General features: G+C 59.2%; 101 protein-coding genes and 1 pseudogene (2 of these 102 only partly in view). 40 read left to right on the top strand and 62 right to left on the bottom strand.

Translation table 11 applies throughout. The annotated features are described in order from the left end of the window. From pstB to ACYZT4_RS21390, 5 genes are all read right to left on the bottom strand, one after another. Positions 1-399, bottom strand: the 5' portion of a protein-coding gene (gene pstB, locus ACYZT4_RS21410; RefSeq protein ID WP_150711387.1) for a phosphate ABC transporter ATP-binding protein PstB. It extends 435 nt beyond the left edge of the window; 399 of the gene's 834 nt are visible here — the first part of the coding sequence; its start codon is at positions 397-399; its stop codon lies beyond the left edge, outside the window. A gap of 95 nt (positions 400-494) precedes the next feature. Next, positions 495-2,165, bottom strand: a complete 1,671-nt coding sequence (gene pstA / locus ACYZT4_RS21405; protein WP_461982851.1) for a phosphate ABC transporter permease PstA — start codon at positions 2,163-2,165, stop codon at positions 495-497. Positions 2,166-2,180: 15 nt separating this feature from the next. Then, entirely contained in the window at positions 2,181-4,214 is a 2,034-nt protein-coding gene (locus tag ACYZT4_RS21400) for an ABC transporter permease subunit (RefSeq protein ID WP_461988751.1), read from the bottom strand. A gap of 479 nt (positions 4,215-4,693) precedes the next feature. Then, positions 4,694-5,695 carry a phosphate ABC transporter substrate-binding protein PstS family protein gene (locus tag ACYZT4_RS21395; protein WP_461982850.1) on the bottom strand — a complete coding sequence of 334 codons (1,002 nt, stop codon included), beginning with the start codon at positions 5,693-5,695 and terminating at the stop codon, positions 4,694-4,696. Positions 5,696-5,862: 167 nt separating this feature from the next. Further along, positions 5,863-7,161 carry an MFS transporter gene (locus ACYZT4_RS21390; protein WP_461982849.1) on the bottom strand — a complete coding sequence of 433 codons (1,299 nt, stop codon included), beginning with the start codon at positions 7,159-7,161 and terminating at the stop codon, positions 5,863-5,865. Positions 7,162-7,525: 364 nt separating this feature from the next. Between ACYZT4_RS21390 and ACYZT4_RS21385 the strand changes: the two genes are divergently transcribed. Together ACYZT4_RS21385 and ACYZT4_RS21380 are read left to right on the top strand one after the other, a co-directional pair. Then, on the top strand, positions 7,526-7,930 hold the full coding sequence (locus ACYZT4_RS21385) for an acyl-CoA thioesterase (RefSeq protein ID WP_461982848.1): 405 nt from the start codon (positions 7,526-7,528) through the stop codon (positions 7,928-7,930). A gap of 57 nt (positions 7,931-7,987) precedes the next feature. Beyond that, positions 7,988-8,887: a D-hexose-6-phosphate mutarotase gene (locus ACYZT4_RS21380; RefSeq protein WP_461982847.1), complete on the top strand. Its 900-nt coding sequence runs from the start codon at positions 7,988-7,990 to the stop codon at positions 8,885-8,887. A gap of 74 nt (positions 8,888-8,961) precedes the next feature. Here the strand turns inward: ACYZT4_RS21380 and ACYZT4_RS21375 are convergent, their stop codons facing one another. The 5 genes from ACYZT4_RS21375 to ACYZT4_RS21355 all read right to left on the bottom strand — a co-directional run bounded on the left by ACYZT4_RS21375 (position 8,962) and on the right by ACYZT4_RS21355 (position 12,791). Beyond that, complete coding sequence (locus ACYZT4_RS21375; RefSeq protein WP_461982846.1) at positions 8,962-9,498, bottom strand: DUF3299 domain-containing protein; 537 nt, start codon at positions 9,496-9,498, stop codon at positions 8,962-8,964. An 87-nt stretch (positions 9,499-9,585) separates the two neighbouring features. Further along, positions 9,586-9,831 carry a GlsB/YeaQ/YmgE family stress response membrane protein gene (locus ACYZT4_RS21370; RefSeq protein ID WP_003196372.1) on the bottom strand — a complete coding sequence of 82 codons (246 nt, stop codon included), beginning with the start codon at positions 9,829-9,831 and terminating at the stop codon, positions 9,586-9,588. Positions 9,832-9,957: 126 nt separating this feature from the next. After that, positions 9,958-11,040 (bottom strand): 5-(carboxyamino)imidazole ribonucleotide synthase, encoded by a 1,083-nt coding sequence (locus ACYZT4_RS21365; protein WP_461982845.1) that lies wholly within the window; start codon positions 11,038-11,040, stop codon positions 9,958-9,960. Between the two features lie 11 nt (positions 11,041-11,051). Then, complete coding sequence (purE, locus tag ACYZT4_RS21360; protein ID WP_461982844.1) at positions 11,052-11,543, bottom strand: 5-(carboxyamino)imidazole ribonucleotide mutase; 492 nt, start codon at positions 11,541-11,543, stop codon at positions 11,052-11,054. Positions 11,544-11,873: 330 nt separating this feature from the next. Next, complete coding sequence (locus ACYZT4_RS21355) at positions 11,874-12,791, bottom strand: LysR substrate-binding domain-containing protein (RefSeq protein ID WP_461982843.1); 918 nt, start codon at positions 12,789-12,791, stop codon at positions 11,874-11,876. 180 nt (positions 12,792-12,971) lie between these two features. On the opposite strand from ACYZT4_RS21355, the gene aspA reads away from it, so the two are divergent. The 7 genes from aspA to ACYZT4_RS21320 all read left to right on the top strand — a co-directional run bounded on the left by aspA (position 12,972) and on the right by ACYZT4_RS21320 (position 25,413). Further along, positions 12,972-14,396: an aspartate ammonia-lyase gene (gene aspA, locus ACYZT4_RS21350; RefSeq protein WP_150711396.1), complete on the top strand. Its 1,425-nt coding sequence runs from the start codon at positions 12,972-12,974 to the stop codon at positions 14,394-14,396. Between the two features lie 372 nt (positions 14,397-14,768). Then, a complete protein-coding gene (locus ACYZT4_RS21345; RefSeq protein ID WP_461982842.1) occupies positions 14,769-16,211 on the top strand; it encodes an alanine/glycine:cation symporter family protein in 1,443 nt (480 codons plus the stop codon). 32 nt (positions 16,212-16,243) lie between these two features. Then, positions 16,244-17,248, top strand: coding sequence for an asparaginase (locus ACYZT4_RS21340; RefSeq protein WP_461982841.1), 1,005 nt, complete (start codon positions 16,244-16,246; stop codon positions 17,246-17,248). Between the two features lie 147 nt (positions 17,249-17,395). After that, the gene (locus tag ACYZT4_RS21335) at positions 17,396-18,388 is read left to right on the top strand and encodes an AraC family transcriptional regulator (RefSeq protein WP_461982840.1); all 993 of its coding nucleotides are present in this window, start codon (positions 17,396-17,398) and stop codon (positions 18,386-18,388) included. 159 nt (positions 18,389-18,547) lie between these two features. Continuing rightward, a complete protein-coding gene (locus ACYZT4_RS21330) occupies positions 18,548-19,585 on the top strand; it encodes a histone deacetylase family protein (RefSeq protein WP_461982839.1) in 1,038 nt (345 codons plus the stop codon). A 5-nt stretch (positions 19,586-19,590) separates the two neighbouring features. Continuing rightward, a complete protein-coding gene (locus ACYZT4_RS21325) occupies positions 19,591-20,691 on the top strand; it encodes a polyamine ABC transporter substrate-binding protein (protein WP_461982838.1) in 1,101 nt (366 codons plus the stop codon). Positions 20,692-20,868: 177 nt separating this feature from the next. Then, positions 20,869-25,413 carry a dermonecrotic toxin domain-containing protein gene (locus ACYZT4_RS21320; RefSeq protein ID WP_461982837.1) on the top strand — a complete coding sequence of 1,515 codons (4,545 nt, stop codon included), beginning with the start codon at positions 20,869-20,871 and terminating at the stop codon, positions 25,411-25,413. A gap of 13 nt (positions 25,414-25,426) precedes the next feature. On the opposite strand, the gene pdxR is transcribed toward ACYZT4_RS21320, so the two are convergent. Further along, positions 25,427-26,977 carry a MocR-like pyridoxine biosynthesis transcription factor PdxR gene (pdxR, locus tag ACYZT4_RS21315; protein ID WP_461982836.1) on the bottom strand — a complete coding sequence of 517 codons (1,551 nt, stop codon included), beginning with the start codon at positions 26,975-26,977 and terminating at the stop codon, positions 25,427-25,429. A 90-nt stretch (positions 26,978-27,067) separates the two neighbouring features. Here pdxR and ACYZT4_RS21310 point away from each other — a divergent pair, with 90 nt between their 5' ends. The 3 genes from ACYZT4_RS21310 to ACYZT4_RS21300 are packed head-to-tail and all read left to right on the top strand — an operon-like array spanning position 27,068 to position 28,836. Beyond that, a complete protein-coding gene (locus tag ACYZT4_RS21310; RefSeq protein WP_461982835.1) occupies positions 27,068-27,691 on the top strand; it encodes an FMN-binding negative transcriptional regulator in 624 nt (207 codons plus the stop codon). Between the two features lie 9 nt (positions 27,692-27,700). Further along, positions 27,701-28,147, top strand: coding sequence for a GNAT family N-acetyltransferase (locus ACYZT4_RS21305; protein ID WP_461982834.1), 447 nt, complete (start codon positions 27,701-27,703; stop codon positions 28,145-28,147). 17 nt (positions 28,148-28,164) lie between these two features. Beyond that, positions 28,165-28,836 carry a GNAT family N-acetyltransferase gene (locus ACYZT4_RS21300; protein ID WP_461982833.1) on the top strand — a complete coding sequence of 224 codons (672 nt, stop codon included), beginning with the start codon at positions 28,165-28,167 and terminating at the stop codon, positions 28,834-28,836. A 119-nt stretch (positions 28,837-28,955) separates the two neighbouring features. Here the strand turns inward: ACYZT4_RS21300 and ACYZT4_RS21295 are convergent, their stop codons facing one another. Further along, positions 28,956-29,855 carry a homocysteine S-methyltransferase family protein gene (locus ACYZT4_RS21295; RefSeq protein ID WP_461982832.1) on the bottom strand — a complete coding sequence of 300 codons (900 nt, stop codon included), beginning with the start codon at positions 29,853-29,855 and terminating at the stop codon, positions 28,956-28,958. Positions 29,856-29,965: 110 nt separating this feature from the next. Here ACYZT4_RS21295 and ACYZT4_RS21290 point away from each other — a divergent pair, with 110 nt between their 5' ends. The 3 genes from ACYZT4_RS21290 (at position 29,966) to ACYZT4_RS21280 (ending at position 34,154) form a co-directional block, all read left to right on the top strand. Continuing rightward, the gene (locus tag ACYZT4_RS21290) at positions 29,966-30,787 is read left to right on the top strand and encodes an ABC transporter substrate-binding protein (RefSeq protein ID WP_461982831.1); all 822 of its coding nucleotides are present in this window, start codon (positions 29,966-29,968) and stop codon (positions 30,785-30,787) included. After that, entirely contained in the window at positions 30,784-31,620 is an 837-nt protein-coding gene (locus ACYZT4_RS21285; protein WP_461982830.1) for an amino acid ABC transporter permease, read from the top strand. Before ACYZT4_RS21290 ends, ACYZT4_RS21285 begins: the two co-directional genes overlap by 4 nt. A gap of 392 nt (positions 31,621-32,012) precedes the next feature. Then, positions 32,013-34,154 carry an autotransporter outer membrane beta-barrel domain-containing protein gene (locus tag ACYZT4_RS21280; protein ID WP_461982829.1) on the top strand — a complete coding sequence of 714 codons (2,142 nt, stop codon included), beginning with the start codon at positions 32,013-32,015 and terminating at the stop codon, positions 34,152-34,154. Positions 34,155-34,244: 90 nt separating this feature from the next. Here the strand turns inward: ACYZT4_RS21280 and oadA are convergent, their stop codons facing one another. Both oadA and ACYZT4_RS21270 read right to left on the bottom strand, forming a co-directional pair. Beyond that, positions 34,245-36,053, bottom strand: coding sequence for a sodium-extruding oxaloacetate decarboxylase subunit alpha (gene oadA, locus ACYZT4_RS21275; protein ID WP_461982828.1), 1,809 nt, complete (start codon positions 36,051-36,053; stop codon positions 34,245-34,247). Positions 36,054-36,151: 98 nt separating this feature from the next. Next, positions 36,152-37,567: an acetyl-CoA carboxylase biotin carboxylase subunit gene (locus tag ACYZT4_RS21270; RefSeq protein ID WP_461982827.1), complete on the bottom strand. Its 1,416-nt coding sequence runs from the start codon at positions 37,565-37,567 to the stop codon at positions 36,152-36,154. 190 nt (positions 37,568-37,757) lie between these two features. On the opposite strand from ACYZT4_RS21270, the gene ACYZT4_RS21265 reads away from it, so the two are divergent. Next, on the top strand, positions 37,758-38,720 hold the full coding sequence (locus ACYZT4_RS21265; RefSeq protein WP_461982826.1) for a LysR family transcriptional regulator: 963 nt from the start codon (positions 37,758-37,760) through the stop codon (positions 38,718-38,720). On the opposite strand, the gene ACYZT4_RS21260 is transcribed toward ACYZT4_RS21265, so the two are convergent. Further along, on the bottom strand, positions 38,662-38,871 hold the full coding sequence (locus ACYZT4_RS21260) for a PA3496 family putative envelope integrity protein (protein WP_461982825.1): 210 nt from the start codon (positions 38,869-38,871) through the stop codon (positions 38,662-38,664). The two genes, ACYZT4_RS21265 and ACYZT4_RS21260, sit on opposite strands and share 59 nt — an antisense overlap. A gap of 226 nt (positions 38,872-39,097) precedes the next feature. Further along, positions 39,098-39,964 (bottom strand): transcriptional regulator HexR, encoded by an 867-nt coding sequence (gene hexR / locus ACYZT4_RS21255; RefSeq protein ID WP_008027445.1) that lies wholly within the window; start codon positions 39,962-39,964, stop codon positions 39,098-39,100. A gap of 351 nt (positions 39,965-40,315) precedes the next feature. On the opposite strand from hexR, the gene ACYZT4_RS21250 reads away from it, so the two are divergent. Then, positions 40,316-40,630, top strand: coding sequence for a hypothetical protein (locus ACYZT4_RS21250; protein WP_461982824.1), 315 nt, complete (start codon positions 40,316-40,318; stop codon positions 40,628-40,630). A gap of 70 nt (positions 40,631-40,700) precedes the next feature. On the opposite strand, the gene ACYZT4_RS21245 is transcribed toward ACYZT4_RS21250, so the two are convergent. Beyond that, positions 40,701-43,568 carry an EAL domain-containing protein gene (locus tag ACYZT4_RS21245; RefSeq protein WP_461982823.1) on the bottom strand — a complete coding sequence of 956 codons (2,868 nt, stop codon included), beginning with the start codon at positions 43,566-43,568 and terminating at the stop codon, positions 40,701-40,703. A 258-nt stretch (positions 43,569-43,826) separates the two neighbouring features. Between ACYZT4_RS21245 and uvrD the strand changes: the two genes are divergently transcribed. The 4 genes from uvrD (at position 43,827) to ACYZT4_RS21225 (ending at position 48,108) form a co-directional block, all read left to right on the top strand. Next, positions 43,827-46,010: a DNA helicase II gene (gene uvrD, locus ACYZT4_RS21240; protein WP_461982822.1), complete on the top strand. Its 2,184-nt coding sequence runs from the start codon at positions 43,827-43,829 to the stop codon at positions 46,008-46,010. A gap of 62 nt (positions 46,011-46,072) precedes the next feature. Next, positions 46,073-46,513: an EamA family transporter gene (locus ACYZT4_RS21235; RefSeq protein WP_461982821.1), complete on the top strand. Its 441-nt coding sequence runs from the start codon at positions 46,073-46,075 to the stop codon at positions 46,511-46,513. Between the two features lie 179 nt (positions 46,514-46,692). Further along, positions 46,693-47,565, top strand: coding sequence for a Tim44 domain-containing protein (locus ACYZT4_RS21230; RefSeq protein ID WP_461982820.1), 873 nt, complete (start codon positions 46,693-46,695; stop codon positions 47,563-47,565). A gap of 135 nt (positions 47,566-47,700) precedes the next feature. Next, entirely contained in the window at positions 47,701-48,108 is a 408-nt protein-coding gene (locus tag ACYZT4_RS21225; RefSeq protein WP_007943369.1) for an SMI1/KNR4 family protein, read from the top strand. A gap of 20 nt (positions 48,109-48,128) precedes the next feature. On the opposite strand, the gene ACYZT4_RS21220 is transcribed toward ACYZT4_RS21225, so the two are convergent. Further along, positions 48,129-49,892, bottom strand: a complete 1,764-nt coding sequence (locus ACYZT4_RS21220; protein WP_461982819.1) for a cation:proton antiporter — start codon at positions 49,890-49,892, stop codon at positions 48,129-48,131. A 285-nt stretch (positions 49,893-50,177) separates the two neighbouring features. Here ACYZT4_RS21220 and ACYZT4_RS21215 point away from each other — a divergent pair, with 285 nt between their 5' ends. After that, positions 50,178-50,660 carry an acyl-CoA thioesterase gene (locus ACYZT4_RS21215; protein WP_461982818.1) on the top strand — a complete coding sequence of 161 codons (483 nt, stop codon included), beginning with the start codon at positions 50,178-50,180 and terminating at the stop codon, positions 50,658-50,660. Positions 50,661-50,712: 52 nt separating this feature from the next. Here the strand turns inward: ACYZT4_RS21215 and pdxY are convergent, their stop codons facing one another. Next, the gene (pdxY, locus tag ACYZT4_RS21210) at positions 50,713-51,585 is read right to left on the bottom strand and encodes a pyridoxal kinase PdxY (RefSeq protein ID WP_461982817.1); all 873 of its coding nucleotides are present in this window, start codon (positions 51,583-51,585) and stop codon (positions 50,713-50,715) included. Between the two features lie 120 nt (positions 51,586-51,705). On the opposite strand from pdxY, the gene ACYZT4_RS21205 reads away from it, so the two are divergent. Then, positions 51,706-52,119, top strand: a complete 414-nt coding sequence (locus ACYZT4_RS21205) for a DUF3301 domain-containing protein (RefSeq protein WP_461982816.1) — start codon at positions 51,706-51,708, stop codon at positions 52,117-52,119. On the opposite strand, the gene ACYZT4_RS21200 is transcribed toward ACYZT4_RS21205, so the two are convergent. Continuing rightward, positions 52,116-53,081: a CobW family GTP-binding protein gene (locus ACYZT4_RS21200; protein ID WP_461982815.1), complete on the bottom strand. Its 966-nt coding sequence runs from the start codon at positions 53,079-53,081 to the stop codon at positions 52,116-52,118. The two genes, ACYZT4_RS21205 and ACYZT4_RS21200, sit on opposite strands and share 4 nt — an antisense overlap. A 27-nt stretch (positions 53,082-53,108) precedes the next feature. On the opposite strand from ACYZT4_RS21200, the gene ACYZT4_RS21195 reads away from it, so the two are divergent. Next, positions 53,109-53,465, top strand: a complete 357-nt coding sequence (locus tag ACYZT4_RS21195) for an NADH:ubiquinone oxidoreductase (RefSeq protein WP_461982814.1) — start codon at positions 53,109-53,111, stop codon at positions 53,463-53,465. Between the two features lie 4 nt (positions 53,466-53,469). On the opposite strand, the gene ACYZT4_RS21190 is transcribed toward ACYZT4_RS21195, so the two are convergent. The 3 genes and pseudogenes from ACYZT4_RS21190 to ACYZT4_RS21180 all read right to left on the bottom strand — a co-directional run bounded on the left by ACYZT4_RS21190 (position 53,470) and on the right by ACYZT4_RS21180 (position 56,384). Further along, on the bottom strand, positions 53,470-54,120 hold the full coding sequence (locus ACYZT4_RS21190; RefSeq protein ID WP_461982813.1) for a DUF1826 domain-containing protein: 651 nt from the start codon (positions 54,118-54,120) through the stop codon (positions 53,470-53,472). After that, positions 54,120-55,328 carry a zinc metallochaperone GTPase ZigA gene (gene zigA, locus ACYZT4_RS21185; RefSeq protein ID WP_461982812.1) on the bottom strand — a complete coding sequence of 403 codons (1,209 nt, stop codon included), beginning with the start codon at positions 55,326-55,328 and terminating at the stop codon, positions 54,120-54,122. Before zigA ends, ACYZT4_RS21190 begins: the two co-directional genes overlap by 1 nt. Before the next feature lie 113 nt (positions 55,329-55,441). Then, positions 55,442-56,384: pseudogene (locus tag ACYZT4_RS21180) on the bottom strand (N-acetylmuramoyl-L-alanine amidase family protein). A gap of 85 nt (positions 56,385-56,469) precedes the next feature. Between ACYZT4_RS21180 and folE2 the strand changes: the two are divergent. The 5 genes from folE2 to ACYZT4_RS21155 all read left to right on the top strand — a co-directional run bounded on the left by folE2 (position 56,470) and on the right by ACYZT4_RS21155 (position 60,826). Next, positions 56,470-57,366, top strand: a complete 897-nt coding sequence (gene folE2 / locus ACYZT4_RS21175) for a GTP cyclohydrolase FolE2 (protein WP_461982811.1) — start codon at positions 56,470-56,472, stop codon at positions 57,364-57,366. Continuing rightward, entirely contained in the window at positions 57,363-58,037 is a 675-nt protein-coding gene (locus ACYZT4_RS21170) for a metal ABC transporter ATP-binding protein (protein ID WP_461982810.1), read from the top strand. The genes folE2 and ACYZT4_RS21170 overlap by 4 nt, the downstream gene beginning before the upstream one ends. Beyond that, positions 58,031-58,897 (top strand): metal ABC transporter permease, encoded by an 867-nt coding sequence (locus ACYZT4_RS21165; protein ID WP_461982809.1) that lies wholly within the window; start codon positions 58,031-58,033, stop codon positions 58,895-58,897. Before ACYZT4_RS21170 ends, ACYZT4_RS21165 begins: the two co-directional genes overlap by 7 nt. Before the next feature lie 11 nt (positions 58,898-58,908). Beyond that, positions 58,909-59,784: a metal ABC transporter substrate-binding protein gene (locus tag ACYZT4_RS21160; protein WP_461982808.1), complete on the top strand. Its 876-nt coding sequence runs from the start codon at positions 58,909-58,911 to the stop codon at positions 59,782-59,784. 136 nt (positions 59,785-59,920) lie between these two features. Further along, positions 59,921-60,826 (top strand): His/Gly/Thr/Pro-type tRNA ligase C-terminal domain-containing protein, encoded by a 906-nt coding sequence (locus ACYZT4_RS21155; protein WP_461982807.1) that lies wholly within the window; start codon positions 59,921-59,923, stop codon positions 60,824-60,826. Positions 60,827-60,933: 107 nt separating this feature from the next. Here the strand turns inward: ACYZT4_RS21155 and ACYZT4_RS21150 are convergent, their stop codons facing one another. Next, on the bottom strand, positions 60,934-61,455 hold the full coding sequence (locus tag ACYZT4_RS21150; RefSeq protein ID WP_461982806.1) for a DUF3617 domain-containing protein: 522 nt from the start codon (positions 61,453-61,455) through the stop codon (positions 60,934-60,936). Positions 61,456-61,586: 131 nt separating this feature from the next. Between ACYZT4_RS21150 and cls the strand changes: the two genes are divergently transcribed. Next, positions 61,587-63,026 (top strand): cardiolipin synthase, encoded by a 1,440-nt coding sequence (gene cls, locus ACYZT4_RS21145; RefSeq protein WP_461982805.1) that lies wholly within the window; start codon positions 61,587-61,589, stop codon positions 63,024-63,026. Here the strand turns inward: cls and cfaB are convergent. The 6 genes from cfaB to ACYZT4_RS21115 all read right to left on the bottom strand — a co-directional run bounded on the left by cfaB (position 63,023) and on the right by ACYZT4_RS21115 (position 70,953). Beyond that, positions 63,023-64,207: a C17 cyclopropane fatty acid synthase CfaB gene (gene cfaB, locus ACYZT4_RS21140; RefSeq protein ID WP_461982804.1), complete on the bottom strand. Its 1,185-nt coding sequence runs from the start codon at positions 64,205-64,207 to the stop codon at positions 63,023-63,025. The two genes, cls and cfaB, sit on opposite strands and share 4 nt — an antisense overlap. A gap of 176 nt (positions 64,208-64,383) precedes the next feature. After that, positions 64,384-66,294, bottom strand: a complete 1,911-nt coding sequence (locus ACYZT4_RS21135; RefSeq protein WP_461982803.1) for a cation-translocating P-type ATPase — start codon at positions 66,292-66,294, stop codon at positions 64,384-64,386. Beyond that, positions 66,291-67,349, bottom strand: coding sequence for a protease modulator HflK (gene hflK, locus ACYZT4_RS21130; protein WP_461982802.1), 1,059 nt, complete (start codon positions 67,347-67,349; stop codon positions 66,291-66,293). The genes ACYZT4_RS21135 and hflK (ACYZT4_RS21130) overlap by 4 nt, the downstream gene beginning before the upstream one ends. Beyond that, positions 67,346-68,389 carry a protease modulator HflC gene (gene hflC, locus ACYZT4_RS21125; protein WP_461982801.1) on the bottom strand — a complete coding sequence of 348 codons (1,044 nt, stop codon included), beginning with the start codon at positions 68,387-68,389 and terminating at the stop codon, positions 67,346-67,348. The genes hflK (ACYZT4_RS21130) and hflC overlap by 4 nt, the downstream gene beginning before the upstream one ends. Then, positions 68,386-70,344 (bottom strand): protease modulator HflK, encoded by a 1,959-nt coding sequence (hflK, locus tag ACYZT4_RS21120; protein ID WP_461982800.1) that lies wholly within the window; start codon positions 70,342-70,344, stop codon positions 68,386-68,388. The genes hflC and hflK (ACYZT4_RS21120) overlap by 4 nt, the downstream gene beginning before the upstream one ends. 135 nt (positions 70,345-70,479) lie before the next feature. Then, a complete protein-coding gene (locus ACYZT4_RS21115; RefSeq protein WP_461982799.1) occupies positions 70,480-70,953 on the bottom strand; it encodes an Lrp/AsnC family transcriptional regulator in 474 nt (157 codons plus the stop codon). 144 nt (positions 70,954-71,097) lie between these two features. On the opposite strand from ACYZT4_RS21115, the gene ACYZT4_RS21110 reads away from it, so the two are divergent. Then, entirely contained in the window at positions 71,098-71,727 is a 630-nt protein-coding gene (locus ACYZT4_RS21110; protein ID WP_461982798.1) for a LysE family translocator, read from the top strand. On the opposite strand, the gene ACYZT4_RS21105 is transcribed toward ACYZT4_RS21110, so the two are convergent. The 5 genes from ACYZT4_RS21105 to ACYZT4_RS21085 all read right to left on the bottom strand — a co-directional run bounded on the left by ACYZT4_RS21105 (position 71,728) and on the right by ACYZT4_RS21085 (position 78,828). After that, positions 71,728-73,851 carry a hypothetical protein gene (locus tag ACYZT4_RS21105; RefSeq protein WP_461982797.1) on the bottom strand — a complete coding sequence of 708 codons (2,124 nt, stop codon included), beginning with the start codon at positions 73,849-73,851 and terminating at the stop codon, positions 71,728-71,730. After that, positions 73,838-75,034, bottom strand: a complete 1,197-nt coding sequence (locus ACYZT4_RS21100; RefSeq protein ID WP_461982796.1) for a DUF3142 domain-containing protein — start codon at positions 75,032-75,034, stop codon at positions 73,838-73,840. Before ACYZT4_RS21100 ends, ACYZT4_RS21105 begins: the two co-directional genes overlap by 14 nt. Positions 75,035-75,075: 41 nt before the next feature. Then, positions 75,076-77,106, bottom strand: coding sequence for a 2Fe-2S iron-sulfur cluster-binding protein (locus tag ACYZT4_RS21095; RefSeq protein WP_461982795.1), 2,031 nt, complete (start codon positions 77,104-77,106; stop codon positions 75,076-75,078). 63 nt (positions 77,107-77,169) lie between these two features. Continuing rightward, positions 77,170-77,796 (bottom strand): glutathione S-transferase family protein, encoded by a 627-nt coding sequence (locus ACYZT4_RS21090; protein WP_461982794.1) that lies wholly within the window; start codon positions 77,794-77,796, stop codon positions 77,170-77,172. Positions 77,797-77,925: 129 nt separating this feature from the next. Beyond that, the gene (locus ACYZT4_RS21085; protein WP_461982793.1) at positions 77,926-78,828 is read right to left on the bottom strand and encodes a LysR family transcriptional regulator; all 903 of its coding nucleotides are present in this window, start codon (positions 78,826-78,828) and stop codon (positions 77,926-77,928) included. A 109-nt stretch (positions 78,829-78,937) separates the two neighbouring features. On the opposite strand from ACYZT4_RS21085, the gene ppk2 reads away from it, so the two are divergent. After that, entirely contained in the window at positions 78,938-79,759 is an 822-nt protein-coding gene (ppk2, locus tag ACYZT4_RS21080; protein WP_461982792.1) for a polyphosphate kinase 2, read from the top strand. Between the two features lie 70 nt (positions 79,760-79,829). Here ppk2 and glmS read toward each other — a convergent pair whose 3' ends face one another. The 21 genes from glmS to rpmH form a co-directional block, all read right to left on the bottom strand. After that, on the bottom strand, positions 79,830-81,662 hold the full coding sequence (glmS, locus tag ACYZT4_RS21075) for a glutamine--fructose-6-phosphate transaminase (isomerizing) (protein WP_461982791.1): 1,833 nt from the start codon (positions 81,660-81,662) through the stop codon (positions 79,830-79,832). 1 nt (position 81,663) lies between these two features. After that, positions 81,664-82,440 carry a DeoR/GlpR family DNA-binding transcription regulator gene (locus ACYZT4_RS21070; RefSeq protein WP_461982790.1) on the bottom strand — a complete coding sequence of 259 codons (777 nt, stop codon included), beginning with the start codon at positions 82,438-82,440 and terminating at the stop codon, positions 81,664-81,666. Positions 82,441-82,535: 95 nt separating this feature from the next. Further along, positions 82,536-83,903, bottom strand: coding sequence for a bifunctional UDP-N-acetylglucosamine diphosphorylase/glucosamine-1-phosphate N-acetyltransferase GlmU (gene glmU, locus ACYZT4_RS21065; protein ID WP_461982789.1), 1,368 nt, complete (start codon positions 83,901-83,903; stop codon positions 82,536-82,538). A 117-nt stretch (positions 83,904-84,020) separates the two neighbouring features. Next, positions 84,021-84,446: a F0F1 ATP synthase subunit epsilon gene (locus ACYZT4_RS21060; RefSeq protein ID WP_007969909.1), complete on the bottom strand. Its 426-nt coding sequence runs from the start codon at positions 84,444-84,446 to the stop codon at positions 84,021-84,023. A 45-nt stretch (positions 84,447-84,491) separates the two neighbouring features. Further along, positions 84,492-85,871 carry a F0F1 ATP synthase subunit beta gene (gene atpD / locus ACYZT4_RS21055; RefSeq protein ID WP_140665206.1) on the bottom strand — a complete coding sequence of 460 codons (1,380 nt, stop codon included), beginning with the start codon at positions 85,869-85,871 and terminating at the stop codon, positions 84,492-84,494. 27 nt (positions 85,872-85,898) lie between these two features. Beyond that, a complete protein-coding gene (gene atpG, locus ACYZT4_RS21050) occupies positions 85,899-86,759 on the bottom strand; it encodes a F0F1 ATP synthase subunit gamma (RefSeq protein WP_461982788.1) in 861 nt (286 codons plus the stop codon). Positions 86,760-86,809: 50 nt separating this feature from the next. Beyond that, positions 86,810-88,354 (bottom strand): F0F1 ATP synthase subunit alpha, encoded by a 1,545-nt coding sequence (atpA, locus tag ACYZT4_RS21045; protein ID WP_461982787.1) that lies wholly within the window; start codon positions 88,352-88,354, stop codon positions 86,810-86,812. A 21-nt stretch (positions 88,355-88,375) separates the two neighbouring features. After that, positions 88,376-88,912 (bottom strand): F0F1 ATP synthase subunit delta, encoded by a 537-nt coding sequence (locus ACYZT4_RS21040; protein WP_461982786.1) that lies wholly within the window; start codon positions 88,910-88,912, stop codon positions 88,376-88,378. A 12-nt stretch (positions 88,913-88,924) separates the two neighbouring features. After that, positions 88,925-89,395 (bottom strand): F0F1 ATP synthase subunit B, encoded by a 471-nt coding sequence (locus tag ACYZT4_RS21035; RefSeq protein ID WP_259497800.1) that lies wholly within the window; start codon positions 89,393-89,395, stop codon positions 88,925-88,927. A 56-nt stretch (positions 89,396-89,451) separates the two neighbouring features. Beyond that, entirely contained in the window at positions 89,452-89,709 is a 258-nt protein-coding gene (atpE, locus tag ACYZT4_RS21030; RefSeq protein WP_002555987.1) for a F0F1 ATP synthase subunit C, read from the bottom strand. A gap of 133 nt (positions 89,710-89,842) precedes the next feature. Further along, positions 89,843-90,712, bottom strand: a complete 870-nt coding sequence (atpB, locus tag ACYZT4_RS21025) for a F0F1 ATP synthase subunit A (RefSeq protein WP_461982785.1) — start codon at positions 90,710-90,712, stop codon at positions 89,843-89,845. A gap of 16 nt (positions 90,713-90,728) precedes the next feature. Further along, complete coding sequence (locus ACYZT4_RS21020; RefSeq protein ID WP_461982784.1) at positions 90,729-91,136, bottom strand: F0F1 ATP synthase subunit I; 408 nt, start codon at positions 91,134-91,136, stop codon at positions 90,729-90,731. 148 nt (positions 91,137-91,284) lie between these two features. Further along, on the bottom strand, positions 91,285-92,157 hold the full coding sequence (locus ACYZT4_RS21015; protein WP_461982783.1) for a ParB/RepB/Spo0J family partition protein: 873 nt from the start codon (positions 92,155-92,157) through the stop codon (positions 91,285-91,287). A 9-nt stretch (positions 92,158-92,166) separates the two neighbouring features. Then, positions 92,167-92,964 carry a ParA family protein gene (locus ACYZT4_RS21010; RefSeq protein ID WP_017341702.1) on the bottom strand — a complete coding sequence of 266 codons (798 nt, stop codon included), beginning with the start codon at positions 92,962-92,964 and terminating at the stop codon, positions 92,167-92,169. 18 nt (positions 92,965-92,982) lie between these two features. Further along, complete coding sequence (rsmG, locus tag ACYZT4_RS21005) at positions 92,983-93,627, bottom strand: 16S rRNA (guanine(527)-N(7))-methyltransferase RsmG (protein ID WP_461982782.1); 645 nt, start codon at positions 93,625-93,627, stop codon at positions 92,983-92,985. Beyond that, a complete protein-coding gene (mnmG, locus tag ACYZT4_RS21000; RefSeq protein ID WP_461982781.1) occupies positions 93,624-95,522 on the bottom strand; it encodes a tRNA uridine-5-carboxymethylaminomethyl(34) synthesis enzyme MnmG in 1,899 nt (632 codons plus the stop codon). Before mnmG ends, rsmG begins: the two co-directional genes overlap by 4 nt. Positions 95,523-96,072: 550 nt before the next feature. Beyond that, positions 96,073-97,443, bottom strand: a complete 1,371-nt coding sequence (gene mnmE / locus ACYZT4_RS20995; RefSeq protein ID WP_461982780.1) for a tRNA uridine-5-carboxymethylaminomethyl(34) synthesis GTPase MnmE — start codon at positions 97,441-97,443, stop codon at positions 96,073-96,075. Between the two features lie 79 nt (positions 97,444-97,522). Continuing rightward, a complete protein-coding gene (gene yidC, locus ACYZT4_RS20990) occupies positions 97,523-99,208 on the bottom strand; it encodes a membrane protein insertase YidC (RefSeq protein WP_461982779.1) in 1,686 nt (561 codons plus the stop codon). A gap of 2 nt (positions 99,209-99,210) precedes the next feature. Continuing rightward, a complete protein-coding gene (gene yidD, locus ACYZT4_RS20985; protein WP_010207715.1) occupies positions 99,211-99,456 on the bottom strand; it encodes a membrane protein insertion efficiency factor YidD in 246 nt (81 codons plus the stop codon). Further along, positions 99,449-99,850, bottom strand: a complete 402-nt coding sequence (gene rnpA / locus ACYZT4_RS20980) for a ribonuclease P protein component (protein WP_027926203.1) — start codon at positions 99,848-99,850, stop codon at positions 99,449-99,451. The genes yidD and rnpA overlap by 8 nt, the downstream gene beginning before the upstream one ends. Positions 99,851-99,866: 16 nt before the next feature. Continuing rightward, positions 99,867-100,001, bottom strand: a complete 135-nt coding sequence (gene rpmH, locus ACYZT4_RS20975; RefSeq protein ID WP_003213577.1) for a 50S ribosomal protein L34 — start codon at positions 99,999-100,001, stop codon at positions 99,867-99,869. A 566-nt stretch (positions 100,002-100,567) separates the two neighbouring features. Between rpmH and dnaA the strand changes: the two genes are divergently transcribed. The 5 genes from dnaA (at position 100,568) to ACYZT4_RS20950 (ending at position 107,537) form a co-directional block, all read left to right on the top strand. Continuing rightward, entirely contained in the window at positions 100,568-102,088 is a 1,521-nt protein-coding gene (gene dnaA, locus ACYZT4_RS20970; RefSeq protein ID WP_461982778.1) for a chromosomal replication initiator protein DnaA, read from the top strand. 38 nt (positions 102,089-102,126) lie between these two features. Next, positions 102,127-103,230, top strand: coding sequence for a DNA polymerase III subunit beta (gene dnaN / locus ACYZT4_RS20965; protein WP_461982777.1), 1,104 nt, complete (start codon positions 102,127-102,129; stop codon positions 103,228-103,230). Positions 103,231-103,250: 20 nt separating this feature from the next. Further along, a complete protein-coding gene (gene recF, locus ACYZT4_RS20960; protein ID WP_461982776.1) occupies positions 103,251-104,354 on the top strand; it encodes a DNA replication/repair protein RecF in 1,104 nt (367 codons plus the stop codon). 5 nt (positions 104,355-104,359) lie between these two features. Next, a complete protein-coding gene (gyrB, locus tag ACYZT4_RS20955) occupies positions 104,360-106,783 on the top strand; it encodes a DNA topoisomerase (ATP-hydrolyzing) subunit B (RefSeq protein ID WP_461982775.1) in 2,424 nt (807 codons plus the stop codon). Positions 106,784-107,021: 238 nt separating this feature from the next. Then, a complete protein-coding gene (locus tag ACYZT4_RS20950) occupies positions 107,022-107,537 on the top strand; it encodes an Hcp family type VI secretion system effector (protein ID WP_461982774.1) in 516 nt (171 codons plus the stop codon). A 179-nt stretch (positions 107,538-107,716) separates the two neighbouring features. Here ACYZT4_RS20950 and ACYZT4_RS20945 read toward each other — a convergent pair whose 3' ends face one another. The 4 genes from ACYZT4_RS20945 to glyQ form a co-directional block, all read right to left on the bottom strand. Further along, complete coding sequence (locus ACYZT4_RS20945) at positions 107,717-108,496, bottom strand: lysophospholipid acyltransferase family protein (protein ID WP_461982773.1); 780 nt, start codon at positions 108,494-108,496, stop codon at positions 107,717-107,719. A gap of 89 nt (positions 108,497-108,585) precedes the next feature. Further along, positions 108,586-109,125, bottom strand: coding sequence for a D-glycero-beta-D-manno-heptose 1,7-bisphosphate 7-phosphatase (gene gmhB, locus ACYZT4_RS20940; RefSeq protein WP_461982772.1), 540 nt, complete (start codon positions 109,123-109,125; stop codon positions 108,586-108,588). 6 nt (positions 109,126-109,131) lie between these two features. Next, complete coding sequence (glyS, locus tag ACYZT4_RS20935) at positions 109,132-111,186, bottom strand: glycine--tRNA ligase subunit beta (protein ID WP_461982771.1); 2,055 nt, start codon at positions 111,184-111,186, stop codon at positions 109,132-109,134. Next, positions 111,183-112,136: a glycine--tRNA ligase subunit alpha gene (gene glyQ / locus ACYZT4_RS20930; protein ID WP_008155694.1), complete on the bottom strand. Its 954-nt coding sequence runs from the start codon at positions 112,134-112,136 to the stop codon at positions 111,183-111,185. Before glyQ ends, glyS begins: the two co-directional genes overlap by 4 nt. A gap of 81 nt (positions 112,137-112,217) precedes the next feature. Between glyQ and tag the strand changes: the two genes are divergently transcribed. From tag to ACYZT4_RS20915, 3 genes are all read left to right on the top strand, one after another. Continuing rightward, complete coding sequence (tag, locus tag ACYZT4_RS20925; RefSeq protein WP_461982770.1) at positions 112,218-112,775, top strand: DNA-3-methyladenine glycosylase I; 558 nt, start codon at positions 112,218-112,220, stop codon at positions 112,773-112,775. A 40-nt stretch (positions 112,776-112,815) separates the two neighbouring features. Then, positions 112,816-113,703, top strand: coding sequence for a lysophospholipid acyltransferase (locus tag ACYZT4_RS20920; protein WP_461982769.1), 888 nt, complete (start codon positions 112,816-112,818; stop codon positions 113,701-113,703). A 72-nt stretch (positions 113,704-113,775) separates the two neighbouring features. Further along, positions 113,776-114,015, top strand: a complete 240-nt coding sequence (locus ACYZT4_RS20915) for a PilZ domain-containing protein (RefSeq protein ID WP_461982768.1) — start codon at positions 113,776-113,778, stop codon at positions 114,013-114,015. On the opposite strand, the gene ACYZT4_RS20910 is transcribed toward ACYZT4_RS20915, so the two are convergent. Together ACYZT4_RS20910 and trkA are read right to left on the bottom strand one after the other, a co-directional pair. After that, complete coding sequence (locus ACYZT4_RS20910) at positions 114,006-114,323, bottom strand: tetratricopeptide repeat protein (RefSeq protein WP_461982767.1); 318 nt, start codon at positions 114,321-114,323, stop codon at positions 114,006-114,008. The two genes, ACYZT4_RS20915 and ACYZT4_RS20910, sit on opposite strands and share 10 nt — an antisense overlap. 115 nt (positions 114,324-114,438) lie before the next feature. Continuing rightward, positions 114,439-115,343: the 3' portion of a Trk system potassium transporter TrkA gene (trkA, locus tag ACYZT4_RS20905; RefSeq protein WP_461982766.1), read on the bottom strand. The gene runs 469 nt beyond the window's last position; only the last 905 of its 1,374 coding nucleotides appear in the window; its start codon lies off the right edge, out of view — the gene reads right to left on this strand; the stop codon is at positions 114,439-114,441.

The following is a 115,343-nucleotide window of genomic DNA, read 5'->3' as shown; positions in this document are numbered from 1 at the left end:
ATAGACCACGTTTTCGTAAATGGTTTTCGGGAACGGGTTCGGCTTCTGGAACACCATACCGACACGACGACGCAGCTCGGCCACGTCCTCGCCCTTGCGGTAGATGTTGTTACCGTAGAGGTTTATTTCGCCTTCCACGCGGCAGCCATCGACCAAGTCGTTCATGCGGTTGAAGGTGCGCAACAGCGTGGACTTGCCACAGCCGGACGGGCCGATGAAGGCGGTCACGCGCTGTTTCGGGATGTTCATGCTGACGTCGAACAACGCTTGTTTGTCGCCGTAGAACAGGCTAAGGCCCGGCACTTCAATGGCCACGGTTTCCTGCGCCAGGCTCAGGCTCTGTTTGTCGCGGCCCAGGGCAGACATGTTGATGCCGTGGGTATGTGTTTCGTGCTGCATGGGGACTCACTCCGTTCGTAGCTGCGAGCTTCGAGCTGCAAGCTGCAAGTTTTGAGCAAAGGCGGCTTGTAGCTTGCCGCTTGTGGCTAATGGCTTTAGCTATCCAATGCTTTGTATTTTTCGCGCAGGTGATTTCGGATGTAGACGGCCGACAGGTTCAAGGTCGCGATCACCAAAACCAGCAGCAGTGCCGTCGCATACACCAGCGGTCGTGCGGCTTCGACGTTCGGGCTCTGGAAGCCTACGTCATAAATATGGAAGCCCAGGTGCATGATCTTCTGGTCGAGGTGAAGGTACGGATAATTGCCGTCCAGTGGCAGCGACGGCGCCAGTTTCACCACGCCTACCAGCATCAACGGCGCCACTTCACCAGCGGCGCGAGCCACGGCGAGGATCATCCCGGTCATCATTGCCGGGCTGGCCATCGGCAGCACGATCTTCCACAAGGTTTCAGCCTTGGTCGCGCCGAGGGCCAACGAGCCTTCGCGCACGGTGCGAGGAATCCGCGCCAGGCCTTCTTCGGTCGCCACGATCACCACCGGCACGGCCAGCAGCGCCAGGGTCAACGACGCCCACAGCAGGCCCGGCGTGCCGAAGGTCGGTGCCGGCAGCGCTTCAGGGAAGAACAACCGGTCGACCGAGCCGCCCAGTACATAAACGAAGAAGCCCAGGCCGAACACGCCGTAAACGATCGCCGGAACGCCTGCCAGGTTGTTCACGGCGATGCGGATAATCCGCGTCAGCACGTTCTGCTTGGCGTATTCGCGCAGGTAAACCGCCGCCAGCACGCCGAACGGAGTCACGATCATCGCCATGATCAACGTCATCATCACGGTGCCGAAAATCGCCGGGAAGATCCCGCCTTCGGTGTTCGCTTCACGCGGATCGTCGCTGAGGAACTCCCAGACCTTGCTGAAGTAGAAGCCGATCTTGGTCATCGTGCCCATGGCGTTCGGCTGGTAGGCGTGGACCACTTTGCCGATGTCGATCACGAGCTCTTTGCCGTTGGCATCGCGGGCCGTCAGGCTGTCGCGGTTGAACTGGGCATGCAGTTCGCCCAAGCGCGCTTCGATGTCCTGATAACGCGCGTTCAACTCGGCGCGCTCGGATTCCATGTCCGCTTGCGCGGTGGCGTCGAGCGTGCCGGCCAGTTCCAGTTGGCGACCGTGCAGACGGATGCGTTCGAGACCGGCATTGATCGCGCCGATGTCGACCTTTTCCAGGGTCTTGAGCTGTGCCGCGAGCTTGTTGACGCGATCGACGCGGGCCTGCAACTCAGGCCACGCGGCCTCGCCTTCAGCGATGACCTTGCCGTCCTGCTTAACGTTGACCAGGTAACCGTAGAAGTTGCCCCACTCGCGACGCTCGATGGTCATCAGCTCTCGCGGGGTGGTCTGGTTAGTCAGCCACTCGCCGACAATCCAGGTGAAGTCGTTGCCGTTCAGGTCACGGTTGCCGACCTTGATCAGCTCGCGGGTCATGAACTCCGGGCCCTGATCCGGCACCGGCAGGCCCGCGCTTTTCAGGCGCTCGCGGGGCACTTCTTCCTTTTGGACCACTTCGCCGATGACCAAGTGATTGGCCTGGCCCGGTACGTCGTAGCTGGCGTGAATCAAATCCGCCGGCCAGAAGTGACCCAAGCCGCGCACCGCGATCACCGCGAGCAAGCCAATGGTCATGATGACCGCGATGGACACCGCGCCACCGCTGATCCAGACGCCGGGGGCGCCGCTCTTGAACCATCCGTTCAGGGAGTTCTGTTTCACAGACTTCTACCTTTCTTAAAGCGACGAGTATTTCTTGCGCAGACGCTGACGAATCAGCTCCGCGAGGGTGTTCATGACGAAGGTGAACAACAGCAGCACCAGCGCCGAGAGGAACAGCACGCGGTAGTGGCTGCCGCCGACTTCCGATTCGGGCATTTCCACCGCGACGTTGGCGGCCAGCGTTCGCAGACCTTCGAACAGGTTCATTTCCATGACCGGGGTGTTACCGGTGGCCATCAGCACGATCATGGTTTCACCGACCGCACGGCCCATGCCGATCATCAGTGCCGAGAAAATGCCGGGGCTGGCGGTGAGGATCACCACCCGCGTCATGGTCTGCCACGGCGTGGCACCGAGGGCCAGGGAACCGAGGGTCAGGCCGCGAGGCACGCTGAACACGGCGTCTTCGGCGATGGAGTAGATATTCGGGATGACCGCAAAACCCATGGCCAGACCTACCACCAGGGCGTTGCGCTGGTCGTAGGTGATGCCCAGGTCGTGGGAGATCCACATGCGCATGTCGCCGCCGAAGAACCAGGTTTCCATGTACGGGCTCATGTACAGCGAGAGCCAGCCCACGAACAGGATCACCGGAATCAGAATCGCGCTTTCCCAGCCGTCCGGCACCTTCAGGCGGATGGATTCAGGCAGGCGGCTAAACGTGAAGCCCGCCACAAGAATGCCGATCGGCATGAGCAGTAGCAGGCTGAAAATGCCTGGCAAATGCCCTTCTACATATGGTGCGAGGAACAGGCCGGCGAAGAAACCGAGGATCACCGTCGGCATCGCTTCCATCAGCTCGATCACCGGCTTGACTTTGCGGCGCATGCCCGGAGCCATGAAGTACGCGGTGTAGATCGCGGCGGCAACGGCCAGTGGCGCGGCCAGCAGCATGGCGTAGAACGCGGCTTTCAGGGTGCCGAAGGTCAGTGGTGACAGGCTAAGCTTCGGTTCGAAGTCGGTGTTGGCCGCGGTCGATTGCCAGACGTATTTAGGCTCGTCGTAGTTCTCGTACCAGACCTTGCTCCACAGCGCGCTCCACGAGACTTCCGGGTGCGGGTTGTCGAGCAGCAGCGGTTGAATTTTGCCGCCTGCTTCGACGATCACCCGGTTGGCCCGTGGCGACAGGCCGAAGATACCCTGGCCTTCCACGACCTGATCCACCAGCAAGGTGCGGTGCGCGGTGCTGTGGAACACGCCGAGCTTGCCGGACGCATCAAGGGCGATGAAGCCTTTGCGACGTTCTTCGGCAGTGATCTCAACGATTGGCGTGGTGCCCATCTGAAACGTGCGGATCTGCTTCAGGCGCTGCTCGCCATCCGGGTCGCGGGCCATGAACCACTGGGCCAGGCCGCCTTTTGAATCGCCGAGGATCAGCGAGATGCCGCCGACCAATTGGGTACTGGCGGTGATTTGCGCTTCGCCGTCTTCAAGCAGTTTGTAGCGACCTTTGAGGCTCTTGTCGCGCAGGCTGAACACGTCGGCCTGGGCGCGCCCGTTGATCACGTACAGCCACTGCTGACGCGGGTCGACGAAGATGTTCTTCACCGGCTCGCTCATCTGCGGCAGATCGATGCGCTTCTGTGAGTGGGTGACTTCGCCAGTCATCATGTTTTCTTCGCTGGTCAGCGACAAAACATTGAGTTGCGAACCGGTGGAGCCAACCAGCATCAGCGTGGTGTCGGTGGCGTTGAGGCTGACGTGCTCCAGCGCACCACCTGCCTCGTTGAGCGCAATCGGGGTTTCGCCGTACGGGAAATCGATGGCTGGCGAGATGGTTTTCTTGTTGTTCGGATAGCTGACTTTATAGGTGTGACGGAATACCAAGGCCTGACCGTTGGACAAACCCACCGCTATCAGCGGGTGACCGGGCTGGTCCTCACCGATGGAAGTCACCGTGGTGCCGGCCGGGACCGGCAGATCGACGCGCTTGAGTTCGGCGCCACTGTCGATGTCGAAGAACAGCGCCTGTCCTTTGTCGGAAACCCGCATCGCCACCTGGTTCTGCTCTTCCAGGGAGATCATCAGCGGCTTGCCGGCATCTTGCATCCAGGCGGGTGTGATGGCGTCCTTGACGGTCAGGTTCGCACCCTGGAACAGGGGGAAAACGACGTAGGCGAGGAAGAAGAAAATCAGCGTGATCGCACCGAGAACGGCGAGGCCGCCGACCAGCACGTACCAGCGGGTCAGGCGATCCTTGAGCGCGCGAATGCGGCGCTTGCGTTGCAGCTCAGGCGTATTGAAATCAATTCGCTTGGGGGGATTACCGGGGGAATTAACAGTCATGGTGGAATTGGCCAGATCATTCATGCGCACACCCTAGCGGTCCTGTATGACAGAAAGATGACAATGCAGTGACGCGACAAATCCGCCGCCAGCGGGAACTGGCAGTGGATTAAAAATTTGAGGGTGTGTAGGAGCAAGCCTGCTCGCGGAAATCGTTCATCCACCACAACTTCTGTGGCTGGAAAACCATCGCGAGCAGGCTCGCTCCTACACAGATCCGGGGCTAGCCCCGGATCAAGGTGTTACTTCTTTGCGACTTCAGCGCCGCCTTCCGCCAGACCCAGGTCAGCCAGTGCTTTTGCAGCAACCTTGGCTGGCAGTGGGATGTAGCCGTCTTTCACGACCACTTCCTGGCCCTGTTTGGACAGAACCAGTTTCACGAACTCGGCTTCCAGCGGGGCCAGAGGCTTGTTCGGGGCTTTGTTGACATAAACGTAGAGGAAGCGCGACAGCGGATACTTGCCGTTCAGGGCGTTTTCTTCGGTGTCTTCGATGAACTCGGTGGTGCCTTTCTTGGCCAGAGCAACCGTCTTCACGCTAGCGGTTTTATAGCCGATGCCGGAGTAACCGATGCCGTTCAGCGAGGAGCTGATCGACTGCACGACCGAAGCCGAGCCTGGTTGTTCGTTGACGTTTGGCTTGTAGTCGCCTTTGCACAGGGCTTCTTCTTTGAAGTAGCCATAAGTGCCGGATACCGAGTTACGACCGAACAGCTGAACCGGCTTGTTGGCCAGGTCGCCGGTCACACCCAGGTCACCCCAGGTTTTCACTTCGGTTTTAGCGCCGCACAGACGAGTGGACGAGAAGATCGCATCGACCTGTTCAATGGTCAGGTGCTGGATCGGGTTGTCCTTGTGTACGAAAATCGCCAGGGCATCCACGGCAACCGGGATAGCGGTTGGCTTGTAGCCGTACTTCTGCTCGAAGGCAGCCAGTTCGGTGTCCTTCATCTTGCGGCTCATCGGGCCCAGGTTGGCGGTGCCTTCAGTCAGCGCAGGTGGCGCGGTGGCGGAGCCAGCGGCCTGAATCTGGATGTTTACGTTCGGGTATTCTTTTTTGTAGTTCTCAGCCCAGAGGGTCATGAGGTTAGCCAGAGTATCGGAGCCGACGCTGGACAGGTTGCCCGACACACCAGTGGTCTTGGTGTAGCTCGGGATCGACGGGTCAACAGCGGCAACCGCGTTGGCAGTCGCAACGCCAGCAGCGACAAAAGTCATTGCCGCCATCAAACGCTTCAGTTTCATGCCTTACTCCTAGCAGATAGGGTGTGTTAATTCGGGGCCAAGTATCAGCAGGCCGTGTGAACACTCTATGGCTGAAATATGACAATTGGATGAAAGGCCACCATTCCGGATTTCAAAGCAATTGCGCGTTATCGTTTTTCGCGAGCAGGCTCGCAAAGGGGCCAGAACTAGCGCCCTTTCTTCCAGAGATATCCACCCACCAGAATGCCCACGCCACAAATAATCGCGACGTAATACGCAGGCCCCATCGGGCTCTCTTTCAGCAGCAACGTCACCACCATCGGCGTCAGGCCGCCAAAAATCGCGTAGGCCAGGTTGTACGAGAACGACAGCCCGCTGAAGCGCACCACTGCCGGGAACGCCTTGACCATCACGTAAGGCACCGCACCGATGGTGCCGACCAGCAGGCCGGTCACGGCGTACATCGGGAGCAGCCATTCCGGATGATTGAACAGGCTGTGGTAGAAGGTCCAGGAGCTGATCAGCAACGCCGCGCTGCCGAATACGAACACGCGGCCAGCGCCGAAGCGGTCTGCCAACGCGCCGGACGCCACACAGCCCAGGCTCAGGAATACGATGGCCAGGCTGTTGGCCTGCAACGCGGTCGTCGGCGAGAAGTGGTAGACCGTTTGCAGCACGGTCGGGGTCATCAGGATGACCACGATGATGCCGGCGGACAGCAGCCAGGTGAGCAGCATCGAAATCACGATCGCCCCGCGATGGTCGCGCAACACCGCACGCAGCGGCACTTCTTCAGCCAGGGCTTTGCGCAGTTGCAGCTCGGCGAACACCGGCGTCTCGTGCAGCCAGCGGCGCAAGTAAACCGAGAACAGGCCAAACACGCCACCGAGCAGGAACGGGATCCGCCAGGCGTAATCCGCCTCTTCCACCGGGGTATAGATGCTGTTAATCGCGGTGGCGACCAGCGAACCCAGTAGGATACCGGCCGTCAGACCGCTGGTCAGGGTGCCGCAGGCGTAGCCGATGTGCCGCTGCGGCACGTGTTCGGAAACGAAGACCCACGCGCCCGGCACTTCACCGCCAATCGCCGCGCCCTGAATCACCCGCATCAGCAGCAACAGGATCGGTGCCCATAGGCCAATCTGTGCGTAGGTTGGCAGCAGGCCCATGATCAGGGTCGGCACTGCCATCATGAAAATGCTCAGAGTGAACATCTTCTTGCGGCCCAGCAGATCGCCGAAGTGTGCCATCACGATGCCACCCAACGGACGCGCCAGGTAACCCGCGGCGAAGATACCGAACGTCTGCATCAGGCGCAGCCACTCGGGCATGTCGGCCGGGAAGAACAGCTTGCCGACCACCGTGGCGAAGAATACGAAAATGATGAAGTCGTAGAACTCCAGCGCGCCGCCGAGGGCCGACAGCGATAAAGTCTTGTAGTCATTGCGGGTCAACGGACGTGCGGGCTGGGTCGGCTGCGCGATGCTCGAGGGCGCTGGGGTCATGGCAAGGGCTTCTCTTATAGTCAGATCTGCAACCCCAACAACGCTGGCGGAGGCTTGGGCAGGTCGGGCACGATAACAAATTGTTCGAAAAAGCACATAGAGGTGCGTATTTGACGGTCAAAATGAGAACCGGACGGTCGTCTCGGGGTCTACCGACCGATATACTCGCGGTCTTGCAACAGCTTGAAAGGGTTGCTGTGCGAAAACGCCTGCCGGGGTCCATAGGCGGTTTCGCAGAGTTTCCCTTTAGGCGGCTTACGAAAAACGTGACGAACGTAGTATGTTCGGGGCTGAATCGTTTTTCCAGGACGGCTATTCACCTTGAAGTACCAATGAAGAGTCACGGGTCAGAGGCACCCCCGGCATGTTAGAGCTCGAACAAGAAGATCCAATTCCGCAAGGCGATCTCGCCCTGCAAATCACCGCGCTTCCGCGTGAAACCAACGGCTTTGGCGATATTTTCGGCGGCTGGCTGGTGGAGCAGATGGATTTGGCAGGCACCGCTATGGCCAGCAAAGTCGCGGGCGGTCGCGTGGCCACCGTGGCGATCGACCGTATGGCGTTCCTGGTGCCGGTGGCGGTGGGCGCGCAGCTGTCCTTCTATACCCAGGCCCTGGAAATCGGCCGCAGTTCGATCCAGATGATGGTCGAAGTGTGGAGCGACGATCCGTTGTCCAGTGAATGGCGCAAAGTGACTGAAGCGGTGTTTGTGTTCGTGGCCATCGACGGCAGCGGTCGCACGCGCTCGGTTCCGCCACGCGCACGGTAAACACTGCGGGCGTTTTGCGGTCCATTGCAGTCATTGTTCCCGATCGAGAGTTGCCCCATGAGCACGCCCAACGTTGAAGCCGTGAAACTGGATGAACTGAACTGCTGGCGCATCCGTCACGGTCAGGCCGAATTGCTGGTGGCCCAGCAAGGCGCGCACATCCTCAGTTATCAATTGGCCGGCCAACCGCCGCTGATCTGGCTCAACGATGAGGCCAAGTTCAAGACCGGCAAAAGCATCCGCGCCGGTGTGCCAGTGTGCTGGCCATGGTTCGGCAACTTTTCGCGCAACCCGCCGAGCGTTCAGGCGATGCGAGTCGGCAACGAACCGCCAAGCGCCCATGGTTTTGTCCGGGCGATGGATTGGGAATTGGGCGGCATTGAAACCGACGGTGATAGCGTGAAGGTGGAATTCGTTTTGCCTTATCCCGAAGGTGGCTTTGCGGGCTGGCCGCATCAGGTGGATTTGAAGCTGAGCATTCGTCTGGATAAGCAACTGCACATCAGCCTGACCAGCCACAATCAGGGTGCCGACGAAGTCACCCTCAGCCAGGCGCTGCACAGCTATTTCGCCGTCAGCGATGTGCGCAACGTGCAGGTTGAGGGGCTGGACGGCTTGAATTACATCGAGACACTGGATGACTGGAAAACCGTCACCCAGGCCGGCGACCTGAGTTTCACCGGCGAGACCGATCGAATTTACCTTAATGCTCCGCAGCAGCTGAGCATCGTCGACCCGACCTGGGAACGGCGCATCGAGCTGACCAGCAGCGGTTCGCGCACGGCGGTGATCTGGAACCCGTGGATCGAGCGTGCGGCGGCGTTCAGTGATATGGCGGACGATGGCTGGCAGCGGATGCTGTGCATCGAGACGGCGAATGTGATGGATGATGTGGTGACGTTGGCACCGGGGGCGAGTCATACATTGGGCGTGAGCATTGCCAGCGCTGCACTGTAGAACTGTAGGAGCCGGCTTGCCGGCGATGGCGTCCTCAAGATCGCTATCGCCAGCAAGCTGGCTCCTAAGTGTTTTTACAAATCCGATTCTTTCACTACCCGCACTTTCGCCGCATCCAGCGCATACGCCGCATCAGCCAGGTCGTTGCTGACCTTCTCGACCTTCAGCGTGCCGGTCACCCACAGCGGCGTGTAGATATCATCCAGCTTCAACCCCTTCGGGTAACGCACCAGCACCAGTTGATTCGGCGGCGGGGGCGGCACGTGGATGCAAGCGCCCGGGTACGGCACGAGAAAAAATAGCGTGCTGCGGCCTTTGGCGTCGGACTCCAGCGGCACCGGATAACCGCCAATGCGGATGTTCTTGTCGTTCATCGACGGCACGGTTTTGGTCGAGTACATCACCGCCGGCAAGCCTTTGCTCTGCTTCATGCCACCCTTGTCAGTAAAGGTGCCAGTGGCTTCGGGGGAGTTGTGATCGATTTCGGGCATGGCCTCGAGGGCTTTCTGGTCCGACTTGGGCATCAGTTCAAGCCAGTCGGTTTCCGGCAGCTCGCCGGCATGGGCCAGGCCCGCACCCAGAAAAAGGACAGTCAACAGAAGACGGCGCATGGAGGTGCTCGTTAAAGGAAGGGCAATAAGTCGCCGAGCATTCTAGTCCTCTCGGGCTGCGCAGCCGAGAGGACTTTGTCGCTTGAATCAGTTTCTTTTGATCAAGCCGTAGATCACCAGCAACACCACCGCGCCAACCAGCGCACCGATGAAGCCTGCGCCCTGGCCGGCCTGGTAGATGCCCAGGGCCTGACCGCCGTAAGTGGCCGCCAGCGAACCGCCGATACCGAGCAGGATGGTCATGATCCAGCCCATGCTGTCATCACCCGGTTTCAGGAACCGGGCCAGCAGGCCGACGATCAAGCCGATAAAGATGGTTCCGATAATTCCCATGGCATTCCCCTCTGATTTAGACGTTATGCCAAAGCCTAGTCAGACTTTGGCATCCTGCCATGAGAGAACGACAGTCCCTGAATGGTTCCGCTGCTGCCACATGAAACTATTTATTCGGTTATTCGGTTATTCGGCGATGAGCGCTTCGACCTTGAGGATCTGTGCGGCCAGGGTCTCACGGTCTGCGCAACGCAGGTTGGCGTGACCGACCTTGCGGCCGACCTTGAACGCCTTGCCGTAGTGATGCAGATGGCAATCGGTGATGGCCAGGACCTTCTCGGTCTCCGGCACGGTGCCGATGAAGTTGAGCATCGCGCTCTCGCCCACCTTGGCCGTCGAACCCAGCGGCAGGCCGGCAACGGCGCGCAGATGGTTTTCGAACTGGCTGCATTCCGCGCCTTCGGTGGTCCAATGCCCGGAGTTGTGAACACGCGGGGCGATCTCGTTGGCCTTAAGGCCACCGTCGACCTCGAAGAACTCGAACGCCATCACGCCAACGTAATCCAGTTGCTTGAGCACGCGGCTGGAATAGTCTTCGGCCAAGGCTTGCAACGGGTGATCGGTGCTGGCGATGGACAGCTTGAGGATGCCGCTGTCGTGGGTGTTGTGAACCAGCGGGTAAAACTTCGTTTCGCCATCGCGAGCGCGCACGGCGATCAACGAGACTTCGCCGGTGAACGGCACGAAACCTTCCAGCAGGCACGCCACACTGCCCAGTTCGGCAAAGGTGCCAACCACGTCTTGCGCAGTGCGCAACACTTTCTGGCCCTTACCGTCGTAGCCCAGGGTGCGGGTTTTCAGCACGGCCGGCAGACCGATGGAGGCCACGGCGGCATCCAGATCGGCTTGCGACTGGACGTCGGCGAATGCCGGGGTAGGAATTCCCAGGTCCTTGAACATGCTCTTTTCGAACCAGCGATCACGGGCAATGCGCAGGGCTTCGGCACTCGGGTAGACCGGCACGAATTGCGAGAGGAATGCCACGGTTTCCGCCGGGACGCTCTCGAACTCGAAGGTCACCAGATCGACTTCATCGGCCAGTTGGCGCAGATGATCCTGATCGCCGTAATCGGCCCGCAGGTGTTCGCCCAGTGCAGCGGCGCAAGCATCCGGCGCCGGGTCGAGGAAAGCGAAGTTCATGCCCAGCGGAGTGCCCGCGAGCGCCAACATGCGACCTAACTGGCCGCCACCGATTACACCGATCTTCATCGTCAACAACCTCAGGCGATGCGTGGGTCTGGATTGTCCAGGACGCTGTCTGTCTGTTCAGCGCGGAACGTTTTCAGCACTTCGTGGAACTGCGGGTGCTTGGCGCCCAGGATGCTCGCCGACAGCAGCGCGGCGTTGATCGCGCCGGCCTTGCCGATGGCCAGGGTGGCAACCGGAATGCCCGCCGGCATCTGCACGATGGACAGCAGGGAATCGACGCCCGAGAGCATCGCCGACTGGACCGGCACACCGAGCACCGGCAGGTGGGTCTTGGCCGCACACATGCCAGGCAAGTGGGCCGCGCCACCGGCACCGGCAATGATCACCTCGATGCCACGCGATTCGGCCTCTTCGGCGTACTGGAACAGCAGGTCCGGGGTGCGATGGGCCGAGACCACTTTCACCTCGTAAGGGATGCCGAGCTTTTCCAGCATATCGGCGGTGTGGCTAAGGGTGGACCAATCGGACTTGGAGCCCATGATCACGCCAACCAGTGCACTCATCGTCGTGCCTCTTCTCTCTGGGCGCCCGCAGGCGCGTCAAAAAACAACAAGCCACGCAAATGCGTGGCTTGATTGTACGAATTATGGCCAGTCGAACCGGCCGAAGGCCGCGCAGTATACCTCAATGAAGCAGATAAACAGCCCCCATTGCGACCATCTGTCATACGGCGCAAAGCACCGGTTTTATTGACCTGAAGGTCAGCCCGCTTATCGCCATGATTCCCTGTGGGAGCTGGCTTGCCAGCGAATGCGTCGTAACAGCCAACATTGATCATGACTGGCCCACCGCTATCGCTGGCAAGCCAGCTCCCACAGGATAAATAATTCACTTCAAGAACCGGTCGTACCCTGCGCGGCACCGCCTTCCAGCTTGCGCCACAACAACCGCACGTTCGCCTTGCGCACCAACGCGCAGCGGTACAGGCGTATCTCCAGCGGCACATGCCATTGCGGGCCGCCGCACACCACCAGTTCGCCGCGGGCCAGTTCGGCACGCACGCTGAGCTGCGGCACCCAGGCGATCCCCAGCCCTTCCAGCGCCATACTTTTCAGGCTGTCAGCCATGGCGGTTTCATAGATAGTGGTGAAACGCAGTGCACGCTGACGCAGCAGCAAGTTCACCGAGCGCCCAAGAAACGCACCGGCGCTGTACGCGAGCAGCGGCACACTGCCCTCACCCTCCAGATCGAACAAGGGCTTGCCGTCGGCATCCGCCGCACACACCGGGAGCATTTCGGTGTGACCCAGGTGCAGCGACGGAAAGATTTCCGGGTCCATCTGCAGGGCGGCGTCCGGGTCGTAGAACGCCAGCATGAGATCGCAACCGCCTTCACGCAGCGCATGCACCGCGTCGCCAACGTTGGTTGCCACCAGACGTGTGGCAATGTTCAAGCCTTCATTGCGCAGTTGCGCGATCCAGCGTGGAAAAAAACCCAGCGCCAGGGAGTGCGCGGCAGCCACCTGCATCACTTCGCCCTGGCCGCCCTCCAGATGATGAAGGTGGCGCAGCACTTCACCGAGTTGCTCGACCACAGTCCGCGCGGTCACCAGAAACAACTGCCCCGCCGCCGTCAGTTCGATCGGCGTGCGTGAGCGGTTGACCAGTTGCAGCCCTAACGCGGCTTCGAGGCTGCGGATCCGCCGGCTGAATGCCGGCTGAGTCACGAAGCGGCGTTCCGCAGCCTGGGAGAAGCTGCGGGTGGCGGCCAGGGCACTGAAGTCCTCCAGCCATTTACTTTCCAGATTCATCACATCCTCCCGGACACGCACCAAATTAGGTCACACGCTCGCAACAGACACGGCGTCACATGGACATTATGCCGAATATGCATAGGCCAGTGCTTAACAGCATTGGCCGAAAATTCTCCACAAGCCTAGCATTTGCAGTGTTCCGGCACAGACCGGGTCCCTATCGAGATGATTTCTATCATGTCCTCCGCTGCATCATTCCGCACAGAAAAAGACCTGCTTGGTGTACTCGAAGTACCGGCTCAAGCGTATTACGGCATCCAGACCCTGCGAGCGGTGAACAACTTCCGTCTCTCCGGCGTTCCGATTTCGCATTACCCGAAGCTGGTTGTCGGCCTGGCGATGGTCAAACAGGCCGCCGCTGACGCCAACCGCGAGCTGGGTCACCTGAGCGAAGCCAAGCACGCGGCCATCAGCGAAGCCTGTGCACGATTGATCCGCGGCGATTTCCACGAAGAGTTCGTGGTGGACATGATTCAGGGCGGCGCTGGCACTTCAACCAACATGAATGCCAACGAAGTGATCGCCAACATCGCGCTGGAGGCCATGGGTCACCAGAAGGGCGAATACCAATACCTGCACCCGAACAACGACGTGAACATGGCGCAGTCGACCAACGACGCCTACCCGACCGCGATCCGCCTGGGTCTGCTGCTGGGTCACGACGCCTTGCTCGCCAGCCTCGACAGCCTGATCCAGGCGTTCGCCGCCAAGGGTGTGGAATTCAACCACGTCCTGAAGATGGGTCGTACCCAGCTGCAAGACGCCGTGCCGATGACCCTCGGCCAGGAATTCCGCGCCTTCGCCACCACATTGGGCGAAGACCTGGCACGCCTGAAAACCCTGGCGCCCGAACTGCTGACCGAAGTGAACCTGGGCGGCACCGCGATCGGCACCGGCATCAACGCCGACCCCCGTTACCAGCACCTGGCCGTTCAGCGCCTGGCCCTGATCAGCGGCCAGCCGCTGGTCCCAGCCGCCGACCTGATCGAAGCCACCTCCGACATGGGCGCCTTCGTGCTGTTCTCAGGCATGCTCAAGCGCACCGCGGTCAAGCTGTCGAAGATCTGCAACGACCTGCGTCTGCTGTCCAGCGGTCCACGCACCGGCATCAACGAAATCAACCTGCCGGCGCGTCAGCCAGGCAGCTCGATCATGCCCGGCAAGGTCAACCCGGTGATTCCCGAAGCCGTGAACCAGGTCGCGTTCCAGATCATCGGCAACGACCTGGCCCTGACCATCGCGGCCGAAGGCGGTCAGTTGCAACTGAACGTGATGGAGCCGCTGATCGCCTTCAAGATCTTCGACTCGATTCGTCTGCTGCAACGCGCCATGGACATGCTGCGCGAGCATTGCATCGTCGGCATCACCGCCAACGAAGCGCGATGCCGCGAACTGGTCGAGCACTCGATCGGCCTGGTGACAGCGCTGAACCCGTACATTGGCTATGAAAACGCCACCCGCATCGCCCGGATCGCCCTCGAAAGCGGCCGCGGTGTGCTGGAACTGGTGCGCGAAGAAGGCTTGCTCGACGAAGAAATGCTCGCCGACATCCTGCGCCCGGAAAACATGATTGCTCCGCGTCTGGTTCCGCTTAAAGCCTGAACCGACGCGTTACTTGTAGCACCGCTCACCAGGTCGAGGGACTAGACACCTCTCACCTTTTGAGGGCTTGGGGATTTATTCCCCAGGCCCTTTTTTTTAATTTTGGTTGCACCGCTAAACCCTCGGACCACCGAATGCACCACAACCGTGCAGACGGACGGCACAGTCATCGGTATAGTGCCGCCCCTCTTCGCGTGAGCGGTCGTCGGTAACGAGGCCCAAACCCATGCGAAACCCGAACTAATAACAAACCCGCAAGATGAAATCGGGACGAACCCTCGCCTCGCCCGTTTTGCCGCGCGCAAAGCGGTGTAACGCGATGTTTCTGACCGCCCAGCATTTGCCTACATAAAAAATAGCGAGGAATACTCCATGCTCGAAGTCATTAACGACTTCCTCTCAGGGAAAGTACTGATCGTGCTCATTGTCGGGCTCGGTAGCTACTTCACGATCCGCTCGCGTTTCGTACAACTGCGTCACTTCTTCCACATGTTCGCGGTGTTCCGCGACAGCCTGAAAAGCAGCGCCGGGCAACTCAGTTCGTTCCAGGCCCTGATGCTCAGCCTCGCCGGCCGTGTCGGTGCGGGCAACATCGCCGGTGTCGGTATCGCCGTGACCCTCGGTGGGCCAGGTGCGGTGTTCTGGATGTGGGTGACCGCGCTGGTCGGCATGTCCAGCAGTTTCTTCGAATGCTCCCTCGGCCAACTCTACAAACGCGCCGACGCCGACGGCACGTACCGTGGCGGTCCGTCCTATTACATTCAGCACGGCCTGCAGAAGCGTTGGTTGGGCATGATCATGGCGTTCCTGCTGCTGATCACGTTCGGCTTCGCCTTCAACGGCCTGCAATCCCACGCCGTGACCCACTCGCTGAACAACGCCTTCGGCCTCGACACCACCTGGACCGGCCTCGCGCTAGCGGCGTTGCTGGGGACGGTGTTTATCGGCGGGATCAAGCGCATCGCCAAGGTCGCTGACCTGCTGGTGCCGGTGAAAACCCTGGTGTACATCGGCGTGACTGTCTATGTGATCGTGCTGCAGTTCGACCACGTTCCGGCGATGCTGATGACCATCGTCAAAAGCGCGTTCGGTCTGGATCAAGCCTTCGGTGGCCTGATCGGCAGCGCAATCGTCATGGGCGTGAAGCGTGGCGTGTTCGCCAACGAAGCCGGGTTGGGCAGCGCGCCGAACGTGGCGGCTGTGGCGTCGGTCGAGCACCCGGTGGCGCAAGGCGTGGTCCAGGCGTTCAGCGTGTTCCTCGACACGTTTGTCATCTGCACCTGCACCGCTTTGCTGATCCTGCTGTCAGGCTTCTACACCCCGGGTTTTGAAGGCGACGGCATTGCCCTGACCCAGAACTCGCTCGCCGCGGTTGTGGGCGACTGGGGCCGGATGTTCATCTCCGTGGCGCTGGCGCTGTTCGTGTTCACCTCGATCCTCTACAACTACTACTTGGGCGAGAGCAACCTGCGCTTCCTGATCGGTGAAAACCGCAAGGCGCTGATCGGCTATCGCGCGTTGGTATTGGTATTGATTTTTTGGGGCGCCATCGAGAACCTCGGCACGGTGTTCGCGTTTGCCGACATCACCATGACCCTGTTGGCGTTCGTGAACCTGATCGCACTGTTCCTGCTGTTCAAGGTCGGCATGCGCATCCTGCGTGACTACGATGACCAGCGTGCTGCCGGGATCAAGACGCCGGTGTTCGATTCGAGCAAGTTTCCGGATCTGGATCTGGACTTGAATGCCTGGCCGGCCAATCCGCCTGTAACCCAGGTTGAAGTGCCAGTGAAGGCCGCGACCGCTATCGGTTAAAGTGCCGACGTTCATTGTTCTCGGAGAACCCCATGAATTCCTCGACCTACCCTGCCGCGCAGCACGTCATGGTGCTTTACACCGGTGGCACGATCGGCATGCAGGCCAGCGCAAACGGCCTGGCGCCGGCGTCCGGTTTCGAAGCGCGGATGCGCAACTACCTGAACAGCCAGCCTGACCTGGTGGTGCCGCAGTGGCACTTTCGCGAAATGTCGCCACTGATCGACAGCGCCAACATGAGCCCGGCCTACTGGCAGCAACTGCGCGAAGCGGTGGTCGACGCGGTGGATGGGCAGGGCTGCGACAGTGTGCTGATCCTGCACGGCACCGACACCCTCGCCTACAGCGCCGCGGCGATGAGTTTTCAATTGCTCGGGCTCGATGCTCGCGTGGTGTTCACCGGTTCGATGCTGCCGGCCGGCGTGGCCGATAGCGATGCTTGGGAAAATCTCAGCGGCGCTCTGGTTGCGCTGGGCCAAGGCTTGGCGCCCGGCGTTCATCTGTATTTCCACGGCGAATTGCTCGACCCGACCCGGTGCGCGAAAGTGCGCAGTTTTGGACGCCACCCGTTCAAGCGTCTGCAACGTCAGGGCGGTGGCGTGAAGGCGACTTCACTGCCAGTGCAACTGAACTACGACCAACGCAAGCAACTGGCGAAAGTCGCGGTGCTGCCGCTGTTTCCCGGCATCTGTGCCGAGCAACTGGATGGCGTGCTGAATAGCGGCATTCAAGGTTTGGTGCTGGAGTGTTACGGCAGCGGCACCGGCCCGAGCGACAACCCGGAATTTCTCGCGGCGCTTTCCCGGGCTCGAGACAACGATGTGGTGGTGGTTGCGGTGACGCAGTGCCATGAAGGTGGCGTCGAGCTGGACGTTTACGAAGCCGGTAGCCGGTTGCGAGGTGCGGGTGTGCTGTCGGGTGGCGGCATGACCCGTGAAGCGGCATTCGGCAAGTTGCACGGGTTGCTGGGTGCGGGGCTTGAAAACGCCGAGGTTCGGCGATTGATAGAGCTCGACCTGTGCGGCGAGTTGAGCTGATTTTGTAGGAGCCTGCTTGCTGGCGATGAACGATGACGCGGTGGATCTGTTGCACCGAGTTGCCTGCATCGCCAGCAAGCAGGCTGCTACAAGTGCCCGGCATGTAACTTGCTGCGTTTCAGCTGTCCATAAGGCTGGAAGTCGCCCATGCTCCACTCCCACCTCACCACCCTCAATGCCGTCTCTTTGGTGCTCAATGCCTTTAAGGCCGAAGGCCTGTCGAGCGAAGCGTTGCTCGCCGGAAGTGGCATCTGCGCCGCCGACCTGAACCGGGCGGACACGCGGATTACCACCAACCAGGAGATGCAAGTCTGCGCCAACGCGGTCGCGCTCAAGCGTGACATCGGCCTGGAGCTGGGTCGGCGCATGCACGTTTCCTGCTACGGAATGCTCGGTTATGCACTGCTCACCAGTGCCACCTTAGGTGACGCTTTGCGTTTGGCGATGCGCTATCCGGCGCTGTTGGGAACACTTTTTGAGCTGAGCCTGGAAGATGACGGCGAGCGCGTCTGGTTCGTGGCGGCCGATTACCGGGAAAGCCCGGGGATGGCGGTGTTCAATGCCGAGTTTTGTCTGGTCTCGTTGAAAGTCATTTGCGACGACTTGTTCGGTCACTCGCTGCCGCTGATCGCCGCGCGGTTCGAGCACGCAGCACCGGACTATCAAGCCACCTACGCCGAACACTTCAACTGCCCGCTGCACTTCGGGGCGCGGGACAACGCCTTTGCCTTCGAACGGCGCTGGCTCGACCAGCCTCTACCGCTGGCCGACGTCATCACCCATCAGGCCATGACTGAACGTTGCCGCAAGCAGAACCTCGAGTTCACCGGGCGCCAGGCGTGGCTGGGGCGAATTCGCCAGTTGCTCAGCGCTCAACTCAATGCGGCGCCGGGTCTTGAAGGGTTGGCCGAGCAGATGAACTGTTCCGCGCGGACCCTGCGCCGACACCTGAAGGACCTGGGATGCAGTTATCAGGAATTGCTGGATGAGCTGCGTTTCGAACAAGCCAAGCTGATGCTGTGTGAAGACCAGATGCCGATCTATCGGATCGCAGAGGTGCTGGGTTTCAGTGAGACCGCGAGTTTCCGCCATGCGTTCGTCCGCTGGAGTGGTGTAGCGCCCAGCCAGTTTCGCCCATGAACCATCGCCCCGACCCGGGGCACCGTCGCGTCAAAAAGGGGCGAAATTCGGTCAAATTTTTTGGCCACATGAATCCCCTTTTGGCCTTTCCTGCCGTTCTCCAAAACCACCTTCGCCGCAAGACTGTGTTTAACCGAACCCGCCTGCGGAGAACAAGAAATGCTGACGATCTACTCGGACGATCACCACCTGCACCACGGCCGTTGCGAATTGATAGACGGGCAACTCAAGCCCTGCTTCGAAATGCCCTCGCGCGCCGACCACGTCCTGGCACGGGTGCAACACCAGAACCTCGGCCCGGTAGAAGCGCCGAAGGATTTCGGCCTCGACCCGATCGCGCGCGTCCACAGCCGCGACTACCTCGATTTCTTCAAAGGCGCCTGGGCGCGCTGGACCGAATTCAACACCGACGGCGACTTGCTGCCCTACACCTGGCCGGCCCGCACTTTGCGCCGGATCAAGCCCACCAGCCTGCACGGCGAACTGGGTTATTACAGCTTCGACGGCGGCGCCCCGATCACCGCCGGCACCTGGCAAGCCGCCTACAGCGCAGCGCAAGTGGCGCTGACTGCACAGGCAGAAATCCAGCGCGGCGCGCGCAGTGCCTTTGCCTTGTGCCGTCCGCCGGGACACCACGCCGCCAGCGATTTGATGGGCGGTTATTGCTACCTCAACAATGCCGCCATCGCCGCTCAAGCCTTCCTCGATCAGGGCCACAAAAAGGTCGCGATCCTCGACGTCGATTACCACCACGGTAACGGCACGCAATCGATTTTCTACGAGCGCAGCGACGTGCTCTTCACCTCGATCCACGGCCATCCGGAAGCCGAATTCCCGTTCTTCCTCGGTTATGACGACGAACTGGGCGACGGTGCGGGCGAAGGCTTCAACTTCAACTACCCTTTGCCGGCCGGCAGCGGTTGGGAAGCGTGGAGCGCAGCGCTGGAACACGCCTGCAAAGAGATCGAACACTACGGCGCCGACACCGTCGTCGTGTCCCTGGGCGTCGACACGTTCAAGGACGATCCGATCTCCCAGTTCAAGCTCGACAGCCCGGATTACCTGGCGATGGGCGAACGCATTGCCAGGCTCGGCGTGCCGACGCTGTTCGTCATGGAAGGCGGTTACGCGGTCGAAGAAATCGGCATCAACGCCGTGAACGTTCTTGAAGGTTTTGAAAGCGCTCAAGGGAAATAACAAGAATGAACAGACTCAAGCGTTTTATCGTTCCGGCCCTGGGCGCAGCCGTGCTCAGCGGCGCGGCGCACGCTGAAGAGCGAACGTTGCGCGTCTACAATTGGTTCGACTACATCACCCCCAAGGCGCTGGAAGATTTCAAGGCGCAGAACACCCAGACCAAACTGGTCTACGACATTTTCGACACCAACGAAGCCCTCGAAGCCAAGTTGCTCACCGGCAACTCCGGCTACGACGTGGTGGTGCCGTCCAACGTGTTCCTCGCCAAGCAGATCGAAGCCGGCGTGTTCCAGCCGCTGGATCGCAGCAAGTTGCCGAACTGGAACCACCTTGATCCCAAGCTGATGAAGCTGATCGAGGCCAACGACCCAGGCAACAAGTTCGCCGTGCCGTACATGTACGGCACCATCCTGGTCGGCTTCAACCCGGACAAGGTCAAGGCCGCGCTGGGCGCCAATGCGCCGGTAGACAGTTGGGACCTGATTTTCAAGGAAGAGAACATCAGCAAACTCAAGCAGTGCGGCGTCGCCCTGCTCGATTCGCCGTCGGAGATCCTGCCGCTCGCCCTGCAACACCTCGGCCTGGACCCCAACAGCAAGAAGCCGGCGGATTACGCGAAGGCTGAAGCACTGCTGATGAAGATCCGGCCGTACATCACCTACTTCCATTCCTCCAAGTACATGGCCGATATCGCCAACGGCGACATCTGCGTCGCGGTCGGTTACTCCGGCAGCTTCTCCCAGGCCGCCAACCGCGCCAAGGAAGCGAAGAACGGGGTGATCGTCGACATGCGCCTGCCGAAAGAAGGCGCGCCGATCTGGTTCGACATGCTCGCCATTCCGAAGGGCGCGAAGAACACCGAAGACGCCTACACCTTCATCAATTATTTGCTGCAACCGCAGGTGATTGCGCCGGTCAGTGACTTCGTCGGCTATCCGAACCCGAACAAGGACGCAACAGAACTGGTCGACCCGGCGATCCGCAACAACCCGAACCTGTACCCGACGGAAGCGGCGATGGGCACGCTCTACACCCTGCAACCGTTGCCGCGCGATGCCGAACGTGCGCGAACGCGCGCCTGGACCAAGATCAAGTCCGGAACGTGATGCAACCGCCGACCCTGTAGGAGCGAGCAAGCTCGCTCCTACAGTTAGGCGTTAACTCAGTCCCGGGTTTTTTTTGCCCGCGATATTTATGTACCACCGATCACCCTCACCAGCCCGCTACCTTGCCTCTACCCGACGCACACCCGAGCGCCCAACGGTTAGACAAGGAATTCGCTGATGTACGAAAGCTCCACTCCCAGCACTGTCGATGTGCTGACTCAACTGGTGACCGGCCCCTCGCTCACAGAGGTCGCCTCGAAAGCACTCAGCCCGGCGCTGAAAAAACTGTATCCGGAACTGGAGATCGACCCGCAACTGGCCATGGTCGTGACGCCCAATTGGGTGATCGAAGGTGATGACGTCTTCCCCGGTCCCTATCAGGTCGAATCTCTCACTGACATCCTGGTACGCCTCGGACTGTCCGGCACTACCGTGACCTTGATCGACGGCGAACACTTCCTGACCTTGCAACCGACGCTCGAGCGGGCGACCAAGCTGCCGGTGAAAATCGAGGCCATAGGACTGCTGATCAACGAACTCGCGCCGCTGCTGTTCGTGGCCTATCAGGAACAGCAGCTCGATTACTGGAGCGAGCCCACCCGCCCCGGCGAACCGCGCTGGTATCAACTGTCGGACTCATTGCGCAACCTGTGGAATGTCGACAAGTCCCTTGGCTGGGACGCCGATCAGCAGGCAATGGCCAAGGCCGTCTACACCCTGCCCGACAAGCAACAGCGCCAACTCACGGACACGTACAAAACCCGCGCCTGCCTCATCGACATCGATCAGCAAAACGGGGCCGTCCGCACACACCTTGATGTGCTCGACACCGCCGTGCTGGTCGGCTCCCTCGGCGACCGCACGCTGATACTGACGCACTCGGTCACCCGAGGATTCCTGCACTTCGATTCGTTCGATGCATTGGGCCAGGCCTTGGAGCAGTCGCATTTGACCAGCGCCACCGGCAGCAGCCTGAACTGGCGACTGTTCGAGCCCGAAGGAAATTTCTTCGACACCCAGGCCTGCACCCTGATCGCCCTGGAAGCGGATGCCATCGGCGCGATCAATTTTTTCCAGGATTCGAGCAAAGCCGACCTCTACCCTCACCTCGGCACGGCCGGTCAAAGCAATGAACCTCCCGCACGGCTCAAACCCCATTTTGATGGACTGCAACCCTTGCTGCCGCCGTGGCTGGACACTGCGTCAGCCACGGACCAGTCGAATTACAGTCGGCACCTGATGGACCTGACGGTCGTGCAGCACCGCAACGACGGCAAAACCTTTCAGGGCGAAATTACCGACATCCATGCATTCACGCTGGAAGCGCTGGGCATGCAGATGCTCAAGGACCATCCGCAGTCGAGCACCCTGAAGCTCGACAACATCGAGATCAACATCACCAGCCTGGTGGTCTGGGGCACGTTCGTTTTACCGGGCCAAACCGACACCCTGACGTTATCGCTCACTGAACTGGCGCTGCAGAATCTCGCCGGATTACCTTGGGGCAGCACCACCGTCAACACCACGGACGGAATCCCGGTGCCGAGCTGGATGACCGCCGACTACCTGAAAAAACTGGTGACAGCGGTCGACATTGGGGCGACCTATCCCGCCATGCTCCAAAACCGGCTGCTCGATAATCTGTCCCAGGCGCGTGAACTCAAGCGGTTGTACACCGTGCAGTTACCGGCGGAGCTGACGTTGCTGGCCTTGCAGCACAAGATTCGCGGCAAGGCGGGGTTCGATGAGCAAGGGTATCGCTACGTGGTCGCCGCGTTCGGCGCAAGCGCCACGGATCGGCAGGTGGATGGGCAGGAAATCGTGATTCGGCCGCTGGCGTTCATCCCCCCGCACCGCGCGGACACCACGCCTGACAAGGTCGCCAATATGTTCATCATCGGCCCGCGCCAAGCGGACAAGGGCCCCTGCGTGCTCTATCGCCCCCTGCTCAACCCGCCGCTGCTGCAATACCCGTCAGAGAGCAATTTGCTGTATGCGATCACCCACTCCAGATCACTGCGGGAATCGGTGCTCGCCTGGCTCCCGGACAAAGCGCGCTTCAACTACAGCCAATACGTATTTCCGGCAAAACTGCCGTCAATCTGGACAGTGCCGCAGTTGCTGGTTGACCCCACCATCGCGCTCGACATGCGCGGCCCCGTCTCACTGTCTGCAAGCGCTATCGAAAAGGATCTACTGGACACGCTGTTCACCGCCACCGTTCAAGCCATGATCGCCCAGGCTGACCGCCAGTCGGTTTCAAACGTTGAAGCGCGCTGGTCGACGCTCAAGCAGGGCGGATGGTTGATGTTCAACGCGGCTCTGCCGTTCCTGGGGCGCACTGTCGGCGCTGCCGCATGGATCTGGCAAATGATGGACGATTTGCAGGGCATCAGTGACGCAGGAAATGAGCAAGAAGCCATGGTCGACTGGACAGCGCTGAGCGATATCCTGATGGCATTGGGCATGGTGCTCGCCCATCGTGCGGCCACCCGCACACGCTCAGCGCGCCCATCGGTCGAGCTGGTTGAAAAGACTGTTACGCCTGAAAAGCCCGTTCCCGAGAACATCAAAACGGTACGTTTGCCGGACATCACCAGCGTCGAACCGACCCATGAAACTTCACTCAATGCGATCGGCGCGTGGAATCGATCACGTCCGGGGATGGCGGCGCTACTGGATGACCTGAAAATCCCCCAACCTGACGAACTGGGCGAGCCGGTGCAAACCGGTGACCATCAGCACCTCCAGGCTCATGACCACAAGTGGTACGCGCAGGTGGGTGAGCGCTGGTTCGAGGTGCAGATCAACGACAGCGAGCAGGTACAAATCATCGATTCACGTCAACAGCCTGCACGCATCGGGCCGTTGCTGACCCGTACCGCGAGCGGCCAGTGGGTCGTTGATCTTCGATTACGTTTACGCGGGGGTGGACTGGGCAGTCGACGCAAGAAAATGCAACAGGCAAACCGGGCGAACCTGAATGACAAAAGAACCGTGCTCACGGCGTTCGACAACAGGCAGGACACCATGCAAAAGGAGCGGGCGGAGGTCCGAAAGCTCATGCTCGATGCACTTCCAGACGCCGCCGCCAGCGCGCGTAAAACGTTCCTGGACAAGATGGACGCACAGTTCAGGGAATATGAAGAGCACATTCAGGAACTCAAGGCACTGAACAGGCTGGAGCCCATTCCGAACTACCGCACGGCAATGATCGATCGCTTATCCCTGCAGCTGTTCCTGACGCAGTCTTGGCTTGGAGGGGTCTCTGAGGAGTTTCGCGGTAGCCTGTCGACAACGCTGGCCTTGGTCGACGAAGAAATCCCGTTGCCATCGGCAGAGCGCGTCGCGCCCTTCGAAAAGATGACTGACTTGACGCAGGGAATGATCGACAAGATCGAAACCGCTCATTCACTCTTCGCAGCACTGAGTCTCTTGGGTAAAGAGGCTGTCGAGGTGAGCCTTTACTACCGGAAAAAACTTCCGCGTTACTCGCTTAATGACCTCAAGCTTCTGCAAGTCAGTCTGGGGCGGGAGTTGTGCCTCAGAACCGAACCGCGAGCAACGCCGGAAGCAGGGATGGCCCTGGAAAACCTGATCAATGATGCGGCTTTGAATGTTCAGAGTTTCCTGGAGCTGAGCGATGATGACAGCCTGCTGATTCTCGGCGAACGCATCGAGACGCTGAGTAGTCTGGCGGAGCAATTTGCGGTGATCGACCAGCGCTTTCTCGACATCGTCGACGAGTTCCCGGCGCAGATGGTGAACGACCGCCTGAATCAGGTGCGCGTTCGCATCGCCGGGTTCAACAACGCCACGATGGACCAACTGGCGAATCTGCTGCGCGAGCAGCGATTGGTTGAACCGGTAGCCGGCCCGTCCAGGCCACAGGCGCCAACCAAAAAGATCATCAAGACCCGGTACAAAGGCACGCTGATCGGCGAACCGCGAAAAGACACAGAGGGTCTGGTCGATGTGAAGGAGCCGCTCACCGGAAAGATCACCACGTTTCACGAAAAAACCCCAGGGGTATGGGTGGTGAGGGTCACGGCTAAAGCGCCGGCGCTCAAAGTCAAATCTGACCTGGCCAAAAGCGTTGGCTCTGGACAGGCGTTGCTGGATGAACTGCCAGCGTTCCATCGACGCATTGACGCCCACGCCAGCGGTGCACAACGCATTCCGGTAGAGATGGAGGATATGTACCGCCTGCATGGCGTACGTTTGCGCGAGGCTGGGGAAGCGATTGATTCCGCATTGACCGCGCTTAATCTCATCAATGATCCGGCGACGTCCGCGGGCAGCGTGAGCAAGCGTCTCGACACCGCCGCAACCGCACTCTACGAAAAAGGCCTCAGCACTCGCGTGCAGATGATCAAGCAGCAGCCTCCGACGGCGGCCCGTATCGAATGGCTCAAGGGCAAAAAAGAGGTCGAGATCTCGAAGAAAGCTGCGCGACGCCGGCTGAAAGGGCCACGCAAGGATTATCTGGATGAATACGAGGTGCTCGACAACAAAACCCGCAAGGTGCTGTGGTATGCCCACTTTCACTACGCCGATGCCTCCGCCGCCGCTGGATCATTCACTGCGGCACATTTGAAAACTCCGGCGCAACGGTTATTGGGAGGGGGCTTCGATGTGCGCGGTAACAGCAACCAGGAACTCATTGCGATATACCGCAGCGAGATCAGTCGAACCCTGGCCACCAGCGTGTTTTTCTCCTAGTCCAGCGAAGCGTTCAAACCCTCCACACTTGCCGCAAGCGTGCCAGAGCCCATTCGATCGCCGGCTCCGGCACCGCGGCAAACCCCATCACCAGACCGGCGCGCTGGTCAATCGGCGTGTGGGAGTCCGGTAACCAGTAGTTACTCAAGCCATTGATTTCCACGCCGACACTTTCTGCTTGCTCGATCAACTGCTGTTCTCGTGAAACGCCGTCCACGGACACCGTCAGGTGCAGCCCGGCAGAGACCGCAGGCAACTCGCCCACACCCGCGACGCTGGCCGGCCAACCGTTCAGCAAACAATTGCGCCGGCTTAACGCGGCCCGGCGCATTCGACGAATGTGCCGCTGGAAATGCCCCGCCGCCATGAACTCGGCCATCACCGCTTGCGTGCTGACTTCCGAATGTCGAACGTCCACCGCCCGACGTTGCGAGAAAGCCTGCACCAGCGCTGGTGGCAACACCAGATAGCCTAGACGCAGCGCCGGAAACGCCACTTTGCCAAAGGTCCCGACGTACAAAACCCGCCCCTGCCGGTCGAGCGCCGCCAAGGGTGCCAACGGTGCGCCGCTGTAGCGGTACTCGCCATCGTAGTCGTCCTCGACGATCCAGCCTTCGGTGCGCTCGGCCCACGCGAGTAATTCAAGGCGTCGGGCCAGGCTCATCACCACTCCGGTCGGGTACTGATGCGACGGCGTGACGTAGGCCAGACGACAATCCCCAAGCCCGGCCAATTCGCCACAGTCGATGCCCTCACTGTCCACCGTCACCCCATGCAGTCGGGCGCCTGCCACGGCGAACGCATGACCGGCGGCCCGATACCCCGGATTCTCGATGGCCACCCCGTCGCCCGGCTCCACCAACAGCTGTGCACAAAGGCTAATCCCCTGCTGTGCGCCACTGGTGATCACTATTTGTTCAGCGGTGCACTGCATGCCTCGCGAGCTGCGCAAATAAGCGGCGATCAGCCCGCGCAGCCGCGCATCGCCCGCCGGATCGCCGTAGCACAACTGCTGCAGATCCGGCTTGCGCCAGAAAGCCGCATTCAGCTTGGCCCAAACCTCGAAAGGAAACAGATCGAAGGCTGGAATGCCAACCCGAAATGCACGCGGCGGGCCACTCGGCGGCAGGGCCAAATGGTTCTTTTCAACGCGCCCCAAGGCGCCGCTGTGGATAACTTTACTGGATGAAACCACAGGCAAATCCAGCCAATTTGTGGATAAGTCTGTGGGTAACCTTGTTGACAACCCTGTGGATACATTTGTGGATAGTTTTTTCGCCGCAACCCTGCTTTGCGGCAATTGCGCGACATAGGTCCCGTCGCCAACCCGCCCTTCGATAAACCCTTCGGCGTACAGCTGATCGTAGGCGCGCACCACGCTGTTGCGGGAAATCGCCAGTGCGGCGGCCAGATCGCGGCTGGCTGGCAAGCGCGTGCCACTCGCCAGTCGTCCATCCAGCACCCGCAACCTCAACGCTTGATAGAGCTGACGACTCAGGCCCTGGCGGCGATCGAGTTCGATGCCGGCGGGATTGAACGAGAGGGAAAGCGGCGCTTCGCTCATGACAATGGACCTATGAAATTGGTCGTTAATGGCTCTTACAACAGACCAATAGCCTGCCTAGGATGGAGGCATTCGCCAAGGAATATTTCCATGTACAACCCCAGCGGCTTTGCCATTACCGATTTGCACGCACTGCAGCGGCAGATACTCGACACACGCCTCGCCATGGTGATCACTCACGGCGAACAAGGCCTGCAAGCCAGTCATTTGCCGCTGTTGCTCGACCCTGACCAGGGACCGAACGGCACGCTCTACGGGCACTTCGCCCGGGCCAATCCGCAGTGGCAAGAATTGCAGAACGGCGCTGAAGCGCTGGTGATCTTTGCCGGTGCCGATGCTTACGTCAGCCCCGGGTTTTATCCGAGCAAAACCGAGCACGGCAAAGTGGTGCCGACCTGGAATTACATCGCGGTGCACGCTTATGGCGCCGCTGAAGTGTTCACCGATGCCGAGCGCCTGCTCAACCTGGTCAGCGCATTGACCGATCGCCATGAAGCCGACCGCGCACAACCGTGGAAGGTCGCCGACGCGCCGGCGGATTACATCGACGGCATGCTCAAGGCTATCGTCGGGTTTGCATTGCCGATCCAGCGTCTGGAAGGTAAACGCAAGCTCAGTCAGAACCGCAGCACTGCAGACATCGCCGGAGTGCGCGCGGGGCTTGCCGCCAGCCTCGATGCGCAAGACCAGGCCCTCGCCCACCTGATGCGTTAAGGAACGAAGATGAGTCAGATTGAAATCCGTCAGGTCACCGCCGACGATCACGCCGCATGGTTGCCGTTGTGGCAGGCCTACCTGCGCTTTTACAAAACCGAATTGCCCGAGGCTGTCACTGACAGCAGCTGGCAGCGCATGCTCGACGCAAACGAACCCACCCACGCCGCGCTGGCCTGGGCCGATGGCAAAGCCGTGGGCATGGTGCATTTCATCTACCATCGCTCGAACTGGGCCATCGAAAATTCCTGCTACTTGCAAGATCTGCTGGTGGTGCCCGAGACCCGGGGCACCGGCGTCGGCCGCAAACTGATCGAGTTCGTCTACGCCACGGCCAAGGCTGACGGTTGCAACAAGGTCCACTGGCTCACTCACGAAACCAACGCCACCGCGATCCAGCTCTACGAGCGCATCGCCGAACGCCCTGGTTACATCCAGTTTCGCAAAGCTATCTAAGGTTCAAGGAGAACGACATGACGACTTCACTCGCAAACTGGAAAGGTGCTCCGCCACCCACGGTTCAAACCCTCGAAGGGCGTTTCATCCGCCTGGAAAAACTCGACCCGGCGCGCCATGGCGACGGCTTGTTCAACGCCCTGCAAGGTCCCGGCGCAGACCCGAAACTCTGGGACTATCTGCCTTACGGTCCCTTCCCGGAGCGCAGCGCGTTCAACGATTGGCTGGACAATCACGCGGCCACCGGCGACCCGTATTTCTTCAGCGTGATCGACCGAGCGAGCGGCGACGTACAGGGAATTCTCAGCTTGATGTCGATCGTTCCGGCACAGGGCCGTATCGAGATCGGCCACGTAACATTCGGCGCGCCGATGCAGCGCTCGCCAAAAAGTACTGAAGCCGTTTATCTGCTGGCCAAGGAATCGTTTGCGCTGGGCTATCGTCGCCTGGAATGGAAATGCAACAACGGCAACGCGCGCTCCAAGTACGCAGCGGAGCGCTTGGGGTTCAGTTTTGAAGGCGTGTTCCGTCAGCACATGGTGGTGAAGGGGCAGAACCGGGATACGGCGTGGTACTCGATTCTGGATTCGGAATGGCCAGCGGTTGGCGCGGGTTTTGAGCGGTGGCTGAGTGATGCGAATCAGACGGAGTCGGGGCAGGTGAAAACCCTGGCTGAGTGCCGCGGGTAAATCAGCGGCGACTGACCGGACGCCATCGCTGGCAAGCCAGCTCCCACAGGGTATTGTGGTAAATCACACTCTCGTGATCGACTCAAAACCTGGGGGAGCTGGCTTGCCAGCGATAGGTTTCACGCCAATTTCTGGGCCAGCACCGCAATGTGCTCCGGCCCGATCCCGCAGCAGCCACCCAAATGGCTGGCGCCACGCTTGCGCCAATCAGCCGCCCACTGCAGATAACCCGGTGGGTCAAGATCTTCGCGCAGCGGGCACAGACCGTCATTGGCCGTCGCCTCTTTCGGTTGTGGCGGAAACGCATTGGCATAGGCGCCAATGTGGATGTTCACGCCCAAACGCTCAAAGGTATCCCGCGCCGCATCAATCGCGGCACCGATCACTTCAGGCTGGCTGCAGTTGAACAGCAACGTCTCGACGCCCAGTTCGGCAGCGACTGCCGCGGCGTCGGCCACCGGTTCGCCGGATCTCAGGCGCGGCACTTCGTCCGTGTCTTCATCCTTCAGCGTAAACGACAGCCAGAACGGCTTGCCGTCCTTCGGGAGACCGGCGTGAATGGCTCGCGCTTCAACGGTCGAACTCTGGGTTTCCGCCAGCCAGAGGTCGACGTGCGGAGCCAGGCCGTTTACCAGCGCCGCCAACAGTTCCGGCGCACGCGCCGCGTCGAACAGATCCGGACGATACGACCCGAACAACGGCGGCAGTGAACCGGCCACGCGTACCGATTTCCCCGACGCCTCCACCGCACGCCGCGCCAGTTCACCGGCCAGCCCTGCGAGGGCCTGACCTTCGGCGGCAAAACGCGCCTCGCCAATGTGAAACGGCACCACCGCGTAACTGTTGCTGGTGATCACGTTCGCGCCGCTTTCGATGTAAGCCGCGTGCACCGCTTCCACATCCTGCGGCGCTTCGCTCAACGCCAGCGCAGACCACTCGGGTTGCCTGAACGGCGCACCGCGGCGCTGCAATTCGCGGCCCATGCCGCCATCCAGAATCACTGTGCTTTCTTCGCTCATATGCTTTTCACTCATATGCTTATGAAAATAACTCACTATCAGAGCCGTTCTTATAACTATTTAATACACTCCATTCGGCTAATCACAACCCCTTTATCAGGAATCCATCTGTGAAATTTCAACCGCTATTGGCCTTGGGCCTGACGATTCTGGGCGCCTCCACCCACGCCTTTGCGGGTGCCACGCTGGACCGCATCGAGCAGAAAAAAGAACTGGTGGGCGTGCTGATGGAAAGCTATCCACCCTTCTCGTTCCTCAACGACAAGAACCAGCTCGATGGTTTTGATGTGGATGTGGCCAAAGCCGTGGCGGACAAACTCGGGGTCAAGCTGCGCCTCGAAACACCGTCCTGGGACGTGATTGCCGCCGGCCGCTGGAGCGGGCGCTACGACATCTGCATCTGCTCCATGACCCCGAGCAAGGCCCGCGCTGAAGTCTTCGATTTTCCGGTCGAGTACTACGCCTCGCCAGCGGTGATCGTGGTCAACGCCAAGGACAACAGCATCCACAACGCCAAAGACCTGAGCGGCAAGAAAGTCGGCCTCACCAGTGCCTCCAGTTACGAAAGCTACCTCAACAAAAACTTGGTGATCGAAGGTGCCGAAGACACGCAATTGCAGTATCCGTTTGAAGACGTGCAGATCGCGCCGTATGACACCGACAACGTCGCGTTCCAGGACTTGGGACTGGGCGCGGGCGTTCGACTGGATGCCGTTCTCACCAACCTGGTGACCGCGCAACCGCGACTCACCGAAGACAAACGCTTCAAGCTCGCCGGAGAACCGCTGTACTCGGAGCCGAATTCGGTCGCCATCGAAAAAGGCGATGCACAGTGGGACGCCAAAGTACGTGACGTATTCGCTCAGCTGAAACACGACGGCACTCTGAGCAAGCTTTCACAAAAATGGATTGGCGCCGACATCAGCAAATGACTTCCTTTCCCCAGTCTCCCCAGCCGCCGCAACCGGTGGCTGAGTCCCGGCTGCAACGGATCTTCGGTTTCCGCACGCGGCTATACCTGACCTGGGCGGCGATGCTGGTTTTGTTCGCCAGTTTCTTCCTGAGCTTCGACCTGAAGTTCTCGATCATCCTCGACAAACTGCCCAACCTCGTCGGCCTGCACCTGGCGCCTAACGGCTTCCTGCAAGGCGCGGCACTCACGCTGTTTTTGTGCCTGTGCTCGATCGTCGCCTCGTCACTGCTGGGTTTCATCACCGCCATTGCGCGGCTGTCGAAGAGCGCCGTGGCCTTCGGTATTGCCAGTTTCTACGCCTCATTTTTTCGCGGCACACCGTTGTTGATCCAGATCCTGCTGATCTACCTCGGCCTGCCGCAACTGGGCATCGTCCCCGGCGCTGTCGCCGCCGGCATCATTGCCCTGTCGCTGAACTACGGTGCGTACCTCAGCGAAATTTTCCGCGCCGGCATCCTCGGCGTTCCCCACGGCCAACGCGAAGCATCCCTGGCGCTGGGCATGCGCGACACCGTGATCTTCTGGCGCGTCACCCTGCCCCAAGCCATGCGCACCATCATCCCGCCCACCACCAACCAATTCATCTCGATGCTCAAGGACTCGTCCCTGATCTCGGTGATGGGCGTATGGGAAGTGATGTTTCTCGCACAATCGTATGGCCGTTCGAGCTATCGCTACATCGAAATGCTGACGACCGCAGCGCTGATTTACTGGGTGATGTCGATCGGTCTGGAGCTGATCCAGGCGCGGATGGAGCGCCATTATGGGAAAGCGTATGTGAGTCGGGCGTAGGGAAGGATGGGGGCGTCAAAACCTTCGGTTCAGCTGATATCCCGGCGAATCCGCACCACCCCCATTTTCGCCTATGCCTAATACGCACTAAATTACATTTTTAGTGATTTTAATCTGCACTGACCGCAATAAATTGCATCCAGGCATTGACCTACTTTGGGTTGATTGGGCAGTGACAAATGAGCTTTGATTGTGTGAAAAGTGCTCGCTTGCGCACGGGTTGTAGGCAGAAGTCGCGTTAAGGCATCGGCAGAAATCATCGCTATGTTGCCGCCAGGGTTTTTTCCGCAAAACGATTCGACCGTTACCACGCAGCGCGTCGAACCCGGCTGACATCCGCAAAATCGAGCATCTTTTAGAGTTTGGCCTCCTGTCAAAAGAGGCCGAACTCGATGCCCGTTCAACATACCTACCGACTGAAACACCTCACCTTGGCGATAGCGCTTGCCATAGGCTGCGCTGAGATCTCACTGGCTGAAACACTTGCTGATGCTTCGCCAACCGATCTCATCACCCGACTCGATGCATTCATCAGCCGCGACGACATCCACCGAACTTCCATCAATAAAGCAGGCGACTGGAACGCCTTGGCGCTGGACGAGCGCGATGATCTGGTTTCAGTGGTGAATAAAGGGTTGTCCAAAAAAACGGTGGCGGGTGGCGCAGGCACGAACGTCTTGCAACTTAACGGCGCTGGCGTGGGTTCTTTCGCAGACACCGGTAATTTCCACATGCTGGAGGTTAAAAAGGGCCGTTGGACCGCCGCCGGTGAAGGCGATTTTGAAGACGGTGTGGTGGTGCGCTCCGGTGCGACGCTTATCAACGATGGACACATCAAAGGCGGGGCGGTCACGCAAGGTAGTTTGATAAACAGCGGCGCAATGGACGGCCATGTCTTCGTGGATCAGACGGGCACTTTTAGCGGCCGGGGAACGGTCGGTTCGCTGGACGTGCACGGCCAGCTCGTCGTTAATCGATCGGCGGGGGCGCCAACGGTAAAGGGCGATATGCACCTTTCCAGCACTGCCGTTCTGGCTTACGAGGTTAACCCTGATGGCCGTGGCGAGACGATCAACGTCGATGGCTCTGCGAACCTTGGCCAGGCGACCCTGAACATCGTCGCGGCAGGTGAGTTCCCGCAGACCAGCCGGTACACCGTCATTGAAGCAAAAAAAATCGAGGGCGAATTCAGCAAGATTCTTCACGATCTGGCCTTCATGGACGCCACTGCGCAATACAACAATGAGAGCGTGGACCTGATCTACGCGCGTAATGACGTTCCCGTCGAGAACCTCGCCACTTCCGGGAACGCGGCGGAATTTGGCAAAAGCATCACAGAGCCGGAGATACTTCCCCCTGTTCAAATACCGCCTGTTACAACGGCTGCGATGCCCGCACCCACTGCGCCACCCGCCACCGCTGGCGTAGCCGCACCGGCAGCACAACCAACCACGACCGCAAGCCCGGCTGCCACGGTTCAAAAAACCGCCACCACCACCAACGTGGCCGTCACCGCCCTGCTCGCCTCTAACAAGGCAACCGCCTCAATGGCCCTCGAACAACTGGCCGGTTCCAGCAACGCCAACCTCGCCAAAGCGACGTTGAGCAGCGTCGACCCGGTCACTGGCAGCCTGCTCTCGGCCATGCGCCAACTGGACAGCGCCCACGGTTCCAACCCTCTGCGCAACGCGCCACGTCTGGCGGCCGGCAACAAAGACAACGGCAGAATCTGGGTACAAGCACTTGGCCACGGAGGCAAACTGGATCGCGACGTCGAGCCTTTGCAACACTCAACCAAAGGCCTGTTGATTGGCGCGGATTGGAGTATCGACGAGGAGTGGCGCCTGGGCGTCATGGGCGGCAAATCCCGCACTGGGCTGGACAGTCGCGAACTCGACGGTGGTCTCGACAGCTGGCACCTGGGCGCCTACGCGCTGCGTCAAAGTGGCCCGATAGCGCTTCGACTCGGCGCAACTTACAGCAACCATAACGGCCATACCGCACGCCAGGTAGCTTTCACCGGGTTCCGCGATCGTCCGGAAGGTCGCTATGACGCCAGCACTCAGCAAGCCTTTGGTGAAATCGGCTACAACCTGGGGAGCGCCAACATCAGCATCGAGCCGTTTGCCAGCCTTGGCATTCAACGCTATCAGCGCGATGCCTACACCGAAAAAGGTGGGGCGGCGTCGCTCAAGGTCAATGAGCAGGCGAAAACCAACATGAACAGCACGCTGGGACTGCGTATGGCGAAGGTCGATACCCTGAGTAATGGCATGCGACTCATGCCTCGATTCAGCGCGGGCTGGAAACACACGTACGGTGACGTGTTTACCAAAACCAGCCAGCGTTTGGTCACTGGCGGCCGCGACTACACGGTGTACGGTGTAGAACTGGATCGCAACAGCCTGCTGGTGGATGCCGGCCTGGATTTAGGCGTCTCGATACACCACAGCGTAGGCGTTGGTCTCACCAGCGAGATCGGCAGTGACAGCCGCAACCACGGCCTGATGGGGCAGTGGCGGATGGCGTTTTAACCCGCCACATGTGTCCGCAGGAAAACCGGGCGAAAAAAAGGGGAGCACATGCCCCCCCGAGGTTTAAAGCGGTGTATCGAGGCTGTTAACTCAGCCTTCGATCTCGATCAGGATTTCGCCCGGATTCACGCGGTCGCCCTTGGCGACGTGGATCGCGGTGATCTTGCCGGCGATGGCGGCCTGGACTTCGGTTTCCATCTTCATGGCTTCAGTAATCAGCACCGCCTGACCGGCTTTCACCAGGTCGCCTTCCTTGACCAGCACGTCGACAATGTTGCCCGGCATGGTGGTGCTGACGTGGCCCGGGGCAGTGGCTTGTTTGCGTTTGCTGCTGCCGCCGCTGACGAATTCGTTGAGCGGTTCGAACACCACTTCTTCCGGCATGCCGTCGATGGACAGGTAGAAGTGGCGCTTGCCTTCAGCCTTGACGCCGACACCGGTGATGTCGACGCGGTAGGTTTCGCCGTGGACATCGATGACGAACTCGGTCGGCACGCCTTCGCCACCGGCAGCGGCGACGCCGCCTGCTTCAGGAATCGGCAGCAACACTTCCGGAGTGAGGGTGCCGGCAGCACGCTCTTCGAGGAATTTGCGACCGATGTCCGGGAACATCGCATAGGTCAGCACGTCTTCTTCCGACTTGGCCACGGCACCGATTTCGGCACGCAACTTGGTCATTTCCGGCTTGAGCAAATCGGCTGGACGGACGTCGATCACTTCTTCGCTGCCGATTGCCTGACGACGCAGCTGTTCGTTCACGGTGCCCGGCGCTTTGCCGTAGCCGCCTTGCAGGTAGAGCTTCACTTCGTTGGTGATGGTCTTGTAGCGCTCGCCGGCCAGCACGTTGAAGAATGCCTGGGTGCCGACGATTTGCGAGGTCGGCGTCACCAGCGGCGGGAAACCGAGGTCTTCGCGAACACGCGGGATTTCGGCCAGCACTTCGGCCATGCGGTTCAGCGCGCCCTGCTCTTTCAACTGGTTGGCCAGGTTGGAGATCATGCCGCCCGGCACCTGGTTGACTTGTACGCGGGTGTCGACGGCGGTGAATTCACTTTCGAACTGGTGGTACTTCTTGCGCACGGCGTAGAAGTACAGGCCGATCTCTTGCAGCAGTTCCAGGTTCAGGCCGGTGTCGAACTCGCTGCCTTTAAGCGCGGCAACCATCGACTCGGTGCCTGGGTGGCTGGTGCCCGAGGCGAAGCTGGAGATCGCGGTGTCGATGTGATCGGCGCCGTTTTCGATGGCCTTGAGCTGGCACATCGTCGCCATGCCAGCGGTATCGTGGGAGTGGATGAACACCGGCAGCGACTGCTCGGATTTCAACGCCTTGACCAGTTCGCCGGTAGCGTACGGGGTCAGCAGGCCAGCCATGTCCTTGATCGCCACCGAGTCGCACCCCATGGCTTCCATTTGCCTGGCTTGCGCCACGAACGCATCAATGGTGTGCACCGGGCTGGTGGTGTAGGCGATGGTGCCTTGGGCGTGCTTGCCCGCAGCTTTCACCGCTTCGATGGCCACGCGCAGGTTACGCACATCGTTCATGGCGTCGAAGATGCGGAACACGTCGATGCCGTTGACCGCAGCCTTGGCGACGAACGCCCGGACAACGTCGTCGCTGTAATGGCGGTAGCCCAACAGGTTCTGGCCACGCAGTAGCATTTGCAGGCGCGTATTAGGCAGCGCCGCACGCAGTTGGCGCAGACGCTCCCATGGGTCTTCTTTCAGAAAACGGACGCAGGCGTCGAAGGTCGCGCCGCCCCAGCATTCGAGCGACCAGTAGCCAACTTTGTCGAGCTTGTCGCAGATCGGCAGCATGTCTTCGGTGCGCATGCGGGTGGCGAGCAGCGATTGGTGAGCGTCGCGCAGGATTGTGTCGGTAACGAAGATTTTCTTGGACATTAGTATCTCCTCATAGCGGCAAGCTTCAAGCTACAAGCTTCAAGAAAAAGCACAGTGGCTTTTACTTGCAGCTTGCAGCTGACAGCTCGCAGCTGCATTTATAGGCCTGCGTGGGCGGCAATGGCGGCGGCGATGGCCAGGGCCAGCTCTTCGGGTTTGCGCTTGATCGAGTAGTTGGTCAGTTCAGGGTGTGCTTCTACGAAGCTGGTATTGAACTGGCCGCTGCGGAATTCCGGGTTACGCAGGATTTCCTGGTAGTACGCGGCAGTGGTCTTGACCCCTTGCAGACGCATGTCGTCCAGTGCGCGCAAGCCACGGTCCATTGCCTCTTCCCAGGTCAGCGCCCACACCACCAGTTTCAGACACATGGAGTCGTAGTACGGCGGAATGGTGTAGCCGGTATAGATCGCGGTGTCGGTACGCACGCCGGGACCACCGGGTGCGTAGTAACGGGTGATCTTGCCGAAGCTCGGCAGGAAGTTGTTTTTCGGGTCTTCGGCGTTGATCCGGAATTGCAGCGCGAAACCGCGGTGCTGGATGTCTTCCTGCTTCACCGAAAGTGGCAGACCGGACGCAATGCGGATCTGCTCACGCACGATGTCGATGCCGGTGATTTCTTCGGTGATGGTGTGTTCCACCTGCACGCGAGTGTTCATCTCCATGAAGTACACCTCGCCCTCGGCGAGCAGGAACTCCACGGTGCCGGCGTTCTCGTAACCCACCGCCTTGGCCGCACGAACCGACAGGTCACCGATATAGGCGCGCTGTTCCGGGGTCAGTTGCGGGCTCGGGGCGATCTCGATGAGCTTCTGGTTACGGCGCTGGATCGAGCAATCGCGCTCGAACAGATGCACCACATTGCCGAAGCTGTCGCCGAGGATCTGCGCTTCGATGTGTTTTGGATTGACGATACATTTTTCGAGGAACACTTCCGCCGAACCGAACGCTTTGGTGGCTTCGGAGATCACGCGCGGGAAAGCCTGTTCGAGTTCTTCGCGGCTGTTGCAGCGGCGGATACCGCGACCGCCACCACCGGAGGTGGCCTTGAGCATCACCGGGTAACCAATGCGCTCGCCTTCGGTCAGCGCTTCGGCGATGTCCGCAACGTTGCCTTCGGTGCCCGGAGTGACCGGTACGCCGGCCTTGATCATGCTGCGGCGCGCTTCAGTCTTGTCGCCCATGCGGCGAATGACTTCAGCCGACGGGCCAATGAATTTGATTCCGCGTTCTGCGCAGATATCCGCCAGCTCAGCGTTTTCCGAGAGGAAACCGTAGCCAGGGTGCAAGGCATCGCAACCGGTTTCCACGGCCAGGTTCACCAGCTTGCGCGGGTTGAGATACCCGGCCAGCGGGTCGGCACCGATGCTGTGGGCTTCGTCCGCACGCTTGACGTGCAAGGCGTGACGGTCGGCGTCGGAATAGACCGCAACCGAACGTATGCCCATCTCGGCGCAAGCGCGCACGATTCGTACGGCAATCTCACCACGGTTGGCGATCAGGATTTTTGTTATCACTTGGAGTTTCCCTTGAGCCGGTGGTACCCACGACCCGCTAGACCAGGTCGACGCGTGACCAAATGTTTCAATTTGGTCGCAGGCCCACACTAGTCCCCGCAAGGAATAAACAAAAATGATTAATTATTGGGTCAGGCATAAGTAAAGACTTATAGTTGAATCATCAACCCAGGGCGAGAGTGCTTGAGTAATGCGTAAGTCATTGATGCGTATGACATTGCGTCAATTACAGATTTTTAACGAGGTCTGTGATTTACGTTCTTACAGCCGCGCTGCGGAAGAAATGTCGCTCACACAACCTGCCGTGAGCCTGCAGATTCGTCAGCTTGAAGAGCTGATTGGGCAGCCATTGTTCGATTACGTCGGCAAAAAACTCTACATGACCGAAGCGGCTGAAGCGCTTCAGCGTGCCAGCCGGGATATTTTCGGCCGCCTGGAGAATCTCGACATGCAGCTGTCGGACATGCAGGGATCATTGCAGGGCCAGCTGAAACTGGCGGTGGAATCGAGCGCCAAGTATTTCGTCCCGCACCTGTTTGCCGCGTTCAAGCGCCAGCATCCAGAAGTGAATTTGCAACTGACCGTGGTTAACCGCGGCCAAGTGATCAGGCGTCTGTCCGACAACCGCGATGACTTGGTGATCATGTCCATGGTGCCGCAGGACATGGGGCTGGAGTTTCTGCCGTTCCTCAACAACCCGATCGTCGCCGTCGCGCCGCCGGACCATCCGCTGTGCCACATGGGCCCGTTGCGCTTGCAGGACCTTGAACCTTATACCCTGCTGCTGCGCGAACCCGGTTCGGGAACACGAATGGCCTGCGAAGAGTATTTCAAAGAGAAGCGCGTGCACTTCAACCAGACCCAGGAAGTTGCTTCGGCCGAGGCCCAGCGCGAGTGTGTGCTGGCGGGCCTGGGCGTCGCGCTGTTGACGCGCCACGCCCTGAACCTTGAATTGGCGACCGGTGGATTGATCGAACTACCGGTCGAAGAGCTGCCGCTGTTTCGCAGCTGGTGCCTGGTGCAGGCCAAGGCCAAGCGGCTGTCGCCGGTGGCCCACGCATTCCTTGCGTTTATCCGCAGCGAACGGGTGCAGATCAGCGCCCTGGTTGAGCGTTTCGACGGGAAGTTGCGGGAGCTGCCTGCCAGTAGTTGAGTTCCAGCTCCGGAAAATCGCCGATTTCGGCCAACAGCTGGCGGCGCTCGCAGCGGTCTTCGATGGCGCGGCGAAACTCCATGCGGCGCTGGTCTTCTTGCTGACGACGGGTTTTCAGGGCGCTGTTGCGTTCTTCGTAGGGCTGGGCCATTTCGAGTCTCCCAAGGCGATTGCGGGAGTTACAGGATGGGCGCGCGGGATGACGGTTTGGCGGCTTGCGCGTTACAAGCAGATGAAGGTTGGAGTTTTCAAGAATGCTTTCGCGAGCAGGCTCACTCCTACATGGATCGACTGTGTTGCACAAAATGTGTGAACACCACAAACCCTGCTCGCGATTAAGGTCGGAACGACCTTACGACGACGTCAGTCGTCAGTCGTCAGTCGTCCAGCGCTTTTACCGATTTGGGCGACAACCGCAAACTGCGCAGGCTGCGTTTGACGCTCTTCAGATGGTTCACCAGGCTGGGCCCGCGCGCCATAGCCACGCCCATCGCCAACACGTCGATCACCACCAGGTGGGCGATGCGGGAAGTCAGCGGCGTATAGATTTCAGTGTCTTCATGCACATCGATCGCAAGGTTGACGGTCGACAGTTCCGCCAGCGGTGTCTGGCTCGGGCACAACGTAATCAGCGACGCCCCGCTCTCGCGCACCAGATTGGCGGTGATCAATAAATCCTTGGAACGCCCGGACTGGGAAATGCAGATCGCCACATCGGTCGGTTTCAATGTCACCGCCGACATCGCCTGCATGTGCGGGTCGGAATACGCCGCAGCCGTCAGCAATAGACGAAAGAACTTGTGTTGAGCATCCGCCGCCACAGCGCCCGAGGCGCCAAAGCCGTAGAACTCGACACGCTGAGCCTGAGACATCAGCGACACCGCGCGCTGCAACTCCACCGGATCGAGCTTCTCGCGAACCTCCATCAATGTGTGCAGGGTGGTGTCGAAAATTTTCAGGCTGTAGTCCGCGACCGAATCGTCTTCATGGATTGCAAACTGACCGAAACTCGCGCCGGCCGCCAGGCTCTGTGCCAGCTTCAGTTTCAGATCCTGGAACCCGGAACAACCAATGGCGCGACAGAAGCGCACGATGGTCGGCTCGCTGATGCCGACGCTGTGGGCCAGGTCGGCCATGGAACTGTGCATCACCGCCGCCGGGTCAAGCAGCACGTGGTCGGCGACCTTGAGCTCCGACTTGCGTAAGAGGTGGCGTGACTGGGCGATGTGTTGCAGCAGATTCAAGGGGCTGGACTCTTTGTTATTGGCAGGCGCCGGGGATGTAGCGAGCTTGTAGTTATACTACATGAATCGGCTTTTTGCCTGCTCAATGCGTAACCGATTCCCTCGATTTCAGGCGTGCGCGGTTCATGTAGCGCCGAATGTCAGAGCAGGCGCCTCGGTCTGGCCCATGCCCGAGGACACGAGGACTTTCGTCTACTATCAAAAGTCACGACCCTTAGTTATTCATCAACTAACACCCCCTAAACATCCGAACTTACAATTGCAACTTACTTTAATCTTCCCCAGCCAAGTTTGGTTAGATACATTGCTCGGGCAGGACGCAATCAAACTTAACTAAAGGAATTAAATACTGTGAGCATTAAAACCAAAGACTGGACCGCACAAATTGACCGTATGCCAGGCGCACAATCTTTCCGCACCTTTGGCATCGTAACCGTTGCAAACACGGGCATTACGCCAATACTGGTGAGGACTGCCCTGCAGGACAAATCGTTCGATCTGCGCCTGGAATTGAAACTTGAAAACTCCGGCGAAGTCTCGCTGCAAGTTGAAACTGACAAATGTGTCGAATACAAAGTACCGGGTGATTCCAACGTTACCGGCGTCAGTATTTTCTATAAAGACAAACTGGTGCACCATATTGATGATGTCCTGATTACTGACTAACAAGTAATCAATTAACAGGAGTTACCCGTCAGGCGATCCACGCACCGACGGGCAGCTTCTCCACCCTGCTTCATCCGGCACCCTGCGCTCTTAGTAGTGTCGCCAATCCGTCAGCATCAATCGGCCGACTGATCAGATACCCCTGCACTTCATCACAACGCTCAGCCTGCAAGAACTCGAGCTGCTCCGACCGCTCAACCCCTTCTGCCACCACTTTCAACGACAACCCGTGAGCCATCGCGATGATCGCCCGGGTAATCGCCGCATCGACACTGCCCTCCCCCAGACCGCGAATGAATGTCTGATCGATCTTCACGTAATCCACCGGGATGCGCTTGAGGTAACTCAGGGACGAATAGCCGGTGCCAAAATCGTCGATCGCCAGTTTCACCCCTAAATCACGCAACTGCTGGAAGGTGGCAATGATGTGTTCAACGCTGTCCAGCAACTGGCTTTCTGTGAGTTCCAGTTCAAGGAAGTGCGGCGCCAGTCCGGTCTCTTCCAGCACCTGACGCACGAGGCTGACCAGCTTGCCCTGTCGCAGTTGATGCACCGACAAATTGACCGACACCCGAATCGGCTCAAGCCCCTGACGCTGCCACTCGCAGGCCTGCCAGCAGGCCTGACGCAAGACGAATTCGCCAATGGGGCCGATCAGCCCGGTTTCCTCGGCCAGGCCGATGAAGTCACCCGGTGGTATTTGGCCCATGGTCGGGTGATTCCAGCGCACCAACGCCTCGGCGGCATTTAGCCGGCCGGTAGCAAGGCAAAGTTTCGGCTGGTAGAACACCTTCAGTTGCTTCTCTTCTATGGCTTTACGCAGTTGGTTTTCCAGCTGCAAGCGCTCGATCGTGCTGGCTTGCAGGCTCTCGGTGTAGAACTGGAAATTGTTGCCGCCCAAGTGTTTGGCATGCTGCATGGCGATGTTCGACTGACTCACCAACGCGGAAATTTCCCGCGCGTTGTCCGGCAACATGCTGATGCCCATGGACGCGCTGACCACCAGTTCATGCCCATCGACGGTCACTGGCACACGCAGTTTGCTCGACAGCCGCGTGGCCACTCGTGCCAGACTCGAGAGATTGCCATAAGCGTCGAACAGCACCGCGAACTCATCGCCGGACAACCGCGCAATGGTGTCCGCCTCCGGCAGTGCATTGACCAGTCGCCGGGCCATTTTCTGCAGCAGTTGATCGGCAATTTCGTGACCGAGGCTGTCGTTGAGCAACTTGAAGCGGTCGAGGTTGATGTGCAGCAACGCCAGACTGCGCCCGCCCTGGCGCACTCGTTGATGAGCCTCTCGCAGACGTTCACGAAACAGCGAACGGTTAGCCAGACCCGTCAGCTCGTCGTAGTGAGTCAGGTAGCGCATGCGCTCTTCGGACTCACGACGTGCCGAGAGATCGGCGAAAAAGCCAACGATATGGCTGACATTTCCCCGAGTATCACGCACAGCATTCAGTTGCAGCCATTGCGGATACAGCTCGCCGTTCTTGCGGGTTTCCACCAGCTCGCCCTGCCAACTGCCGTGTTGCTCCAGCGCCTGATGAATCGCCCCGTAGTGGCGACGGGCATCGCGGCTGCACGGCAACTCCACGACGTTGCGACCGAGCATGTCGTCGATGTCATAACCGGTTAAGCGGCTGAACGCCTGGTTGACTGCGATCAGTGAGTAATGCGGATCGAAAATCATGATGCCTTCGCTGGCGGCCTCGAACACGGTCGCCGCCAGTTGCTGCTGCACTTCCTGGCTTTTACTGGCGCTGATGTCGCGACGGGTGCCGACCATGCGGATCACCCGGCCGTTTTCACTGCGCTCGACCGCGCGCCCACGGTCTTCGATCCAGACCCAGTGACCATCGCCATGCCGCACGCGGTATTCAATCTGATAGTCCTCGCTGCGCCCCTTTAAATGCTCGACGAGCGCGCGCTTCAGCGATGGCAAATCATCGGGGTGCAGGCGCGGCTTGAGGTGACGTAACATGGCCGTCACGAACTCGGGCTCCAGACCGAACAACTCCTGAATGTGCGTGTGATGAACTTCGTCGGTTTGCAGGTTCCAGTCCCACAGCCCCAGCTCACTGGCTTTCAACGCCAGCGCCAGACGCGCTTCACTTTTGCTCAAGGCCTGATTGGCAGCGTCCAGCTCCAGGCCACGCTGGGCGACGCTGCTTTGCAGTCCGACCTGGATCGCGCGCAACTCGTCTTCGGCACGCCGGCGCTGGTCGATTTCCTTGGCTAATTCGTGGTTGAGCTGATCGCTACAGCTTTGCGCTTGCTGCAAATTTTCAATCAGAGCCTGATTCTGAAAGCGCCGCAGCAATCCGCGATCAATCAGCCGATTGACCTGCCACGCCACGACACTCAGCGCGCCCAGCAAAATCAGCCCGAACCAGCCCCAACCCTGTCCCTGCTCGTCGCCACCCCAGAAGAGATAGGCGATGGCCGGCAACAGACACGGCAAGGTAAAGGACAGGAAGGCAGGCAGGCTGACGGCGTAGGCAACACTCGCCGAGAGGGCCGCCGCACCGATCAGGCCGAACACCCAGGCTTGCTGAATGAAATTGTCGGCGGGCACCAAGGCAATGCCGGCGCCGGCCAGGGTCAGGCCGGTCATGGCCGAACCGAGCAGAAACATGCGGCGCCAGACCGGATGGGCCTGGCGATTGGGAATGGCCGAGTCGAACGCGGCCACTTGAATCACTCGCAACGCCACCAGCGACAGCAACCACACCAGCCAGACACTGACGAGGAAGTAGCGCTGGGGGCTCCAGAGCAATGCCGCGCACACCAGGCCATTGATCAGCATGAACAGCGTGGGCAGCAGCGAGCCCTGATACAACAGGCGCGTGCGCTCGACCGCCATTTCCAGGGCGTACTGTTTGCGGATAACCCGGGGCTCCACAGTGGGGCCCGACAGGTCAGAGCTGAGGGTCATAGGCAATGTTCTTGTTCTTATAATGGTGAGCATGAGCCCGAAACGTCGACGGAGCATACACAAGCCAATGCCCTTACCAAACTGCTCCAGATCATAAATTCGACAAAAGTCTGGAGGCTCTCTGCCCCTTGAAAACCCTGTAAGCGAGCCCCGCCAACGGTTGCAGACAGTGACCGACCGGTCGTCCTGCGCGTAACTTTCATCGGCTAATGCAAAGCGGGGTTTGCCCGGTGTGGCGCGGCCCCCTAGAATGCCCCGATGCGCGATGATCTCTCCCTTTTGCTGAACTCCCTCAACGATGCCCAACGCCAGGCCGTAGCTGCCTCCGTGGGTCGTCAGTTGGTCCTGGCCGGTGCTGGTTCCGGTAAAACCCGAGTGCTGGTGCACCGTATCGCCTGGTTGATCCAGGTCGAGAACGCCTCGCCCCACTCGATCCTGTCGGTGACCTTCACCAACAAGGCGGCGGCCGAGATGCGCCATCGCATCGAGCAGCTAATGGGGCTCAACCCCGCCGGCATGTGGGTCGGCACCTTCCACGGCCTGGCGCACCGCTTGTTGCGGGCGCACTGGCAGGAAGCCGGCCTGAGCCAGACCTTCCAGATTCTCGACAGCGACGACCAGCAGCGGCTGGTCAAGCGGGTGATCCGCGAGCTGGGGCTGGACGAGCAACGCTGGCCGGCCCGTCAGGCCCAGTGGTTCATCAACGGGCAAAAAGACGAAGGTCTGCGTCCGCAACACATTCAGGCCAGCGGCGATCTGTTCCTGGCGACCATGCGCAGCATTTATGAAGCCTACGAGGCCGCATGTCTGCGCGCCGGCGTCATCGACTTCTCCGAACTGCTGCTGCGCGCCCTCGACCTGTGGCGCGATCACCCGGGTTTGCTGGCGCATTACCAGAAACGCTTCCGGCACATTCTGGTGGACGAGTTCCAGGACACCAACGCCGTGCAGTACGCCTGGTTGCGTCTGCTGGCCAAGGGCGGCGACAGCCTGATGGTGGTGGGCGACGACGATCAGTCGATCTACGGCTGGCGCGGCGCGAAAATCGAGAACATCTATCAGTATTCCGACGACTTCCCGGACGCTGAAACCATTCGTCTGGAGCAGAACTACCGCTCCACTGCCGGGATTCTCAAGGCAGCCAACGCCCTGATTGCCAACAACACCGGACGTATGGGCAAAGAGTTGTGGACCGACGGCGGCGAAGGCGAAGCGATCAATCTGTACGCAGCTTTCAACGAACACGATGAAGCACGCTACGTGGTGGAGACCATCGAAAGCGCGCTGAAAACCGGCCTGGCTCGCAGCGATATCGCGATTTTGTACCGTTCCAACGCCCAATCGCGCGTTTTGGAGGAAGCCTTGCTGCGCGAACGCATCCCGTATCGCATCTATGGGGGTCAGCGCTTCTTCGAACGGGCAGAAATCAAGAACGCCATGGCTTACCTGCGCTTGCTTGAAGGCCGTGGCAACGATGCCGCCTTGGAACGGGTGATCAACGTTCCGGCACGCGGCATCGGTGAAAAAACCGTTGAAGCGATTCGCGAACATGCACGCCACAGCGATGTGTCGATGTGGGAAGCGATGCGCCTGCTGGTCGCCAATAAAGGCCTGACCGGCCGGGCTTCCGGCGCGCTCGGTGGGTTTATCGAGCTGATCGAAAACCTCGCCGCCAAGTGCATGGACATGCCGCTGCACCTGATGACCCAGACGGTTATCGAGCAGTCCGGGCTGATTGCCTACCACGAAGCGGAAAAAGGCGAGAAAGGCCAGGCCCGGGTAGAAAACCTTGAGGAACTGGTCAGCGCCGCGCGCAACTTCGAAAACGCAGAAGAGGACGAAGACCTGACGCCACTGGCGGCGTTCCTGGGCCACGCGTCGTTGGAGGCCGGGGATACCCAGGCCGACGAGCACGAAGACAGCATTCAGTTGATGACCCTGCACAGCGCCAAAGGCCTGGAATTCCCTTACGTGTTCCTGGTGGGCATGGAAGAGGGCCTGTTCCCGCACAAGATGAGCCTGGAAGAACCCGGCCGTCTTGAGGAAGAACGGCGCCTGGCTTATGTCGGCATCACCCGGGCCATGCAGAACCTGGTGATGACCTATGCTGAAACCCGACGCCTGTACGGCAGTGAAACCTACAACAAGGTCTCGCGTTTCGTACGGGAAGTGCCGAAAGGCCTGATTCAGGAAGTGCGGCTTTCCAACAGCGTCAGCCGTCCTTTCGGCGGAGGACAGCAACAGAGTTCCAGCAGCCTGTTTGGCGGCAGCGAGATCCCGGACACCGGCTTCAGTCTCGGCCAGGCCGTTCGGCACTCGGTGTTCGGCGATGGCGTGATCCTGAACTTCGAAGGCGCCGGGGCTCAGGCGCGGGTGCAGGTGAATTTCGGCGAAGGCAGCAAGTGGCTGATGCTCGGCTACGCCAAGCTGGAAGCTATTTAAGGCTGTCCGCTCGATCGTTCCCACGCTGCGTGGGACCGATCATCAATCTAGGAGGAACAGGCATGGGCTCAGGTTTTTTTACTTCCTGGACATTCTGGGCCCTGCTGTCAGCGGCATTCGCGGCCATGACCGCGATCTTCGCCAAGATCGGCATCGAAAACGTCAACTCCGACTTCGCCACACTGCTGCGCACAGTCGTGGTTCTGGTCAGCCTGGCCTTGATTTTGTACGCCACGGGCCAATATCAGTCCTTGGGATCGATCTCGGCCAGGAGCTACCTGTTCCTGCTGTTGTCGGGACTGGCCACCGGTGCGTCGTGGATCTGCTACTTCCGCGCGTTGAAACTGGGGCCGGCCTCGCTGGTCGCTCCGGTGGACAAACTCAGCGTGGTGCTGGTGGCAGTGCTCGGCGTGATCCTGCTGGGCGAAAGACTCGACCTGCGCCAATGGGGCGGAATCGGCCTGATCACGGCCGGTGTGGTCATGCTCGCGCTGCGGCGCTAGGCACCCTTCCGACAGAACTTATCCACTTATCCTACAGACCAAAGTTAACAGGCCTTACTGCCCTGATTGAAGCTGAACGCAACCTGTCAGGCAAAAGCTCGAAACACTCTGCCGCTAGCCAGTAACACTTCAGCTGTGCAACATGGCGCGCGTGCCATCCACAAATGGGAATTCCCTTTATGAAACGTTTTCTTAGCATCGCCATGGCGTTGTGCATCGGCCTGACGATGAGCCTCGACGCCAACGCCAAGCGCTTTGGTGGCGGCAAGAGCGCCGGCGCTGCGCCGACTCACCAGACCAGCCAAATGGCTCCTTCTTCTGCTGCAGGTGGCGCTGCTGCCACTGCGGGCGCGGCCGGTGCCGCTGGCGCTGCCGCCAAGGCCGGCGGTGCTTCTCGCTGGCTCGGCCCTCTGGCCGGTATCGCCGCCGGTGGCCTGCTGGCCTCCATGTTCATGGGTGGTGGCTTCCAGGGCATGCAAATCTTCGACATCCTGATCATGGCGGTCATCGCCTTCCTGGTCTTCCGTTTCATCGCCGCTCGTCGCCGCAAGCAGCAGGAGCATCTGTCTCCAGCGGGCGCGCCGATGCAGCGTGAAGTGTTCGAACAAAAGCCGGCCGCCATGGGTTCGATCTTCGGCGGTTCGGCCGCACCGGTTGCCGCCCGTCCGGTGATCAATGCGCCAGCCTGGTTCAATGAAAAGAACTTCATTGAAGCAGCGCGAAACCATTTCCAATCCCTGCAGCAGCACTGGGACGCCAACGAAATGGACAAGATCGCCGAGTTCGTGACCCCGCAACTGCTGGAGTTCCTCAAACGCGAACGTGCCGACCTGGGTGAAGGTTTCCAGTCCACCTACATTGATAACCTCAATGTTCAACTGGACGGCGTCGATGATCGCGCCGACAAGACCATCGCCACCCTGACCTTCAGCGGTGTATCGAAGACTTCGCGATTCGACCAGGGCGAAGTGTTCAGCGAAAGCTGGAACATGGAACGTCCGCAGGGCGAGAACCAGCCTTGGCTGGTGGCAGGTATCCGCCAGAACGGCTGATGCCTCCAGCGTTAAGCGTGTTGTAACAAAACCCCGGCTTCGGCCGGGGTTTTCTATTTCACGGTTACATCCATAGCGAGCTACTGTATAAACCGCCCCAACTAAACCGCGCCATCAAGCAAGAGGATCCCGGACGTGGAAGAAATTATCGAACAACTGCGTGAAGCCAACGAACCGGTACCGGTCCCCTTGGAGTTGCCCGATGAAGATCAGATCGTGGAAATCGAAGAACAACTGTTCATCGACATTCCTTTTGTCTTCAGAGAATTTTTGCTGACCGTCAGCGATGTGGTTTACGGCAGCCTGGAGCCGGTGACCGTCACCGACCCGCAATCTCACACTTACCTGCCGGACGTTGCCGCCAACGCCTGGGATGCCGGTGTCGACCGCAGCATGATTCCGATCTGCCAGGACGGCGATGACTACTACCTGGTTGAAGAAGACGGCACCGTGGTGCTGTGGCAGGCCGAGGAAGAACTGATCGCCGAAGAAACCTGGGAATCGGTGTGGCACTGGGCGCGAGACGTCTGGCTGGAAAGCTGAAACCCTGACGCGCCGCCGGGTCAATGCCCCGTCGCATCGTTGTGATTGTCCAGGGTTTCGAGCAAGGCCACCTGCATCCGCGTGTGCACGCGGATGAACCAGCGCCAGAGCAACGCGACCACCGCGGCCGCGACAACGGCAATCAGCACCAGCAACTTGTTGGTCGGCAGAATACTGGCCGACAAGGCTGCCAGCAGCAGGAAGATCACCAGCAGCGAGAGGATCGGGATCACTTCGGCGATTACCCGGCGCACTCGCTGCGTGTGACGGCCGGCCATCTCCGCTTTCACGCCCATTTCTGCCAACAGCATCGACAACGCCTTGAGCTTGCGATAAGCGGCAATCAGGAATGGCAGCGACAACAGCAATGCCCCGCCCCAGATCAACGCTTTCTGCCAGCCCGGGTCGCTGATCCAGCCTTCCAGGTACGCGGACATGCGCTCGGCGAAGAAAGCGCCCGAGAAGAAAATCGCAATTACCAGCGCCAGATTGACCCCCACCTGCAGCAAAATTCGCCGGATCATCGATGCCAGCAACGCACCCTCGCCCTGAGGCTGGATGCTGCGCAACCATTCGCCGTACATCCCCAGCACGCGACCCAGTCGCTGCGGCATCACGGCAGCCAGTTTGATCGACAGCGGGTCAGCGGCGCGGATCAGGTATGGCGTCAGCAGCGTGGTAATCACCGATACCGCCACGGCGACTGGGTAGAGGAAATGACTGGTGACCTGCAAGGTCATGCCCAATGCCGCAATGATGAAAGAAAATTCGCCAATCTGTGAAAGACCCATCCCGACCCGCAGTGAGGTGCGTCCGTCGTTGCCGGCGATAAACGCTCCCAGGCCGCAGGACAGTATCTTGCCAAGGACAACGGCCACGGTGATCACCGCAATCGGCCACGCGTACTGCAGCAAAATCAACGGATCTAGCATCAACCCGATGGCGACAAAGAAGATCGCACTGAACAGGTCGCGAACCGGCTCGATCAAACGCTCAATCTTCATCAACTGCCGCGACTCAGCCATGATCGCGCCTATCAGGAACGCCCCCAGCACCATGCTGTATTCGAGTTTCACCACCAGCAAACAGAAGCCAAAGCACAGGCCCAGCACAGTGATCAGCAACATCTCATTACTTTCGAATTTGGCCACATAAGCCAGCAAGCGCGGTACCAGCAGGATGCCGATGACCAAAGCGACAATCATGAACAGCGACAGCTTGCCGACGGTGGAAAACACTTCGCCAGAACTGACCGTGCCGCTGACCGCGATGCTCGACAGCAAGGCAATGATGCCAATGCCGAGGATGTCCTCGACGATCAGCACACCGAAAATCAGCTGCGCGAAGCGCTCGTTCTTCATCTTCAGATCATTGAGCGCCTTGACGATGATGGTGGTCGAGGAGATCGCCAGGATCGCGCCGAGGAACAGCGAGTCCATGGTGTTCCAGTCGAACCAGCGGCCGATTTCATAGCCGATCCAGATCATCAGCACGATTTCCAGGAACGCCGCGATAAACGCGGTCGCGCCGACCTTGAACAGCTTGCGCAGGCTGAATTCCAGGCCGAGGCAGAACATCAGGAAAATCACCCCGAGTTCGGCAAGGATCTTGATGGTTTCTTCGTCATGGATCAGGCCGAACGGCGGCGTGTGCGGCCCAATAATGAAACCGGCGACGATATAGCCCAGGACCACGGGCTGCTTGAAGCGGTGGAACAACACCGTCACCACACCTGCGACCAACATGATCACTGCCAGATCCTGAATAAAACTGATGGCATGCATGGCGCGAGGCTCCTTGGGTGACATTGCTCGATCGCCAGACGCGGGAAAGGTCTGATCGAACAGGGTAAAAAATCCACATTCCGCGTAGGAATTGCCCTTGGGGTGGGCTTTTGAAGGGTAACACCGCGACTTCCGGCAGAAAGGCGGTGCAATATATGGAAACAGATCGATCCGGCGTGACGACGATCACCCGCCCGGCGTCCCGATAACTGTGGTTTGCAAAAACCGACCAGGCACCCGTAGAGGTGCATTCCTCCGAAACCTGCCATGAACCGTGAGAACGCTATGGAACCCGGAAACGCCCAGCTGTCGATGACGGTATTGATGACCCCCGACATGGCCAACTTCTCTGGCAATGTCCACGGCGGCACGTTGCTCAAGTACCTCGACGAAGTGGCCTACGCCTGTGCCAGCCGTTATGCCGGCCGTTATGTGGTGACCCTGTCGGTGGATCAGGTGATTTTCCGCGAGCCTATTCATGTCGGCGAACTGGTGACTTTTCTCGCCTCGGTCAACTACACCGGCAACACTTCGATGGAAGTGGGCATCAAGGTTGTGACCGAAAACATCCGCGAGCGCTCGGTGCGCCACACCAACAGCTGCTTCTTCACCATGGTCGCGGTGGATGATGACCGCAAGCCGGCCTCCGTGCCGGCGCTGCAACCGCAGAACAGCGAAGACAAGCGCCGCTTTATCCAGGCGCAGCAGCGTCGGCAGATTCGTCAGGAACTGGAAAAGCGGTATCAGGAGATCAAGGGCGACGCTTAAGGCCTGAGTCGTTCTCTAGGCAGCTTGCTCGCGAATGGGTTCGACGCGGACGTCAAAGGCTGATCGGGGTCGCTTCAAACCGCACCCGCGGATGCGCGATCCGGTCCTGCGCCCGCACCAGTTCCAGTTCATAACTGGCGCAGGCCTGAGTTTCCAGCAACACTTCATGCACCGCTGACGCCGCGAACTCGAAAGCCGCCACCAGGCTGTCCCCCAACAACACGCGCGCCAGAAATAGCCCGGAGGTCAGGTCGCCAACGCCCACCGGCTGACGCGGAAACGCCAGCAACGGACGGCGCAAATGCCAGCTTTGTTCGGCCGTCACCAGCAACATCTCGAACACATCCGCGGGTTTGCCCGGATAGGCCAGGTGCTTGACCAGCACCGCTTTCGGACCGCGCGCCAGCAGCGCTCGCGCCATGGCCAGGCAGTCAAACAGCGACTGCGGCTTGCGTCCCGAGAAGCTGTCCAGTTCCAACTGGTTCGGGCACATGAAATCCGCCACGGCCGCCGCCTCTTCCAGCAGGAAATCGCTGACCTCGGCCGGCACGCTGCAGCCTTTTTCCGGATGGCCCATCACCGGGTCGCACAGATACAGCGCCTTGGGGTTCATCGACTTGATCCGCGCCACGCCGGTCAGGATCGCCCGGCCCTGGGCCGCACTGCCGAGGTAGCCGGACAACACTGCGTCGCAATTGCCCAATTCGCCTATCGCCGCAATGCCTTCGACCAGGTCGGGAATCTGCTGCGGCGCCAGCACTTCACCCGTCCACTGGCCGTATTGGGTGTGGTTGGAGAACTGCACAGTGTTAAGCGGCCAGACATTCACCCCGACCCGCTGCATCGGGAAAACCGCGGCACTGTTGCCGGCGTGGCCGAACACCACGTGGGACTGAATGGCGAGCAGATGAGGCGTACGTTTCATGCGGTGAGTTTTCCGTAAACCGATTGAAATTCAAGCCGCGCAGTATGCGACTAAACGCAGCCTGTACGACAGGCCGGCGACGCAGTTAAGCTGGCACTATCTTGTTGGAGCACCCTGTTGATGCTGACCCTCGGAAATATCTTCGTGTTAATGCTGCTCGCCACGGGCGGCGCGTGGCTGTGGCACAACCATGGCTTGCGCGAGCGCGCACTGGACCGGGTCAAGCAGCATTGCGCCAAGCTCGGGATCGAGTTGCTGGACGGCAACGTCGCGCTGAAGAAAATTGCGTTCATCAAGGATGCCAACGGTCGGCGACGCTTGGCTCGCGTGTATAACTTCGAGTTCACGGTGACCGGCGAAACCCGGCACAACGGCACCATCACCCAGTTCGGCGCTCACAGCGCCCAGATCGAACTGGCGCCTTACCCGGTGCCGTTCGACGACACGGCGCCGGTGGTCGAGGTCGTGAAGCCTCGCGCAGAAGTGATTGAGCTTAGTCAGTGGCGGCAAGAACACACGAAATGGCGTCCCTAATTCAATCGGCAGTCGGCCAGTGCGCTTTGCAATAAATCAACATCCTGCGCCTCACTGAAAATCAGCTCGATCCGCGAATCCTGCCGCCATTCGCTGGGTTGCCACGCCAGTGCCGAATTATCCAACGCATTCGCCGAAACCCAGCCTCCGTCGCAGTGGATAACCAGCTTCGCCCGCCGCCAGGCAAGGCTCTCAAGCCAACGGCCAACGAGCGCCGAATCAAACGTCTGGCTCTGATGCCAGCGCCAACCAACGCTCCAGACGCCCTCTTGTTGCTGACTCAGGCAAATCGGCAGCCCAGGATCGGGCCATACCGCCGGCATCTGCGCCAAACCTTTAGGTGCGATGAAGTTATCTACACCCGCCACAGCCTGCGACTCAAGCCCCGGCAATTCGCTCAGCGGCAATACAGCTTGTTGTGTCCAATACAAGGGACGCGCCGGCAACTGCGCGACAATCCGCTGTCGATCACTTTCGCCGAGACCTTCGGACTTGTTCAGTAATAACAATCCAGCGCGGCTCAACGCCTCCTGCTGCGTCACCGGCAGCGGTTTGCCAGCCGCGAGCGCCTGGGCATCAAGCACCAGCACGCCGGGTTGAACCGCCAGCACGCCGACCCAAGGCGCCTCGCTCAATTGCCTGAGCAACTGCGCCGGATGGCCAAGCCCGGACGGTTCGATGAACAGCCGATCCGGCCGCGACTTACGCAGCAAACGCCCGAGGCCGATCTGGAACGGCGCACCATTGACGCAACACAAACAGCCCCCGGCCACTTCGCCCAATGCGATACCATCGGCGTCCCGGGTCAGCAGCGCAGCATCGATGCCGATCTGCCCGAACTCGTTGATCAGCACCGCCCAACGCTCATTCGGCGGCCGCTGTGCCAGCAGGTGCTTGATCAGACTGGTCTTGCCTGCGCCCAATGGGCCGGCAATGACGTGGGTGGGAATGTTCTGCAACATGGTCGATGTTTTCTGAGGAGGTAAGGGATGCGGTTGAGTGACTGGACGTTGCTGTTGACGCTGGTTTCCGGCGAGGCCCTGGCGCAGGCGTGCATGGTACATAGCACGGCTGAGCGACTCGACGTGAAAGTCTGCCAGCAGAACCGCAGCATTCCGGAAAAACTCTTCGCCGACGGGTTCTGCCAGCCGAATCTGGCCGGGCAGAAGGTCGAGGTGCAATACGTCGACCAATGCCCAAGCGGTGCGTTTGGCGTGTGCAGCAACGCGCAAGTCGCCAATATGCCCTACCGGCAGGATATTCACTATTACGGCGTGGCCACCGACGCGGCGTATCTGAAGCCGTTTTGCGAGGGCCCGAGCCAAGGGAACTGGCTTAAGCCCTGATCTATTAGCCCAGCCAATCGAGGGTCAGGATCAACCGGCGCTCGCCCGGCGCGAGCGGCGGCGAACGATGAATCAGGCCAGCGCCTTCATTGCCGTGCCATTTTTCGCCTTTGAGCAATGCTACGTCGCCGCTGCCTATTTGCTGGATCAGCGAATTGTCCACAGGTTCGGCTTCGGGTTGGCTCAATTGGCGACGATCCATCGCGCCCTCCTTCAGCCACTGGCTGCCAATGCCGGCATACGTTGTGATCAGTCGCACCGGCACATGATCGACGTGAAAGCGCGGGCACATGGCCTTGTCCAATACCCGCAAACGCACGCCAATGCGCCTGGCGCCCAACAAGCAGGCGAAAGCGCTGATCAGCCAGGAAACATCGGCGATGAAAGCTTCATGCCCTTCGAGGTCGGTGAAACCTGAGGCCAAGCCGTGCAGATCGGGTTCACAGTCATCACCCGGCAACTCCAGCACCAGCGATTCGGCCAGTGGCTCGTTCAGGGACAACAACAAACTGGCGAAGTCGGCGATGTGGGCCGGGGGCTGGCGTTGCCAGACGGCAAGGTTCACTCCGTCGTCGAGAATCTGCGCAAGGGTTTGCACTGTCTCGCCCTCAACCTGACAAATCAGCGGCCGTAATTTAAACGTAGCTGCCAACATCACGCGGCGTCCTCTTCATACCAAGGGCCGAACGGGTCTGGCAGCAAGCGCCAGCCTTCCATCCCTGACGCCATTTCATCATCGGTCAGCAGGCAGTCATCCAGTTCGGCGGTGAGTTGGACGAAGTCGATGTTTTGGCCGATGAACACCAGTTCCTGGCGGCAATCACCGGTGCTGGCAGTCCAGTTTTCCATGATTCCCGCGGTGCTTTCTTCGTCCTGCGGCCACTGGTTTTTCGGCACGAAGCGCCACCAGCGTCCAGCGAAACCATGACGCATCAACCCGCCGGCCTGAGACCAGCTGCCCGCGTCCATGGGTTTGCTCGCCAGCCAGAAAAAACCCTTGGAACGTAGCAGTTTTCCATTCACCCACGGGCGATCAACGAAGCTGAAAAAGCGCTGCGGATGAAAGGGTTTGCGTGCTCGATAAACCGTGGAAGCGATGCCGTACTCCTCGGTTTCCGGCACATGTTCGCCACGTAATTCCTGCAACCAGCCAGGCGCTTGCGCGGCTTTTTCAAAGTCGAAGCGACCGGTGTTGAGGATTTTCTTCAGGGGGATTTCACCCATGACCATCGGGATAATTTCGGCTTGGGAATTCAGTCGTTCGAGGATTGCGATCAGCTCTCGCCGTTCGCGACTGCTGATCAGGTCGATCTTGCTGATCAGGATCACGTCGGCGAACTCGATCTGCTCGATCAACAGATCAGTAATTGAGCGTTCGTCCTCCTCGCCCAACGTTTCGCCACGGGAAGCGAGGCTTTCGGCGGCCTGATAGTCGAGCAGAAAGTTCATGCCATCGACCACGGTGACCATGGTGTCGAGCCGCGCGATGTCGGCCAGGCTCTGCCCTTCTTCGTCGCGAAAGGTGAAGGTTTCAGCGACGGGCAGTGGCTCGGAAATGCCGGTGGACTCGATCAGCAGGTAATCGAAGCGCCCATCCCTGGCGAGTTTGCTCACCTCCTCCAGCAAGTCTTCGCGCAAGGTGCAGCAGATGCAGCCGTTGCTCATTTCCACGAGTTTTTCTTCGGCGCGGTTCAGGCTGACGTCACGCTGAACTTCGCTGCCATCGATGTTGATTTCGCTCATGTCATTGACGATCACCGCGACCCGCAGGTTTTCGCGGTTACGCAGTACATAGTTGAGCAGCGTACTTTTGCCGGCGCCAAGAAAGCCCGACAGGACGGTGACAGGGAGACGATTGGGCATCAGGTAATCCTCACAGGGATGCCCGGTCGCAGTGCCGGGCCGAAATTAATGTTGTGGAATAACGATTCTGCTGGCCGCAACGCGAGGTTCACGTGCAGCCGAATCACGGGCTGTCAGGCCTGGGCTTTGTTCTGTTCCTGCTGCCAGGCGACGTAGCTATCGAGCGGCGGATTTTTATGAAAGTAGCGCTGTAAACCTTCGAACAAGCCGTCAGCCACCGCTTGCTGGTGTCGCGCGGTCACCAGTCGCTGGCTGTCGCGGGCGTTGGAGATAAAGCCGGTTTCCACCAGGATCGATGGCACGTCGGGCGACTTCAGCACGGCGAATCCGGCCTGTTCCACACGCGTCTGATGCAACGTGGTTATACCGGCCAGGCTGCTGAGCACGGTGCTGCCCAACTGCAAGCTGGCCGCGATCGTGGCGTTCATCGACATGTCGAGAATCACCCCGGCAAGCATCGGGTCCTTGTCCTTGAGATTGAGCAGGCTGGTGGCCCCCAACAGGTCTGCGCCGTTCTCCCGCTGCGCCATGAAGCGCGCCGTGGCCGACGTCGCGCCGCTCGGACAAGCAGTACACCGACGCCCCTGAGGCGGTGAGACGCGGTGCCGCATCGGCGTGCACCGAGATGAAGATGTCGGCATTGTGCTTGCGGGCGATCTCCACGCGTTTGCGCAGCGGGACGAAGAAGTCGTCATTGCGCACCAGCTTCACGTCGAAGCCCTTTTCGCGTTTCAGCCGTTTCGCCAACAACTGCGCGATGGACAACACCACATCCTTCTCACGTTCACCTTTGGCGCCGACCGCGCCAGGGTCTTTGCCGCCATGGCCGGGATCGACCACGACGATGATGTCGCGCTTGGGGTGAGCCTTGTCGACTGGCGGCTCAGGCGCCGCCGCGATCTGGTATTGCACCGGCCCGCTCAGATCGAATACCAGGCGCAGCTTGTCATCCGAACGCCAAAGCCGCGCGTTGCGAATTTGCGTGGCGCCCACGGCGAAGGGCAATGCGAAGGCCGCGCTGGCCAGAATCAGGTTGAGCAGGTGACGTCTGTGCATGGTGGAAGCCGCTCGTAAAAAAGGCGTAGTCGATGTCAATGTAATAACATAACATGTCTAACCGACTTCCACGATGGACCTGCTCATGAATGCGCTGACTCTGCCAGATATCGCCGCGCAGGCCTCACGCCAAGCCCTGCCACTTGAATGGGTGGGCATGTGCGGCATTGCTCTTCCCATTTTTTTTGACGGTCAGAGATTGAGCGCGAAAGCCGACGTGGGCGTCAGCCTCGACGATGGCGAAGCGCGCGGGATTCATATGTCGCGTCTTTATCTGGCGTTGGAAATGCTCGAGCAGGAGACCCTGACACCCGCTCTGATGCGGCGCGTATTGCAGCGCTTTCTCGATTCTCATCAAGGCCTTTCCAACAGCGCTCACTTGAAAATTCACACCGACTTACTTCTGAAAAGGCCAGCGCTGATCAGTCCTTTGTCAGGCTGGAAAACCTATCCAGTCAGCATCGAGGCGAGCTTGAAAAACGCAATGTTCCACGTGGAACTAAAAATCGACGTGCCTTATTCCTCAACGTGCCCCTGTTCGGCAGCATTATCCCGACAGTTGATTCAGCACCAATTCGTCAATGACTTTGCCAACATCCCACTGCAACACGCCGACGTGCTGGCATGGCTGGGCTCCACAAAAGGCATCGTCGCCACCCCACACAGCCAGCGCAGCCACGCAAAATTAAGGGTTCGTATCGACGATTATCTGGATGGCCTGCCGCTGATCACGTTGATCAACGATGCCGAAGCTGCTCTCGGCACCGCCGTGCAAACCGCCGTAAAACGCGCAGACGAACAAGCCTTCGCCTTAGCCAATGGACAGAACCTGATGTTCTGTGAGGACGCTGCGCGACGATTGAATCTGGCCCTGCAACGCTCACCTGGGATCAACGCTTTCCACCTGAAAGTCGTTCACGCCGAAAGCCTGCACGCCCACGACGCCGTCGCCGAAAGCCGATGGAACTGGGAGGCCGCATGATTCGTTGCCACGCATTGCGTTGGGGTGCGCCGGGACAACCGCTCACACCGCCGGTAGATTTTGAATTGCCCAAGGGAAGCCTGACCGCAGTCATCGGTGCCAACGGCTCAGGCAAAAGTAGCCTACTGAAAGTCATCGCCGGGTTGCAAAAGCCACTAAATGGCACAGTGATCCTCGATGTTCCGCGCAAGGGATCGCTCTCATTTCTCCCCCAGCAACAACACCTCGACCGGCAATTCCCAATCAGTCTGCAAGAGCTGGTGGCGGCCGGTTTCTGGGGCATCAAGCAATCACCCGCACTCCGAGGCCAGCGACTCAAAGCCGCGCTGGAAGACTGGTGTCTCACCGGATTGGAACAACGCCCACTGATGGCCCTCTCCGGCGGTGAATTACAGCGCGCCTTGCTCGCGCGTCTGAGCCTCGCCGAAGCGCCATTGCTGCTGCTCGACGAACCTCACGCAGCCCTCGATGAACTCGGCCAGGCGCTACTGTGGAAACACATCTACGCATGGCACGCCGAAGGTCGAACCCTGCTAGTCGTCTGCCATGACCTGGCCGCCGTTCGCCAACACATTCCGCAAACCCTGTTGATCAAACCCAGTGGCTGCATCCTCGGCACCAGCAGCGATCTGATTCGCCAACAACCGCAAACGCAGGTGGCCCGATGCTAGCCGCCACCCAACTCTGGCTACCGTTCCACGAGTTTGTATTCATGCGTCGCGCCCTGCTCGGCGGATTGGTCCTGGCGTGCAGCACAGCACCGCTCGGGGTGTTTTTGATCCTGCGACGCATGAGCCTGATCGGCGATGCGGTTGCTCACGGCATCCTGCCCGGCGCAGCGCTCGGATTCTGGTTTGCTGGTTTAAGCCTTCCAGCGCTGACGATTGGCGGTCTCGGCGCCGGCCTGAGCATGGCCGGACTTGCTGCGTGGATTACCCGTCGCACCGGCCTGCGCGAAGACGCGAGCCTCGCCGCGATCTACCCGATTTCCCTCGCCAGCGGTGTGCTGATCCTCGGCATCGCCGGCAAACGCCTGGACCTGCTGCACCTGCTCTTCGGTTCCGCGCTTGCCGTCGATGGCCCGACATTGACCGGCATGGTGTGGGTCTCCGGCATCAGCCTGATCGCCATGCTGTTCATCTACAAACCGTTGTTGCTGGACACCCTCGACCCGCTTTTTTTGCAAACCGTCAGCCGTCTCGGTCCACTCGCGCACGGTGTATTTCTGACGCTGGTGGTGCTGAATCTGGTGATCGGTTTTCAGGCCATCGGCGCTTTGATGGTTGTCGGCTTGATGATGTTGCCCGCCGCCGCTTCACGCTTTTGGAGCCGTCGCTTACCGGTGCTGATGGGCGTTGCTGCCGTGCTGGGTTGCCTGTCTGTATGGCTCGGTTTGTTGCTGTCGTTTTATTACTCGCTGCCCAGCGGTCCGGCGATCGTGCTGGTGGCTGGCGGTTTTTATCTGCTGTCCGTGGTATTCGGTCCGGTGCACGGTTTGCTGCGCCGCCCGCCTTTGCTCACATCCCAATGAGGTGTTGCCCGATGCGCGCTCTACTTGTGCTGTTCTGTTTGATGTTGTCGATGTCGCTGTCCGCTGCGGAAAAACTTCAGGTGGTCACCAGTTTCAGCATCCTTGCCGACATGACCCACCAGGTCGGCGGCGAGCATATCCAGATCACCAACATGGTCGGCCCCGACGCTGATGCCCACACCTACGAGCCGACGCCGGACGACGCAAAGGCGTTGCTCAAGGCCAAACTGATCATCAAAAACGGCCTCGGTTTCGAACCATGGCTGGACCGTCTGGTGACCAGCACTGAAACCCGAGCCCCGGTGATCAGCGCAAGCCATGGCGTCATTCCGCGCTCGCTGGATGAAGACGGCGAGACCGTTCCCGATCCTCACGCCTGGCACAACCTGGCGAACACCGAGCTATATATCAGCAACATCACCAAGGCGCTGGCCGCCGCGGACCCATCCAACAGATCCGATTATGAACGCAACAGCCAGGCCTACCTGAAACAGATCCACGCGCTGCTCGCCGAAGCCAAAACCAAGCTCGGTTCGCTGCCGCCGGGCAACCGCAAGATCGTCACCTCTCACGACGCCTTCGGTTATCTCGGCCAGGCCTACGGCATCGACTTCATGGCGCCACAGGGCCTGTCCACCGAGCGCGAACCCTCCGCCGCGGAAGTCGCTGCGTTGATCACCCAGATTCGTCAGGCCAAGGTCAAAGCGGTGTTCATGGAAAACATCAAGGACGCGCGCCTGCTCAAACAGATTGCCGATGAAAGCGGCGCCCAAATTGGCGGCACTTTGTACTCCGACGCACTCGCTGCCAGTGGTCCGGCCAGCACCTTTGCCGGCCTGTTCGAATACAACCTCAACACTCTGTACGAGGCGTTGAGCAAACCATGATCCGCAGAACCCATACGGTGATTTGCCGGTTATTGCCGAGTTGGCGTGCGGAATTCGCATAGCGTGACAAATGCCTTAATGACAACTGCCAGGGTTTACCTCTACGGTTTATGCGCTAGCACAAGAGAGCACCGACATGATCCACATCACCCTGAGCGATGGTTCATTGCGTGAATACGACCAACCGTTGTCGGTGTATGAACTCGCCGCCAGCATCGGTCCAGGGCTGGCCAAAGCGGCAGTCGCCGGGCGGGTTAACGGCGTGTTGGTGGATTGTGAGTTCATGCTCGAAGCCGATGCCCGGGTCAGCATCGTCACACCGCAAGAACCCGACGGGCTGGAGATCCTGCGCCGCTCCTGTGCCTTGATGCTGGCGATGGCCGTGAAACAGCTCTATCCAAAAGCGCAATTGCAGACTGGCGCGGCACTGGGTGATGGCTTCTATTATGAGTTTGTGTTTGAGCGTCCGCTAAATCTGATCGACCTTGCCGGTATCGAAGCGCGCATGAAAACGCTGGCCGCGACCAATCACTCGATACGCCGTCGTGCACTTTCACCGCGGACCATGCATCTGGAAAAACTGACGCCCTACTTCTTCGGGAGTTTGGAGTGCATGTCCAAGGGTCCGCATGTCCCCGCGACCCGGGTACTGCAGGCATTCGCACTGGAGCATATCAGTGGTACTTCGCCACAACGGATTTACGGCACTTGCTGGTCTTGCCAGCAAGAACTGGACGAGTGGCGAGCACCGCCGCATGTGATGATCGTCAGCATGGATGACCGTCAGGCGGATTACGCCCAGTCGGTGACAGAGGCACTGCGCAGAAGCGGCGTGCGTGCCCGCGCAGATTTGCGTAACGAGAAAGTCCGCCACAAGATCCGCGAGCACAGCCAGCAAGTGCCGTATCTGGTGGTGATTGGAGAGAAAGAAAAGGCAGGCGGATTTGTCAGTGTGCGCAGTCGAACGGGAGAGGATTTCGGCAGGATGGCGGTTGATGCAGTGTGTGACTGGTTGCGATCGACGGGGATTGCCGGCGTTTGAAGGGACGCCTTCGCGGGCAAGCCGGAGCGCCGAACCACTCGCTCCTACACGTTAAACATTAAACGGTAGTAGCGAGCCTTGCCGCGGGCAGCGTTCCGACGAAGCTTTTAAGCTCTTGGCTTCACTGTTCCGCAATCCTGTCCTAGCCACACCGCGCGAGTATCAAGACTGCCCTTCTGCTGAATACCCGTGGCGTTGAAGGTGCCATTCACCTTGGTGGTGAACTCGCGATCGCTCAAGAAAGTCGCCACACCCGCACCCTGCGCTTTTGGGCAGCTGAAGCGGAATTTCCACTGGTTGCCAGTGCGGTCGGTGATTTCCTGCTTGCACCCCGATTGCGGGTCCGTCAGCGGAATATTATCGCTCTTCACCTGCTCCGGCGTCAGGCACGCGCGAATCCCTTTGCCGCCCATCGTGATGCCTTGCTTCTCCAATTGCGCACGTTGTTCGGGCGTCATCTGGCTTTGAAGCTGGCCGAGAATCAGTTGCAGGTCCGGCAGGTTCTGGTCATCGACCTTCATGTTGCTCGAGGTTAATTCCCACAATCCTGGCTGCAGCATCTGCGCCTGAGCGGCCACAGGAAGTGCCAAACCAAAAGCCACGGCCAAACCCAGCAGACGTACGTTCATCGTGTAACTCCTGATCAATAGTGGCCGTTAGACGTCAGCCACGGGCTTCGGTTCATGGACCAATTAAATAGCGACATTCTGCACGGAACATGGTCTGTTAAGCATTGAATCTTCAGGAGCAAGGCTGCCCCATGGATTATTTTGGACCGCATATTTTCGGTTATTTGATCGCGCTGGCACACTCGTTAGGGCTGATCGCCGCCATCCATGCCGTTTTGACCGTTCGCACCGCCCAAGGCTCGATCGCCTGGGCCCTGTCGTTACTGTTCATTCCCTACCTTACGCTTATCCCCTACCTGGTCTTTGGCCGCAGTACCTTCGATGGTTACATCAAGGCGCGTCGACAAGCCAACGAAGAAATGCGCAAGGCAATCTCCGAGTTGAACTGGCGTCCGTGGGTGGAAGAAGCGCTCGCTGCACGTGCCTCCAACGCATACGCCTCGCTGAGGGCCATGCCGAAGCTGGGACGCATGCCGTGCCTGGCGAACAATGAAGTCAGCTTGCTGATCAATGGCCAAGCGACCTTCGAGGCGATCTTCGACGCCATCCGCCACGCAAAAGAAGCGGTGCTAATCCAGTTCTTCATCATCCATGACGACCGCCTCGGTCAACGCCTGCGTACCTTACTGCTGGAAAAAGCCGCGCAAGGCGTGGCTGTTTATTTGCTGTACGACCGCATCGGCAGTCACTCCCTGCCCCACCGTTACGTGCAGTCATTGCGCGATGCCGGCGTCGAGGTCAAAGCGTTCGCAACACGCAGCGGCTGGCTCAATCGATTTCAAGTCAACTTCCGTAACCACCGCAAGATCGTCGTGGTCGATGGCGTGCTGGGCTTCGTCGGCGGGCACAACGTCGGCGACGAATACATGGGCGAGAGCCCGCCCCTGGCGCCGTGGCGCGATACCCATGTGCGGGTGCGCGGCCCGGTGGTGGCCTGCATGCAGGAATCGTTCGCCGAAGACTGGTTCTGGGCCGCCAGGTCGCTGCCCCCGCTGATCCTGCCGGACGTGTATCCGGACGACGGAGTGCTCTGCCAATTGCTGGCCAGCGGCCCGGCCGATTCCTACGAAACCTGTTCGTTATTCTTCGTCGAGGCCATCCACGCGGCGACCGAACGAGTGTGGATCACCAGTCCGTATTTCATCCCCGACGAGGCGGTGTTTGCAGCCTTGAGGCTGGCAGTTCTGCGCGGTGTGGACGTGCGATTGCTGCTGCCTTCACGACCGGATCACCGAATCGTCTACGCCGCGTCCAGCCTGTATGCCTTCGAAGCGGTGCGCGCCGGCGTGCGGGTGTTCCGCTACCAACCGGGTTTCCTGCATCAGAAGGTGGTGTTGATCGACCGCGAAATCAGCGCAATCGGCAGCGCCAATATGGACAACCGTTCGTTCCGGCTGAATTTTGAAGTGATGTTGCTGACCGTCGACAGTGTGTTTGCCGGGCAAGTGGAACAGATGCTCAACCACGATTTCGCCCAGGCACACGAAGTGGCCAAAGAAGAAAGCCGGGAGACCCACCGCCTGCAACAAGTTGGCATGCGGATCGCCCGGCTCATTTCCCCGATACTTTAAGGCGTGTAGATGTCGTCGCGGGTCCAGGGCAGCTCGTGGCTGCCATCGGGATGGGCCTTCACCGCAAGGATCTGGTGCAGGTTGATCCAGCCCTTGGCGAACGCATAGGCGCATCCGGCCAGGTACAGCCGCCAGATTCGCAGCGCTTGCTCGGGAACCAGCTTGCCGGCGGCTTCCAGGTTGTCTTCCAGGCGTTCACTCCAATGGTCGAGGGTTCGCGCGTAATGCAGGCGCAGGCTCTCGACATCAACGACCTCCAACCCCGCTTCGCTGATCTCGGCAGTCATCATCGCCAGGTGCGGCAATTCGCCGTTGGGGAATACATACTTCTCGATGAAATCACCGGCACCGCGCCCCACCGGACGGCCGTCGGTGTGCTTGGCGGTGATCCCGTGGTTCATTACCAGCCCGCCCTCCTTCACGGCACCGAACAGCGTTTTACAGTACTCCGCCAAATTCTCGTGGCCAACGTGTTCGAACATACCGACGCTGACGACTTTGTCGAAGCGGCCGTCCTGAGGCAGATCGCGGTAGTCGAGCAGTTGCAGTTCCACCTGATCGTCCAGACCTTCAGCCGCCACACGTTCACGGGCGAGTTCCAGCTGTTCTTTGCTGAGAGTGATGCCGAACACCTTGACCCCGAATTCCCGCGCGGCATAACGCGCCAACCCGCCCCACCCGCAACCGACATCCAGCAAATACTCACCGGGTTGCAGGCGCAACTTGCGACAGAGATGGCGGAATTTGGCCTGCTGGGCCTGCTCCAGGGTCTCGCTACCGGTCTCGAAATAGGCGCAGGAATATGCCATGTCGCTGTCGAGCCACAGTTGGTAAAACGCATTGGAAAGGTCGTAGTGGTAGGAAATCGCCTTGGCGTCGGTTTCCTTGTCATGGACGGTGCGCACGGGCTGGCTGTCGATGTCGCCCAGCAATGCCTGGCTCCATTCGTCGACCACTCGGATCACTTCGCTCATGGAGCCTTCCAGCTCCAGTTTGCCTTCGACGAACGCTGATCCGAGCGCGTCCAGGCTTGGATGCGTGAGCTGGGTAACCATTTGTGGGTCCTTGACCACAATCGTGACGCTGGGCGTCGGCCCCAGATTGAATTCATGGCCGTCCCAGAGTCGCAGGCGAAGCGGTAGCTGCAGATTCTGTAAGGCCGGTGGAAGTTGCGCGAGCATGGAATATCCCCCTTGTTTCAGACGTCTGATGTGAGGTTAGACCATCCTTGAAAAATAGCTGGCTATCGAATTGATAGCCCTTTCCTCTGACTGGGAGTGTTCAGACTCACTGTCGCACCGTCACAAAAATGATCACCCTTACTTAGATGACTGCGAATCCGAAGCGCAGTTCGCCCTCAACTGTCGTCCTTCAGCTTGAGCAGCGGTTCCTGAAATCGCAGCAATCGTCCGGCGTTACCCAACACCAGCAAGGTGCTGAGGTTATGCAGAAGGGCCGCGATCATTGCTCCCGCCGCGCCGAGCCAGCCGAATGCAGCGAAAGCGACAATCGCTAACGTCCAACCCAGACCGATGATGACGTTCACTTGCAAAGTATTCCGGCACTGACGACTCAACCGTACACAGGTGCCGAGCCGGCGCAGGTCACTGCCAATCAGCACGATGTCGGCCGAGGCCAAGGCTATGTCAGCACCACCGGCGCCCATCGCAACCCCGACCACGCCGGCCTTGAGCGCGAGTGAATCATTGATGCCATCACCGACCACCATCGGCCGAAAGCCGCTGCCGATTTCCTTGAGTACACGGTTGAGTTTGTCTTCGGGCAAAGCCTGGGCTTCGACATCGTGGATCCCGACGTCCCGCGCCAGCGCATCCGCCACGCTGTGGCGATCGCCCGTGAGCAACAATTGCCGGCCCAAACCGAGTTCACTCAACTCATTCAAGGCAAACCGCGCCTCGGGTTTAACCGTGTCGGCCAGCAACAGCCAGGCGAGAAACTCCCCATCGAGGGCCAGCCCGGCAATCGGGCCATCATGTTCGGGAACGGTCGAAGTGGGGATTCCCAATTGCGCGAACAACTCTGGACGACCGAGTGCGGCTTCGCCCTGCTCCGTCATTGCCACTACGCCCAGCCCCTGGCGTTCGTGAATGTCCGAAAGCAGCAGAAAGTGTTCCTGGGTGACCAGACCGGCGAGCGCGCGACTGACTGGATGACTACTGGCAGACCCCAGGCTGGCAGCGAGTTTCAGTACGTGACTGCGATCTTCCAGCGGGCTGTCGATGGATTGCAGGCGCAAGGTGCCGAAGGTCAGCGTTCCGGTCTTGTCGACCACCAGCGACGTCAGGTCCGCCAGCTCTTCAAGAAACGCCGAACTACGAATCAGTATCCCGTGACGAGCGGCGACCGCGACGCCGGCAATCGCCGTGGCCGGTGCCGACAACACCAATGCGCACGGACAGGCTGCCACCAACACCGCGAGCATCGCCTGCGCATCGTTGGTGACGAACCAGGTGACGGCGGCGAGCAACAACACCAACACCATGTAGCTGCCGGCATAGCGTTCGAGCAATCGGGTGATCGGTGGCTTGGAACGCTCGGCACTTTGCATCAGCGCGATGACTTTGCCGAGGGTCGATTCGCTGCCAGTCCGTGTCACTTCGATGCGCAACAAACCGTCGAGGTTGATCGCTCCGCCGAACACCGACATACCGACACCCGCCTCCACCGGCACCGACTCTCCCGTGATCGAAGCCGTATCGAGACTGGCCTGACCGGAGAGTATGCGGCCGTCGGCCGGTACCCGATCACCGGCCCGAACTTCCACCTGATCGCCAGCCCTGAGTGTGCCGTTGTCCACCTCGACGATAGCGCCATCGGCCTGAACCTTGCGCGCATGACTGCGCGTCAGTTTGCCAAGTGCATGGATCGCTTCCTGAGAACCGATCACACTGCGCTCTTCCAGCACATGGCCGAAAATCATGATGATCGGCAGCAACGCAGCGGTCAGCAGATCGCCGGTCGCCCAGGCGCCGAGCATGGCCAAGGCAATCAGTTGATCGGTGATCCCGTGCAAACTCGGATAGCGCAGGCTGTACCAGGCTGAACGCATCACAGGCACAGCGACCAGCAGCGAGGCAAAACCCAGCAACAATTGGCTGACACCGAACTGCTCCGGCGACACCCAGCGCCAGATCAAACCGAGCGCCAACAACCCCAGGGCAAGCATGGCCAGGGTCAGTTGACGGGCGGCGCTGCGTTGCTCGGCCGAGGACAACAGGCTCGGTGCGGCGGCGGTTTGCGCGGTCATTGTGCAGCTCCCTGAATGATCAGGCGGGAATCGTCTTTCGGATCGACCGTCGTCACCGAGCCGGCTTGCCCGAGAATTTTCGGCAGGCGCTCGCGATAAATGCGCAGCAGCATTTGTGGGTCGGTGCCTTGTTGTTGCGCCTGGGCCAGACTCAACACGGTGGCCGTATCGGCCGAGGCTTTCGCCAGCCGTTCGCTCCCTTGAGCGTGGGCAACCTGCAATGTGCGGTCGGCCTGTTCATTGGCTGTTTGCGTCACTTTTTCGGCGTCAGTCCGTGCGTTTGCGACAGCTTTGTCGGCTTGCTGACTCGCGGTCAGCACCGCATTGAATGCGTTAACCGCCGGCCCAGGCAGACTCGATTGCACGTCGACGCGCGCCACTTCGATCCCCACGCCCTGCCCGCTCGCCGTCAACTCGGCGAGACGCTGATTGATGCCTTGCACCAGATCACCGCGCAGCCGCTCACGTCTTTCCGCCGCCCGGCTGTCCGCACCGATCAGTTCCGGTCGCGCGACCAGAATCGTGTCCAAGTCGCGGGCAGCCGTCAGTGCCACGGCACTGCGCGTCACCAGTCGATCCAGTGCCGGCAGCACATGTTCGCCTTGCAGGACGAAAGCATTAGGTTCGGTAACTTTGTAGAAAACCCGCACATCCAGTTGCACTACACCCGCATCGCCAGTCAGCAAATAACCGGACCCCGCGAGCGCATCACTGAGGGGGGTGGCGAATGTAGCGACCCTGTCGGCCTGCAACGCGGCATCGCTGCGCAGCATATTTTCCACCCGGCGCTCGATCACTCGATCTGCCGCCGGCAACAGAATCACCTGCTCGAACGGTCTCGGCCATGCCAACAGCAGACCGGCATTCTGGATGCGATCCAACGCGCCAAAATGCAGCACAACAGCACGGTTTTGCGGATCAATCTGCCGCACATTGGAAAATGCCCACGCGAGCGCGGCCAATATCGTCACCGCATACAGGGCAAGAAAAGCCAAGCGTCCGGCCTGTATCCAGGGGCTGCTCAACTCGTTTGTTCCACGTGGAACAAGATTCATGGCTGCGACCCGGGTTTGCTATCAAGGGTCGGCGGACCGTCAACCAACACCCTGAAGGGCGCGGCGTCAGTGCGCAGAATCAATTTTGTTCCGGGCGTGACGATGGTGCCCAAGGTGTCGAGGGAGCGCAGCAAGTTATACAGCTGTGGCGCACCAGCATACGCGCGCCCGTAGATCTGCGCCGCTTCAACGCGGGATTGAGCTTCGATATCGGCCGCTTTTATCGTGGCATCCGCTTGCACAATTCGCGCATCCCGCTCGGCGGAGGAGCGAATCTGCGCAGCTTCGCGTTTACCGACGGCCGTGCGTTCGGTGGCAATTGTTTCACGCTCGGCACGCATGCGATCGACCGTGGCGGTCAGAGTTACCGATGGCAAGGTCAAACGCTCAATGCCGACTTGCAGCACGCGAACGCCATAAGTCGTCAGCAACTGCTGATCGATTTGCTGGCGCAACTGCGCCTCGAAATCGGCGATGTGCACTTGGTTGGCATCGGTGTTCACCAGATTGGCCAGATCAAAACTGCTGGCCGTAGTTTCCAGTGCCGAGCCCACAAACGTGCGAATCTGCCGCGCCGCTTCGTCCGGCTGATTTTGTACCGCGCGCATGAAGCGCTGCACATTGTCCGGATCGCCCTGGACCTGCCAAGCCACGTAAGCCTGGATGATGATGCGCAAACCGTCGCGTGTGCCCACGTCCTGCAAACCACTGGACGTCGTGCGCAACCGTAAATCGACAGGGATGGCGGCCTCGAACGGAGCCGGCCAGCGCCAGCCAAGTCCCGGTACCAGCAACACCCGCGACGGATTGCCGAAACGCGTAATCACCGTAGCTTCACCGGAACGCACTTGCACCAGGCTCGCCGCCGCGATGGCAAATGCCACCAGCAACGCCGCCCAACCCATGCGTCGCCATGGAAAGGGGCCGGCTTCTTGTGGGTCACCATGATGGTGATGTCCGTGGTGGTGCCCGCCATGGCCGTGATCGTGGCCGGCGTGGACGTCATGATCGTGATGATCGTGAATATGCGACTGGCTCAATTGGCAGCTCCTGGCTGAGCAGTTTTACGCGACGGCGCTAGGTCAACCGGAGGCGTGAATGTACGGAGGTCGATGGTTGGCGCATTGGCGCTACCACCTAAACGATGATCGAGAACCAACAGTTTGGCGTTGGCCAGGCCTTGCGATAGCTGGCTGAAATACTGTTCCAATACGAAGGCTTGGCCGGCACTGGCGTAGGCTTTTTGCTCGGCACTGAATTTCAGACCCGCCGCTTGCGCAGCCGCACTGATTTCACGCGCGTTGGCCGTCGCTTGATCGCGGGCAACGCTGGCCTGCAATTGCGCCTGATTGGTCGCTTCCGCAGCCGCGCCGCGCTCACGTGAGATCAGTGCCTGCGCGCCAATCTGTGCCGCTTGTACGCCGTGATAGGCGTTGGCCGCGCCAGCGGGTGGGTGAATGGCTTCGACCACGGTGGCGAGAATTTCCACGCCGCTGTCGAGTCTTTGCAGGTCCGCCTGCACCGCCTGGCCAATCTCTTCCGCGAGCCCTGCCCGGTCTTCGCCGAGCAAACCGTCGAGGGTGCGCGAGGCAAAGTCGTGCACCAGAATCCGGCTGGCAGTGCTGCGGATCAGTGTCGGCACATCGGCGCTGTTGTAGGTCGCAGCCAGCGCCGCTTGGTCCGTCAGGCCGATGCGATAGACGAACCTCACGTCCATGTTGACGATCTGAAAGCTTTGCTTGTCGGCGCGGCTGCTGGCGATCACCTGGGATTTGTCGTTCACATGGCTGGCGTCCCACAGACGATTGGCAATTGCGGGGGCCGGACCTTCAGCCGATTCCACTGTGATGGGCGCCGACGCTTCGCCGACACTGGTGGCCAATTCATGAACTACGCCGTTTTCGACACTTAATACCCGACCCAGCGGCCAAGGCAGACCCGCGTGCAGACCGGGGCCGAAGACTTCCACCGGTTGACCGAAGCGCTCGTAGATGCCCCGCCCTTGCAGGGAAATTTCGTGAATACCGGTCAGCGACCAGCCAACAATCGTTACCACCGCCAGCACGGGTACAAACGCCCGCCGCATGTAAGTGAACGCCCAGATCTGCCGCAGATCGATACCAAAGCGGTTATGCAATTCGTGCTGCAGTGCCAGCAACGGTTGCGGCGGCCAGCGCAGCATGTCGGCGACAAAGCTTCGTGCCAGCAGCGTGGGTTCAAGCTGTTCGCGGCGAGGGCTGAACAATGACAGAACGGCACGCAGTAGCAGTTCGACTGCAACCAACCCCGGTAGCAGCCCGATCAACACCGCCAGGCGCACCGGCCACACCGACGCCTCGCTGCCGAACAACAGGCACAACGCGCTCAACACGAGGCTGATGATGACCACGCGAGTCAGCTGCGCCAACTGCCCTGCCTCGGGCCATTGCGCCAGGTTTTCCTGGGCGAAGTGTCGTTCCAGCACCAGCAAACCGAACGCCAGCAACAGTGACAATGCCGCAACTACGTTTGCCGAAAAGCCTGGCGCGGCAGGTGGTAGCGCGAGATTCCAGCCCTGGTAGACGCTGAACAGCGCCGCTAACGCCCAGCCCCCGAGCCACAATGTCGGCGCGCCGATGCTCACCAGTGTTCGTGTCCAGCGCTGGCTGATCCGATCCAACACCTGTTCATACCAGCCAGTCGCGGCGTCCGTGGCTGCCATTGGCACAGGCGTTACAGCAGGATTCATCGCCCGAACGCGCCATTGCGTCACCCACCACGCCGATTGCAGTCCGGCAATCAGCACCAGCACCGCTGCGCTGAGGTTGCTCAGCAACGCTGGCCAAAGCGACAGTGGCGCAAACAAACCGACAAAAAATACCAACAGCAGCCCCGTCGCCGCCAACCCGCCGAGGCCTAGGGCCAACTGGCGCAATCGCCGCCCTTGAAAGACGGCCTGCTGAAAGCGCGGGAGCCCGGCTACCGCAGCCCCTTCAACTTCGAGATCGACTTGCATACCACCCCAGTGTCTTCTCTGCTCAAGTCGCAGTTCGTTACGATATAACGAAAAGCGTGAAATTTTTGTACTCAAACATTCTATTCAAAGGCGCTCAACCTGTCGCTTGGCTGAAGCCTTGACCAAAGGCCAGGTTTAAAGCGGCAAATGCTCGAGAGGCAACGCCCCCGGCGCCTTCACCGTGTGAATTGCAAAGTTGCTGCGGATGTCACTCACCCCCGGCAACTTCAACAGACGCCCGGTGAGAAACCGGTCGTAAGCGCGCAAATCCGGCACCACCACCTGCAGCAAAAAATCCGATTCCCCTGACACCAGAAATGCCGAGATGACTTCGGGCAACCCCATCACGGCCAATCGGAAGGCCTCCGCCTGCTCGTCGTTATGACGTTCAACCTTGACCCCGACAAACACTGTCAGACCCAATCCGACTTCGTCGCGATCCAGGTTGGCCTGATAGCCCCGGATCACCCCGGCTTCTTCGAGCATCCTCACCCGGCGCAGACAGGGCGATGCGGACAGTCCGATCTCGTCAGCCAGTTGCACGTTGCTCAAGCGACCGTCACGTTGAAGGGCTGCGAGAATTTTTCGGTCGTAGGCGTCCAGCTTCATGTTTAGTAGATCCCGATGGATGTAGCGCAATTTAGTGGCAGGTTATGCCAACCAATGGCTATTTAGAAGCCAACTACGCAAGCACCTGCCCTGCCCTCCAGCCCTAGACTAGCCCGACCGAATCGACAACGAGGTGGGTGCAACATGGCAGAACTGTGGCTGTTTTTCATGGCGCTGGCGGTGGTTTACCTGCTGCCGGGCCCGGACATGATCCTGTTGCTGCAGACCGGCGCCCGGCAGGGCAAAGGCGCGGCACTCGCGACGGCCGTGGGTTTGGGCATTGCCCGGGGCTGTCATGTGGCGCTGGCGGCGCTGGGGCTGGCGACGTTATTCAAAGCAGCGCCGTGGACCTTTGATGGGGTGCGCCTGGCGGGGGCCGCCTATTTATTGTGGATCGGCATTCAATGCCTGCGGACCACCATGCTCCCGCAGATGAACAGTGCAGATTCAGCCTGTGGACAACTCAGCTGGCGCGAAGCGATCCAGCGCGGTTTGCTGACAAACCTGCTGAATCCCAAGGCACTGCTGTTTTGCTCGGTGCTGTTGCCGCAGTTCATCGATCCACACGCAGGATCGGTGCTGGTGCAATTTGCGGCCTTGGGTGCGGTGCTGGTCGGTGTCGGTCTGTTATTCGACAGCGCGTACGCATTGGCGGGCGCCGCGCTGGGTCGCTGGCTGCAACGTAGTCCCTCGGCCCAGCGCTTTCAGCAGTGGTTGTTTGGCAGCCTGTTGATCGGTTTTGCGCTGCGGCTGACCTTTGTTCAACAGGTGTGATCACGTTCGCGCTTGGCGTTTGCGACGGTTGATCAACACCAATGCCAACGCCGTAAAACCGACAATCGCGCTCACTTGCAGCGGCCGTTTGTAAGGCTGTAATGCTGAACGCACGGGGGCGAGTGCCTGTGTCAGGTATCGCTTGTCCGCGTTCTGAAAATCCGGATAAGGACATCGGCGCCCAAAGTTAACCGCCCAATCCACGTAAGGGCCCTCTTTGACATAACGTTGGTAGAAGGCACTTTCCTCTTCGAGGCTAGTGTTCCAGCCTGCCGCCGCGCACAACACCGCGGCGAACGCCTGACTGGTATGGGGCAAGTTGTCGGCGGCGCGACTGGCCAGGGCAGTGGCAACATATCGATAGTGAAAGCGCTGATCCGGTTGCGCCGCGCTGGCTTGTTGACGCTGGATCTCACCTTCAGCCACGAGTGGCCCAACCTTCAGCTCGCGGCTTTCCAGGCTGTAATGACCACCGAACGTTGCAAAGTCCGGGGCCATCTCGTAGCCGAGAATATCCATCCCCCATTCGCGAGCCATCCAGGCCGAATTAAACAACGCCCCGGCGCGACGAGTCGGCCACCAGGCCGAATCAGCTTCATGACGCACCTGGCCATACGCGCGTGCCTTGTTTTGCAGATCGGCACTGTCGAAATAGCCTGGCGCTTCGTCATATCGCTCTTCACGCAACAAACGGCGACCGAGCAAATTGCGCAACTTCGCCGGCACCGGCAACGGCACATAATTATCACGCTCTTGCTGTGTCAGCGCGGGTGGCGCGGAAACGTGCGTATCGACGTAGTGTTTGAGTTCATCGACCGTCAACACACGCTCGGCAACGGACGCAGCGTCGAACCAGTAAATGTCCTGGCTGCGATAGAGCTGATCGAACGCTTGCACGTAATCACCACGTTGCAAGGCTAGAATTGCGCTCTCGCCATCGACCCGGCACTTGGGCTGAAGCGTTTCGAAGTCGTAGTCCGGTGTGCGCCGCTCGCCCCAGGATTCACTCTGCGGGAAGGCCTGTGCAGCCTTGGCGTACGCCGCAGCGGCAGCGACCTTATCGCCCTCGCGCACCGCCAGTTTTGCCCGCAGCCACCACGCCAGACCACCATCGCCTGCGTGTTCGAGGAACGCCTTCGCGCTGGCGTAATCACCCTGTTGATAATTCACCGCCGCCAGCCGATCGGCATTGTCGAGGCTGCCGCGTGTGCTGGCTTGCAGCAGTTTGATCAATTTTTGTTCGCTGGGGGGTTGATCACCAAATGACCAGCCCAAACGACTGATCAGCGACGCGGTGACCAGTTGCTGCACCGGTTTGCCTTTAAGCAACGTCGCCAGTTGGTCGTCTGGCAACGCCGCCAGTTGCGCCATCAACAGTTTCAGTGAGGTGTAACCCACGGCTGAACCGTGGATATTTTGCGTAGCGTAAAGTGTGATCGCGTTGTCCCAGTCGCCAGCCGTGAGCGCCACTCGCGCTTCTTCACCGAGGCTGGCGATGCCCAGTTCCAGCGGGTCGCTGAAGCCGTCGATGCTCAATTGCCGAGCCTGCTCGAACGCCATGCGCGATTGCGCCAGCAGGTTGGGCGCTGCGTCCGCTTCAGCGCTCATGGCCAACAGCGCCCGACCCAGCGAATACGCGGCCCAAGTGCTGCGCAGCGCGCGTTGATCCGCCGTCAGTGCCAGCACTTTCTTGAAGTAATCGGCGGCCAACTTATGATCATCCGCGTTGAACGCCACGGCGCCCGCCAGATACAGCCTGAGCTCGGTCGGCAGGCTCGCGCCCTCAACTTCAACCTGATGCGCATCGGTTAACGTGCGCAACTGTTTCACCAGGTCTTGTTGCTCAGCCGTCAAACCAACGTGCTCGGCACCGGTACGCTGCTCGACGTAGTCAGGCGTATCCATACCGTTATTGACGGTACTGGAGACATTCTTCAGACCCGCAATCGCCTGCCCGAGACGATTGATCTCGAACTGGAAATTACCTTCCGGCAGTTCCGCCAGCGACTGGTCCCGGTTGTCGAGCAGACGCATGGGGAAGTCCGGCCCGCAGGCCACCGCCGAGCCCAGTGGAAAACTGAGGCTCAAGCAGAGCAAGTGGCGGGGCCAGTTACGGGTAAACATTCGAAGCTCCTTGATCAATATTTGCACAGCGCGCCCAACCTATCGCACGCTGCCCGCCGGCCGGAATCCGACCCTCGCGCAGGCGAGTGAAGGTAAGCAGATCCGGGCGTTGTTGCAACGCATAACCGGCCAGCGCATCGGCGCCATCACAGTTCTGCACAGCAAGCATCAGGCGCTCAGGCCAGGCACTGTCGAGGTTGCCCTGGTTGCTGATGCTGACGTCATAGAGCCCATCCTGCGCCGAGAGCTTCAGCGTCAAGCGACTGTCGAGGGCGTCGCCGCGAGCGACGGCGCGCAAGGTCGCCAGGCTCCAGGCCCGGCGATCATTGGCCAGAGGCAGGCGAAACCAGATCAAGCCCGCCAGATGAGACGGTGGATCGTTGCGCAATGCGATGACAAGCGTGCGCAGTTGTTGCGGATCAGCCAGCAATTCCCTGCGCTCGCCGCCGCGCTCAATCGGCACTTCACTCTCCACCACGGGTGCGCCGCTTGCCTGCGGCAACAACGCCACGCCATAGGCCGGCAGTGCCAGATAGAAAGGTTTCGAGGTGATATGGCTCCAGGCCTTCGCCCACTTTTCAGCCTGCTGCGGGTCAAACAAGCCCTGACGCGGATCGCTCACCGCATGCGCCTGCAACACGCTGCTGTCGACTGTGGATAACAATGCCGGCAGTTCGGGACTGTCGAGCCAGGCAGGCAATGCAGTAATGCTCAGCGGCAAAGAGGCCGGCAACACCGCGCGCAAATTCGTCAGGAATTTCCGATACGCCGGTAGTCGAGCGGTGCCAGCGTCGTGGTCGATTTCCACACCGGCGAGCGTCAGCCCCTGCGCCTGCCAATCACTGAGGACTTGTTGGATCTGTGCGGTGACCTCGTCCCGGTCCAGCGACTTGAGCTGGCCATCGAGACGGATCACCGCGATCAGCGGCCGACCATCCTGTTTAAGCAGCGCCGCGTCGATTCGCGCCCGACTCCACCCCGCCTTGGGGAACGCCTGCAAGGCCAACACGCGCAACGTCGAAAAGTTCGAGCGGCTGTCTTTGAGTGCGGCTGCGTGAGACGGCGTCCATTGCCGTTGCCAGACGTAAAGCTGCTGATCCAGCGGCGGCCCGTCCTCGCGTTCGCAACCGGTCAGTAGCGCCAGCACCGTCAGCAAGGCCAAAAGACGAGCGAGAAAAACCATAGAACTCCTGAGCCTGATTCTCATCTTGCAGGAGCGGGATGTTACAGGTCGAGCACCAGCGGCTGCGAGCCCTGCGCTGGTATCGCACAACAAATCAGCACCTGTCCGTCATCCGGCACTTCCGCGGGCGGCTGTGGGTAATTCACTTGACCGCTGATCAGTCGAGTCTTGCAGGTCCCGCACGAGCCGCCGCGACAGCTGAACTCCGGACGCAAGCCTCGACTTTCCGCCAACTCCAGCAACGTGCCGCCCTCCGGTTGCCAACGGGCTTCCTTGGCCGAGCGCTCGAACACTACCGGGACTGAGGTGGTCGCTGCCGGTGGCTGTTCGAGGACCACCGCGTCAGGGTCCGGTCGGCGACGCAAGGTCGAGGGGCCAAAGGTTTCGGCGTGAATCCGGCTGTCACGAATGTCCATTTCCCGCAGGCTGTCGTACAACCCCTGGGTAAAACTGCCCGGGCCGCATAGGACAAAATCCAGGTGATCGTAGTCCTCCACTTCCAGGGTGTTCCTGAGCAACTCGGTGTCGATCCGTCCCGTCAGGTCAAAGTCCTCGCCCTCGAGCGCATCGGCCTCCGGCTGACTGAGCAAACGCAGGACCCGCACAGAATCACCCGCACGCTCGAACAAACGATCCAGCTCGGCACGAAACGACTGATCCGCCAAAGTGCGCGAACTCTGGAAAAACCATGTAGGCCGAATGTGTCGCGTGCGCAGGCCTTGATACACCACCTCGCGCACCATCGACAGCAGCGGCGTAATGCCTACGCCGGCAGCCAACAACACCAGCGGCCGACGTTCGTGCGGCTGTACCGTGAAATGCCCTTGCGGCGCGCGGGCTTCCAGCAGATCACCGACACGAATCTGTTCATGCAGGTGCGAAGACACCTGCCCGTCACGTTTTACGCTGATACGAAAAAAGTCATCGGACGGTGCGCTCGACAAGCTGTAAGTGCGGATATGCACCTCACCGTCAATGTTGAAGCGCAGTGGTAAATGCTGCCCCGCCTGAAACACCGGCAACCCGGCGCCATCGGCGGGCTCCAGATAAATCGAGCGGATGGTGTCGCTCTCCGCTTCGATCCGCGCCACCCGCAGCGGCCGCCAGCGATCACCCAAGGCCTGGGCTTGCAGGCGGGCGTTGGCTTGTTCCCAGGTGCCGGTCAGCAGACTGGTCGGTGATACGCCGTCGAAACGCCAGCGCAGAGCTAGCGCGGCGGGCCGACGCACCACCTGCTCCACTTCGAATGTCCACAACCGTTCTGCGCCTTGAAAAGCCTCGATCCGCGGGCCTTCGAGGATGATTTCGGTGCGCCCGCCAAGATGCAGCAAATCGCCGGAATTGAAATCGATAAACAGCAAACCCGCCCGCGGATTGATCAGCAAATTACCCAGCGTGTTAAAGAACAGGTTGCCCGCAAAGTCCGGGATGGTCAGGCGATTACCTTCTACCTGTACGAAACCAGCCTGGCCGCCACGGTGAGAAACGTCGACCGCGCGCTGGCCTTCGACGTCCACGTAACTGGCGACGAATAAGGTATCGGCGCCGACGATCATGGCTCTCGCCGCGTCATCGAGACTGTTCATGTGCTGCGCGATACGCGTCGCCGGATCCGCCAGCGGCACCGAGCGAAACTGCCGCAACTGGATATATTGCGGGCAGTTGCCGAAGGACTGTTCGACCGCGACTTCAAAACCCTCCGCCGTCACGGCGCCTACGCGACCATTGAGACGGTTACGCCGCCGTGTGTGCAGTTCGATCCCCAAGAGGCCGATCGCTGCGCCATCGGTCACTTGCGCCGGGTCATCCGCCGCCGGCAGGCTGCTGAACTGCAGCGCACCCGGTTCAGGCGAGTGCGCAAAACCCGGTGGCCCTTCCAGTACGCTCGCCCAAGGCTTGCCTTCCGCATCCACGGCGCCGTACAGCATAAACGGCAACTGCCCATAGAATTTACGGTGCTGGTCCGGCATCTCGGTGCGAACTACCCTACGACCCAATGCCTCCATTCGCTCGGCAACACCGACGTGTGCCTGCATCTCTTTCTCGCCAGCGTGCCAAGGTGAACGATCCATAACCTCTTCTCCCCTGCGCGACGGGCGCAGTCTGAACGGCCCGACAGAGTCGGGCCGCAAGCATCAGGCAGTTTTTTGCAGACCGGCGACGGTGCGCGGCATGCCGACAAAACCAGGCAAGGCTTCGATGCGCGCCACCCAGGCTCGCACGTTGGCGTAGTCCTCAAGCGACACATTGCCTTCAGGTGCGTGGGCGATGTAGCTGTAGGCGGCGACATCGGCAATGGTTGGTTCGCTGCCGGCCAGGTAAGGCGAGTGAGCCAGCTCCTGATCGATCAGCGTGAGCCAGACATGGGCGTAGGCGATCGTCTCTTCAGCGTTGTACTGCGCGCCAAATACCGTGATCAGCCGGGCTCTGCCGGGACCAAAGGCAATCGGCCCGGCCGCCACGGATAACCAGCGCTGCACCTTCGCCGAGCCCACCGGATCGGTAGGCAACCAGCGGCCGCTGTCGTATTTCTGCGCCAGGTACACCAGAATCGCATTGGAATCCGTCAGCACCACGCCTTGATCGTCGATGGCAGGGACTTGGCCAAACGGGTTGATCGCCAAGTACTCCGGCTGTTTGTGCGCACCCTTGGCCATATCGACCAGGATCAGTTCGGTCGGCAATTGCAGCAAGGACAGCATCAGTTCCACGCGATGGGCATGGCCAGAACGCGGGAAGTTGTAAAGTTTGATCGCCTGCATGGTCGACTCCGCTGAGTGATGGCGCCGTTCCAAGCGATCAGCACCGATGGAGGCCATCATCCTCTCGCGACAAAAACAACAGAATAACCAGCAAACGCAATCGATTATTTCATCTAGTGCAATAAACCGTCAGGCTCTCAAAGCCGGGTGTTCCCGCAGCGCCTTCACCGTGAAGTCGACAAAACTGCGAATACGCGCGGGGGCGTTGCGCCCGCCCTGATACACCACATGGATGGGCAGTGGCGGCAATTCGAAGTCAGCCAATACTATTTCCAGCTCGCCGGACGCGACTTTGCTGGCGACCTGATAAGACAGGACGCGGGTAAATCCCAATCCCAGGCACGCCGCAGTAATCGCGGCTTGATTCGCCGTGACCACCAGGCGCGGCTCAGGGCGAACGCCAACCGGCTCGCCTGCCTCCTGAAAGGGCCAGCTTCTGAGCTGACCGATCGCGGACGTCGCAATGACCGGCGCGCGAGCCAGATCCTGAGGATGTGAGGGCCTGCCCTGCGCCTGCAGAAATTGTGGCGAAGCACAAATCACCCGCCGCACTTCACCGACGCGAATCGCGTGCTGATTGCTGTCGGGCAATTCACCGATGCGAATCGCCACATCAATCCCCTCCTCGACCATGCTCACCACTCGGTCGACGATCAACCCATTGATCGTGACTTCAGGAAACTGGGTCAGAAAACGCACCAACACCGGTGTGACAAACAACTCGCCAAACAACACCGGCGCCGTGATGGTCAGTTGCCCACGGGGCTCGGCGTGACTGCCCGCTGCCGAATCCTCGGCTTCCTGCACCTCGGCGAGAATTCTCCGACAGTCCTCCAGGTAGCGCTGGCCCGCTTCACTCACGTGCACACTGCGGGTGGTGCGCGTCAGCAGCAGCGTGCCAATGCGCTTTTCCAGCGCGGCCACCGCTCGGGTGACGCTGGCCGCCGAAAGGCCCAGACGCCGCGCAGCCGCGGAGAAACCTTGATCCTGCGCCACAGCGGCGAACACCTGCATTTCCTGGAATCGGTCCACTGGGCATGTCCTCAATTCAGATGACGATCGCAGCCGTCGGGCTGCGACTTCAATACGATGTCCAAAACGACCTAGTCTGACATAACCGTGGATTTGTGAGGTTTTGGTCATGGCGAAAGATAGGGAACACGCACGCAGGGCACTTGCAGCTGACAGTTTAAAAATGACGAACAAGGACTACCTGAAAGCGCTACGCCACCTGCACGTCGAAACCGTAAAGCTGCAAGAGTGGGTCAGGCAAAAGGGCATCAAGGTGTGCATTGTTTTCGAGGGACGCGACGGGGCGGGCAAGGGGGGCACCATCAAGGCGCTGACTGAACGGGTAAGCCCGCGTATTTTTCGGGTGATCGCTTTGGCCGCGCCGACCGAACGCGAGAAAAGCCAGATGTATGTGCAGCGCTATTTGCCACACTTGCCGGCGGCTGGCGAAGTGGTGATCTTCGATCGCAGTTGGTACAACCGTGCGGGCGTAGAGCGCGTGATGGGCTTTTGCACGCCCGAGCAGGCGACTGGCTTCCTGAAATCCGTTCCCTTAGTGGAACGCGCGATCGTCGATTCAGGCGTCATCCTCATCAAGTATTGGCTGGAAGTCAGTCAGGAAGAGCAGACGCGCAGGCTCCAGGCACGCATAAAGGACGGACGCAAAACCTGGAAGCTGACGGGCATGGACCTCAAGTCATACAGCCGCTGGTATGACTACTCCCGCGCCCGTGACGAAATGTTCAAGACGACCGACACCGACCATGCGCCATGGTTTGTGGCCAACTCGAATGACAAACGGCGGGCTCGGCTGAACATCATCACCGACTTGCTCAGCCGCATTCCCTACAAGGAGCTACCAAGGGACGAGGTGAAGTTACCCAAACGCCAAAAACCGGGCAGTTATCGAGAACCGGATTATCCATTGCGGTTAATCCCCGAAAAATTCTAGCGCGCAACGTAAGAGGGGCGAAGATCTGTCGGGAAACAGAATTCGCCCCTTTTTGTCACCTGTGGATAACTTATTCCACCGTCACCGACTTCGCCAGGTTACGCGGCTGGTCGACGTCCGTGCCTTTCAACACCGCAACGTAGTACGAAAGCAATTGCAGCGGAATGGTGTAGAGGATCGGCGACAGGATGTCGTGGATGTGCGGCATGTGCACAACGTGGGTGCCTTCGCCGTTGGTCATGCCCGCCTTCTCGTCAGCGAAGACGATCAGTTGGCCGCCACGGGCGCGCACTTCCTGGAGGTTGGACTTCAACTTCTCCAGCAATTCGTTGTTCGGCGCCACGGTGACCACGGGCATGTCGTTATCCACCAGCGCCAACGGGCCGTGCTTCAGCTCGCCAGCCGGGTAGGCTTCGGCGTGGATGTAGGAGATTTCCTTGAGTTTCAGGGCTCCTTCCATCGCCACCGGGAATTGCGCGCCACGCCCGAGGAACAGCGTGTGGTTCTTCTCGGCGAACAGTTCGGCGATTTTTTCTACAGTGCTGTCCATCGCCAAGGCCTCGCCCAAGCGAGTTGGCAGACGACGCAATTCTTCGACCAGGGTGGCTTCGACGCCTTTGGCCAGCGTGCCGCGAACCTGGCCCAGGGACAGTGTCAGCAACAGCAGACCCACCAACTGAGTGGTGAACGCTTTGGTCGACGCGACGCCAATTTCGCGGCCGGCCTGGGTCAGCAAGGTCAGATCGGATTCGCGCACCAGCGAGCTGATGCCCACGTTGCAGATGGCCAGGCTGGCGAGGAAGCCCAGCTCTTTGGCATTGCGCAACGCGGCCAGGGTGTCGGCGGTTTCGCCGGACTGGGAAATGGTTACGAACAGCGTGTCAGGTTGAACCACCACTTTGCGGTAGCGGAACTCACTGGCGACTTCGACCTGGCACGGGATGCCGGCCAGCTCTTCGAGCCAGTAACGAGCAACCATGCCGGCGTGGTAGCTGGTGCCGCAGGCGACGATCTGTACGTTACGTACTTTGGCGAACAACTCGGCAGCCTGTGGGCCGAAGGCCTGTACCAACACCCCATTCGGGCTGAGACGGCCTTCTAGGGTGCGTTGCACAACAGTCGGTTGCTCGTGGATTTCCTTGAGCATGAAGTGGCGGAATTCGCCTTTGTCGGCCGCTTCGGCACCGTCGCGGTACTGCACGCTTTCACGCACGACTTCTTTGCCGCTGACGTCCCAGATCTGCACGCTATCGCGACGAATTTCGGCGATGTCGCCTTCTTCCAGGTACATGAAGCGGTCGGTGACCTGACGCAGGGCCAGTTGGTCCGAAGCGAGGAAGTTTTCCCCCAGGCCCAAACCGATCACCAACGGGCTACCACTGCGGGCGGCGACCAGGCGATCTGGCTGATCAGCGCTGATCACCGCCAGACCGTAAGCGCCGTGCAGTTCTTTAACGGTGGCTTTGAGGGCCACAGTTAGATCGTGCAGGTCCTTGAGTTTGTGGTTCAGCAGGTGGGCGATGACTTCGGTGTCGGTGTCCGAAGTGAACACGTAACCCAAGGCTTTCAGCTGTTCACGCAGGGCTTCGTGGTTTTCGATGATGCCGTTGTGCACCACCGCCAGGTCACCGGAGAAATGCGGGTGAGCATTACGCTCGCACGGCGCACCGTGTGTGGCCCAGCGTGTGTGTGCGATACCGAGGCGACCGATCAGCGGCTCGGCTTCAAGCGCCTGTTCCAGCTCACTGACTTTGCCCGGGCGACGCATGCGCTCAAGTTTGGCGTCATTGGTAAACACCGCCACGCCGGCGCTGTCGTAGCCGCGGTATTCCAGGCGCTTCAGCCCTTCGACCAGGATGGCGGTGATGTTACGTTCTGCGACTGCGCCGACAATTCCACACATGCTATTTCTCCTGACTGACAGCCGCGCAAATCAAAGTGATACCGCGGGCCTGAATCTGATCGCGTGCTTCAAGTGGCAGGCGATCATCGGTAATAAGGGTATGGACGCTGCCCCAGGGCAGTTCCAGGTTGGGAATCTTGCGGCCGATTTTGTCGGCCTCGACCATCACGATCACTTCGCGGGCAACATCGGCCATGACGCGGCTGAGCCCCAGCAATTCATTGAAGGTCGTGGTACCGCGCACCAGGTCAATGCCGTCCGCACCGATGAATAACTGGTCGAAATCGTACGAGCGTAGTACCTGCTCGGCGACTTGGCCCTGAAAGGATTCGGAATGCGGGTCCCAGGTGCCACCGGTCATCAGCAGCACAGGTTCATGCTCCAGTTCGCTCAGGGCATTCGCGACATGCAGGGAATTGGTCATCACCACCAGACCCGGCTGTTGCCCGAGTTCAGGGATCATCGCAGCGGTAGTGCTGCCGCTGTCGATAATGATCCGCGCATGCTCGCGAATTCGCGTGACTGCAGCCCGCGCGATGGCCTGTTTGTGTTTGGAGACAGGTTGACCGATATCCGCGACCAACTCCTGAGGCATGGTGATAGCACCGCCATAACGGCGCAATAACAGACCGTTGCTTTCGAGTGCGGCCAGATCCTTGCGAATCGTAACTTCCGAAGTTTCAAAGCGCTTGGCCAACTCATCCACACTGACTTCGCCCTGCTCATTGAGCAAGGCGAGGATGTTGTGACGACGTTGAGGTGTATTGCGCTTGGACATGGTCTGGTAAGTTTCGATTCGAAAGATAACGGAAGCAATCAAAACCTATTGGCGAAACTTCGTCAAGCGCGGGGCGATAAAAAGATCTGTGGAACTTACGGCTTCTTGATCTTCACCGGCCGCTTCCAGCCATCGATATTCTTCTGGCGCGCACGGCCGACGGCCAACTGATCCTTATCCACATTCTGGGTAATGGTCGATCCGGCCGCGGTGGTTGCGCCGCTGGAGATATCCACAGGCGCCACCAAAGCGTTATTGGAGCCGATGAACACGTCCTCTCCCAACACGGTTTTCCATTTGTTGGCACCGTCGTAGTTGCAGGTGATGGTGCCTGCACCGATGTTGGTCCGCGCTCCGACTTCGGCATCGCCCAGATAGGTCAGGTGTCCGGCCTTCGCGCCTTCGCCGAGGTGAGCATTTTTCAGTTCGACAAAGTTACCCACATGCGCGCGAGCCTCCAGCACCGTCCCCGGACGCAGACGGGCGAACGGCCCCGCATCGCTGCCTTCGCCGAGGATGGCACCGTCGATATGGCTGTTGGCTTTGATCACCACACCTTTGCGCAAGGTGCTGTCCTTGATCACGCAGTTCGGACCGATGACCACGTCGTCTTCAATGACGACTTTGCCTTCGAGGATCACGTTGATGTCGATCAGCACATCGCGGCCGACGGTCACTTCACCACGCACATCAAAGCGGGCCGGGTCGCGCAGGGTCACGCCCTGGGCCATCAAACGACGGCCGGCGCGCAACTGATAGTGACGCTCGAGTTCGGAAAGTTGCTTGCGGTCGTTGGCGCCCTGCACTTCCATGGCGTCATGCGGCTGCTCGGTAGCCACTACCAGGCCATCGCTGACCGCCATCGCGATCACGTCGGTCAGGTAGTACTCGCCTTGGGCATTGTGGTTGGAGAGCCGGCTCATCCAGTCGCCGAGTTGGGCAAAGGGCACCGCCAGAATGCCGGTGTTGCCTTCGGTGATCGCGCGCTCGGTTTCGTCGGCGTCCTTTTGCTCGACGATGGCGGTCACTTTGCCAGCGGCATCACGGACGATGCGGCCATAGCCGGTCGGGTCGTCCAGCTCGACGGTCAGCAAGCCCAGTTGCTGTGGAGCAACGTGCTTGAGCAGGCGCTGGAGGGTGTCGACTTCGATCAACGGCACGTCACCGTAGAGAATCAAAACGGTGTCGGACTCAATGAATGGCACCGCTTGGGCAACCGCGTGGCCGGTACCCAGTTGCTTGTCCTGCAGAACAAAATTCAAGTCATCCGCCGCCAGACGTTCACGCACGGCATCGGCTCCGTGGCCGATCACGACGTGAATGCGCTGTGGATCAAGTTGCCGGGCGCTGTGGATAACATGGCCAAGCATCGAATTGCCGGCAATCGGATGCAGGACTTTCGGCAACGCCGAGCGCATGCGAGTGCCCTGTCCAGCAGCGAGGATAACGATTTCAAGAGACATGACTGGCTACCAATCCTGGGTGGTCAGCGGTTGCGACCAAGTAATTAAATTCGGAAAAGAAAAAAGGGTAGCCGAGGCTACCCTTTTTTATCAATCGCGCAATTTAGTAGAGGCCTGTTAGTGGCCAAACTTCTTGCGGATCTGCTGGACGGTGCGCAGCTGAGCTGCAGCCTCGGCCAGACGTGCGGCGGCAGAACCGTAATCGAATTCCGCGCCCCGCTCATGCAAGGCCTTCTCGGCAGCCTTAACGGCTTCCTGAGCGGAGGCTTCGTCCAGGTCGGCAGCCCGTTGCACGGTGTCGGCAAGAACCTTGACCATGTTCGGCTGAACCTCGAGGAAACCACCGGAGATGTAATACACCTCCTCTTCCCCGCCCTGCTTGACCAGGCGGATCGGGCCTGGCTTGAGATTAGTGATCAGCGGCGCGTGGCCCAGGGCGATACCAAGATCACCCAGTGCACCGTGCGCAATCACCATCTCGACCAGGCCGGAGAAAATTTCCCCTTCCGCGCTGACGATATCGCAATGGACTGTCATAGCCATCTGATTGCCTCAACCTAAATTAGCGCCCGTTGCCGGGCGCCGGGATTACAGTTTCTTGGCTTTCTCGATCGCTTCTTCGATGCCGCCGACCATGTAGAACGCTTGTTCTGGCAGGTGGTCGTAGTCACCGTTGAGGATGCCTTTGAAGCCAGCAATGGTGTCTTTCAGGGAAACGTATTTACCCGATGCACCGGTGAAGACTTCAGCCACGAAGAACGGCTGCGACAAGAAACGCTGGATTTTACGAGCACGGTTTACCAACTGCTTGTCGGTTTCCGACAGCTCGTCCATACCCAGGATCGCAATGATGTCCTTCAGTTCTTTGTAACGCTGCAGAACATACTGTACACCGCGAGCGGTGTCGTAGTGGTCCTGGCCGATCACGTTCGGGTCCAGCTGACGCGAAGTCGAGTCGAGTGGATCGACCGCCGGGTAGATACCCAGGGAAGCGATGTCACGGGACAGAACGACGGTGGCGTCCAAGTGGGCGAAGGTGGTCGCTGGCGACGGGTCAGTCAAGTCATCCGCCGGTACGTATACCGCCTGGATCGAAGTGATCGAACCGTTCTTGGTCGAAGTGATGCGCTCTTGCAGAGTACCCATCTCTTCGGCCAGGGTCGGCTGGTAACCTACTGCGGAAGGCATACGGCCCAGCAGTGCGGATACTTCAGTACCGGCCAGGGTGTAACGATAGATGTTGTCGACGAACAGCAGAACGTCGTTACCTTCGTCACGGAACTTCTCAGCCATGGTCAGGCCGGTCAGTGCTACGCGCAGACGGTTACCCGGCGGCTCGTTCATCTGACCGTAAACCAGTGCCACTTTGTCCAGAACGTTGGAATCCTTCATCTCGTGGTAGAAGTCGTTACCCTCACGAGTACGCTCACCCACACCGGCGAACACGGAATAACCGCTGTGCTCGATGGCGATGTTACGGATCAGTTCCATCATGTTTACAGTTTTGCCTACACCGGCACCACCGAACAGACCGACTTTACCGCCCTTGGCGAACGGGCAAACCAGGTCGATAACCTTGATGCCGGTTTCCAGCAGGTCGTTGCCGCCCGCTTGTTCAGCGAAGGTTGGCGCAGGACGGTGAATGCCCCAGCGCTCTTCGGTGTCGATCGGGCCAGCTTCGTCGATCGGGTTACCCAGCACGTCCATGATCCGGCCCAGCGTCGCTTTACCGACCGGTACGGAGATGGCAGCGCCAGAGTCGGTGACTTCCAGACCGCGCTTCAAGCCCTCGGTGGAACCCATCGCAATGGTACGAACCACGCCGTCGCCCAGCTGTTGCTGAACTTCCAGGGTGGTTTCAGCCGCGCTCACTACTTTCAGCGCGTTGTAGATGCTCGGTACGCTGTCGCGTGGGAATTCCACGTCGATAACGGCGCCGATGATTTGAACGATACGTCCGCTACTCATAGCTGGATCCTCTGAATATTTGAACCGTTAAACCGCGGCAGCGCCGCCGACGATTTCCGAGATCTCTTGGGTGATCGCAGCCTGACGCGCCTTGTTGTAGACCAGCTGCAAATCGCTGATCAAATCACCGGCGTTGTCGGTAGCGTTCTTCATCGCGATCATCCGCGCAGCCTGTTCAGCCGCGTTGTTCTCGACCACCGCCTGGTAGACCTGCGACTCCACGTAACGGACCATCAAGCCGTCAAGCAGCTCTTTGGCATCCGGTTCGTACAGATAATCCCAGTGGTGCTTGAGTTCCTTATCCGGGGTTGCCACCAATGGAATCAATTGCTCCACGGTAGGCTGCTGCGTCATGGTGTTGATGAACTTGTTGGACACCACGGACAGGCGGTCAATACGGCCGTCCAGGTAGGCATCCAGCATCACCTTGACGCTGCCGATCAGGTCATTGATCGACGGCTCTTCACCCAGGTGGCTGATAGCTGCTACGACGTTACCGCCGAAGTTGCGGAAGAAAGCCGCACCCTTGCTACCCACAACACACAGATCGATCTCGACGCCGTTTTCACGGTTTTTCGCCATGTCCTTGACCAAGGCCTTGAACAGGTTGGTGTTCAAGCCACCACACAGACCACGGTCACTGCTCACCACGACATAACCAACGCGCTTGATTTCACGGTCGATCATGAATGGGTGGCGATATTCCGGGTTAGCGTTGGCCAAATGACCAATAACCTGGCGGATGCGCTCCGCATAAGGACGGCTAGCAGCCATGCGCATTTGTGCCTTGCGCATTTTACTGACCGCCACTTTTTCCATGGCGCTGGTAATCTTTTGCGTGCTTTTGATGCTCGCAATCTTACTGCGAATCTCTTTTGCGCCTGCCATGTAACACCTATCAGGTTAGCAAGCGGGAGCCTTTCGGCCCCCGCTGCGGCTTACCAGGTTTGGGTGGCCTTGAACTTCTCGATACCGGCTTTGAGGCCAGCGTCGATTTCGTCATTGAAGTCACCCTTCACGTTGATCTTCGCCATCAAATCGGCGTGATCGCGGTTGAAGAAAGCAATCAGCGCTTGTTCGAAGCTGCCGATCTTGGCGATTTCAACGTCAGTCAGGAACCCACGCTCAGCGGCATACAGCGACAGCGCCATGTCAGCAATCGACATTGGTGCGTATTGCTTCTGCTTCATCAGCTCGGTAACGCGCTGACCATGCTCAAGTTGCTTACGGGTCGCTTCGTCCAGGTCAGAAGCGAACTGGGCGAATGCCGCCAGTTCACGGTACTGAGCCAGAGCGGTACGGATACCACCGGAGAGCTTCTTGATGATCTTGGTCTGAGCGGCACCACCCACACGGGATACCGAAACACCGGCGTTCACAGCAGGACGGATCCCGGAGTTGAACATGGCCGATTCCAGGAAGATCTGACCGTCGGTGATGGAAATCACGTTGGTCGGAACGAACGCGGAAACGTCGCCAGCCTGGGTTTCGATGATCGGCAGTGCAGTCAGCGAACCGGTTTTGCCGGTCACTGCGCCTTTGGTGAACTTCTCTACGTATTCTTCCGAAACGCGGGATGCGCGCTCCAGCAGACGGGAGTGGAGATAGAACACGTCGCCTGGGTAAGCTTCACGGCCTGGTGGACGGCGCAGCAGCAGGGAAATCTGGCGGTAAGCCACTGCTTGCTTGGACAGATCGTCATAAACGATCAGCGCGTCTTCACCGCGGTCGCGGAAGAATTCACCCATGGTGCAACCGGAGTACGGTGCCAGGAATTGCAATGCTGCAGATTCCGAAGCGCTCGCTGCGACGACGATGGTGTTAGCCAGCGCGCCGTTTTCTTCCAGCTTGCGAACCACGTTGGCGATGGTCGATTGTTTCTGACCGATTGCAACGTAGACGCAGAAAATGCCGCTGTTCTTCTGGTTGATGATCGCGTCGATCGCCAGAGCGGTTTTACCGATCTGACGGTCACCGATGATCAGCTCACGCTGGCCACGGCCGACAGGAATCATGGCATCGACAGCCTTGTAGCCAGTCTGTACAGGCTGGTCTACCGACTTACGCCAGATCACGCCTGGAGCAACTTTCTCGACCGCATCGGTCTCGGTGTTGTTCAGCGGACCTTTGCCGTCAACAGGATTACCCAGTGCGTCGACTACGCGACCCAGCAGTTCCTTACCAACCGGAACTTCGAGGATGCGGCCGGTGCACTTGGCGCTCATGCCTTCAGCCAGAGACTGGTAGGAGCCCAAAACTACGGCACCTACAGAGTCTTGCTCGAGGTTGAGAGCCATACCGAAGACGCCGCCCGGAAACTCGATCATCTCGCCGTACATTACGTCGGCCAGACCGTGAATCCGCACGATACCGTCAGATACGCTGACGACAGTGCCTTCGTTACGGGCTTGGGAGGTCACATCGAGCTTGTCGATGCGGCCCTTGATAATTTCACTTATTTCGGAAGGATTGAGTTGCTGCATTGCTCTGCTGCCCCTTCAAACTCAAGATTTCAATGCTTCGGCAAGGCTCGCGAGTTTGCCGCGAACCGAGCCATCGATAACCAGGTCGCCGGCGCGGATGACAATGCCCCCAATAAGGGATTTGTCTTCCTCGACTTGCAGGCGCACTTCCCGGTTGAGTCGTGCACTGAGAACCTTGGCGAGTTTGTCTTGCTGTTCTTGGTTCAATGCGAAAGCACTGGTCACTTCAACGTCTACCGACTTCTCTTGTTCAGCCTTGTACAGGTCGAACAGAGCGGATATCTCCGGCAAAAGCGGGAGACGGTCGTTTTCGGCAACGACGTGGATGAAGTTCTGCACCTTCACATCAAACTTGTCGCCGCACACGTCAATAAACGTGGCGGCCTTGTCTGCGCTCGTCAGTCGCGGGGCCTTGAGCACGCGCTGCATGGTGTCGTCTTGCGACACTGCTGCAGCCAGGCCGAGCATGGCTGACCAAGAGGCCAGTTGCTGGTGGGCCTGGGCGTGCTCGAAGGCTGCCTTAGCGTAAGGTCGGGCCAACGTGGTCAATTCTGCCATGATCGCCCTCGCTTAAATTTCAGCAGCCAGTTTGTTAACCAGCTCCGCGTGCGCGTTTTGATCGATTGTGGCACCCAGGATCTTCTCGGCGCCGCCGACGGCCAGAGCACCCAGTTGGGCACGCAGCGCATCTTTGACACCATTCAGTTCCTGCTCGATCTCGGCCTGAGCCTGGACCTTCACACGGTCAGCGTCGATACGGGCTTTTTCAACAGCCTCTTCAACGATCTGATTACCGCGTTTCTTGGCTTGCTCAATGATTTCAGCTGCTTGAGCCTTAGCTTCGCGCAGTTGTTGACCCGCTTTATCTTGGGCCAACTCCAGGTCGCGAGCTGCTCGGGCGGCAGCGTCCAGTCCATCCGCGATCTTCTTCTGACGTTCGTGCAAAGCCGCGATGACCGGAGGCCACACGAACTTCATGCAAAACAGTACAAAAATGAAGAACGCAACGGACTGGCCAATCAGGGTTGCATTAATGTTCACGCCAACACCTCGCTCGTTCGTTGCACATCAAACCAATCACTCGAAGGTTCGAGTGATTAGCCAGCGAGTTGACCAACGAATGGGTTCGCGAAGGTGAAGAACAGAGCTATACCTACACCGATCATGGTGACGGCGTCGAGCAGACCGGCAACGATGAACATTTTAACTTGCAGCATTGGAACCATTTCTGGCTGACGCGCGGCGCCTTCCAGGAACTTGCCGCCCAACAGGCCGAAACCAATTGCGGTACCCAGTGCGCCCAGGCCGATCAACAGTGCAACAGCGATAGCGGTTAGACCAACTACAGTTTCCATCTTTCCTCCCGACTTTTACGTCGTATGGTTTAGGTTTTTTAGATTTTAAAGCGGTAAAACAAATCGTTTCATAGCCCTGTTCGGGCACCCACCCGTTTGACCGGGTGGGACATCAGACTAGTCGAGACTGGTCTTAATGGTTTTCTTCGTGCGCCATCGACAGGTAGACAATGGTTAGCATCATGAAGATAAACGCCTGCAGGGTGATGATCAGGATGTGGAACACAGCCCACGCCCACTGCAGAACTACGCCCAGGCCGCTAAGCCAGAGCAGACCGCTGCCGAACATCACAGCAATCAGAATGAAGACCAGCTCACCGGCGTACATGTTGCCGAACAGACGCAGTGCCAGCGAGATCGGCTTGGCGATCAGCGTCACGAATTCCAGCAGGAAGTTCACCGGAATCAGCAGCGCTTGCAGGAAGATATTCTTGCTGCCAAACGGGTGCAGGGTCAGTTCGCCGATGAAGCCGCCGATGCCCTTGACCTTGATGCTGTAGAAAATGATCAACGCGAACACCGACAGAGCCATGCCCAGGGTAGCGTTCGGGTCAGTGGTCGACACCGCACGGAACGGAATGTGATGGTCGCCGGTGATCAGGATGGCCAGCTGAGGAATCCAGTCGACCGGGATCAGGTCGACGGCGTTCATCAGGAAGACCCAGACGAAGATGGTCAGTGCCAGCGGTGCAATCACCGGGCTACGGCCATGGAAGCTGTCTTTCACGCTGCCATCGACGAATTCGACCAATACTTCAACGAAGTTCTGCAAAGCACCAGGCTGACCGGAAGTCGCCTTCTTTGCCGCCATGCGGAAAAGAAGAACGAAGATCAGACCCAACGCGACCGACCAGCCGAGGGTATCGACGTGGAAAGCCCAGAAGCCCATTTCCTTGGCTTCAGCTGCGGTGTGGGCAAAACCCCACCCGCCAGTTGGGTGCTGACCGAAGGTCAGGTTCTGCAAGTGGTGCTGGATATAGCCCGAAGCGGTTGTTTCTGCCATGGTTGCCTCAAACGCCCTAAGGTCTCGAAAGTCTTGTTTTCATCAGCAGGGGCGCGAACCAGCTGACCATTTGGGTCAACACGAAGACGCCGAATACCGCTAGCGGCGCCAATGGCTTCACACCTGCAAACGTCAATGCAAAGAGCACTGCCGTCAAAATCAGTTTGCCCGCCTCGCCGGCATAAAAAGACCGGACGATGGCTTGAGCTGCTCGGGCGCCGGAAAACCGAAATGCCCTGTGAGCGAAATAAACATTGGGAAGCAAGGCTATCAGGCCTCCGCAAAGTCCTGAGTACCCGGCAACGACTCCATGCCATTGCCACAGCGCCAAAGCGGCGATCAGCAAAACGACAAACTGAGCCATTAACACCGGAAAAACTGCCAGGCGATGGAACGGCAAGCGGTTTGGCGTGCGGCTTTCCATCACAATTACTCTCCAATGGTCGGCTGCCAGAATTCAATAACTTGGCATAATTTGTGCCGACAAAATGCGCGCAGAGTATAGGGGCGGTTCAGCCCCTATTCAACTGTCAGGTAGTGATTTCCGACTGCACGCTACATGAGGAAATGTTTCAGCGAATGTGCGCAAGCACACCCTGAAGCTCATCGAGGGAGTTGTAACCGATCACCAACTGCCCCTTCCCCTTCTTTCCGTGTCGGATCTGCACCGCAGAGCCTAGGCGCTCAGCCAGGCGCTGCTCAAGTCGGGCGATATCCGGGTCGGTTTTTACCGGTTCGGCAGGTTCCTGTTTGCCACTCAACCACTGGCGAACCAGTGCCTCAGTTTGGCGCACAGTCAGCCCCCGTGCGACAACATGTCGCGCCCCTTCAACCTGTTGATTCTCCGGCAAACCAAGCAAAGCACGCGCATGACCCATTTCCAGGTCACCGTGGGACAGCATGGTTTTGATGACTTCCGGCAACGCGATCAAGCGTAGCAGGTTGGCGACGGTCACGCGGGACTTGCCCACGGCTTCGGCCACTTGTTGCTGAGTCAGCTGGAATTCCTGCTGCAAACGCTGCAGGGCGACCGCTTCTTCGATCGGATTGAGGTCTTCGCGCTGGATGTTCTCGATCAGCGCCATGGCGATCGCTGTTTCATCCGGCACGTCGCGAACCATCGCCGGGATGGTTTCCTGGCCAGCCTGCTGACTGGCGCGCCAGCGGCGTTCACCGGCAATGATCTCGAAACGACCGCTACCGATCGGACGCACCACGATCGGCTGCATCACGCCTTGCGCCCTGATCGACTGTGCCAGCTCTTCCAGTGCCTGCGGGTCCATATCGCGGCGTGGCTGGTACTTGCCGCGCTGAATCAGGTCCAGGGGCAGGTGTTGCAGCTCACGTTGATCGGCTTGAACCGCTTGTTCTTCCAGCGAGCTGACAGTCGGACCGCTCAGCAGTGCATCCAGTCCACGTCCGAGACCTCGTTTCTTGACGGCCATGGGGATTCCTTAAGTTGGCTGAGCAGCGGCAGTGCGTGAATTTTTGCGCTGACGACGAACCATCTCGCCGGCCAGTGCCAGATAGGCAATGGCGCCACGCGATGTCTTGTCGTACGCCAGCGCCGGCATGCCATAGCTTGGCGCTTCGGCCAGGCGGATGTTGCGCGGAATGACGGTGTCGTAGAGCTGCTCGCCGAAGTGTTCTTTCAACTGCGCCGACACGTCGTTCATCAGGCTCAGGCGCGGGTCGTACATGGTCCGCAACAGGCCTTCGACTTTCAGGTTCGGGTTCAGCAGTTCGGCGATGCGCTTGATGTTATCCACAAGGTCGCTCAAGCCTTCGAGCGCAAAGTACTCGCACTGCATGGGGATAATTACCCCGTCAGCCGCGACCAATGCGTTCAGGGTCAGCATCGACAGCGAGGGTGGGCAGTCGATCAAAATGTAATCGTAGTTTTCACGGATCGGCGCTAGCGCGCTGCGCAGACGGCTTTCCTTCATCTGCATTTCCAGCAGAACCACTTCAGCCGCCGTCAGATCGCGGTTGGCCGGCAGCAACTGGTAACCACCGTGCTCGGAGTAGTGCATGGCCTGGGCCAGGTCACATTCACCGATGAGCAGGTCGTAGACCGAGTTTTCCAGGCCGTGTTTATCCACACCGCTACCCATGGTGGCGTTGCCCTGTGGATCAAGATCGATCAACAGCACCCGGCGCTTGGTAGCGACCAGGGAAGCTGCGAGGTTGATGCAGGTGGTGGTTTTACCCACACCACCCTTTTGGTTCGCAATCGCGAATACCTTAGCCATTCTTGCTTGTGTTCCCAATCATGCCGTGCGGCGCAGTATCAGCAGATGGCGTTGGCCTTGGCAACCAGGTACGGCCAGGGCGTGTTCGCTATCGAGGTGGAAGTCTGCCGGCAATGCTACCAGCTCATCGGCTGGATGAACGCCCTTCATTGCCAGCCAGCGTGTATCGGCGTCGCCGAGGTGGCGCGTCCAGTTGCTGAAGTTCTCCATGCTGCTGAATGCCCGGGAAATAATCCCGTTGAACGGTTGTGCAGGCTGGAAAGCTTCGACGCGGCTGTGGATAACTTGCAGGTTATCCAGTTTGAGTTCGAGTTTGACCTGCGTCAGGAAGCGCGTTTTCTTGCCGTTGCTGTCCAGGCAGGTCACTTGCGACGCTGGAAACAGGATGGCCAACGGGATACCCGGCATGCCGCCGCCGCTGCCAACGTCCAGCCAGCGGCCGTTTTCGATGAACGACATCACGCTCAGACTATCGAGCAGGTGACGGGAGACCATTTCGTCCGGATCGCGCACGGCGGTCAGGTTGTAAGCCTTGTTCCATTTGATCAACAGGGCCAGATAGCCCAGCAGCAACGCGTGCTGGGTTTCTGTGAGTGTGACACCGAGCTGGCGAGCACCTGTGGATAACTCTTCGGCGTGTTGCGAGGTGACCAACGAACTCAAGCGCTTTGCTCCAACTGACGGCCCGCGCCGCGTTTTTTCAAATGAATCATCAACAGCGAAATCGCTGCCGGCGTGACGCCCGGAATACGTGACGCCTGGCCCAGGGTTTCTGGACGGGTCGCGCCGAGCTTGCTCTGGATCTCTTTGGAGAGACCGGAAATGTTCGTGTAATCGATATCCACAGGCAGTTTCGTGTCTTCACTGGCGCGCAGACGAACGATTTCATCCTGTTGACGATCGATGTAGCCGGCGTATTTGGTTTTGATTTCGACCTGCTCGGCAACCTGTGGATCTTCCGCGCCGCCACCAGTCACGGCGATCAGCCCAGCGTAGTCGATTTCCGGACGGCTCAAGAGGTTGAGCAGGTTGTATTCATGAGTCAGCGGCGTGCCGAACTTTTCGGCAATCGCATCGCCTTGCTCGGTGCCCGGGCGCACCCATGTGCTTTTCAAGCGCTGTTCTTCCAACGTGATGCTTTCACGTTTGGTGCAGAACGCCTCCCAACGCGCATCGTCGACCAGACCTAGCTCGCGACCCTTTTCGGTCAGGCGCAGGTCGGCGTTGTCTTCACGCAGGATCAGGCGGTATTCGGCACGGGACGTGAACATCCGGTACGGCTCTTGAGTTCCCAGGGTAATCAGGTCGTCGACCAACACGCCGATATACGCCTCATCACGACGCGGGCACCAGGAATCCTTGCCTTGAGCGCGCAGTGCAGCGTTGGCCCCGGCCAGCAAACCTTGGGCGCCGGCCTCTTCGTAGCCCGTCGTGCCGTTGATTTGCCCGGCGAAAAACAGACCGCCGATGACCTTGGTTTCAAGGCTGTACTTCAGGTCGCGCGGGTCGAAGTAGTCGTACTCGATGGCGTAGCCCGGACGAACGATGTGCGCGTTTTCCATGCCGCGGATCGATTGCACGATCTGCAATTGAACATCGAACGGCAGGGAGGTGGAGATCCCGTTCGGGTACAGCTCGTGGGTGGTCAAACCTTCCGGTTCGATGAAGACCTGATGGCTTTCCTTGTCGGCAAAGCGGTGGATCTTGTCTTCGATCGACGGGCAATAACGCGGACCAATGCCTTCGATCAACCCGGCATCGGAATACATCGGCGAACGGTCGAGGTTGGCGGCAATGATTTCGTGGGTACGGGCGTTGGTGTGGGTAATCCAGCAACTGACCTGCTTCGGGTGCTGTTCTTTGGAACCCATGAACGACATCACCGGAATCGGCGTATCGCCTGCCTGTTCGGTCATCACCGAGAAATCCACGGAGCGACCGTCGATACGCGGCGGTGTCCCGGTTTTCAGGCGACCGACACGCAGCGGCAGTTCACGCAGACGGTGAGCGAGGGCGATCGATGGCGGATCACCGGCGCGACCACCGGAATAGTTCTGCATGCCGATGTGGATAAGTCCACCGAGGAAGGTGCCAGTGGTCAACACCACGGAGTCGGCGAGGAAACGCAGGCCCATTTGGGTGACAACACCGCGCACCGTGTCCTGTTCGACGATCAGGTCATCAGCGGGTTGTTGAAATATCCACAGGTTCGGCTGGTTTTCCAGGGCTTCGCGGACAGCGGCTTTGTACAGAACCCGGTCGGCTTGAGCGCGAGTTGCACGCACGGCCGGGCCTTTACGGCTGTTCAACACGCGAAACTGAATACCGCCCTTGTCGGTAGCCATGGCCATCGCGCCACCGAGGGCGTCGATTTCTTTCACCAAGTGGCTTTTACCGATGCCGCCAATGGCAGGGTTGCAGCTCATGGCACCGAGGGTTTCCACGTTGTGCGTCAGCAACAGGGTTTTCGCCCCCATGCGTGCTGACGCCAGTGCTGCCTCGGTACCGGCATGACCGCCGCCGATGACGATCACTTCAAAACGGGAAGGGAAATCCACCACGCACCTCGTGCCTGCTTAAGTAGGTAATTCAGGAATAGTTTGAGCCCGGGTTTCTGGACCCGGTCGGCAAGTATAGGGACTTCGCCCTTCCTAAAGAACCCTTTGCACAAAATTTAACCAGCTGTGGAAAAGTCGCGGTTATAGAAATTAAAAAGAAAGAAATTTATTAAATCTTTGTTTTTATGTTTATTTCTACAGAGCACGTTTTCTGTGGATAGATCTACACAAGCCTTTATATTCAATGTGTACAGAGAATCAAAACCCTGTGGTCATGTGCCAATGAGGCCCTTGGATAACCGGTTTAAGCCTGTGGATGAAAGGGGTTGTTATCCACAGGTGAGATTATCTTCAGTTTTCAGGCCCTGTTATCAACTGCCCTTAGACGTAGTTACTCACAGGGCTTAATCCACAGAAATCGCTAAGATCGCCAAATCTGAGGTGCAGTAAAACCGCTCAAGCAGAAATAAATCAGCTCGGCACTGGAGGAAAATTTTGGGAAAGAGGAAACAGACAGGCGCGAATGGCCTGTCTGTGAATTACGGGAAGACTATTTACCGATACAGAAGCTGGAAAAAATGCGTCCAAGCAGGTCATCGGAGCTGAATGCACCCGTGATCTCGCCCAAGGCATGCTGAGCCTGACGCAAATCTTCGGCCAGTAGCTCACCGGCGCCTGCCAGGGTCAGCTGTGCACGGCCATGTTCGAGGGACGCGCTGGCATGCCGCAACGCCTCGAGGTGACGCCGGCGAGCGCTGAAGCTGCTCTCGGACGTCTGCTCGTAGCCCATGCAGGCCTTGAGGTGATCGCGCAGCAGGTCCAGACCTTGACCAGCAGACTTGGCACTGAGGCTGATGGTGACATGACCATCCTCGCTGACTTCCAGGGCGATGGGCTCGCCGGTGAGGTCGGCCTTGTTACGGATCAAGGTGACTTTCGCCGGGTCCGGGCGGATTTCCAGAAATTCCGGCCACAACGCGAAAGGATCAAGCGCTTCCGGGGCGGTGGCATCGACCACCAGCAGCACTCGATCCGCCTCGCCGATGGCTTTCAATGCCCGTTCAACGCCGATTTTTTCCACGTGATCGTCGGTATTCCGTAGACCGGCGGTATCGACGACGTGCAGCGGCATGCCATCGATGTGGATATGTTCGCGAAGGATGTCCCGGGTCGTGCCGGCGATCTCGGTGACGATCGCCGCTTCACGCCCGGCGAGCGCGTTGAGCAAACTGGATTTGCCGGCATTCGGCCGGCCGGCGATCACCACGGTCATACCGTCACGCAACAACGCGCCCTGCCCGGCTTCGCGCAGAACGGTGGATAACTCGTCTCGGACTTTATCGAGCATGCTCAGCACGTGGCCATCCGCAAGAAAGTCGATTTCTTCCTCCGGGAAGTCGATGGCTGCTTCGACGTAGATGCGCAAACCGATCAACTGCTCGGTGAGGTTATGCACACGCTCGGAGAACGCGCCCTGCAAGGAACGCAGGGCATTGCGTGCGGCCTGTGCAGAACTGGCTTCGATCAAATCGGCGATCGCCTCAGCCTGCGCCAGGTCGAGTTTGTCATTCAGAAAGGCGCGCTCGCTGAATTCACCTGGTCGGGCCAGACGGCAGCCCAGTTCAAGGCACCGCTTCAAGAGCATATCCAGAACAACGGGACCGCCATGACCCTGCAGTTCCAGCACGTCTTCGCCGGTGAACGAGTTGGGTCCCGGGAAATACAAGGCAATGCCCTGATCCAGCACTTCATCGTTTTCACCGAAGAACGGGCCGTAATGGGCGAATCGCGGCTTGAGTTCACGACCGCTGAAGGCTTCGGCTGCAACGCTCGCCAGCGGCCCGGAAATGCGGACGATGCCCACACCGCCACGACCTTGAGCGGTGGCAACGGCGGCGATGGTTTCACGAGGAACGCTCATAAACCGGTATCCAGACAAAAGTGACAGATAGCAAAACGCCCCACTAGGGGGCGTTTTGAGTGGTTATCCACAGTGTAAATCAAGCGGCAGCTTTGGTAGCTCGTTCGATTTTACGGGTGATGTACCACTGTTGGGTGATGGACAGGCAGTTGTTGACTACCCAATACAGCACCAGACCAGCCGGGAACCACAGGAAGAAGAAAGTGAAGATGATTGGCATCAGCTTCATCACCTTGGCCTGCATCGGATCCGGAGGCGTCGGGTTCAACTGCTGCTGGATAAACATGGTTGCGCCCATGATGATCGGCAGAATGAAGAACGGATCCTTGATCGACAGGTCGGTAATCCACAGCATGAACGGCGCCTGGCGCATTTCAACGCTTTCCAGCAGAACCCAGTACAGCGAGAGGAACACCGGCATCTGCACGAGGATTGGCAAGCAACCACCCAGCGGATTGATCTTCTCTTTCTTGTACAGCTCCATCATGGATTGCGACATTTTCTGCCGGTCATCGCCATGTTGCTCTTTCAGCGCGGCCAGTTTCGGTGCCACTGCGCGCATGCGCGCCATGGATTTGTAGCTGGCGGCCGACAGTGGGAAGAACAACCCCTTGATCAGCATGGTCAGGAAGATGATCGACCAGCCCCAGTTACCGACCAACGCATGGATGTGTTGCAGCAGCCAGAAAATTGGCTGGGCAATGAACCACAGAATGCCGTAGTCGACGGTCAGTTCCAGACCTGGGGACAACTCTTTCAGGACAGCCTGGCTTTTCGGACCGGCGTACAACACCGCGCTGACTTCGGCTTTAGCACCTGGCGCAACGGTCAATGCTGGCGCGGTGTAGCCAATGATGTAGTTGCCTTTGCTGTCTTTACGGGTCTGGACGACATTGTTTTCGCCCTTCGCCGGAATCCACGCAGTCACGAAGTAGTGTTGCAGCCAGGCAACCCAACCACCGTTGACGGTTTCTTTCAGCTGAGCCTTGTCCATGTCCTTCATCGACACTTTCTTGTACGGCTCGTTACTTGTCCACAGGGCGGCGCCCAGGTAAGTCGCGGTGCCGGTGGCAGTGCTGGAAGAAGGATCGGAGCTGGCGTCACGCTTGAGCTGGGCAAACATCGCACCCGACCAAGGCTTGCCGCTTTCGTTGTCGATCAGGTAGGAAACGGTTACGTCGTACAGGCCACGTTTCACAGTGAAACGCTTAATGTAGTTGACGCCGTCCTTGCTGAACTTCAGGTCTACGACCAATTGGTCCTGACCGTCAGCCAGTTGGTAGACCTTCTTCTCCGAGGAGTAAACCGGACGACCCGCAGGACTTGCGTCCGGGCCATCGGTACCGATCAAACCGCTCTGGGCCAGGTAAGTCCGCTCGTTGCCGTTATCGAACAACTGGAATGGAATTTCCGGATGGTCCTGGCGACGTGGATACAGTGGCAGCGTCAGCTGGGCAACATCGCCACCCTGTGGATCGATAGACAGGTTGAGCACATCCGTTTTGATCTGGATGAGATCTTTGCTTGCCGCTACTGGTGTTTCAGCAGGTGCAGTGGCACTGGTATCGCTTGCGGCGCGTGGAATGTCGTCACTGACAGAAGCATTATTGCCAGTCGCCGTATCCGGTAGGCCCGGTGCGGTAGTACTGGAAGCAACATTCTGAGTCGGCAAGGCAGCCTGGCCATAGTCCTGGTTCCATTTAAGAACCATAACGTAGGACACGATTGCGAGGGCGACGATCAGGATCGTGCGTTTGATATCCATGATTACTCGGCCATCGAAGAAGAACGGGAGGTAGGGATAGGCGGAACCGGGTCATAACCACCGGGATTCCACGGATGACAGCGACCTAAACGACGAAAGGTCAGCCAGCCACCGCGAAGAAGGCCATGATTTTCTATGGCTTCTAACGCGTAGCAGGAACAACTGGGGTAGAAACGACAGTGACTGGCCATCAGGGGACTAATGGCATAGCGGTAAAACTGGATCGGAACGAGTGCCAGTTTACGCATCGGGACTGTCTACCCCTACAGTTTCGGTTTTGACTGCTGGTACTGGCGTGCTGCGTGCCAGACGCTTCCAGAGTTTGCCGAAATGCTGAATCAATTCGGGGTTTTCTACGTCACCCAAACCTTTGCGCGCGACGATAACAATGTCCCAGCCGACCAGCGAATCCTGGTGCAGACGGAACGATTCGCGCATCAGACGTTTGAGGCGATTGCGCTCGACGGAGAGCTTTACGCTCTTTTTCCCGATAACCAGCCCGAGTCGGGGGTGATCAAGATCGTTGTTGCGCGCAAGGAGCAGGAGATTTTTCCCCGGAACCTTGCCGGTAGGGGAGTCAAAGACTGCCTTGAAATGCCGGGGGGTAAGCAGACGCTTTTCCCGACTGAAGTCCTGACTCACCTTCAGTGCCGGATTATCAAACTGCCAGACGCGCACGACCTTTTGCGCGACGACGCGACAAAACGGCGCGGCCGTTCTTGGTAGCCATGCGAGCACGGAAGCCGTGGGTGCGAGCGCGTTTGATAGTGCTTGGTTGGAAAGTACGTTTCATTGTCGTGTTACCTGGTTCGTCCACAACGGGCCGGAATGGCCCCCGTTTTAAGAGACCGGGGATTCTAGAGAAAGCAAGCCTCTAGGTCAATTTCCAACCAGCGTTTCCTGATAAATAGATCGCGAACGTTTCACCGGCCTTCAACCCGGAACCAAATATAGAAATAAAGAAGGAAAGTATTTAAAGCTTTTTTATAAAGCTTATAAAAGCTAGGGCCGCGTTCAACTGTGGATAACTGCTTTGAAGCCTTATAAAACGTGGTGTACAGAGAATGACAACTACAGTGGAAAACGGTGGTCAGCCTGTGCTGCACTGTCGGATAAGCTGTGTGTGAAACGGCTGGTTATCCACAGGCTGGTTATCCACCGGGTTTGGCCCCCACTTGTACAACGACCTCAGGGCCGGTTATCCACAGACCTTATGCACAGACCATTGGTCGTCTTTTTTTCGTATAAATCGTTGATTCTTCTTGGTTGGTGACCCACCTACGTGTGGATAAGTCAGCGTCTGGTCGCTACAATGGCCGCTTGTTTTTGCCTCACCGGCTTTCAACTTAGGGGATATCCGTGTCAGTGGAACTTTGGCAGCAGTGCGTGGAGCTTTTGCGCGATGAGCTGCCTGCCCAACAATTCAACACTTGGATCCGTCCACTACAGGTCGAAGCCGAAGGCGACGAGTTGCGTGTCTACGCACCGAATCGTTTTGTTCTCGATTGGGTCAACGAAAAGTACCTGGGCCGCGTTCTCGAGCTCCTGGATGAGCACGGCAATGGCCTGGCGCCGGCGCTGTCCTTATTAATAGGCAGCAAACGCAGTTCGGCTCCTCGTGCCGCACCCAATGCACCGCTGGCCGCCGCAGCGTCTCAAGCCCAGGCGGCTCACGCGCCGGCCAGCGCTCCGAGCCCTGCCCCGGTCGCCGCGCCAACCAAGCGTTCGACGCAGAAAATGGCCGAGGTCAATGAAGAGCCATCGCGCGACAGCTTCGACCCGATGGCGGGCGCCAGTTCTCAACAGGCCCCGATTCGCTCTGAGCAGCGTACGGTGCAGGTCGAAGGCGCGCTCAAGCACACCAGCTACCTGAACCGCACCTTCACCTTTGAAAACTTCGTCGAAGGTAAATCCAACCAACTGGCGCGGGCAGCGGCCTGGCAGGTGGCGGACAATCCCAAGCACGGTTACAACCCGCTCTTCCTTTATGGGGGCGTTGGCTTGGGTAAGACCCACTTGATGCACGCTGTGGGTAACCATCTACTAAAGAAGAATCCGAATGCCAAGGTCGTGTACCTGCATTCCGAGCGTTTCGTCGCCGACATGGTCAAGGCGCTGCAACTGAACGCAATCAACGAGTTCAAGCGCTTCTACCGCTCGGTGGATGCGTTGCTGATCGATGACATTCAGTTTTTCGCCCGCAAAGAGCGCTCCCAGGAAGAATTTTTCCACACCTTCAATGCCCTGCTTGAGGGTGGCCAGCAGGTCATTCTGACCAGTGACCGCTACCCGAAAGAAATTGAAGGCCTTGAAGAACGCCTGAAATCCCGCTTCGGCTGGGGCCTCACGGTTGCCGTCGAACCGCCGGAGCTGGAAACCCGTGTCGCGATCCTGATGAAAAAGGCCGACCAGGCCAAGGTCGATCTGCCTCACGACGCCGCGTTCTTTATTGCCCAGCGCATTCGCTCCAACGTCCGTGAGCTGGAAGGTGCGCTCAAGCGCGTCATTGCCCACTCACACTTCATGGGCCGCGATATCACCATTGAGCTGATCCGCGAATCCCTGAAGGACCTGTTGGCGCTGCAAGATAAACTCGTCTCTGTGGATAACATCCAGCGCACCGTCGCCGAGTACTACAAGATCAAGATTTCCGACCTGCTGTCCAAGCGTCGTTCACGCTCGGTCGCTCGTCCGCGTCAGGTTGCCATGGCGTTGTCCAAAGAGTTGACTAACCACAGCCTGCCGGAAATCGGCGATGTGTTTGGCGGCCGCGACCATACGACTGTTTTGCACGCCTGCCGCAAGATCAACGAACTTAAGGAATCCGACGCGGACATCCGCGAGGACTACAAGAACCTGCTGCGTACACTGACCACTTGATGCATACCGCGCAGCTAATCAAGGCAAGGGACTAGACCATGCATTTCACCATTCAACGCGAAGCCCTGTTGAAACCCCTGCAACTGGTCGCAGGCGTCGTCGAGCGCCGACAGACCTTGCCGGTGCTCTCCAACGTGCTGCTGGTTGTCGAAGGCCAGCAATTGTCGCTGACCGGTACGGACCTGGAAGTCGAGCTGGTCGGTCGTGTACAACTCGAAGAGTCGGCAGATCCGGGTTCCATCACTGTGCCTGCGCGCAAGCTGATGGACATCTGCAAGAGCTTGCCGAACGATGCGCTGATCGACATCAAGGTCGACGAGCAGAAGCTGGTGGTGAAGGCTGGGCGTAGCCGCTTCACCCTGTCGACCTTGCCGGCCAATGATTTCCCGACGGTTGAAGAAGGCCCGGGTTCGCTGACTTGCAGCCTGCAACAAAGCAAGCTGCGTCGCTTGATCGAACGCACCAGCTTCGCCATGGCCCAACAGGACGTGCGTTATTACCTCAACGGTATGCTGCTGGAAGTCTCCGCCGGTATCATTCGCGCCGTCGCCACCGATGGTCATCGTCTGGCCATGTGCTCGATGCAGGCGGACATTGGGCAACCGGATCGCCATCAGGTGATCGTGCCACGCAAGGGTATCCTTGAGCTGGCGCGCCTGCTGACCGAGCCGGACGGCCTCGTCAGCATTGTTCTGGGTCAGCACCACATCCGCGCGACCACCGGCGAGTTCACTTTCACCTCGAAACTGGTCGACGGTAAATTCCCGGACTACGAGCGCGTTCTGCCCAAGGGCGGCGATAAGCTTGTGCTGGGCGACCGCCAGGCGCTGCGTGAAGCGTTCAGCCGTACAGCGATTCTGTCCAACGAGAAATATCGCGGTATCCGTCTGCAACTGGCCAATGGTCAGCTGAAGATCCAGGCCAATAACCCGGAGCAGGAAGAAGCGGAAGAAGAAGTGGGCGTTGAGTACAACGGCGGCAATCTGGAGATCGGTTTTAACGTGAGCTATTTGCTCGACGTGCTGGGCGTGATGACCACCGAACAGGTTCGCCTGATCCTGTCCGACTCCAACAGCAGTGCGCTGGTGCAAGAGTCCGACAACGATGACTCGGCCTACGTCGTCATGCCGATGCGTCTGTAATCATGCCCAGCAGAAGCTAGATGTCCTTAAGTCGCGTCTCGGTCACCGCGGTGCGCAATCTGCACCCGGTGACCCTCTCCCCCTCCCCCCGAATCAATATTCTGTACGGCGCCAACGGCAGCGGCAAAACCAGTGTTCTGGAAGCCATTCACCTGCTGGGGCTTGCCCGTTCGTTTCGTAGTGCCCGTCTGCTGCCGGTTATTCAGTATGAACAACTGGCGTGTACGGTGTTCGGTCAAGTCGAGTTGGCTGAGGGCGGACACAGTGCCCTGGGCGTATCCCGGGACCGCCAAGGCGAGTTCCAAATCCGCATCGACGGGCAGAACGCGCGCAGTGCCGCACAGCTGGCGGAAATTTTGCCGTTGCAACTGATCAACCCCGACAGCTTCCGCTTGCTAGAAGGCGCTCCGAAGATTCGTCGGCAGTTTCTCGACTGGGGTGTGTTCCACGTGGAACCGCGATTCATGTCCACCTGGCAGCGCTTGCAGAAGGCCCTGCGCCAGAGAAACTCTTGGCTGCGACATGGTACACTTGACGCCGTTTCGCAAGCGGTTTGGGACAGGGAACTGTGCCAGGCCAGCGATGAAATCGATGAATACCGTCGCGCTTATATCAAAGCCTTGAAACCAGTCTTTGAACAGACCTTGAGCGAGTTGGTTGAACTTGAGGGTTTGACGCTTAGCTATTACCGAGGTTGGGACAAAGACCGCGAGTTGAGTGCAGTCCTCGCTGGGTCCGTTCAACGGGATCAGCAAATGGGCCATACCCAGGCCGGACCACAACGCGCTGATTTGCGTCTCAAATTGGGCGCACATAATGCCGCGGACATTTTGTCCCGCGGTCAGCAGAAGTTGGTGGTCTGTGCATTACGGATTGCCCAAGGGCACTTGGTCAGCCAGGCCCGACGCGGTCAGTGTATTTATCTGGTGGATGACTTGCCGTCCGAACTGGACGAGCACCACCGTCGCGCGCTTTGCCGCTTGCTGGAAGACTTACGCTGCCAGGTGTTCATCACCTGTGTAGATCAAGAATTATTGAGGGAGGGCTGGCAGACGGAAACGCCAGTCGCTCTGTTCCACGTGGAACAGGGCCGTATCACCCAGACCCACGACCATCGGGAGTGAAGGCATTGAGCGAAGAAAATACGAATACCTACGACTCAACGAGCATTAAAGTGCTGAAAGGCCTGGATGCCGTTCGCAAACGTCCCGGTATGTACATTGGTGACACCGACGATGGCAGCGGTCTGCACCACATGGTCTTCGAAGTCGTCGACAACTCGATCGATGAAGCTCTGGCCGGCCATTGCGATGACATCAGCATCATCATCCACCCGGACGAATCCATCACCGTTCGTGACAACGGCCGTGGCATCCCGGTAGACGTGCACAAAGAAGAAGGCGTCTCGGCAGCCGAGGTCATCATGACCGTGCTGCACGCCGGCGGTAAGTTCGACGACAACTCCTACAAAGTATCCGGCGGTCTGCACGGTGTAGGTGTGTCTGTAGTGAACGCACTGTCGAAAGAACTGATCCTGACTGTTCGCCGAAGTGGCAAGATCTGGGAACAGACTTATATCCACGGTGTTCCGCAAGAGCCAATGAAGATCGTTGGCGAGAGCGAAACCACTGGCACCCAGATTCACTTCAAGCCGTCAGGCGATACCTTCAAGAACATCCACTTCAGTTGGGACATCCTGGCCAAGCGGATTCGTGAACTGTCCTTCCTGAACTCCGGTGTCGGCATCGTCCTCAAGGACGAGCGCAGCGGCAAGGAAGAGCTGTTCAAGTACGAGGGCGGCTTGCGCGCGTTCGTTGAATACCTGAACACCAACAAGACCCCGGTCAACCAGGTGTTCCACTTCAACATCCAGCGTGAAGACGGCATCGGCGTGGAAATCGCCCTGCAGTGGAACGACAGCTTCAACGAGAACCTGTTGTGTTTCACCAACAATATACCGCAGCGCGATGGCGGGACTCACCTGGTGGGTTTCCGTTCCGCACTGACACGTAACCTGAACACCTACATCGAAGCGGAAGGCCTGGCCAAGAAGCACAAGGTCGCCACCACCGGTGATGACGCCCGTGAAGGCTTGACCGCGATCATCTCGGTTAAGGTGCCAGACCCTAAGTTCAGCTCCCAGACCAAAGACAAGCTGGTCTCTTCCGAAGTGAAGACCGCAGTCGAACAGGAAATGGGCAAGTACTTCTCCGACTTCCTGCTGGAAAACCCGAACGAAGCCAAGCTGGTCGTCGGCAAAATGATCGACGCCGCACGTGCCCGTGAAGCGGCGCGTAAGGCCCGCGAGATGACTCGTCGTAAAGGCGCGCTGGACATCGCCGGCCTGCCGGGCAAACTGGCTGACTGCCAGGAAAAAGACCCTGCCCTCTCCGAACTGTACCTCGTGGAAGGTGACTCTGCTGGCGGCTCGGCCAAGCAGGGACGCAACCGTCGCACCCAGGCGATCCTGCCATTGAAAGGCAAGATCCTCAACGTCGAGAAGGCGCGCTTCGACAAGATGATCTCTTCGCAGGAAGTGGGAACCTTGATCACCGCGCTGGGCTGCGGCATCGGCCGCGATGAGTACAACATCGCGAAGCTGCGGTACCACAACATCATCATCATGACCGATGCTGACGTCGACGGTTCTCACATCCGTACGCTGCTGCTGACCTTCTTCTTTCGTCAGTTGCCGGAGTTGATCGAGCGCGGTTATATCTACATCGCCCAGCCGCCGCTGTACAAGGTCAAGAAAGGCAAGCAAGAGCAATACATCAAAGACGACGACGCCATGGAAGAGTACATGACGCAGTCGGCGCTGGAAGATGCAAGCCTGCACTTGAACGAGGACGCGCCTGGTATTTCCGGACCGGCCCTCGAGCGTCTGGTGAATGACTTCCGCCTGGTGATGAAGACCCTCAAGCGTTTGTCGCGCCTGTACCCGCAGGAACTGACCGAGCACTTCATCTATCTGCCGGCTGTCAGCCTCGAGCAATTGTCCGATCACGCTGCCATGCAGGCCTGGATGGCTCAGTACGAAGTTCGCCTGCGCACGGTCGAGAAATCGGGTCTGGTGTATAAGGCGAGCCTGCGTGAAGACCGTGAACGTAACGTCTGGCTGCCGGAGGTCGAACTGATCTCCCACGGCTTGTCGAACTACGTCACCTTCAACCGCGACTTCTTCGGTAGCAACGATTACAAGACGGTTGTCTCCCTGGGCGCTCAACTGAGCACCCTGCTGGACGACGGCGCGTACATCCAGCGTGGCGAGCGCAAGAAGCCGGTCACCGAATTCAAGGAAGCCCTTGAATGGCTGATGGCTGAAAGCACCAAGCGTCACACCATCCAGCGCTACAAAGGTCTGGGTGAAATGAACCCGGATCAGCTATGGGAAACCACGATGGACCCAAGCCAGCGCCGTATGCTCAAAGTGACCATCGAAGATGCCATTGGCGCCGACCAGATCTTCAACACCCTGATGGGTGATGCGGTCGAACCTCGTCGTGACTTCATCGAGAGCAATGCCCTGGCGGTTTCCAACCTGGATTTCTGATCCAGAGGGATTGCCAAACTAAAAAAGCCAGCGCATTGCGCTGGCTTTTTTACGACAATTTACTCAGTCGTACTGCTTGAGTGAGCCTCTTCGTAAGTAACGTGCTGCGTCAACCTACACAACTGGCTGAAACGTCCGACATACACTGCCTACACTGCCTCATATCCTACGCACCCTCGCCAAATCAATGACTTGGGGGGCTCCATTATTTTTGGGATATCGCACAAGGAATGCAGTTATGCCTACATCCGCATACTTATATATGGAAGGCCAAAAGCTAGGGCTAATTACCGATGGGGCATCTTCTTTGGCGTCCGTTGGGAATGTGTTTCAAGAAAGTCACCAGAATAAAATTATGGTTCAAGCATTCAGCCATCAGGTTACTGTTCCGCGGGACCTTCAGTTTCCACACTCCACGGGACCGCGGGTGCATAAGCCCTTGATGATCTCTAAGGTCGTTGATAAGTCCTCACCATTGCTTCATAGAGCACTGGCGATCAGGGATGTACTCACGCCATGCTGCTTTACCTGGTATCGAAACGGGCAGAACGGCGCCGAGATTTACTACCAGATCGATTTGGTGGACGCCGTTATTGTGGACATCCAGTCGAAAATGATTCAATCCACTGATGCGGGCTCGGCTCAATCGACCATTATTGAAGATGTGTACTTTACCTACCGTAAGATTATTTGGTCGCACGTGGGTGGCAACACCACGGAATCTGATGACCTGCGTGATCTGAACAACGCCTGATCGATCAGATAGAAGGCAACAAAAAACCGGCTATATCAGCCGGTTTTTTTACGTCCAAAAAAAACTTATGCACCTTTTTCCGTATTTTATGAGCTTAAGAAATATGTATATAAATCATAAGCCTACAACTTAAATGCGCCGATTTTCAGGAAAACGGTACACAGGTTATCCACAGAATCTCAGACAGCCATCTGATCGCTGGCAGCGGGCGCGTGCGGAGCGGGTGGAATCGAGCCCATTTCACGCTGCATCTGTTCATTCCAGGCCTGAACCCGGTCATTAAGCGCGGCGATGGCGCGCGGCCCGCTACCGTCTGCGTACATCGGTTCGCCGATGATCACAGTAATGACGCCCTGCCTCTTCGCCCATCCGGTTTTCGGCCAGAACTTGCCGGCATTGTGCGCAATCGGCAGCACCGGAAGTGCTGCATTGACGGCTAACGCGGTACCACCCCGTGAGAATTTTCCGATGGTGCCATACGGCACTCGCGTCCCTTCGGGAAAGATCAGCACCCAGACGCCATCCTTCAGCAGTTCATCGCCCTTCTTCGCCACGTGTTTGAGCGCGGCCTTCGGGTTGTCGCGATCGATGGCGATTGGTCGCAGCATGGCCATGGCCCAACCGAAGAACGGTACGAACAGCAAAGAGCGCTTCAGTACCTGGCTCAATGGCTCGAAATAGGCGGAGAGGAAGAATGTCTCCCACGTGCTCTGGTGATTCGATTGAATCACGCAGGGCTGGTCAGGCACGTTTTCGGCGCCCTTCACTTCGTAGCTGATGCCCAGAAAGACTTTGCTCAGCCACAACGCGCAACGGCACCAGTACACGTTGATAAAACGATAGCGCGCCTTGAACGGCAAAAAAGGCGCGATGAAAAAGCTCAGGCTGCACCATAGCAAGGAGCTGGTGCCCAGCAGCAGGTAAAAGAGGAAGGTTCTGATGGCCTGCAGTATCGACATGACGACGTTTACCGTGCGGGCTCTGCCCGTCTATTTAAAGCGCACTGCCGTATCATCCTTTGCCAGGAATTTCAGAAGCGCACACTTAGTTAAGTGCGTTTGTGCACAAGTTCTGCGGCAATCGCCGCCAGATCGTCAAAAATCAAGGTGCCCATCGGCAGAGTCTTGCCAAGAGTCTTTTCACCTTTCCCGGTCTTTACCAAAACTGGCTGAGAATCGACGGCTTTGGCGGCTTCCAGGTCACCAAGACTGTCACCGACGAACCATAGATCCGTCAGCGATACGTTGTAATGCGTGGCGATGGTTTTCAACATCCCGGGTTTTGGCTTGCGGCAATCGCAACCTTCGTCCGGCCCGTGCGGGCAATAGACGATCAGCCCGACTTCACCGCCCTGCTCCGCCACCAGTGAGCGCAAGCGCTCGTGCATGGCGTCAAGGGTGGCGATGTCGTAATAGCCGCGAGCGATGCCCGACTGGTTGGTAGCGACCGCTACCGTCCAGCCGGCCTTGCTCAACTGCGCGATGGCTTCGATCGAACCGGGGAGCGGATTCCACTCTTCCACCGACTTGATGTAAGCGTCGGAGTCGTAATTGATCACCCCGTCCCGATCGAGAATCAGCAGTTTCAAACAGTCTTACCCCAGCAACGAAATATCAGCGACGCCGAGGAACAAGCCACGCAGACGCGCCAGCAGCGCATAGCGGTTGGCCCGTACCTTGGCGTCTTCGGCGTTGACCATCACGGCTTCGAAGAATGCATCCACCGGCTCGCGCAGGGCAGCCAGACGTGCCAGCGATTCGCTGTACTGACGGGCCGCCGCCATTGGCTGAACGGCCTGGTCAGCCTGCTGAATCGCCGAGTACAGGGAGAACTCGTTGGCATTGTCGAAGTACTTGGCTTCAACGACCGCAGGAACCGAACCTTCAACCTTGCTCAGCAAGTTCGACACGCGCTTGTTCACTGCCGCCAGTGCCGCCGCTTCCGGCAGTTTGCGGAACGCTTCCACCGCTTGTACGCGCTGATCGAAGTCCAGCGCCGAACCCGGTTTCAGTGCACGCACCGACAGGTAGGTGCCAACATCCACGCCTTCGTCTTCGTAACGGGCTCGCAGACGGTCGAAGATAAACTCCAGCACCGAATCGTTCAGGCCAGCAACTTTGACCTTCGCACCGAACGCATTCACGGCAAATGCCACGGCGTCATTGAGGTCGAGGTCGAGCTTCTTCTCGATCAGGATGCGCAACACGCCGAGCGCAGCACGGCGCAGGGCATAAGGGTCTTTGCTGCCGGTTGGCAGCATGCCGATGCCGAAGATCCCGACCAGCGTGTCGAGTTTGTCGGCGATGGCCACGGCCGCGCCGGTCAGGGTGGTTGGCAGTTCAGCGCCGGCACCGCGCGGCATGTACTGCTCGTTCAGCGCCAGCGCGACTTCTTCCGGCTCGCCATCGTTGAGGGCGTAGTAGTAACCGGCAACACCTTGCATCTCCGGGAACTCACCGACCATCTCGGTCGCCAAGTCGCACTTGGACAGCAGGCCGGCGCGCGAAGCCCAGGCTGCATTGCCGCCAACGCGTTGGGCGATGAACGCGGCCAGTTTGGACACGCGCTCGGCCTTGTCGTAGACGCTGCCAAGTTTTTCCTGAAACACCACGTTTTGCAGGCGCAGGTTGAAGTCTTCGAGTTTCTGCTTCTTGTCTTGCTTGAAGAAGAACTCGGCGTCGGTCAGGCGTGGGCGAACCACTTTTTCGTTACCGGCGATGATCTGCTGCGGGTCTTTGCTTTCAATGTTGGCCACGGTAATGAAACGCGGCAGCAACTTGCCGTCGGCATCCAGCAGGCAGAAATACTTCTGGTTGTCCTGCATGGTGGTGATCAGCGCTTCTTGCGGCACGTCGAGGAAACGTTCTTCGAACGAGCACACCAGCGGCACCGGCCATTCAACCAGCGCAGTGACTTCGTCGAGCAGGGCTGGCGGAACGATTGCCGTGCCTTCCTGTAGCGTCGCCAGTTCTTCGGTGCGCTTGCTGATCAGCTCGCGGCGCTCGTTGGCATCGGCCAGCACGTAAGCGGCACGAAGGTCCGTCAGGTAGTTGGCGGGCGAAGTGATGCGCACGCTTTGCGGGTGATGGAAGCGGTGACCACGGGAATCACGGCCAGACTTCTGGGCGAGGATGGTGCAATCGATGACCTGGTCGCCGAGCAGCATCACCAGCCACTGGGTCGGGCGCACGAATTCTTCCTTGCGTGCTCCCCAGCGCATACGCTTCGGGATCGGCAGGTCGTTCAGGGAATCTTCGACGATGGTTGGCAACAGGCTCGCGGTCGGCTTGCCGGCGATGCTTTGGCTGTAACGCAGCTTCGGGCCGCTCTGATCGATTTCGCTCAATTCAACGCCGCACTTTTTGGCGAAACCCAGGGCGGCCTGAGTCGGATTACCTTCGGCATCGAACGCGGCCTGGCGAGGCGGGCCGTCGAGGTTGATGCTGCGATCCGGTTGCTGGGTGGACAGCGCGGTGATCAGCACGGCCAGGCGACGAGGCGCCGCGTAGACGGTTTTGGTTTCGTAGTTCAGGCCGGCGGCTTGCAGGCCTTTGTCGATACCTGCGAGGAACGCGTCGGCTAGGGTATTCAACGCTTTCGGGGGCAGTTCTTCGGTGCCGAGTTCAACCAGGAAATCTTGCGCACTCATTGTGCAGCCTCCAGCTTGGCCAGTACTTCATCACGCAAATCCGGGGTCGCCATCGGGAAGCCCAGCTTGGCGCGCGCCAGCAGGTAGGCTTGCGCAACGGAACGCGCCAGGGTGCGCACACGCAGAATGTATTGCTGACGCGCGGTCACCGAGATTGCCCGGCGCGCATCCAGCAGGTTGAAGGTGTGGGAGGCCTTCAACACCATTTCGTAGCTTGGCAGCGGCAGCGGCTGGTCGAGTTCGATCAGGCGCTTGGCTTCGCTTTCGTAGAAGTCGAACAGCTCGAACAGCTTCTCGACGTTGGCGTGTTCGAAGTTGTAGGTCGATTGCTCCACTTCGTTCTGGTGGAACACATCGCCGTAGGTCACTTTGCCCATCGGGCCGTCAGCCCAGACCAGGTCGTAGACCGAATCCACACCCTGCAGGTACATGGCCAGGCGCTCGAGGCCGTACGTGATCTCGCCGGTCACCGGGTAGCATTCGATGCCGCCCGCTTGCTGGAAGTAGGTGAACTGCGTCACTTCCATGCCGTTCAGCCAGACTTCCCAGCCCAGACCCCAGGCGCCCAAGGTCGGTGATTCCCAGTTGTCTTCGACGAAGCGGATGTCGTGGACCAGCGGGTCCAGGCCGACATGCTTGAGGGAGCCCAGGTAAAGCTCCTGGAAGTTGTCCGGGTTTGGCTTCAACACCACCTGGAACTGGTAGTAGTGCTGCAGGCGGTTCGGATTTTCGCCGTAGCGGCCGTCAGTCGGGCGACGACTGGGCTGCACATAAGCGGCGTTCCAGGTTTCCGGGCCGATGGCGCGCAGAAACGTGGCAGTGTGGAAAGTACCGGCGCCTACTTCCATATCGTAGGGCTGAAGTACCACGCAACCTTGCTCGGCCCAGTATTGCTGGAGGGCGAGGATCAAGTCTTGGAAGGTACGCACGGCTGGCGTAGGCTGGCTCACGAAATTCACCTGTTTCTTGGGCTGCGATTTAAAGAGCGGGAGTATACCCGATTCATTGCTGCGCACGCCCCCTGGAGCCTTATGCCACGCTGCTTTTGGTGTTCCGAAGATCCGCTGTACATGGCTTATCACGACCAGGAGTGGGGCACGCCGCTACGCGATGCGCAGGGATTGTTCGAGTTGCTTTTGCTCGAAGGGTTCCAGGCGGGTCTCTCCTGGATCACGGTGTTGCGCAAACGCGAACGCTATCGCGAGGTGCTGTTCGGCTTTGACGTCCAGCGCGTGGCGCAGATGAGCGACGCCGAAATCGATGAATTGATGCTCGATCCAGGCATCATCCGCAACCGCCTCAAGCTGAACGCGGCTCGGCGCAATGCTCAGGCCTGGCTGGCGCTGGAAGATCCGGTGGAATTTCTCTGGTCGTTCGTTGGCGGTGTTCCGAAGATCAATCATTTCAAGGATCGCACCGAAGTCCCGGCCGTGACGCCGACTGCCATAGAGATGAGCAAAGGCTTGAAAAAAGCCGGTTTCACCTTCGTTGGTCCGACCATTTGCTACGCGCTGATGCAGGCCTCGGGCATGGTCATGGATCACACCCGCGATTGCGATCGTTACGCGACATTGGCGAACGGCGGTTAGAATGGCCGCCTCGCGCACAGCACAAGATCAGGAGTGACCTGTGGATAAGTTTAAAGGCGCCTTGCTGGTAGGCGCTCTGCGGCTGTTTGCCCTGCTGCCGTGGCGGGCCGTGCAGGCCGTTGGCACGGCCATCGGCTGGATGATGTGGAAAACCCCGAACCGTTCCCGCGACGTGGTGCGGATCAACCTGGCCAAGTGCTTTCCCGAGATGGACCCTGCCCAGCGCGAGCGTCTGGTCGGCCAGAGCCTGAAAGACATCGGCAAATCCCTGACCGAAAGCGCCTGCGCGTGGATTTGGCCGGCGCAACGGTCCATCGATCTGGTGCGCGAAGTCGAAGGTCTCGATGTGTTGAAGGACGCGCTCGCCTCCGGCAAAGGCGTGGTCGGCATCACCAGCCACCTCGGCAACTGGGAAGTGTTGAACCACTTCTATTGCAGCCAGTGCAAACCGATCATTTTTTATCGTCCGCCCAAGCTCAAGGCTGTGGATGACTTGTTGCGCAAGCAACGGGTGCAATTGGGCAACAGGGTTGCCGCATCCACCAAGGAAGGCATCCTCAGTGTGATCAAGGAAGTGCGCAAAGGTGGTGCAGTGGGCATTCCCGCTGATCCGGAACCGTCCGAATCCGCCGGGATATTCGTGCCGTTCTTTGCGACTCAGGCGCTGACCAGCAAGTTCGTGCCGAACATGCTGGCGGGTGGCAAAGCGGTTGGCGTGTTCCTGCACGCCCTGCGCCTGCCGGACGGTTCAGGCTACAAAGTGATCCTTGAAGCCGCGCCGGAGGCCATGTACAGCACCGATACCGAGACGTCTTGCGCAGCCATGAGCAAGGTGGTCGAGCGCTATGTGGGAGCGTATCCGAGCCAGTACATGTGGAGCATGAAACGCTTCAAGAAACGCCCGCCGGGTGAAGAGCGCTGGTATTGAGTCGATTGGCATGATCTGTGGATAACCATCGCACAAAGGTTATCCACAACCGTTCATCAAAGGGCGCAGAAGATGTCCGAACACCGTAAATCGTTTCGCATCAAGATCAGTCATGAAAGCTTCGGGGAATGCCTGGGCCAGACCCGCAATCTTTCGACCACGGGTGTCTACGTCAAACATCCTGGCCTGTCCGCCTTGCCCAAGGGCGCGGTCGTTTATGGCCAGGTGCAGGACTTACCCACAGGGGCGCCGCGGGTGCGCATGGAAGTGGTGCTTGTGGATGCCGAAGGTATTGGCCTGCGCTATCTGTGATCTGAGCGGTCGAGCTTCTTCAAAAACACTGCCATCTCTTTCTCCGCCTGCTTGTCGCCGTGGGCCTGCGCGGCTTGCAGACCCTGTTCCCACGCCTGACGGGCAGCCAGATAGTCCGTCAGCGCCAGATGCGCCTTGCCCAACAGTTTCCAGGCCGCTGAATACTTCGGATCGAACTCGACGCAGCGCTGCAAATGCTCGGCGGCTTTAGCGTTCTCCCCAAGATCCAGATAACCCTTGCCCAGACCGAAACGCAGCAATGAGTTATCCACACCCTTGGCGAGCATTTTTTCCAGGGATTCGAGCATGGGAACAACTCCGGAAGGTTATCGTTATCGAAATCGCATCGCCGGCAAGGCGGCGCCTACACTTTGTGCACAATTCCCTGCAGGAGCCGGCTTGCCGGCGATAGCGGTGTAGCTGTCAGAAGAAGCTAAGGCCGACATGAAACAACTTCTCCACATCCCGAATATGCTTTTTATCCACAAGGAACAGAATCACATGGTCGCCCGCCGCGATCACCGTGTCGTCGTGGGCAATGATCACTTCTTCGTCCCGGATGATCGCGCCAATCGTCGTGCCCGGCGGCAGACCAATGTTCTCGATGGCCTTGCCGATCACCTTGCTCGATTTCGCGTCGCCATGGGCAATTGCCTCGATGGCCTCAGCCGCACCGCGGCGCAATGAATGCACGCTGACGATATCGCCGCGGCGCACGTGTGCGAGCAAAGTGCCGATGGTCGCCAGTTGCGGACTGATGGCGATATCGATGTCGCCGCCCTGGATCAAATCGACGTAGGCCGGGTTGTTGATGATGGTCATCACCTTCTTCGCGCCCAGGCGCTTGGCCAGCAGCGACGACATGATGTTGGCCTCGTCGTCGTTGGTCAGCGCAAGGAACAGGTCGGCATCGGCGATGTTCTCTTCCATCAGCAAATCGCGGTCGGAGGCACTGCCCTGCAACACCACCGTGCTGTCGAGGGTGTCCGAGAGATGACGACAGCGGATCGGATTCATTTCGATGATCTTCACCTGATAGCGGCTTTCGATGGCCTCGGCCAGCCGCTCACCGATCTGCCCGCCGCCGGCGATGACGATGCGCTTGTAGCTTTCGTCGAGGCGGCGCATTTCGCTCATTACCGCACGAATATTCGCCTTGGCGGCGATGAAAAACACTTCGTCATCCGCTTCGATCACCGTATCGCCCTGCGGCAGGATCGGCCGGTCTCGGCGGAAAATCGCTGCAACACGCGTCTCGACGTTCGGCATGTGTTCACGCAATTGGCGCAGTTGCTGACCCACCAGCGGCCCGCCGTAATAAGCCTTCA

The sequence above is a fragment of the Pseudomonas sp. GB2N2 genome (assembly GCF_054897705.1).
This window is presented reverse-complemented; position numbering and strand designations above follow the sequence as displayed.

Coding starts and splice junctions, on each gene's coding strand:
- ACYZT4_RS21400 (WP_461988751.1), bottom strand. CDS start 4,214: ATGCAAGATGCCGGCAAGCCGCTGATGATCTCCCTGGAAGAGCAGAAC.
- ACYZT4_RS21395 (WP_461982850.1), bottom strand. CDS start 5,695: ATGAAACTGAAGCGTTTGATGGCGGCAATGACTTTTGTCGCTGCTGGC.
- ACYZT4_RS21390 (WP_461982849.1), bottom strand. CDS start 7,161: ATGACCCCAGCGCCCTCGAGCATCGCGCAGCCGACCCAGCCCGCACGT.
- ACYZT4_RS21385 (WP_461982848.1), top strand. CDS start 7,526: ATGTTAGAGCTCGAACAAGAAGATCCAATTCCGCAAGGCGATCTCGCC.
- ACYZT4_RS21380 (WP_461982847.1), top strand. CDS start 7,988: ATGAGCACGCCCAACGTTGAAGCCGTGAAACTGGATGAACTGAACTGC.
- ACYZT4_RS21375 (WP_461982846.1), bottom strand. CDS start 9,498: ATGCGCCGTCTTCTGTTGACTGTCCTTTTTCTGGGTGCGGGCCTGGCC.
- ACYZT4_RS21370 (WP_003196372.1), bottom strand. CDS start 9,831: ATGGGAATTATCGGAACCATCTTTATCGGCTTGATCGTCGGCCTGCTG.
- ACYZT4_RS21365 (WP_461982845.1), bottom strand. CDS start 11,040: ATGAAGATCGGTGTAATCGGTGGCGGCCAGTTAGGTCGCATGTTGGCG.
- purE (WP_461982844.1), bottom strand. CDS start 11,543: ATGAGTGCACTGGTTGGCGTGATCATGGGCTCCAAGTCCGATTGGTCC.
- ACYZT4_RS21355 (WP_461982843.1), bottom strand. CDS start 12,791: ATGAATCTGGAAAGTAAATGGCTGGAGGACTTCAGTGCCCTGGCCGCC.
- aspA (WP_150711396.1), top strand. CDS start 12,972: ATGTCCTCCGCTGCATCATTCCGCACAGAAAAAGACCTGCTTGGTGTA.
- ACYZT4_RS21345 (WP_461982842.1), top strand. CDS start 14,769: ATGCTCGAAGTCATTAACGACTTCCTCTCAGGGAAAGTACTGATCGTG.
- ACYZT4_RS21340 (WP_461982841.1), top strand. CDS start 16,244: ATGAATTCCTCGACCTACCCTGCCGCGCAGCACGTCATGGTGCTTTAC.
- ACYZT4_RS21335 (WP_461982840.1), top strand. CDS start 17,396: ATGCTCCACTCCCACCTCACCACCCTCAATGCCGTCTCTTTGGTGCTC.
- ACYZT4_RS21330 (WP_461982839.1), top strand. CDS start 18,548: ATGCTGACGATCTACTCGGACGATCACCACCTGCACCACGGCCGTTGC.
- ACYZT4_RS21325 (WP_461982838.1), top strand. CDS start 19,591: ATGAACAGACTCAAGCGTTTTATCGTTCCGGCCCTGGGCGCAGCCGTG.
- ACYZT4_RS21320 (WP_461982837.1), top strand. CDS start 20,869: ATGTACGAAAGCTCCACTCCCAGCACTGTCGATGTGCTGACTCAACTG.
- pdxR (WP_461982836.1), bottom strand. CDS start 26,977: ATGAGCGAAGCGCCGCTTTCCCTCTCGTTCAATCCCGCCGGCATCGAA.
- ACYZT4_RS21310 (WP_461982835.1), top strand. CDS start 27,068: ATGTACAACCCCAGCGGCTTTGCCATTACCGATTTGCACGCACTGCAG.
- ACYZT4_RS21305 (WP_461982834.1), top strand. CDS start 27,701: ATGAGTCAGATTGAAATCCGTCAGGTCACCGCCGACGATCACGCCGCA.
- ACYZT4_RS21300 (WP_461982833.1), top strand. CDS start 28,165: ATGACGACTTCACTCGCAAACTGGAAAGGTGCTCCGCCACCCACGGTT.
- ACYZT4_RS21295 (WP_461982832.1), bottom strand. CDS start 29,855: ATGAGCGAAGAAAGCACAGTGATTCTGGATGGCGGCATGGGCCGCGAA.
- ACYZT4_RS21285 (WP_461982830.1), top strand. CDS start 30,784: ATGACTTCCTTTCCCCAGTCTCCCCAGCCGCCGCAACCGGTGGCTGAG.
- ACYZT4_RS21280 (WP_461982829.1), top strand. CDS start 32,013: ATGCCCGTTCAACATACCTACCGACTGAAACACCTCACCTTGGCGATA.
- oadA (WP_461982828.1), bottom strand. CDS start 36,053: ATGTCCAAGAAAATCTTCGTTACCGACACAATCCTGCGCGACGCTCAC.
- ACYZT4_RS21265 (WP_461982826.1), top strand. CDS start 37,758: ATGCGTAAGTCATTGATGCGTATGACATTGCGTCAATTACAGATTTTT.
- ACYZT4_RS21260 (WP_461982825.1), bottom strand. CDS start 38,871: ATGGCCCAGCCCTACGAAGAACGCAACAGCGCCCTGAAAACCCGTCGT.
- ACYZT4_RS21245 (WP_461982823.1), bottom strand. CDS start 43,568: ATGACCCTCAGCTCTGACCTGTCGGGCCCCACTGTGGAGCCCCGGGTT.
- uvrD (WP_461982822.1), top strand. CDS start 43,827: ATGCGCGATGATCTCTCCCTTTTGCTGAACTCCCTCAACGATGCCCAA.
- ACYZT4_RS21235 (WP_461982821.1), top strand. CDS start 46,073: ATGGGCTCAGGTTTTTTTACTTCCTGGACATTCTGGGCCCTGCTGTCA.
- ACYZT4_RS21230 (WP_461982820.1), top strand. CDS start 46,693: ATGAAACGTTTTCTTAGCATCGCCATGGCGTTGTGCATCGGCCTGACG.
- ACYZT4_RS21220 (WP_461982819.1), bottom strand. CDS start 49,892: ATGCATGCCATCAGTTTTATTCAGGATCTGGCAGTGATCATGTTGGTC.
- ACYZT4_RS21215 (WP_461982818.1), top strand. CDS start 50,178: ATGGAACCCGGAAACGCCCAGCTGTCGATGACGGTATTGATGACCCCC.
- pdxY (WP_461982817.1), bottom strand. CDS start 51,585: ATGAAACGTACGCCTCATCTGCTCGCCATTCAGTCCCACGTGGTGTTC.
- ACYZT4_RS21205 (WP_461982816.1), top strand. CDS start 51,706: ATGCTGACCCTCGGAAATATCTTCGTGTTAATGCTGCTCGCCACGGGC.
- ACYZT4_RS21200 (WP_461982815.1), bottom strand. CDS start 53,081: ATGTTGCAGAACATTCCCACCCACGTCATTGCCGGCCCATTGGGCGCA.
- ACYZT4_RS21195 (WP_461982814.1), top strand. CDS start 53,109: ATGCGGTTGAGTGACTGGACGTTGCTGTTGACGCTGGTTTCCGGCGAG.
- ACYZT4_RS21190 (WP_461982813.1), bottom strand. CDS start 54,120: ATGTTGGCAGCTACGTTTAAATTACGGCCGCTGATTTGTCAGGTTGAG.
- zigA (WP_461982812.1), bottom strand. CDS start 55,328: ATGCCCAATCGTCTCCCTGTCACCGTCCTGTCGGGCTTTCTTGGCGCC.
- folE2 (WP_461982811.1), top strand. CDS start 56,470: ATGAATGCGCTGACTCTGCCAGATATCGCCGCGCAGGCCTCACGCCAA.
- ACYZT4_RS21170 (WP_461982810.1), top strand. CDS start 57,363: ATGATTCGTTGCCACGCATTGCGTTGGGGTGCGCCGGGACAACCGCTC.
- ACYZT4_RS21165 (WP_461982809.1), top strand. CDS start 58,031: ATGCTAGCCGCCACCCAACTCTGGCTACCGTTCCACGAGTTTGTATTC.
- ACYZT4_RS21160 (WP_461982808.1), top strand. CDS start 58,909: ATGCGCGCTCTACTTGTGCTGTTCTGTTTGATGTTGTCGATGTCGCTG.
- ACYZT4_RS21155 (WP_461982807.1), top strand. CDS start 59,921: ATGATCCACATCACCCTGAGCGATGGTTCATTGCGTGAATACGACCAA.
- ACYZT4_RS21150 (WP_461982806.1), bottom strand. CDS start 61,455: ATGAACGTACGTCTGCTGGGTTTGGCCGTGGCTTTTGGTTTGGCACTT.
- cls (WP_461982805.1), top strand. CDS start 61,587: ATGGATTATTTTGGACCGCATATTTTCGGTTATTTGATCGCGCTGGCA.
- cfaB (WP_461982804.1), bottom strand. CDS start 64,207: ATGCTCGCGCAACTTCCACCGGCCTTACAGAATCTGCAGCTACCGCTT.
- ACYZT4_RS21135 (WP_461982803.1), bottom strand. CDS start 66,294: ATGACCGCGCAAACCGCCGCCGCACCGAGCCTGTTGTCCTCGGCCGAG.
- hflK (WP_461982802.1), bottom strand. CDS start 67,349: ATGAATCTTGTTCCACGTGGAACAAACGAGTTGAGCAGCCCCTGGATA.
- hflK (WP_461982800.1), bottom strand. CDS start 70,344: ATGCAAGTCGATCTCGAAGTTGAAGGGGCTGCGGTAGCCGGGCTCCCG.
- ACYZT4_RS21115 (WP_461982799.1), bottom strand. CDS start 70,953: ATGAAGCTGGACGCCTACGACCGAAAAATTCTCGCAGCCCTTCAACGT.
- ACYZT4_RS21110 (WP_461982798.1), top strand. CDS start 71,098: ATGGCAGAACTGTGGCTGTTTTTCATGGCGCTGGCGGTGGTTTACCTG.
- ACYZT4_RS21105 (WP_461982797.1), bottom strand. CDS start 73,851: ATGTTTACCCGTAACTGGCCCCGCCACTTGCTCTGCTTGAGCCTCAGT.
- ACYZT4_RS21100 (WP_461982796.1), bottom strand. CDS start 75,034: ATGGTTTTTCTCGCTCGTCTTTTGGCCTTGCTGACGGTGCTGGCGCTA.
- ACYZT4_RS21095 (WP_461982795.1), bottom strand. CDS start 77,106: ATGGATCGTTCACCTTGGCACGCTGGCGAGAAAGAGATGCAGGCACAC.
- ACYZT4_RS21090 (WP_461982794.1), bottom strand. CDS start 77,796: ATGCAGGCGATCAAACTTTACAACTTCCCGCGTTCTGGCCATGCCCAT.
- ppk2 (WP_461982792.1), top strand. CDS start 78,938: ATGGCGAAAGATAGGGAACACGCACGCAGGGCACTTGCAGCTGACAGT.
- glmS (WP_461982791.1), bottom strand. CDS start 81,662: ATGTGTGGAATTGTCGGCGCAGTCGCAGAACGTAACATCACCGCCATC.
- ACYZT4_RS21070 (WP_461982790.1), bottom strand. CDS start 82,440: ATGTCCAAGCGCAATACACCTCAACGTCGTCACAACATCCTCGCCTTG.
- glmU (WP_461982789.1), bottom strand. CDS start 83,903: ATGTCTCTTGAAATCGTTATCCTCGCTGCTGGACAGGGCACTCGCATG.
- ACYZT4_RS21060 (WP_007969909.1), bottom strand. CDS start 84,446: ATGGCTATGACAGTCCATTGCGATATCGTCAGCGCGGAAGGGGAAATT.
- atpD (WP_140665206.1), bottom strand. CDS start 85,871: ATGAGTAGCGGACGTATCGTTCAAATCATCGGCGCCGTTATCGACGTG.
- atpG (WP_461982788.1), bottom strand. CDS start 86,759: ATGGCAGGCGCAAAAGAGATTCGCAGTAAGATTGCGAGCATCAAAAGC.
- atpA (WP_461982787.1), bottom strand. CDS start 88,354: ATGCAGCAACTCAATCCTTCCGAAATAAGTGAAATTATCAAGGGCCGC.
- ACYZT4_RS21040 (WP_461982786.1), bottom strand. CDS start 88,912: ATGGCAGAATTGACCACGTTGGCCCGACCTTACGCTAAGGCAGCCTTC.
- atpE (WP_002555987.1), bottom strand. CDS start 89,709: ATGGAAACTGTAGTTGGTCTAACCGCTATCGCTGTTGCACTGTTGATC.
- atpB (WP_461982785.1), bottom strand. CDS start 90,712: ATGGCAGAAACAACCGCTTCGGGCTATATCCAGCACCACTTGCAGAAC.
- ACYZT4_RS21020 (WP_461982784.1), bottom strand. CDS start 91,136: ATGGAAAGCCGCACGCCAAACCGCTTGCCGTTCCATCGCCTGGCAGTT.
- ACYZT4_RS21015 (WP_461982783.1), bottom strand. CDS start 92,157: ATGGCCGTCAAGAAACGAGGTCTCGGACGTGGACTGGATGCACTGCTG.
- ACYZT4_RS21010 (WP_017341702.1), bottom strand. CDS start 92,964: ATGGCTAAGGTATTCGCGATTGCGAACCAAAAGGGTGGTGTGGGTAAA.
- mnmE (WP_461982780.1), bottom strand. CDS start 97,443: ATGAGCGTTCCTCGTGAAACCATCGCCGCCGTTGCCACCGCTCAAGGT.
- yidC (WP_461982779.1), bottom strand. CDS start 99,208: ATGGATATCAAACGCACGATCCTGATCGTCGCCCTCGCAATCGTGTCC.
- yidD (WP_010207715.1), bottom strand. CDS start 99,456: ATGCGTAAACTGGCACTCGTTCCGATCCAGTTTTACCGCTATGCCATT.
- rpmH (WP_003213577.1), bottom strand. CDS start 100,001: ATGAAACGTACTTTCCAACCAAGCACTATCAAACGCGCTCGCACCCAC.
- dnaN (WP_461982777.1), top strand. CDS start 102,127: ATGCATTTCACCATTCAACGCGAAGCCCTGTTGAAACCCCTGCAACTG.
- recF (WP_461982776.1), top strand. CDS start 103,251: ATGTCCTTAAGTCGCGTCTCGGTCACCGCGGTGCGCAATCTGCACCCG.
- ACYZT4_RS20950 (WP_461982774.1), top strand. CDS start 107,022: ATGCCTACATCCGCATACTTATATATGGAAGGCCAAAAGCTAGGGCTA.
- ACYZT4_RS20945 (WP_461982773.1), bottom strand. CDS start 108,496: ATGTCGATACTGCAGGCCATCAGAACCTTCCTCTTTTACCTGCTGCTG.
- glyS (WP_461982771.1), bottom strand. CDS start 111,186: ATGAGTGCGCAAGATTTCCTGGTTGAACTCGGCACCGAAGAACTGCCC.
- tag (WP_461982770.1), top strand. CDS start 112,218: ATGCCACGCTGCTTTTGGTGTTCCGAAGATCCGCTGTACATGGCTTAT.
- ACYZT4_RS20915 (WP_461982768.1), top strand. CDS start 113,776: ATGTCCGAACACCGTAAATCGTTTCGCATCAAGATCAGTCATGAAAGC.
- ACYZT4_RS20910 (WP_461982767.1), bottom strand. CDS start 114,323: ATGCTCGAATCCCTGGAAAAAATGCTCGCCAAGGGTGTGGATAACTCA.